Origin of the sequence: Sphingobium trunci, assembly GCF_022664535.1 — a bacterium.
Classification (GTDB): domain Bacteria; phylum Pseudomonadota; class Alphaproteobacteria; order Sphingomonadales; family Sphingomonadaceae; genus Sphingobium.
The window spans coordinates 1-112,863 of the sequence record NZ_JAKUJY010000008.1; the positions used below are offsets into that span (position 1 = coordinate 1).

Below are 112,863 nucleotides of genomic sequence, written 5' to 3' on the forward strand. Positions count from 1 at the left end.
CGGTGGTATCTACCTGCTCCGTCTGAGACGGGTATACCACAAAAAACCAGCAGAAAACAGCCGTTTACGGCACTTCCTGGCACCTCCCGGGAGAGGAAGGTGGTGACCCCTACGGGAATCGAACCCGTGTTTCAGCCGTGAAAGGGCCGCGTCCTAGACCGCTAGACGAAGGGGCCACATGCAGTTCCGCGTGGGCGTCGCTGCGAAGCGAGGCGGGCATTAGGCGGTGGCTCCGGAGCGGTCAACCCCCTTTTCGTCATGAAAATGTCGCGGAGCACAAATTTGTTTTTTCAGGCTTCAATCGGCCCAGGCGGCATCCTCCATATGCAGTTCGGCAGCGGGACGCGGCCCCCAGTCGTCGATCTTCGCCCGGCCCGCGATCCACAGCCGCCGGTCGCGAGGGGCGCCCAAAATCGCCTGTCCCAGATCGGATTCCGCCTGGCGGAAGGCGATGGTCTTGATCGAGCGACCATCGTCGCCCGCCATGACCGCGCGCAGATGGCCATTGCCCACGACGTCCGCCTTGATGACCCGCATCGGCCCCGATGCGATCAGTGGCGCAGGCCAGCCCGCGCCATAGGGACCGCCCGCATCGATGGCGGCGACGAAGTCGGGATTGACCCCCGCCGGGGCCAGCACCGCGTCGATCAGCAGGGCGCGATCGTCTCGCGCCCTGGCGACGGCAGTGGCCAGCCGATCGTCGAGAAAATCGGCCAGCGCATCGACCTTGTCCACGGCGACGGTCAGGCCTGCCGCCATGGCGTGGCCGCCGCCCGCGACCAGCAGGCCGCTATCCTTCGCCGCCAGCACCGCCGCGCCCAGATCGACGCCGGAAATGGAGCGGCCCGACCCCTTGCCCACGCCCTCCTCATCGATGGCGACGACGATGGCGGGGCGGCCCGCCTTTTCCTTGATGCGCCCGGCCACGATGCCGATCACGCCGGGGTGCCAGCCTGCACCCGACACCAGCGCCACCGCGCGGTTGCCCTGCGCGGCGAGCCGTTCCTCGGCCTCCGCCTGCACCGCCGCTTCAATGGCGCGGCGTTCTTCGTTGAGCAGGTCGAGTTCCTGCGCGATCTTCGCCGCTTCGGCCGGATCCTGCGTGGTGAGCAGCCTCACCCCCAGATCCGCCTTGCCCACGCGCCCTCCCGCATTGATGCGTGGCCCGAGCGCAAAGCCCAGATCGTGGCAAAGCGGTGCCCGCGTCAGGCGGCTGGCGTCGATCAGGGCCGAGAGACCGATATTGCGGCGCTTCGCCATGATCTTGAGACCCTGTGCCACGAATGCGCGGTTGAGGCCCTTCAATTGCGCCACGTCCGCGACCGTACCCAATGCCACGATGTCGAGCAGTTCCATCAGCGGCGGCTCGGACCGTTGCGCGAACCAGCCCCGCTTGCGCAGCACCCGGATCAGCGCAGCGCCCAGCAGGAAGGCGACGCCCACCGCCGCCAGATGACCATGGGCGGCGGCTTCCTCCGCTTCGTCGAGGCGATTGGGGTTCACCAGCGCCAGCGCTTCGGGCAGGGCGGCGGCACATTTATGATGGTCGACCACCACCACATCGACGCCCGCTTCCCTTGCCATGGCCAACGCCTCGAACGCCTGCGCGCCGCAATCGACGGTGACGATCAGGGTCGCACCCTCGCCCGCCAACCGGACTAGCGCCTCTCCCGAAGGACCATAGCCCTCCATCAGCCGGTCGGGGATATAGGGCCGCGCCGCAAGGCCCAGATCGCGCAGCAGCCGGATCAGCAGCGCCGCGCTGGTCGCGCCGTCCACATCATAATCGCCGAAGATGCGCACATCCTCCTGGCCCACCACCGCATAGGCCAGCCGCTCGGCGGCGGCGTCCATGTCGCGGAACAGGCTGGGGTCGGGCATGAAATGGCGGATGGTGGGGTTGCGGTGCGCCTCCACCGCGTCGCGCGGACAACCGCGCGCCAGCAGCAATTGCGTCACCAGATCGTCGGGCCGATAGCCCGGATCGCGCCCGTCCGCATGACCTGCGCGCCACCGCCAGGGCTGGCCGAGGATCGAACGGGTGATGTTGAGCGCGATAGTCATGAAACGGACTTAGACCGGATGGGATTCGGGCGGTAGCCCCTTCGCTTCATGACGCAGGCGGAACCGATGCAACCCGTTGCGCGTATTGTCATTCCCGCCCGCCCAATATGTACCGGAGGGCGAAGGATGAAGGGGCAAAGCGGTTTCCATGGGTCCAGGGCAGGCAAAGCGGGTTCGGCATGCCCTGGGTCTGATGATGATGGCGGCCTCCCCCCTCCCCCTCATGGCCCAGACGCCGCCGCCTTCGCCACAGCAGGAAGAACCGATCCTGCCCGACAGCGAGTTCGAGGCACGCCTGCCAAAAGTGGGTGACGCGCCTGCCGACAAAAAAGCTCCGCTGCCGTCGATCGATGAATGGATCGACCGGCAGATGCCGCAGACCAGCGCGCCGGCCGAGCTGCCGCCCGCCACCGAACCGCAGGAGGAACGGGAACTTGCCGCCCCGCTCCCGCCGCTCGACAGCGTGCAGGTGCCCTTGCAGGTCGCGACCGGCAGCAGCCCCGATGAAAAGACGCAGCCGGTCGCCTATGCGGTCAGCATCGAAGGCTTCGGCAAGACCGGGCTGGAGGATGATTTCCGGGACGCGTCTGCACTGGTCGGGGGCAAGGGCAGGGCCGACACCGCCGCCATGGTGCAGGCCCGCGCGCATGAGGATGAGGCGCTCGCCGTGCGTCTGCTCTATTCCGAAGGCTATTATGATGCGACCGCGCTGGCGTCCCTGGATCAGTCGGCGAATGGATCGCTGAAGGCGGTCGTGTCGGTGACGCCAGGCAAGCGCTACAAGATCGGCGATATCGTGATCCACGCCGGGCCGACCGTACCGCCGAACCTGATCCGGGACAGCCTGCCGCTCAAGACCGGCGACTTTATCGTCGCGGCGGCGGTCGAGGGCGCGGAGGCCAATGTCGGGGTCAAGCTGCCGGAAAATGGCTATCCCTTCGCGAAGGTCGGGCAGCGCGACATATTGCTCGATCCCGCGACGGCCACGGGCGACTACACGCTGCCGGTCGAGACCGGGCCGCGCGGATCATTCCGTGGGATCACCACCGCCGGCGAAAAACAGGCCTTCGGCGCCGATCATATGAAGGTCATCAGCCGCTTCAGGCCGGGCGAACCGTATGACAGCCGCAAGGTCGACGACCTGCGCCGGGCGCTGGTGGCAACGGGCCTGTTTTCCAGCGTGTCGGTCGATCCGGTGCGGACCAATGCGCCGGGACCGGACGGCACCGAATATGTCGACCTGAACGTCACGCAGGAGGCGGGCAAGCCGCGCACCCTGGCCGGGGAACTGGGCTATGGCACGGGGCAGGGCTTCCGTGCCGAGGGCACATGGACCCACCGCAACCTTTTCCCGCCCGAAGGCGCGGTGATCGCCAGCATCATCGCGGGCACGCAGGAACAGGGGGTGACGGGCACTTTCCGCCGCTCCAATGCAGGCAAGCGCGACAGGACTTTCCAGGCAGGCGCGTCGCTCAATCACCAGAATTACGACGCCTATGAAGCCTATACCGCCGGTCTCAACATCGGCTGGTCGCGCCAGTCCACGCCGATCTTCCAGAAACGCTGGACCTACAGCTATGGCGCGGAGGTGCTGCTGACGAACGAGCAGGTGGTGGTCGATCCGGCGACGGCGGACAAGATGCGGCGCACCTATTTCATCGGCGGCCTGCCGATGCAGCTTGGCTATGACCGGTCCAACGACCTGCTGAATCCGACCCGGGGTTTCCGCGCCAACCTCCGCGCCGAGCCGGAGGGGTCGTTGCAGGGCAATTTCTCGCCCTATCTGCGCGCCACCTTCGACCTGACCGGCTATTATCCGTTGTCCGACGGCCTCGTCATCGCAGGGCGTACCCGGATCGGGACGATCAGCGGGGTGGCGCGCGACGATATCGCTCCGTCGCGGCGCATCTATGCGGGCGGCGGTGGATCGGTGCGCGGCTTTGGCTATCAGCAGCTGGGGCCGAAGGACGTCAAAAACGATCCGATCGGCGGCCGGTCCGTCAATGAATTCGCGGTCGAGGGCCGCTATCGCTTCGGCGATTATGGCCTGGTCGCCTTCGTCGATGCGGGCCAGGTCTATGAAAGCTCCATACCGCAATTTTCCAACATCCGCTATGGCGTCGGCGTCGGCGGGCGCTTCTACACCAATTTCGGCCCGTTTCGCGCGGACATCGCCATGCCGGTCAACCGGCAGCCGGGCGAGTCCAGATTCACCCTCTATATCGGCATCGGGCAGGCCTTCTGATGGCAGAGGACAGCGTCATCATCCGCCAACCACGCCCGCTCTGGCAGAAGGTGGTGCTGGGTGCGACCGGCCTGATCGCCGGCCTGCTGGTGCTGGTCGCCGGACTGCTGCTGTTCCTCAACACCCAGCCGGGGAAAAAATTCCTCATCCGCCAGATCGCCGCGCTCAAGCTGGAATCCGGCATGGCGATCGAGGTCGGGCGGATCGACGGGTCGATCTACAGCGACATGACCATCCACAATCTGGTGCTGCGCGACCCCAAGGGGATCTTCGCCGTCAGCCCCCGCGTCCATGTGGTGTGGAGCCCCTTCCGCTACATCGACAACCATATTTCGGTGCGGCTGCTGGAAAGCCCGCTGGTGGTGCTGGCCCGCAGCCCGCGGTTCAACGTCACCAGTACCGATCCCAATGCGCCGATCCTGCCCGACCTCGACATCGACGTCGACCGGCTGAAGATCGCCCGCTTCCTCGTCGCCAAGCCGGTGATCGGCCAGAAGCGTGAGATCGCGATCGACGGCGTCACCCACATATCCGACGGCCGCGCCATCCTGTCGGCCGATGCCGTGGTGGACAGCGGCGATCGTTTGCAGGCCCATCTCGACGCCGTGCCCGCGCAGAACCGCCTCGCCATGAAGGGCACGCTCACCGCGCCCAGGGGTGGCGTGATCGCGGCGATGAGCGGCCTGACCGACGGATTCACCGCGACGCTGGACGGCAAGGGAACGTGGCAGGCCTGGGACGGGCGGATGGTCGCGACATCGGGCAAGGGCGAGTTGGCGAACATCGCGCTGGTCGCCCGGAACGGAAATTTCGCCGCCAGGGGACCGGTGCGGCCGGGGCTGGTCTTCGCCGGGACGGTCGACCGTCTGACCGCCCCGCAACTGGATGTGGACCTGTTGGCGGGGCTCAACCAGCGGCGTGTGAACCTCAGGGGATCATTGAAGTCGCCTGCCCTCTCCGCCACTGCACAGGGGCTGATCGACCTCGGCAAGAGCCGGTTCAGCGCGCTGAAGATCGATGCCGCCCTGCTGACCCCCGGCGCGATCATGGAGAAGGTGAAGGGGCAGGACGTCCGCGCCTCCGTCATTCTCGACGGCCCGATGGCGACGCCCTTCATCGACTATGACATCAGCGCCAGACATCTTGCCTTCGACGCCACCGGCATTGACGATCTGAAGGCCAGCGGGCGCGCGGTCATCGATGCCGACCGTATCCGCATCCCGGTCAGCGCCACCGCCAGCCGCGTGACCGGCCTCAACGCTGCGGCGGGTGGTCTCCTGCAAAATCTTCGCGTCAAGGGCGACTTTGCCTATGCGGCGGGCAAGCTCATCAGCGACAATCTCAAGATCGACAGCGACCGGGTGGACGCCACCGCCATCGTGCTGGCCGATCTGGACAAGGCCATGTATCGCGGCGCGCTCAAGGGCCGGGTCAATGACTATAAAATCGACGGCGTCGGCATCGTCAACCTCAACACCGATGTTCATCTGGTGCCGGGGCCGAGGGGCAGCTTCGGTCTGGACGGCAGGTTCGGGGTGCGCACGGCCCGCTGGGACAATGCGTCGGTCCGCGATTTCCTGGGCGGCAATGCGGTCCTGTCCGGGCGCATCGGCATGACGCCTGAGGGCAGGTTCACCCTCGCCGGTCTCAAGGGCGCGGCGCCCAATTTTCAGGTCCATTCGGGATCGGGCAGCTATGACACGGATGGCGCGATCGCGTTCGACGCCAGCGCATCCTCCCGCCAATATGGCCCGCTCGCGCTGACCGTGCGCGGCACGATGGAGCGTCCACAGGCCGTGTTACGCGCCGCCCGTCCCCATGTCGGCGTGCAACTCCAGGACGTGGTGGCAAAGCTTCATGGCGAGGCGGGGGGCTATCGGCTCGAAACCACGGGCGGCTCGCCCTACGGCCCCTTCTTCGCCAATGTGCTGATCCGCACGGCGAAAGGCCCGCTCACCATCGACATCACGAAAGCCCGCTTCGCCGGAGTCGACATGAACGGCACGGTGCGGCAAAGCGCCGCCGGTCCCTTCACCGGCCAGCTGGCGATGAACGGGTCGGGCATCACCGGCACGGCCCGGCTGACGGCGGTGGGCAAGGCGCAGGGCGCCCAGCTCAACGCCACCGCCAGCAATGCGAAATTGCCCGGAGAGGCGGATGTGGTGATCGGCCGCGCGCTGATCGCGGCGAACATGGTGCTGACCGATCAGCCGCAGATCAGCGCCGATGTGCAGATGGCCAATGCCGCCTATGGCGATTATGTGGTGCGCAAGGCCCGCGGCCGGATCGACTATCAGGGCGGACGCGGGCGGGCGCAACTGGTCGCGGACGGATCGACCGGCGTGCCCTTTTCGCTGGCCGTGAACGCCGCGCTGCGCCCGACGCTCTACGCCGTGGCGCTGGACGGCAAGGCGAGCAACATCCCCTTCCGCTTCGCCCAGCCCGCCATCGTCCGCATCGAAAGGACGGGATATCGCCTGGAACCCGCGACGCTGGTGCTGCCGCAGGGCCGGGTGGACCTGGCCGGGCGCTTCGGCGACCAGAGCGCGATGCAGGCGCGCTTCAAGGATTTCGACCTCGCCATCGTCAACATGGCGTCGCCGGGCATCGGCATCAGCGGCAAGGCCACCGGCACGCTGGACTTCGCCCGGAGCGGCAACGCCTTCCCCACCGCGACCACGCGCCTGGCGATCAGCGATTTCCGCCGGTCCAGCCTGACCGCCGTGTCCGATCCGGTGTCGATGGCGATCGAGGGCAAGCTGTCCGGCGCGGGCAGCGACATGCGCGGCCTCATCCGGCGCGGCAATGCGACGCTGGGCCGCTTCGTCGCGACGCTCGCCCCGCCGGGACCGGGCGCGAGCTGGAGCGAACAGTTGCAGTCCGCACCTCTGGGCGGGGGCATCCGCTATGCCGGGCCAGCCGATGTCCTGTTCTCCTTCGCGGGCCAGGCCGACCAGCAACTGACCGGCCCGATCGCGGTCGCGGCGGATTTCGGCGGCCGTCTGAGCGCGCCGCGGCTGAACGGCATCGTCCGCGCCAATGCGCTGACCTATGAGAATGAGACGTTCGGTACCCGCGTCACCCAGATGCGGCTCGACGGGCGCTTCACCAACGACCGGCTGGAGCTGCGCGACTTTTCGGGCCGGGCGGGCGACGGCACGGTGCAGGCGAGCGGCACGGTGGGCCTTGCGGCGGACAGCGGCTATCCCATGGACATTGCGGTGAAGCTGGACCGCGCCCGCCTGGCCCGTAGCGAAGCGATTACCAGCGTGGTCAGCGGCACGCTCAACATCACCAACAGCGCGGCCGATGGCGGGCTGATCAGGGGCGATCTCTCGCTGCCCGAAACCCGCTATCGCGTGGCGTGGCAGGGCGGCACCGACATCCGCCAGTTGACCGGGGTGCGGCGCAAGGGTGAGGGCACCGACCTGCTCGACCAGCGGCTCGCCGCACGGCAGACGGCCGCCAGGCCGACGACATGGAAGCTGGATGTCCGGGTCCGTGCCGACAATGAGATTTACGTGACCGGCATGGGCCTCGATTCCGAATGGAAGACGGACATGCGCGTCACCGGCACCGCCTCCGACCCGCGCGTGGTCGGCAGGATCGAGGTGATCCGGGGCCGCTACAGCTTCTCGGGCCATCAGTTCGATCTGGAACAGGGCGTCATCACCTTCAACGGGCCGATGATGAACCCGGTGCTGGCGATCCGCGCCGAAACGAAGATCAATGATGTGACCGCGGGCATTGCCGTGGGCGGCACGGCGCAGCAGCCGGACATCGCCTTCGTCTCGACGCCGGCCCTGCCGCAGGACGAAATCCTTGCCCGCATCCTGTTCGGCGACAATGTCGCGAACCTCAGTGCCACGCAGGCGATCCAGCTTGCCGCCGCGCTGAACGGACTGCGCGGGGGCGGCGGGGGATTGAATCCCATGGGCAAGCTGCAAAATGCCTCCGGCGTCGATCGCATCGGCATTGTCGGCGGCGACGAGGCGACCGGGCGCGGCACATCGCTGGCGGTCGGGCAGCATATCTCCAACAATATCTATGTGGAGGTGATCACCGATCCCAAGGGCTTCACCGCGACCCAGCTCGAAATCTCGCTGTCCAGGACGTTGAGCCTCTTGTCGAAGACGGGCACCAATGCGGGATCGTCCGCGAACCTGCGCTATTCGAAGGATTATTGAACCCGTCCGGCTATCCGCATGTGCCGGGCAATTCGGATGCCGCCGCCACCGCAGCCGACTGTTCCGGCGCGCGGCGGGGCGTCTCCATCCGGTTGACGCCGCAGACCGATTGACAGTCGCCCTGCTTGGCGCAAAAAGAACAAATCAGGAACAAATGCTATGACCGAGTCGGTGAAGACCCTCGCTGCCTTACGGCGGCATATCGCATCGCTGGACGGGATTCCAGCCGCGCAGACCTGCGCCCGGGTGGCGACGGGGCATGCGCCGCTCGATCAGGCGCTGGACGGCGGACTGGCACGCGGCCGGGTGCATGAGTTTTTCGCCACTGCGGAAGAGGAGGGCGCAGCGGCCGGACTGGCGCTGATCCTGGCGCGGCTGGCGGCAGGCGAAGCGCCGCTGCTCTGGTTGCGGACGGCAGCGGCGGGGCGCGTCGGCGGCATGCCCTATGGTCCGGGCTTGGCCGCGCTGGGGATCGATCCCGAACGGTTGCTGATCGGCATGATGGCGGATGACGCCATGCTGCTGCGCGCCGCGGTGGATGGATTGCGCTGCCCTGCCCTGGGCGCGCTGGTGGTGGAATTGCGGGGACGGGCGCCCTTGCTCGACCTGACGGCCAGCCGCCGGCTGGCGCTGGCGGCGGAAGAATCGGGCGTGACGCCGCTGCTGGTCCGGCTGGGCGGTGACCCGGTGCCGAGCGCGGCCGATACGCGATGGCGGGTGGCGGCTGCGCCTTCACTTCCCCTGCCGGGAAATGGGCCGGGCATGAGCGTTTTCGACCTGCATCTGCTGCGGCGGCGGGCGGGACGGGATGGGCTGCATTGGCGGCTTGCATGGGACAATGGCCGGGGCGTGTTTGAAGAGATGGGAGGTGGGCGCGATGAACGCCATGACCTTGGACAGCAGCACAGCGGGAGACATGATCGCCCAGCGCCGCTACCTGGCGCTGTGGTTCCCCTTCCTGCCGATCGACCGGCTGCGGATCGCGCGGCCTGAGCTTTGGGGTTCGCCGGGTGACGGGCCTGCGGTCGTCGTCGAACCCGTGCGTGGCGCCATGCGGCTGGCGACGCTGGACGCCGATGCGCTGGCGCTGGGACTGACCCCTGGCATGACGCTGGCCGATGCACGCGCCCGCGAGCCCGATCTGCGCGTGTTCGATGCCGACTCCCATGCCGATCAGGATTGGCTGGAACGGCTATGCGACGGTTCCGCCCGCTATACGCCGCTGGCGGCACTCGATTCCCCCTTCGGCCTGATGCTCGACATCAGCGGCTGCGCGCATCTCTGGGGCGGCGAGGAAGCGCTGGCGCGCGAGGCCGCCGACCGGCTGGAGCGGCATGGCATGCGGGTGCGCCACGCGCTGGCCGGAACGGCGGAGGGCGCGCATGCGCTGTGCCGCTTCCCGGTCGGCGCGGCGGCGGATGAGGATGCGGCCCTGCGCCGCCTGCCCGTCGAGGCCTTGCGGCTGGAGGAGGAGGAGAGCGCGGTGGCGCTGCGCCGGGCGGGGCTGCGCACCGTGGGCGATCTGGCGGCGCGCCCGGCGGCGGTGCTGGCGGCGCGTTTCGGGGAGGAAGCGGTGGATGCCCTGCATGCGCTGCTGGGGCTGGGGCGGCGGCCGCTCGCGCCCCGGCGGCCGCGCCCGGCGATCCGGATCGAACGGCGCTTTGCCGAACCCATGGGCAGCACGGCCTTTGCGCTGAAGACATTGACGGACATGGCGGCGGAGGCTGGCGAAAGGCTGGGCGAACGCGGGCAAGGCGGCCGCCGGTTCGAGGTGGTGTTCTTCCGCAGCGACGGCCTGGCCTTCCCGCTGCGGGTCGAAACCAGCCTGCCGGTGCGCGATGCGCCCGCGATCATGCGGCTGGTGCAGGAACGGATCGAGGCATTGTCCGATCCGCTCGATCCGGGTTTCGGCTTCGACATGCTGCGCCTCACCGTTCCGCAGGCCGAGCCGATGGCGCCGACCCAATTGGCGCTGGAGGGCGGCGAGGCCCGTCGCGAGGAAAGCGTCGCGGCGCTGGTCGACCGGCTGTCGATCCGGGCGGGGCGGGCGCGCATCCAGCGGCTTCACCCAGGCGACAGTCATATCCCCGAACAGGCCCAACTCGCCCTCCCTGCGGTGGAGAGCCGTCCGCCGCTGAACTGGCCGCAGCGGCAGGAGCCAGGCGATCCGCCAATGCGGCCACTGCATCTGTTCGATCCGCCCCAGCCGATCGAAGTGGTGGCGCAGGTGCCCGACGGCCCCCCGCATCGCTTCCGCTGGCGCCGTGCCAGCCATGAAGTGACCCGCTATGAGGGGCCGGAGCGGATCGCGCCCGAATGGTGGACGGCCAAGGACGGCACATTGGAGAGCGAAAGCGCGGGACTGACGCGCGACTATTACCGGGTCGAGGATGCGCGCGGGCGGCGCTACTGGATTTTCCGCAATGGCCTTTACGGGACGGAGGCGGTGCATCCGGGCTGGTATATCCATGGCCTGTTCGCATGAAAGGGCGCGGCAAAGGCCCCGATCCTGCCAAGCCCAAATCCACCGACCGGCGGGAATGGAACGCGCTGGAGGCGGCGCGTAGGCAAAGCAGGAGCCATGAGTCTCCCCCAGCCATGCCTTCGGCAGCCCCTTCTTTCGCGGAGGTGGGCGTCATGAGCAATTACAGCTTCCTGCACGGCGCTTCGCATCCATCCGATCTCATCGCAAGGGCGATCGAACTGGGGCTGCATACGATCGGCCTTGCCGACCGCAATAGCGTGGCGGGCGTGGTGCGCGCTCATGTCGCGCTGCGGGATGCCCCCGCCAAGGCACGGGAAGCATGGAGCGACAGAAAGAAGGAAAGAGGAGAACCGCCGGAGCTGACCGAAAAAGAACGAGCGGCCTGCGAAACCGATTTGCGGCTGATCGTTGGAGCCAGGCTGGTTTTTGTCGACGGGACGCCGGATATTCTTGCCTATCCCACCAGCCGTCCGGGTTGGGGACGGCTTACGCGTTTGCTGACCCGTGGGAACATGCAGGCGGTCAAGGGCGACTGCATCCTGCGCCTGGACGATCTGATCGCGCATCTGCAGGACATGCAACTGATCGTCTTTCCCTTTTCCACGGCACGACTGCAACAAGCGCACGCTTCCCCCCCGGATTATCCTTTTGCCGATCCTGAACCGGAAGGAGGCTTTCCCCATCTGCGACTGGTGTCCTCCTCCCTACCGCCGATGGACTGGATCGAGACGCTGCATTTGCTGAAAGACAAGGCGCCCGGACGGGTCTGGCTGGGGCTTAGCCTGGGTTATCAGGGGCGAGATGCGCGGCATATCGCAAATATGCAGAAGGTCGCGACGGAACTGGATGTGCCGCTGCTGGCCAGCAATGACATTCTCTATGCAGAGCCATCGGCAAGGCCCTTGCAGGATGTGTTGAGCTGCATCCGGGAAGGGGTGACGCTGAAGGATGCGGGGCGCAGGCTGGAAGCGAATGCGGAACGCCATTTGAAATCCCCGGCGGAAATGGCCCGGTTGTTTGCCGCATGTCCGCAGGCGATTGCGGAAACCGTCCGCTTTGCGGAAGGCGTCGATTTCCGTCTGACCGACCTTCAATATGAATATCCCCATGAGCCGGTTCCTCCGGGGTGGTTGCCGGACGACTGGTTGGAAAATCTGGTTCGCAGGCGAGCCAGGCGGCGCTATGGCCGCCGATTGCCACCCAAGGTCAGGGCATTGATCGGACAGGAACTCAGGCTGATCCGTAACCGGAATTACACCTATTATTTCCTGACCGTTTACGATCTGGTGCGCTTCGCGCGCGCGCAGAAGCCGCCCATCCTCTGCCAGGGACGGGGGTCGGCAGCCAATTCGATCGTCTGCTTCCTGCTGGATGTGACGTCCATCGATCCATTGCGGCATGACCTGCTCTTTTCCCGTTTCGTGTCGGAAGAACGCAATGAGCCGCCCGACATCGACGTCGATTTCGAACATGAACGGCGCGAGGAAGTGATGCAGCATATCTACCGCCGTTATGGACGGGAACGGGCGGGCATCACCGCAACCGTCATCCACTATCGGTCGCGCAGTGCCCTGAGGGAAGTGGCGAAGGCGCTGGGACTGAGCGAAGATGTCGTGACGCGCCTTTCCAGCACGATATGGGGCAGCTATTCCGGCGATCTGGGCGATGCGCGTTTCAGGGATGCAGGCTTCGGGCTGGAGAATCCGGAAATCATGCGGTTGCGGGCCTTGGTCGAGCAATTGATCGAGGCGCCTTTCCCCCGGCATCTTTCGCAGCATGTCGGCGGTTTCGTACTCACCCACAACCGGCTCGATGAGACGGTTCCGATCCATAATGCCGCCATGCCGGATCGCAGCTTCATCGAATGGGACAAGGATGACATCGATGCTCTCGGCCTGATGAAGGTCGATGTGTTGGCGCTCGGCATGTTGAGTTGCATTCGCCGCGCCTTCGACCTGATGCGGGAGCAGGGGCTGGGCGACCATCAGTTGACGGTCGATCTGGAGGCAGGGGATGAACAGGTCTATGCCATGCTCGGCAAGGGTGACAGCATCGGCGTTTTTCAGGTGGAAAGCCGGGCGCAGATCAACATGTTGCCGCGCCTGAAACCGCGCAATCTCTATGATCTGACCGTGCAGGTCGCGATCGTCCGGCCGGGGCCGATCGAAGGCGACATGGTGCATCCCTATTTGCGACGGCGCTGTGGTGAGGAAAAGGTCGACTATCCCCGACCGTCGCCGGAACATGGGCCGCCCGATGAGCTGAAAAAATTGCTGGGCGATACCTATGGCGTTCCCCTGTTTCAGGAACAGGCGATGAAATTGGCGATCGTGGCTGCCGGTTTCTCTTCCTCGGAGGCGGACGCTCTACGCCGTGCCATGGCGACCTTCCGCAATGTCGGGACCATCCACCATTTCCGGGAAAAGATGGTCAGGGGCATGGTGGCGCGCGGCTATGAAGCCGAGTTCGCCCAGCGCTGCTTCAAGCAGATCGAGGGTTTCGGCAGCTATGGTTTTCCCGAAAGCCATGCGCTGTCCTTTGCGCGGCTGGTCTATGTGTCGGCCTGGATCAAATGCCATCAGCCTGCCGTGTTCGCCTGCGCCCTGCTCAATTCGCAGCCCATGGGATTTTACGCGCCCGCGCAGATCGTGCGGGACGCGCGGGAGCATGGCGTCACCGTCCATGATGTCGATGTGAACATGAGCGGATGGGACAATAGGCTGGAACCGCTTTTGCGCCTGCGGGATCGCGGGCGGGGCGAGGGCGAAGGGAGGGCGATCGCCCTGCGGCTGGGGTTCCGCCAGGTCGATGGCTTTCGCGAGGATTGGGCGAAGCAACTGGTCGCCGCGCGGGCGGACGGGCTGTTCGCGGGCATCGAGGATATGGCCCGTCGCGCGCGATTGCCGGCGCGGGCCCTGCGGCTGCTGGCGGATGCCGATGCCTGCCGGTCGCTGGGACAGGACCGGCGGGCAGCCTTGTGGGAGGCGCGGCGGACGCCTTCGCATGAACTGCCCTTGTTTGCCGCCGCCAAAGTTCGTGAACTGGGCGAGGAACCGGATGCGTTGCTGCCCGCCATGGCCTTGTCGCAGCAGGTGGCGACGGATTATGCGGTGACGCGGCTGTCGCTCAAGGGGCATCCGATGCAGTTCCTGCGACCGGTCTTCGCGGCGGAGGGGGTACTGAGTTGCGCGGAGGCGGCGGCGGCGAAGAACGGCGCGCTGGTCAAGACGGCGGGTGTCGTGCTGGTACGGCAGCGGCCGGGCAAGGGCAACGCGATCTTCATCACGATCGAGGATGAGACGGGGATCACCAATATCCTGCTTTGGGCACGATTGTTCGAAAGGCAGCGAAGGCCGGTCATGGCCTCGCGGCTGATGCTGGTGGAGGGGGAAGTCCAACGCAGCAGGGAAGGTGTCGTCCACCTGATGGCCAGCCGGATTCACGATCGCAGCGCTGAAATGGCGCGCCTGACCGAAGGGTTGGGGGAAGGGACCGGCCGGTCCCGGCATCGGCGCCCAGCCGGACATCCGCGCAATGTCCGGATCTTGCCGCAATCCCGGGATTTTCATTGAGAAAGCGCAATGCCGGTTTGCCGCCGGAAGCGGGACATTGCATCCTGCCCGCGCGATAGCTTGGGAAGGGAGAGCGCAGCAGAAGCTCGTAGTGGAAGGCAGAGCCTGTACGGCGCAGGTCGTTCCACTTCCCCCTCCACATGCTTCGCATGGTCCCCCTCCCCATCTCCCGATGGGGAGGATTCCGGAAGATGCGTCTCCTCCCTCCATCTGACATCGACCAAAAAGGTAAAAGGCCCGCCGCGCCAGTCGCGCAGCGGGCCTTTTCAGTGCATGAAGCAGCAGGCGGGCAGAGCGGCGCCGAAGCCCTCCGGTTGATCTGGCCGAAGGACTGGATCAGCGCTTATTCGCCATCATCCTCCGCTTCGGGTCCGGCCATCATCCCTTCGGCGACTTCCTCGGTCTTGCCGCGGATCGCCTTCTCCAGCTTGTCCGCCAGTTCGGGATGTTCTTTCAGATAGGTTTTGGCATTCTCCCGGCCCTGACCGATGCGGATCGAGTCATAGGAGAACCAGGCGCCCGATTTCTCGACCAGACCGGCCTTCACGCCGATGTCGAGCAGTTCGCCGATCTTGGACACGCCCTCGCCATACATGATGTCGAATTCGACCTGCTTGAAGGGCGGGGCGACCTTGTTCTTGACCACCTTCACCCGGGTCGTGTTGCCGACAATATCCTCACGGTCCTTGATCTGGCCGGTGCGGCGAATGTCGAGACGGACCGAGGCGTAGAATTTGAGCGCATTGCCGCCGGTCGTGGTTTCGGGATTGCCGTACATGACGCCGATCTTCATGCGCACCTGGTTGATGAAGATCACCATGCATTTGGAGCGGGAGATCGAACCGGTCAGCTTGCGCAGCGCCTGGCTCATGAGGCGCGCCTGAAGGCCGACATGGCTGTCGCCCATTTCGCCCTCGATTTCGGCACGCGGCACCAGCGCCGCGACCGAGTCGACCACCAGCACGTCGATCGCGTTCGAACGCACCAGCGTGTCCACGATCTCCAGCGCCTGTTCGCCGGTATCGGGCTGGGAGACGATCAGTTCGTCGATATCGACGCCCAGCTTCTTGGCATAACCGGGATCGAGCGCATGTTCCGCATCGACAAAGGCCGCGATCCCGCCGCCCTTCTGCGCCTCGGCGATGGCGTGCAGCGCCAGCGTCGTCTTGCCCGAGCTTTCCGGGCCATAAATCTCGATGATGCGCCCCTTGGGCAGGCCACCGATGCCCAGCGCGATATCCAGCCCCAGCGATCCGGTCGAGATCGCCTCGATCTCGATCTTTTCGCGGCTGCCCAGCTTCATCGCCGAACCCTTGCCGAAGGCACGGTCGATCTGGGAAAGGGCCGCTTCCAATGCTTTCTGTCTGTCCATTGTCCCTGTCTTCTTGGAATCGATGAGTGAGAGCATTGCGGTCATCGGCCTATCCCCTGTCAAGCGGAACGCGCCGATTCTCTGGCGCATGGCCAGCATGTATCTTGTTTGCTCCATAAGAACAAGAGGGGAACAGAAATTTCCTACGCGACTCCCAGAACCTTGCCCAACGCCCGCTCCACCGCGCCGATGGTAAAGGGTTTGGCCAGGGTCGGACGATCCGCATGACTGCTGGGAAGATCGTCGGCCATGCCGCCCGTCGCGAAAACGAAGGGAATGCCGCTCTGGGCCAGAATGTCCGCCACGGGCCAGCTTTTCTCGCCATGCAGATTGCAGTCGACCAGCGCCGCGTCAAACCCGCCCTCACGCGCACGGGCGCAGGCTTCGTCGACGGATTCGGCAATGGCGTGCAGGCGATATCCCAGCGTGTCGAGATAATCCTCCAGCATCATGCCGATCATCGCTTCATCTTCCACGATCAGGATGGTCTTGCCGTCCGCCATGCTTGGTCCCCAATTTCTGCCCGATCGCTACCCTGAGCGCGATACGCTGCCGAGCATAATCACCGATGGCTTAAGAAGTTCATTCCGCCGCAGGGCGCGTCGCCAACGCATCCCTCGCCGCTTCCGCCAACTGACTGACCGAAAAGGGTTTTGGCAGGAATGCGACATTGGCGATATCGATCGATTTGCGCAACTGTTCCTCCGCATAACCGGACATGAAGAGCACCGGCAGGTCGGGATGGACAGCCCGCGCCCGCGCCACCATGGACGGACCGTCCATGTTCGGCATCACCACGTCGGAGATCAGCAGGTCGATCTTCTCGCCGCCGCCCAGCACTTCCAGCCCCTGTTCGCCGTCATTGGCGGTCAGGACCTTATAGCCCTGCCGCGTGAGCGCCCGCTCCGCGACGGCGCGCACCATATCCTCATCCTCGACCAGCAGCACCGTACCGGTGCCCCAGGTTTCGGCACGGCGGACGGGCACCTTGGGCTGGGCGGCCTGTTCGGCATCGGCGCCCTGATAGACCGGCAGATAGATGACGAAGCTCGCCCCGCGTCCCAGTTCGGATTCGGCGAAGATGAAGCCGCCCGACTGTTTGACGATGCCGTAGACGGTCGAGAGGCCGAGGCCCGTCCCCTTGCCCAGTTCCTTGGTGGTGAAGAAGGGCTCGAAGATCTTGGACAGGATGTCGGGCGGGATGCCAAGGCCCGTGTCCGACACCCGCACCGCCGTATAGTCGGCGGGCGGCAATATGTCGCTGCGCATTTCCCGCACCTTGGCGGCGGGCACCCCATAGGTCTGGATGTTGAGCGTGCCGCCTTCGGGCATGGCGTCGCGGGCATTGACGGCAAGGTTGACGATCACCTGTTCGAGCTGGCCGGGGTCGGCGCGCACCGCGCCCAGATTGCGGCCATGGCTGACCTCCAGCTTCACGCTTTCGCCCAGCAGGCGTTTGAGCAGATTGGAGACGTCCGCGACGATATCGGGCAGTTGCAGCACCTGCGGCCGCAAGGTCTGCTGGCGCGAAAAGGCGAGCAATTGCCGCGTCAGCCCCGCCGCGCGATTGCTGTTCGACTTGATCTGCTGAATATCGTCATAATCGCTGTCGCCGGGCGTATGGCGCATCAGCATCAGGTCGCAATGGCCGATGATGGCGGTCAGGATATTGTTGAAATCGTGTGCGACGCCGCCCGCAAGCTGGCCGATGGCCTGCATCTTGGTCGCCTGCGCCACCTGCCGCTTGAGCTTGCTCTCCTCGCTATTGTCCTTGAGGCTGAGCAGCACCGCCGCCTCCCCCAGCCCGCGTACGCCCGCCAGGCTGAGCGCGATCGGCTCGTCCGGCTGGCTCCGCATGCGCACCGCTACATCGCCCGACATTTGCGGCCCCACGGCAAAGCGGCGCACGGCATCGGCCACCGCCGCCTGATCCTCCCGCACGACCAGATCGCCCGGATAGCTCGGCTTCTCCTCTGGCTTGAGGCCCGCGACGCGCGAAAAGGCCTTGTTGAGGAACAGGACCCGCCCGTCGCGATCCGCCATGGCCAGGCCGAAGGGCAAAAGCGACAGCAGGGTTTCGATATAGGAGAGCGCCGATGTCCCGCCCGCGCTGCCCGCCGGTTCATCGATCAGCAGCAGCAGCATCGGGCCGTCCTGCGCGCCCGACTGGGATCCGGTCGGCTGGGCCGCCCGCTTGAGCGGCACCTGCAGCAAGCGCAGCGGGATGCCCCCGGATTCCTCGCGCGCCAGGAACAGCCGGGCCTTGTCATCGACCCGCATATGCGCGGCGAAATCGCGGCCGGTGATGTTCGCGTCGATCCGCCCGGCGGCGCGCAGCAGGAAAGCCCCGTTGGCCGCGCGGATGCGCCCCTCGCCGCCGATCATCACCGCCATGATGCCCGCTTCGCCCAATTGCCGGCCGGCTTCCCCTGTCAGCAGGCGATGGACATCGTCCAGCGCGCTCGGCTGGCGGACCGGCGAAAAGCGCCAGAGCAGATAATCCTCCGACCGGCCGGTGCGGGAAAGGAAGACATCCAGCCGCAGCGCGCCCTGGACGATCCCCTCGATCCTGGCCTCGCCATCCCGCCACGCCGCGCGCGCCGCCCCGGCCAGTCCATCCGACAGCGCGGTATCCGCGGTGATGTGCGGCGGGGTCGGAAAACCGGGAAACCACTCGCCGAACAGGTCGCTGGCGCAGACCAGCCGCCCGGCACGGTCCGTCACCGCAATCGCCATGTTGGACGCATCGGCCGCCGCCCGCGCGACCGTCCAGTCGGGCACGGCCTCGCCCACCGCCACCTGTTGCGGATAGAGCCTGCGATACCAGCCCATCAGCGCTGCCGCCGCCAGAACCGCCGCGCCGAAGCCTGCGCCCAGCGCCCAGTTCCCGGCGGCATAGACCACCAGAGCCGCCGACATCAGCGCCAGCCCGATCAGCAGGGGCAGGGCCAGAGGCGACGGCCGGTCGGCCGCCCAAGCATCTCCATCCCTGATCGCGCGCGCGGACACTGGCCGGCTATCCCCCTGCATTCGCACTGGACTTGTTCACAATGGACCTGGCTCGCTTCTCCCGATCAGGCAGAGGCGATTTCCTCCAATGCGCCGCTTTCGGGTGCCTTGCCAATCCTCAATTTGCGCGCATGCCATTTCCGGCCCATGCGATGGCGCCAGATCCAGTCGGCAAGGACATAGCCGACCACCGCGAAGGCCAGCGAGATCAGCGCCAGTCCCAGCAGCATGGCGGGCGCCGCCTCGGAAAAAAGCCAGGCGCACCAGTCGCGGATCGACGCCTGTTTATCCACCAGCGCCATGAAACCGGAGGCATCGGCCGTCCGCCCCAGCAGCCAGTTGCCGACCCACACCGACGCCATCAGGAAGAGCGGCGTCGTCGCCGGATTGGACAGGAAGGTCATCGCCGCGGCGATCGGGATATTGGCGCGGAAGGGCAGCGCCAGCAGCGCCGCGCCCGCAATCTGCACGCCCGGGATCAGCAGGAAGATGCCGACCAGCAGCCCCAGCGCCACGCCCCGCGGCACCGACCGCCGGGTGAAGCGCCAGAGCGAGGGTTCCAGCACGCGATGCGCGACCGGGGCCAGGAAGCGGTTCTGTTCCAGGGACTCGCGGGTCGGGGCATTGGCGTGCCACCAGCGGGCGATCCTGCCCATTCCCGCATCCGGCTTCATCAGCGATGCGCCTTCATGATGCGCTGCTGATCCCGCTTCCAGTCGCGTTCCTTGATCGTATCGCGCTTGTCATGGGTCTTCTTGCCCCTCGCCAGCGCCAGTTCGACCTTCGCCTTGCCCCGGCTGTTGAAATAGATCGACAGCGGCACCAGCGTCATTCCCTTGCGCTCCACCGCGCCGTGCATGCGGGCGATCTCCCGCTCATGCAGCAACAGCTTGCGGGGACGCTTGGGCTCATGGTTGAAACGGTTGCCATGGCTGAATTCGGGGATGTTGCTGTTGACCAGCCACACCTGCTCGCCCTTCACCTCGGCATAGCTTTCCGCGATATTGCCTTCGCCGAAGCGCAGCGATTTGACCTCCGTGCCTTGCAGGGCGATGCCCGCCTCGAACACATCCTCCAGGAAATATTCGAAGCGCGCGCGCCGGTTTTCGGCGACGATCTTCTTCTTGTCGAACAGTTCGGGACGGGGACGGGCCATGGAATAATGTCAAACTTCCGTTCGTTTCGAGCGCAGCCGGGAAACGCTCATGATCAACTGGACTGCGCCCGATATGGGGATGGCGTGCTCTTACACCAGCCCCGCAATCTCCAATGCCCGGTCGACGGCAGCGCGGCTGGATTCCGACGGCCAGGTGATCGGCAGGCGGACGTCGCCGGGCATGTCGGGCCGGACGCGCGTGAGGGCATATTTGACCGGGCCGGGTGAAGAATCGCTGAACAGGGCGTCATGCAATGGATAGAGACGATCCTGGAGCGCCAGCGCCCCCCCCCAATCGCCGGACGCGATCGCCTTCTGGAAATCGGCGCAAAGGCGCGGCGCGACATTGGCCGTGACCGAAATGCAGCCCTTCCCCCCCATCGCGTTGAATCCCAGCGCCGTCTCGTCATTGCCCGAAAGCTGGCAGAAGTCGGGCCGCGTGGCGAGGCGCTGTGCGCTGACCCGCCCCAGATTCCCGGTGGCGTCCTTGATGCCGACGATGGTCTGATATTCTTCCGACAGGCGGTGGATCACCGGCACGCCGATATCGGTGATGGTGCGGCTGGGCACATTGTAAAGCAGAATGGGCAGGTCGCAGCGTTCGGCCAGATAGGCGAAATGCTGATAGACGCCATCCTGATTGGGCTTGTTGTAATAGGGCGCGACCACCAGCGCCGCGTCCGCGCCCGCCGCCTGCGCCGCGAACATATGCTCCAGCGCGATTCGCGTGTCGTTGGAGCCGCACCCGGCGATCACCGGCACCCGGCCCGCCGCCTGGTCGACGCAGACGGCGATGACGCGATTATGCTCCTCCACCGTCATGGTCGCACTTTCGCCGGTGGTGCCGCAGGGAACGAGCGCGCTGCTGCCTTCCGCGATCTGCCAATCCACGAACGCGCGAAACGCCGCCTCATCCACCGCTCCATCGCGGAAGGGCGTGATCAGCGCCGGAATCGACCCGGAAAACATCGCATAAACTCCTTCAATTCACCGGGATTCCGGGGCATTATAACGTGTAACACGCGAACGGCGCGCTATAGCGCGTCATTCAGGGCCTGATAAGGATGCAATTGCGATAATGTCCAGTAGGGTGTTGCCTCGTAGTCCTGAATCAGTAACGGTCCGTATGCCTTTGATTGCGCTTTTGCTTTTCACCGCCGGTGCCAGCGCCCAGACGGAGACGGCTGCCCCGCCGCCCGCTTCCGCCTATCCGCCGGGCGCCGTGGTGCAGCCGATTCCCCGCTCGACCGAGCCCAGCCCCTGGCAGCAGGCGCAAAGCCGAATCGGCGTGGCGAGCGATCCCGGCATCTCCGGCACGATCAGCCAGTGGCGCGCCCTGCAGCAGAGCGACGGCCTCGGCTCCTCCACCTATATGAGCTTCATCATGGCCAACCCCGGCTGGCCGGGCGAGGACCGGATGCGGCGGCTGGCGGAAACCGGCATCAATCCCAACAGCTACGATCCGGCACAGGTCATCGCCTTCTTCACCCGCTTCCCGCCGCGCACCGCGACGGGCAATGCGCGCTATGCGATGGCGCTGATGCAGCAGGGACGCATGGGCGAGGCGCGGGTGGCGGCGCGCAATGCATGGATCGGCGGCACGCTGTCGCCCGATGACGAGGCGCGGCTGCTCTCCCTCTTCGGTTCGCAATGGACCTCGGCGGAGCACGACCTGCGCGCCGACGCCCTGTTGTGGAAGGGCGATATCGGCGGGGCGCAGCGGATGCTGGCCTATGTCTCGCCCGCCCGCCGTCCGATCTATGACGCGCGCATCGCCTTCCGGCAGAAGGCGCCCGACGCCGCGATGAAGATGCAGCTCGCCGAAGCGCTGGGCGCCAGCGATGCGGGCTTTGTCGCGGACAAGGCGAACTGGCTGCTCAACACCGGCAACTGGATCGCGGGACGGCAATATCTCGCCAATCGCCCCGCGCTCACCTTCCGTCCGGGCGACGCGGAAAAATGGTATGAAACGCTGCTCGCGCAGGCCCGCGCCGCATCGAACGACAGCCAGTGGAGCTTCGCCTATGGCATCGCCAGCAAGCTGGACGACGCCTATCCCGCCGGCACCGACGTCAACAGCCGCCCGATCGGCGAACGCGACGATTATACCAGCCTCGCCTGGCTGGCGGGATCGACGGCCTTCTACAATCTGAACAAGCCGCTGGACGCGGTGGAGATGTTCCGCCGCTACGCCACCGCCGCCAAGTCGCCGCAGACCCAGTCCAAGGGCTTCTACTGGGCAGGCCGCGCCGCGCTCCAGGCCGGCGATACCGCCAGCGCGAACAGCTATTTCAGCCGCGCCGCCGTCTTCCCGGATCAATTTTACGGCCAGCTCGCGCTCGAACGGCTGGGCCGCCCGATTCCCGCCCCCGCCGCCGTCGAGCGCCCGGTGGAAATCTCCGCCGCGGAGCGCAGCGCCTTCGCCAACCGATCAGTCGTCCGCGCGGTGAAGGCGCTGGGCCAGATGGGCTATTGGGAGGATCAGAGCAAATTCGCCCGCGCCATCGCCAACAATGCCGACAGCGACGCCGACCATTATCTGGCCGTCGAACTGGCGCAGAGCATCGGCCGCCCCGACATGGGCGTGATGGTCGGCCGCCGCGCAGTGTCGAGCGGCCTGACCGGCTATGGCGCCAGCGCCTTCCCTCGCGTGCCGGTGCCGTCCGAAGCGCAATATAACTGGACCATGGTGCACGCCATCGCCCGGCAGGAAAGCCAGTTCGACCGGCAGATCGTCAGCCATGCGGGCGCGCGCGGACTGATGCAGCTGATGCCCGGCACCGCGCGCGAACAGGCGACGAAGCTGGGCATGAGCTATGACGCAGGCTCGCTCAACGATCCCAGCTACAACATCATGCTGGGATCGGCCTATTTCCAGCGGATGCTCGATTATTATGGCGGCAGCTACCCGTTGGCCGTGGCGGCCTATAATGCCGGGCCGGGCAATGTGAACCGCTGGATCAGCACCAATGGCGACCCCCGCCTGCCGGGCGCCGACATGCTGCGCTGGATCGAGCAGATCCCCTTGTTCGAGACGCGCAACTATGTGCAGCGCGTGCTGGAAAATGCGGTGGTCTATGAAGCGATGAACCCCGAACGCGCCCGCTTCCGGGGAACCACGACGCCGCTGTCCAAATATCTCGGCAAGCAGACGCCGGGCTGATAGGGGCGGGGCATGATCACCGCCCATCCCAACTACATCACCCCGGAAGGCTTCGCGAAGCTGCGCGCCGAATATGACCAGCTGCTCGGCGTCGAGCGCCCGAAGATCGTCGAAGTGGTGAGCTGGGCGGCGGGCAATGGCGACCGCAGCGAGAATGGCGACTATCTCTATGGCCGCAAGCGGATGCGCGAGATTGACGGGCAGTTGAAGCGCCTGTCGCGCAAGATGAAGGACGCGAAAATCGTCGACCCGCGCCAGCAGCCCGACAAGAGCAGGGTCTATTTCGGCGCCACCGTCACCATCGCGGACGAGGATGACAATCACCGCACGGTCACGCTGGTCGGCAATGACGAGACGGAGGCCAGCGTCGGCCGCATCGGCTGGAGCACCCCCATCGCCCGCGCCCTGCGCGGCGCGGCGGTCGGCGACCTGCGCCGCGTGATGCTGCCCGCGGGCGAGAAGGAATATGAGGTGATGGCGATCAGCTATCCTGGGGCGTAAACTGATCCCGCAGCCAGCCGCGAAAATCCGCCATGGCCGGGCTGTCCGCCCGCGACATGAGCCGCGTCAGCCAATAGCTGCCCAGGTCGACCGCGATGTCGAAGGGCTGGACCAGCCGCTCCGTCCGCAATTCCGCCTCGAACATCGCCGCCGGGGCCAGCGCGACGCCATGGCCCGCCAGCGCCGCCCCCACCATCAGGACCGAGCTGTCGAACACCGGGCCGCGCAGGGCGGGACAGGCCATACCCGCCGCCGCGAACCAGCGCGGCCATTCATCGGCGCGATAGGAACGCAGCAGCACCTCCCCGGCCAGCGCGGCGGGACCGGACAGGCGCGCCGCCACCTCCGGCGTGCAAAGAGGCGTCAATGGCGCGCGCATGATGGGTTCGGCATGGGTCCCATGCCAGGCGCCGTGGCCGAAGCGGATCGCCAGATCCACCCCCTCCCCCGCCAGATCGACCCGGTTGTTGTTGGTCATGATCCGCAGGTCCACATGCGGAAAGGCGCGCCCGAAATCCGCCGCCCGCCGCAACAGCCAACCGCCCGCGAAGGTGCCGACCACCGCCACCGTCAGCACTTCGCGCGCCCGGCCGCCAAGACAGCGCTCCAGCACCGCTCCGATCCGGTCGAAGCTGTCGCCCAGCACCGGCATCAGCGCCAGTCCTTCGTCGGTCAACGCCAGTCCGCGCGGCAGGCGCCGGAACAGCGACGCCCCGATGCGCGCCTCCAGCGCGGCGACCTGCTGGCTGACCGCGCCCTGGCTGACGCACAGTTCGATCGCCGCGCGGGTGAAACTCAGGTGCCGCGCGGACGCCTCGAAGGCGCGCAGGGCGTTGAGGGGAAGCTGGGCACGATCCATATCCGGATATTAGTTCAACTGATGGCTCTGTCGAGAATAGATGCTTTGCCTCTCCCGCGTTCCACCGCCAGTCTTGGACAAAGCGGAATGAAGGAGGATCATCATGCGGCGCGCCCTGTGCCTTTCCATTAGCCTGGCTGCGGCCCTATTGTCTCCGTCGGGGGCGGCCCATGGCGCCAACGATCCGCTGCTTCGCCCGATCGAACCCGATTATGCCCGGCAGTGGCTCGACCCGGAAAGGCCGCACCGCATCTTCGGCAACAGCTACAGCGTCGGCTTCGGCGGTCTCAGCGTCGCGCTGATCCGTACCGATGCGGGCCTGATCCTGATCGACGGCGCATTGCCCCAGGCCGTCCGCGACATAGAGGCGAATATCCGCGCGCTTGGCTTTTCGATCCGCGACGTGAAGCTGATCCTGTCCACCGAACCCCATTATGACCATGCCGGGGGCCTTGCCGCGCTGGCCCGCGACAGCGGCGCGCCCGTCGTCGCCAGCGCCTATGCCGCGCAGGTGCTGCGCAAGGCCGGCAAGGATGCGAACGACCCGCAGGCATCGATCTTCGTCCGCATTCCCGCCGTCACGAAGCTGCGCATCGCCCGCTCCGGCGAAGCCGTCAGGCTGGGCGGCGTCACCATCACCCCCGTCGCCACACCGGGCCACACCATGGGCAGCATGAGCTGGCGCTGGCGATCCTGCGAGGGACGCGACTGCCGCGACATGGTTTTCGCCTCGAGCCTCAACGCCGTTTCGGGCGACGGCTATCGCTTCTCCGACCCGGCCCACCGTTCGCAGGTCGCCGCCCTTCGCAAGAGCTTCGCGATCATGCGGGCGCTGCCCTGCGACATGCTCATCACCGCCCATCCCGATCAGGGCAAGGGCGCGAACTGCCGCAGCTATGCCGACAGCGCGCAGGCCCGGCTCGATGCAAGGCTCAGGAAGGAAGCGAGCGCCAGGCCCTGGAACGCGCTGCGTTAAACCGGACGCAAGTCGCGCGCTCCAGACCTGTGTTTTCGCATCGCTTCAGGCGCAAAACCCGAGCAAAGGAGTCCCGTGCCTCCAGCTCGCCCGCCTTTGCGCGCGATGCTCTAGTCATGCGGACGCAGCGCCTCGTTGAGCATCCGCATCACCTCCGCGATCGGTTCGGTCACGGTCACGCTGCGGCCTTCGCCAAAGCGGATGCGGGTGCCGTCGTTGACGGAGGAAACGAAGGTGACCTGCGCGGCATTGACGGCGGTTTCGGTCCGGTCGGCGCCCACGAACATGACGAGCATGCATCTCTCCTTCTTATTGGAAGGCGAGCTTAGAGGGATTTCCGGTCAGATGGAACATCTGGCAGCGGATCAGGCCGCCTGAATCGCGCGGATGAAGTCGCTGGCCCGCGCGTCGAGCCGGTGCGCCCCTTCCGCCAGGCGGCTCGCGGCCTTGCGCATCGCCGTCGCTCCCTCGACGACGGCACCGGCATCGTCGCTGATCTGCGCGGCGCTGACGCGGATATGTTCGCTGGATTGGCCCGCCTCGGCGACGCTCCCGGCAATCGCCCGGCTGAAGGCGCCGTGACGCGCCACCGCCTCGAACACGGAAGCCGACAGCCGGTTCGCCGTCGCGATCGCGGCATCCATATGCGCATGGCCCTGTGCGACATGGCTGACGGTCTGCCGGACATGATCGATGCGGCGGGAAATCTCCGCCGCCGCGTCACGGGTCTCCCCGGCGAGCGACTTCACCTCCCGCGCGACCACGGCAAAGCCCTGCCCGGCCTCTCCCGCCCGCGCCGCCTCGATCGCGGCATTGAGCGCCAGCGTGGTCGTCGCCCGCGCGATCGTATCGATCAGTGCCGTGACTTCACCGATGCCGTCCGCCTGGACGCGCAGGGCCTGGGTCTGGACCGAACCCTGCCGGGTCTGCTCCACCGCGGATCGGATGGCGGCACCCGCCTCGCGCACTTCCTCCTCCATCGACTGGAACAACAGGCCCAGTTCGCGGCCGGATGCGGCAATGCCCGCCATGTTCCCGGCGGTCTGCGCCGCGGCCACCGCCATCCCCGCCGACGCTTGGCCATTATGCGCCGCCCGCTCCGCCGCTTCGGCCGCAAAGCGCGAGATCATGTCCGCCATGCCCACCAGATCGGCGATCAACGCCTCGACATCGCTCCTGAAGGTCTGGCTCTCCCACGTCACGCGCTCCAGCCGTTCGACCCGCGCGATCGCGACCAGCGCATCGCGCTCGGCCGCCAGCTTCAGCAACAGCTGCCCGCCGACCACCCCCGCATAACGGCCCGCATCGACCACGATCAACCCTTCGCAGCCCTGCCCCTGCGCGGCGTAGAGATCGATCAGCGCTTCGACGCTGGCGCTGCGCTCGACCCGGGCGCAGGGCCGGACATGGTCATCCAGCCGCCCACCGAAAATGGGGTTGCGCAGCAGCGCATGGCCGAAGGGGTTGAACAATATGCGCCGCATGTCGCGCTCATAAATGGCACCCGCGGGGCGCCCCTGTGCATCCAGAACGGGCAGGAGGCGCAGCGCCGGGTCGGCCTGGAAAAATGGTCGACGGCCTCGGACAGGGGCCGGCCCAGCGGGATCGTCGGCCCGGCCGCGACGAAGGGCAGGCCGGCGCCATGCTGCGGAGCCGGATGGGCGATGGATCGGTCGAGCATCTGGGGCGCGTACATGGCGCCCGGATAAGCCCGCAGTGGTAAACGAGCCGTTAGATTTTGATGACAATTTTGTTACAAGTCGTTGTTTTCAGTTATTTTTTCAAGGAACCCGATAGCCGTAGGCCTTGGCCGCCAGCTTCACCACCTCTGGGTCGGCTTCCGGGAAATCCATCGGCACCAGCTTTTCCAGCCGCTTGGCAACGGCAGTCAAGGCCGCGATCCGCCCTGCCTTGCGATGATTATTGTCGATCACCCGCCAGGGCGCATAGCGGGTGTCGGTCCTGGCGAACATGGCATGCATGGCGTCGAGATAATCCGCCCGTTTCGCCCGGTTGCGATAATCGTCCGCGCCCGTCTTCCATCGCTTCCACGGCGTGTCGAGCCGCTGGGCGAGTTGCTCGTCCTGCGTCTCCTGCGTGATGTGGACGAACAGCTTGACGATATTGGTCCCGGCATCGACCTGCTGCCTTTCGAAGGCGTTGATCTCCTCATAGGCGCGTTTCCACTCAGCCTTGGAGCAGAAGCCCTCGACCCGCTCCACCAGCACCCGGCCATACCAGCTCCGGTCGAAGATGGAGATGTTGCGCCCGGCGGGCAGCCGCGTCCAGAAGCGCCAGAGGAAATGATGGTCGCGCTCCGCCTCGGTGGGCGCTGATATGGGGTGGACCTGATAGTAGCGCGGGTCCCATTCGGCCGTCATGCGCTTGATGATGCCGCCCTTGCCCGCCGCGTCCCAGCCCTCCAGCATGATGACGCTGCGCCGGTCGTGGATGATGTGCGCCACCTGGATCTTGGCGAGCCGCTGCTGGAGTTCGGCCAGCTTCTCCTCATAGTCGCCCTTGAGCTTGGCGCCCTTCTCATAATCGGCAAGGTCGATGGTCATGTCTGCACCTTCCACTGGCCCCGGCGGCACAGCACGAGCTTATACCAAAGGATGGAACCCGCAATCTGCGCGGCGGTTGCAATCAGGCCGGGGCGCCCCTCCTCCACATCGAGCCAGCTTGTCCAGCTGACATAGCCAAGCGCCAGCAGGGTCACGATCGGCGCGATGGGATAGAGTGGCATCTTGTAGGGCGCATGAGCGCTCGCCCCGCCGCGCCGCCCGGCCACAGCCGCGAGCGCAATACCGCCATAGATCGCCACCAGCCCGGTGCCGTTCAACACCAGCAGCAACCGCATCGGCAGGAAACAGGCGAGCGTTCCCAAACCGCCGACGATGATCGTCCCGATCCATGGCGAATCGAAGCGCGGGTGGATCGCCACCAGCCAGTCGTCGATGCGCGGAATCCAGGCACGGTCCCGCCCGGTCGAATAGAAGAAGCGCGCGCAGGCCAGCACGCAGGCGATGATCGCATTGATGATGGCCAGCACGATGCCTGCCGAAACGAGCGCCGATAATGCCGCGCCGCCCCTTTGCCGGACCAGCAGGCCGAAGGGATCATCGGCGGTCAGCAGGGTCGCAAGGTCGATCTTCGCCAGCAGCAGCGCGAGCAGGGGCACGCCTTCGAACAACAACGCCAATCCCAGCGAAGCCAGGATGGTGCGGGCAATGCGCCGGGGCGCCTCATGCATTTCCTCGCCGAAATAGACGGCCATGCCATAGCCGTTGAGCGCGAAGATCGCGATGGTGGTGGCGACCCCGATGGAGGCGGCGCCGGCCGGGGCAAAGCCTTCCCCCGCCCCTGCACCCACCAGCACGACCGGATGGATAAGGAAATCGAGCGCGGGCCGCGCATGATCGGCAAAGCCCAGCGCCATCACCACGACCACCGCCAGCAGTTCGACCAGCAGGAACAGTCCGGTGATGACCGCATTCACCCGGATATTGAGGATCGCCACCAGCGTCGACCCTATCATCACCGCGACGGCGACCGGCACGGCGGGCAACCCCGGCACCACCCGCGCCATGACCGAAGCGATGCCGAGCGCCGCGACCGGCGGGAACAGCACATTGTTGAAGACATTGACGCCCAGCATGACGAACCCCGCCATCGGCCCCAGGGTCTGCGCCACCGCGACATATTCCCCGCCGGCAACCGGCCAGGCGGAGGAGAGTTCGGCATAGATGAAGGCAGTCGCGACGCAGATCAGGCTGGCGAGGATCATCGCCCAGATCGCGCCGGTCCCCGCCGCCTGCAGCATGCCGGGGATGATGACGAAGACCGACGATGCCGGGGTAGTCGCGGACAGGGTGAGGAACAGCACCCCGGCCACGCCCAGGCTGCGCGCCAGGGCGGGCGGCTTTTCCGGCAACATCTGTTCATCAAACATGCGCGTCCCCCTCGCCGCTCCTTACACCAAGAGCGGACGTAAAAAATCCTCCCCGCGCGCAGCGCGGGGAGGATTGGGAAGGGACGCTGATGCTTACGCCTTTGCCTGCGGCTCCACCACGCGGATGTGCAGTTCGCGCAGCTGCTTTAACTCGGCCGGGGCCGGCGCGCCCATCAACAGATCCTCGGCCCGCTGGTTCATCGGGAACAGCGTGATCTCGCGCAGATTCTGCGCCCCGCACAGCAGCATCACGATCCGGTCCACGCCCGCGGCCATGCCGCCATGCGGCGGGGCGCCATATTGGAAGGCGCGGTAGAGGCCGCCGAAACGCTCCTCCACATCCTGCTGGCTGAGGCCGACCTTCTCGAATGCCTTGACCATCAGTTCGGGCGACTGGTTGCGGATCGAGCCCGAAGCAATCTCATAACCGTTGCAGACCATGTCATATTGATAGGCCTTGAGGGTCAGCGGATCCTGACTGTCCAGCGCTTCCATCCCGCCCTGCGGCATGGAGAAGGGGTTGTGCGCGAAGTCGATCTTCTTCTCGTCCTCGTCATATTCGTAGAAGGGGAAATCGACGATCCAGCACAGTTCGAACCGGCCCTTGTCGATCAGGTCCAGCTGCTCGCCCACGCGGATGCGCGCCAGACCCGCCAGCTTGGCGGCCTGCGATTCCTTGCCCGCCGCGAAGAACACGCCGTCATTGGGGCCAAGGCCCAGCGCCTCGACCAGCTTCGCCGTCCGCTCCTCGCCATGATTCTTGGCGATGGGACCGCCGGGCACGCCATCCTTGATGTTGATATAGCCAAGGCCGGAATAGCCCTCGGCCCGCGCCCAGTTGTTCATGTCGTCGAAGAACTTCCGGCTACCCGCGCCGGCGCCCGGCGCCGGGATCGCGCGGATCACGCTGCCGCTCTCCACCAGCGAGGCGAAGATGCCGAAGCCCGACCCCACGAAATGTTCGGTGACGTCGGTGATGACGATCGGGTTGCGCAGGTCGGGCTTGTCCGACCCATATTTCAGCATCGCCTCGGCATGGGGGATGCGCGGGAAGCTGCCCGCCGGGGTCACATGCCTGCCCTCGGCGAACGCCTCGAACACCTGGGCGATCACCGGCTCCATCGTGTTCCAGACGTCTTCCTGGGTGACGAAGCTCATTTCCAGGTCAAGCTGGTAGAATTCGCCCGGCAGGCGGTCGGCGCGCGGGTCTTCGTCGCGGAAGCAGGGCGCGATCTGGAAATAGCGGTCGAAGCCCGCCACCATCAGCAGCTGCTTATATTGCTGCGGCGCCTGGGGCAGGGCGTAGAATTTGCCCGCATGGATGCGGCTCGGCACCAGGAAGTCGCGGGCGCCCTCGGGCGAGGAGGCGGTCAGGATCGGCGTCGAATATTCGGTGAAGCCCGCATCCTCCATCCGGCGGCGCATGTCGCGGATGATCTGCGTCCGCTTGACGATGTTCGCGTGCAGCGTCTCGCGCCGCAGGTCGAGGAAGCGGTAACGCAGGCGGATGTCTTCGGGATATTCCTGCTCGCCCGCCACGGGAAGCGGCAGGTCGGCGGCGGCGGACAGCAGCACCGCGTCCAGCGCGCGAATCTCGATCTCGCCGGTCGGCAGGTTCGGGTTCACGGCCTCCCTGGCGCGGGCCACGACCTTGCCCGTCACCGTCACGACGCTTTCCGCGCGCAGCGATTCGATCACCTTGAAGACCGGCCCGTCGACCTCGGTGACGATCTGCACCATGCCATAATGGTCGCGCAGGTCGATGAAGACCAGATCGCCATGGTCGCGCTTGCGATGGACCCAGCCGGACACGCGCACCTCATGGCCGACCTCCGCCGTCGTAAGGGCGCCGCAGGTGTGGGTGCGATAGGCATGCATGGCGATCTATTCTTTCAGCTTCGTTTTACGGAAATGACAAATTGTTGCAGCGCCGCTATGGGCAGTCTTGTCAAGCATTGACGAGCCCGTGAGCGACGGGCCAGCCCATAATAAGATCGAAGACCATATGCAAATCCATCCGCTGATTACCGACAGCAAGACTCTTGCCCAATTCTGTGCCCGGATCGCCCAATCGCCCTATATCGCGGTCGATACCGAGTTCATGCGTGAAAACAGCTACTGGCCCGACCTCTGCCTGGTGCAGGTCGCGGACGAGCATGAAGCCGCCGCCATCGACCCCAAGGCGCCGGGGCTGGACCTGACACCCCTGCTCGACCTGATGGTCGACAATGAGGATGTGCTGAAGGTCTTCCACGCAGGCGGGCAGGACCTGGAGATCATCTACAATCTGACCGGCAAGACGCCGCATCCGCTGTTCGACACGCAGATCGCGGCGATGGCGCTGGGGCTGGGCGAGCAGATCGGCTACGGCAATCTGGTCGACGCCTGGCTGGGGGTCCAGCTCGACAAGGGCGCCCGCTTCACCGACTGGGCGCGGCGCCCGCTCGACAAGCGGCAGATCGACTATGCGATCGGCGACGTCACCTATCTCATCCAGATCTTCCCCAAGATGCTGGAGGAATTGCGCCGCACCGGCCGGGGCGACTGGCTGGACCAGGAAATGGAGCGGATCAGCGACCCCTCCAATTATGAGAACAAGCCGGAGGAAGCCTGGCAGCGCGTCCGCATCGCCAGCCGCAAGGCCGATGTGCTGGGCCGGCTGAAGGCGCTGGCCGCCTGGCGCGAGATCGAGGCGCAGGACAAGAACCTGCCCCGCGGCCGCATCGTCAAGGATGAGACGCTGGCCGACATCGCCAGCCATCCGCCGCGCTCCCAGGAGGATCTTGGCAAGGTGCGCGGCCTTTCCGCCACCTGGAAGACCAATGATATCGGCGCCCGCCTGATGCTGGCGCTCGCCAACCACCGGCCGCTCGGCAAGGACGAGATGCCCGAGCGCGATCCCAAGCGGCCGGGCCTGGGCAAGGACGGCGCGCTGGTGGCGGACCTGCTCAAGCTGCTGCTCAAGATCCGTTCCCGCGATATCAACGTCGCCGCCCGCCTGATCGCCCGCAGCGACGATATCGACGCGCTGGCGGCGGGGGTTCGTGACGGCCTCTCGATCCTGGAAGGCTGGCGCTATGAACAATTCGGCCGCGACGCGGTTGATCTGGTCGAGGGCCGCATGGCCTTCGCGGTCAGGAATGGCCGCCTGAAAATGACCCGCACCGAATAGGGAGTCCTCATATGCGGACGGCAGCCTTCAGCCTTCTTCTCCTGCTTACCGCCTGCGCCGGGGCGGGTGGCGGGGGTCCGGCCACGCCGCCCGCCAGCGCCGAAGGTCCATGCCGCAATGACGGCCTGGACCGCTTCACCGGCCGGACTGCCAGCACCGCTCTCGGCGTCGAACTGCTGAAGGCATCGGGCGCCCGCACCCTGCGCTGGGGCGCGCCGGGCATGGCGATGACCATGGATTTCCGCGCCGACCGCCTGACGGTCAGCTATGACGAGAAGATGGCGATCACCTCCGCCCGCTGCGGCTGAAGATGATCGCGGCCGGGGATGGAATAAACCATCCCCGCCGGTCGTATTCTCCCCGGCATCAGGCACGATCCCACCGATTGCGCCTGGTCGGCCCGACGGGTGGTCCCCATAGGGCGGCGTAGCGGTGGCGCAATGAGGTTAGGCCCCTCTCGGCGCCATCGCTACGCCATTTCAAACACTTCCTTCCTTTAGCCCATCTCTATAGGCTGGGTGCCCTGAGTCATGAATTGCCCGGTCAAGGAGGGGGAATGCGATGGAAGAGAGGAATGCCTCGGCCCTGATCGACGGACGGATCGCGGAGCTTGGCGACTGGCGCGGCGAGACCCTCGCCCATATCCGCGGGCTGATCCATCAGGCCGATCCCGATGTGACCGAGGAATGGAAATGGCGCGGCGTCCCGGTCTGGTCGCATGACGGCATCCTCTGCACCGGCGAAAGCTACAAGCAGGCGGTGAAGCTGACCTTCGCCAAGGGCGCCTCGCTCGATGATCCCTCAGGCCTGTTCAACGCCAGCCTGGAGGGCAATATGCGCCGCGCCATCGACATCCATGAAGGCGAAGCGATCGACGCGGACGCCTTTCGGTCGCTCATCCGCGCCGCCATTGCGCTCAACCGGGGCAAGAGCCGGAAGAAGGGCTGAAAGGCGGATCACACCTCCAGCCCGATCAGCGTCCCGCTGCCGATCCGCCCGACATAGCGCTTGCCGTCGATTTCCAGCCAGTCGGGCGTCACCTCCAGCCGACGCCCCCTGATCGTCGTGCGCAGATGCTCCACGGCGATCCGGTTGCGCGCCACGATCCGCAGCACCGCCAGCCCGTCACCGCGCGCCGCCATCATGCTGTAGCGGTCGCCGCGCAGCAGGAAATGCCAGCTGCCGTCGGAGGGAATCCATTCATTGCCGTCGACGATCTGCATCGCTTCGCCCTTGGCATCGCCCATCCGCACGCTGATGCGGGTCGCGCCATTGCTGCGGCGCGGCGGGGCGAAGATCAATATCGGCTCGCCCTCCAGCGTCAGCGGGATCGGCGTGTCCCGCAACAGCCGGGAGCCGCCCATGATCAGCGTCGGCAGTTCCGGCGAAAAAGGCAGGCGGTCCCGCGCGAAATGGCGCTGCCGCACGACAGGGTTGGCATGGAAGCCCTGCACCTGCATCGGCGTCAGCCGCCCTTCCTCGACCAGCCCATGACAGGTCGGACAAAGCAGCGTCACCCCATTGCCTTCGGGCAGCCGCAAATAGCGGTAGATGGTCACGCCGCAGCGGACGCAGGCAAAGCCGCAGGCCTGACGGACCTCGTCCCGCTGCTGCGCGGTCAGTTCTGGCAGCGACGGCATCACACGCAAGCCCATGCACGACGACCCCTTGCAATCGCCCGTCCACGCCATTCGCGGACCGGCGTTCCTCCGGCGTCCTTCCTGCTGGCTGGAGGCCGTCGAACGGCCCCTTCTCGCTGTTGCACTATCGATGAAATAAATGCGGACAAGTCAAGAGGCGTGCAGCGATCTTCTATCGTTGGGGCAGCAGATCCAGGTTGCGCGACGCCGCGATCGCCCGGATGCGATCCGGCCGCGGCATGGACTTGATCGCGATTTCGGCGACATCCCCGGCGCTGAACAGCTCGACATTGCCGACATTGAAGATGCGCTGGCCCAGCGTCTGGGTAATCCGCACGCTGCGGATGCTGGACAGCGCGATTTCCGTCCGCTGTTTGGCGAGCAGCCCGCGCTCCATCAGCACTTCCCGGTCGGACAGCGCCAGCCGCTCGCCCTTGTGCAGCACCCACCAGACCCCGATCGCCAGGATGCCGACGACGGAGATCAGCAGCAGGACGAACAGAAAGGGATGGGCGCGGAACATCGCCGGATTCTCGTCATACAGCCATGTCTCGCTCATGCCGGTCCCCTGCCGCTAACCACCTGAACTGACCATGGAAGCGACCCTCCGGTCAAGCCGGGACGGCGGTCAGCTCTCATCGCCCATGCGCAGCGCCGCGATGAAGGCCTCCTGCGGAATCTGCACGCTGCCATATTCGCGCATCCGCTTCTTGCCCTCCTTCTGCTTCTCCAGCAGCTTCTTCTTGCGGGTGATGTCGCCGCCATAGCATTTGGCCGTCACATCCTTGCGCATCGCCGCGATCGTCTCGCGCGCGATCACCTTGCCGCCGATCGCCGCCTGGATCGGTATCTTGAAGAGGTGGCGGGGGATCAGGTCCTTCAGCCGCTCGCACATGTGCCGCCCGCGCGATTCGGCGGCGCTGCGATGGACGATCATCGACAGTGCATCGACCGGCTCGTTGTTGACGAGGATGCTCATCTTGACGAGGTCACCCTCGCGCGTGCCGATCTGGTGATAGTCGAAGCTGGCATAGCCCCTGCTGATCGACTTCAGCCGGTCGTAGAAATCGAACACCACTTCGTTGAGCGGCAGTTCATAGGTCACCTGCGCGCGCCCGCCGACATAGGTCAGGTTCTTCTGGATGCCGCGCCGGTCCTGGCAGAGCTTCAGGATGGAGCCAAGATATTCGTCGGGGCAGTAGATCACCGCCTCGATCCAAGGTTCCTCGATCATCTCGATATGGTTGGGATCGGGCATGTCGGCGGGGTTGTGCAGGTGGCGCACCGTCCCATCCTTCATGTGCATCTCATAGACCACCGACGGCGCGGTGGTGATGAGGTCGAGATCATATTCCCGCGTCAGCCGCTCCTGGATGATCTCCAGATGCAGCAGGCCCAGGAAGCCGCAGCGGAAGCCGAAGCCGAGCGCCGCCGACGTCTCCATCTCGAAGGAGAAGCTGGCATCGTTGAGCCGCAGCTTCGAAATCGAATCGCGCAGCTTCTCGAAATCATTGGCATCGACCGGGAACAGGCCGCAGAACACCACCGGCTGCACTTCCTTGAAGCCGGGCAGCGGCGCGGCGGCCGGGTTCTTGACGGTGGTGATGGTGTCGCCGACGCGGGTCTGGCTGATATCCTTGATCTGCGCGGTGATGAAGCCGATCTCGCCCGGTCCCAGTTCGGCCAGTTGCTCGATCTTCGGCCGGAAACAGCCGACGCGGTCGATCAGATGCTCGGTCTCCCCGATCATGAACTTGATCTGCTGGCCCTTCCTGATGACGCCGTTGACGACGCGGACCAGGATGACGACGCCCAGATAGGGGTCGTACCAGCTGTCGACCAGCATGGCTTCGAGCGGCGCGGCGCGGTCGCCCTTGGGCGCGGGGATCTTGGCGACGATGGCTTCCAATATATCGTCGATGCCCAGCCCCGACTTGGCGCTGGCCAGCACCGCTTCCGATGCGTCGAGCCCGATCACCTCCTCGATCTCGGCCTTCACCTTTTCCGGTTCGGCGGCGGGCAGGTCGATCTTGTTGATGACCGGCACGATCTCATGGTCATGCTCGATCGACTGGTAGACGTTCGCCAGCGTCTGCGCTTCCACGCCCTGCGCCGCGTCCACCACCAGCAGCGCGCCCTCGCACGCCGCCAGCGACCGGCTCACCTCATAGGCGAAGTCGACATGGCCCGGCGTGTCCATGAGATTGAGTTCGTATTTCTCGCCATTCTTCGCGACATAGTCGAGGCGCACGGTCTGCGCCTTGATTGTGATGCCACGCTCCTTCTCGATATCCATATTGTCGAGAACCTGCGCGCTCATCTCGCGGTCGGTGAGGCCCCCGGTGCGCTGGATCAGACGGTCGGCCAGCGTCGACTTGCCATGGTCGATATGGGCGATGATCGAGAAATTGCGGATATGCGAAAGGTCGGTCATGGCCCGCGCCGATAGCAGCGATTGAGGGGCCTGTCAGCAGCGCTTAAAGTCTGTTTGGAAATGCGCCTTTCGGCGCCTGGCCGCACCAGCGCCGGTGCCGTCCCGAAATGCGCTCATCCGCGCTTTTCCAAACAGACTATCCCGGCGATAACCATTCGCATTGCTTGAACCGCCACACGGTTGTGCTAGAGCTTGGAACGACAATCGGGGCGCCAAAAATCAAAACGACATCAGCAACTTTCAGGGGTGCATGACATGCGCGTGTTCACGAAGTTCATCACCGCCGCAGCCGGACTGGCTGTCGCGGCCTCTCCGGCGATGGCCGCCGAAAAGGGTTCGTCCGCCCGGCAGGAACAGGCCAAGAAAACCGCCGAAATTCCTCATTGCACCCGGCGCCTCGGCACCGTCGCGATCGTCGAACCCGACAATCAGTGGTGGCGCGAGCTGAACCTGGGCAGCCCCGAGGCGATCCTCAAGGTGTTCGTCCAGCAGTCCGGCTGCTTCGGCCTCGTCAATCGCGGCCGCGCCATGGCCAGCCGCAACATGGAACGCGCCATGGCCGATTCCGGCGAGCTTCAGGCGGGATCGAACCTGGGCAAGGGCCAGGTGAAGGCGGCGGATTATTTCCTCCAGCCCGATATCGTCTCCTCCAACAAGAATTCGGGCGGCAACGCGCTGGGCGGCATGCTCGGCGGCATGCTCGGCGGCCGCACCTTCGGCGCGCTCGCCGGGGGCATCTCGATCAAGAAGAGCGAGGCGAACGTCACCCTTTCCATCGTCAACGCCCGCACCACGGAGGAAGAGGCGCTGACCGAGGGCTATGCCCGCAAGTCGGACCTGAGCTTCGGCGGCGGCGGCGGCGCCGGCTGGTGGGGCGGCTTCGCGGCGGCTGGCGGCGGCGGCTACCAGAATACCGAAATCGGCCAGGTGATCGTGCTGGCCTATCTCGACGCCTATACCAAGCTGGTGACGCAGCTTGGCGGCCTGCCCGCCAATGCGGCGGCAGCGGCGCCCCGCGCCCAGTAAACGGTATGGATCAGGAAGGGGCGCTGCCGGATCGACCGGCGGCGCCCTTTTTCATGTCCGGCTGGGCGCGGCCCCGGCAGGCGCCGAAGCAGCCAAACGGCGCCGCCGCCACCAGCCCAATATCGCCTCTGCGGCCGGGCGCTCGACCGCCCGGTTGATGAGCGTGCCGAGCGACAGCGCGGCCAGGAAAGCGGCGGCGAAACCGGCCCAAGGACTATAGCCCGCCTCCGCCATTTTCAGCATCACGACGAAGCCGACATGCTGGTGGATCAGGTAGAAGCTGTAGCTGATCCCGCCCAGCCAGACGAGCGGCCGCAGCCGCAGAAAAGTCAGCCGCCCGCCGATCAGCGCGCCGAACAGCGCCAGCAGGAGGACGCCGGCCAGGGTGATGTCCCAACTGTCGACGGTCGCGACCGACAGCAGCGCCAGCGCGGTATAGGGCGCCTGCTGCCGCCAGCTCCGCTGCCCCGACCAGATGCGATAGGCGAGCATGCCGATGATGAAGAAGGGCACATAGCGCAGCACCGCCAGCATCACGATCCGCTCCGGCATGCCGGGCCACAGCGCATAGAGCCAGCGCAGCGCCAGCCACGCCACCAGCACCGGCTCCAGCCGTTTCAGCCCTGCCCATTTCCAGATCGCCACCATGCAGAAATAGAAGGCGATCTCGACCGTCAGCGTCCAATAGGCGCCGTCGGCCGCAGGCAGGAAGGCGAAGCCCTGGAGCATCGTCACATTGGCCAGGATCGCTCCCGGCCCGATCAGCAACTGGCTCGCGCGCGCCAGAAACTCGATCGCCAGCGTCAGCGTCATCGCCACCAGATAGGCGGGATAGAGCCGGGCGACGCGGTTGACCACGAAGTCGGCGACCGTCGCGATCCGGTCCAGCGTGAAGAAGATCGCGAAGCCGGAAATGGCGAAGAACAGCAGCACCCGGTAATTGCCGCCCAGAAAGCTGAAGGGCACATGGGCCGCCTGCGGGAACAGCTCATGGAAGCGGGTCGAATAATGAAAGACGAGCACGCACAGCGCCCCCAGCCCGCGCAAGGCATCCAGTTCCGTCAAGCGGCCGGAGGAAGGGCGAGTCTCTGCCATTGCTACGCCATAGCAACCAGACAGCAATCAATCAGTTAATATCGTGGTTAACCATGGACATGACCGGCGCATGGAGGTTTCTTCCTGTTCCACTATTCACGCTGGCTGGCACCCAACCGGGGAAAAATCCCGTCCGGCGATGGCCTCGGGGAAAGGGCCAGTCCTCTCTGGACCAACTGGCATCCGGCACGGTGATGCGTCGCGGCGCCGTTTGCGCTATATCGGCGTGGCTACCCGAGGGGATGTCATGCAAGTCGCGGTTCTGACATTTGATGGCTTCAACGAACTGGATTCGTTCATTGCCTCGGCGATACTCAACCGGATGAAAGCCCATGGCTGGGCCGCACATATCACCGCTCCGACCGAGCAGGTGACGTCAATGAACGGCGTAACCGTTCAGCGGCAGAAACCGTTAGCGTTTATCAGCGATGCAGATGCGGTTTTGATCGGCAGCGGCATCAGGACTCGTGAGATAGCGGCTGACACCGACCTCCTGTCCCGCATCAATCTGGATCCTTCACGCCAGCTCATTGGTGCTCAATGTTCCGGGACACTGATCCTGGCGAAATTGGGCCTGATTGGCGCTCTACCGGCCTGCACCGATCTGACCACAAAGCCATGGGTCATCGAGGCAGGCGTCGATGTGATTGATGCCCCCTTCACGGCGAGCGGCAATATCGCGACGGCGGGTGGGTGCCTGGCTTCCCAATATCTCGCCGCGTGGATGATTGCACGTGGCGCTTCAATGAGCGATGCCGAAGAGGCGATGCACTATGTCGCACCCGTAGGTGAGAAGGAACTCTATGTCCGGCGGGCAGTCTCGGTGATTGAGCCGTTCGTCCGCCAAGGGCAAGCCGCTGCCGCTTAGAGCATTTTCCAAGCAGGCGGCATTTGTTTTCGCATCCTTTTAAGCGCAAAACCGGTTCCCACCTCGGCGCACGATGCTCTAATGGCGGGAACCGGCAGCTGCCTCCGCCGCCCGCTTCAGCCCGGCAAGCTGCTCCGCCAGAACCCGATCCACGACCGGCGCGATCTTTGCCGTACCCATGCGAACATAGCCGCCCACGACATAGCTCATCACGATCCGGACGCCTTTCCCGGCCGGAACGATGTCGAAATTCAGCGTCCCCGTCACCGCTTCGGCCTGCAACGGTCCCAGAGCGCCTGACAGTCGCAATTGCCGGTCGGGCGCGGCATAGACGACCCGCGCATGTTCGACGCTCCCCGCCTGCCCGCCCTGCCCGGGCACGGTTTCGCAAAAGCAGCCGCCCGCGACCGGCTTCAGGCTGAGATTGGCGGCATTGCCGCTGAAACTATGCTCCTTGCTCCACCAGCGGCCGGGCTGGCCCAGCAGGCGATAGACGGTCCCGGCGTCCGCCGCGACATCCACGCTGTTCTCCACCGCAAAGCCGATATCGCTGCTGGCCGTAACAGCGCCATGGGCCGGCGCGACCATCGCCGCACCAGCCCATCCCAAAGCTATGATCTTGCGCATGACTGCTCCTTCCTTGCAGGAGGGGCAGCGTAACTCAGGCGGCCTTGCCGTCCAAGATGGCGGCGATCGCGACCGTCACATCGTCCATGTCCGCCATGCCGTCGACGCGCGACACGATGCCCCGCGCTTCGTAGATGGGCAGGATCGGCGCGGTCTTGGCCCGATATTCGGCCATGCGGGTCCGCACGGTTTCCTCATTGTCGTCCGGGCGGCGCTTGAACTCGTGGCTGCCGCATTTGTCGCAGGTGCCCTCGACCTTGGGCGTCTTGAACCTGTCATGATAGCCCTCGCCGCAGTTGGCGCAGGTGAAGCGCCCGGTGATGCGCTCGACCAGCGCATCCTCGTCCACTTCCAGTTCGATCACATGATCCAGCGCACGGCCGCGATCCGACAGGATGGTGTCGAGCGAATGGGCCTGCGCCTCGGTGCGCGGATAGCCGTCGAAGATCACGCCGGTCTCCGGCGCCAGCGCATCCAGCGCCTCGCCGATAATGCCCGACACGATCTCGTCCGACACCAGTTCGCCCGCTTCCATCACGGCCTTCGCCTTGAGGCCGATGGGCGTCCCGGCCTTCACCGCCGCGCGGAGCATGTCGCCCGTCGACAGCTGCACCATGCCCCGGCTGTCGACCAGACGCGTCGCCTGGGTTCCCTTGCCGGCGCCCGGAGGGCCGAGCAGAATGATATTCATGTCGCGCATTCTCCCCTGTTCTTCTTCGCGCTTTTTCGCGTCCTGCGCCCGGTCAGCGCAGGCGCCCCTTCAGTTTCGCCTTCTTGATCAGATCCCCATATTGATGGGCGAGCAGGTGGCTCTGGATCTGCGTCACCGTATCGACCGTAACATTGACGACGATCAACAGGCTAGTCCCACCAAGGTAGAAGGGTATGCCTGCGCGCGCGATCACGAATTCGGGCACCAGGCAGATGAAGGCCAGATAGGCCGCGCCGATCACCGTGATCCGGGTCAACACATAGTCGAGATAATTTTCGGTGTTCTTGCCCGGACGGATGCCCGGAATGAACCCGCCATTGCGCTTGAGATTGTCGGCCGTCTCTTCCGGATTGAACACCACGGCGGTGTAGAAGAAGCAGAAGAAGACGATGCCAAGCCCGTAGAGCGCCATATAGACCGGGCTGCCATGCGACAGATACTGGTTCAGCGTCAGCACGAAATCGCCCAGCTTGCTCTCGCCCGCCACGGTCCTGCCCGCGAACTGCGAGATGGTGAGCGGCATCAGCAGCAGCGAGCTGGCGAAGATCGGCGGGATGACGCCTGCGGTATTGACCTTGAGCGGCAGATGGCTGCGATCCGCCTGCATCAGCCCCTGGCGCGTCTGGCGCTTGGGATATTGGATCAGCACCCGGCGCTGCGCCCGCTCCATGAAGCAGATGAAGGCGATCAGACCAAAGCCGAGCACGATCACGAGGAAGATGACCAGGCCCGAAATCGCGCCGGTGCTGCTCGACTTGAACAGGTTGCTCAGCGTCACCGGCAGCTGCGCGACGATGCCTGCCATGATGATCAGCGAGGTGCCGTTGCCGATCCCGCGCGAGGTGATCTGCTCGCCCAGCCACATCAGGAACATGGTGCCGCCGATCAGCGAGATCACGGCCGCGATGCGGAACAGGAAGCCCGGATCGACCACCGCCTGCACGCCCGACTGGGCACCGAAGCTTTCAAGCCCGACGGCGATGAAATAGCCCTGCACCGCGGTCAGACCGACCGTGCCGTAGCGCGTATATTGATTGAGCTTCTTGCGCCCGCTCTCGCCTTCCTTCTTGATCGCCGCGAGCTGCGGCGAAAGGCTTGCGGCAAGCTGCACCACGATCGAGGCCGTGATATAGGGCATCACGCCAAGCGCGATCAGGCTCATGCGCGAAAGCGAACCGCCCGAAAAGGTGTTGAAGATGTCGAGGACACCGCCGTTGGTCTGCTTGTAGAGCTGCGACAGGGCGGTCGGATCGACGCCCGGCAGCGGCACGAAGCTCAAAAAGCGGAAGACGATCAGCGCGCCCAGCGTGAACCACAGGCGCTTCTTGAGGTCGGTCGCCTGGCTGAACTTCGCCAGGCTGAGATTGGATGCGAGCTGGTCGGCTCTCGATGCCATCGTGGCTGCCCTTCAAAACATCTTGCCGGAGTCCCCATGCCCCGGAGCGGAATCGCTAACCCCTTAGCGGGGCGATGGGGCGCTGTCGAACCGGATATTGCCGCCGATGCGACAAAAACCGCCCCAAGACAGATGGCCCCGCAGCCCATATCGGGCAGCGGGGCCATGCTTGCAAGCCTCGGCGCATTTCCGTGCCGGATTACCCCGGCGTGCCGAAAAATGCGCCAAACCCCGATAGCGGCTTGAATCAGCCCTTCTTGGCGGCCTTGGCGCTGCCCTTCTTGGCAGCGGCCTTCTCGGCGGCCGGGACGACGACGATCGTTTCGACCTTGCCGCCAGCCTTCTCGACCGCCTCGACCGCGCCCTTCGACGCACCGGCGACCAGGAAGCTGAGCTTGGCGGTCAGTTCGCCCTTGGCCAGCAGACGCACGCCGTCCTTGCCGCCACGGGCCAGGGCCGCCGCCTTCAGCGCCGCATGGTCGATGGTGGCGTTGGCGTCCAGCTTGCCAGCGTCGATCGCCTTCTGCACCGCGCCCAAGTTCACGATCGCGTAATCCTTGGCGAAGATGTTGTTGAAGCCGCGCTTCGGCAGACGCATGTGGAGCGGCATCTGGCCACCCTCGAAGCCGTTGATGCTGACGCCCGAACGCGCCTTCGCACCCTTCTGGCCGCGACCGGCGGTCTTGCCCTTGCCCGAGCCGATACCACGGCCGACGCGCATCCGGCCCTTGCGGGCACCGGCATTGTCATTGAGTTCGTTAAGCTTGGTCATTGTGCACTCGCTTTCGCTATGTTCGCGCGAAGGCCCGATCCTTCGGGATCGGGCCGTAGCCCCAGCGCAGGCTGGGGCCTCGTGAGGCTGGGCGGATCCTGTCGAAGTTCCACCCAGCGGCCTGAGATCCCGGCTTGCGCCGGGATGACGGTCTTCAGTCGACCACTGCCACCATATGGGGCAGCTTGGCGATGGCACCGCGAACTTCCGCCGTGTCTTCCAGCTCCACCACGCGGTGCATCTTGCCAAGGCCCAGGCCGATCAGAATCTTCTTCTGGGCTTCGGGGCGGCGGATCGGCGAACCGACCTGCTTGATCTTGATGGTCTTTTTCTCTTGGGCCATGTCGATTACTCCGCAATCGCTTCGGCGTCGGCCTGGGCGACCTCGGCCGAGGCACCGCCGCGACGAAGCAGATCGGCGACCTTCTTGCCGCGACGCTGCGCCACCGCCTTGGGGCTGACCTGCTCACCCAGCGCCGCGAAGGTCGCCCGGATCATGTTATAGGGGTTCGACGTGCCGTTCGACTTGGTCACGACGTCCGCGACGCCGAGGCTTTCGAACACGGCGCGCATCGGACCACCGGCGATGATGCCCGTACCGGCAGGCGCCGAACGCACGGTCACCTTGCCCGCACCGAAATGGCCGAGGCCGTCATGATGCAGCGTGCGGCCTTCCTTCAGCGGAACGCGAACCATCGCCTTCTTGGCCGAAGCGGTCGCCTTGCTGATGGCTTCGGGCACTTCGCGCGCCTTGCCATGGCCGAAGCCCGCACGGCCCTTGCCGTCGCCGACGACGACCAGAGCCGCGAAGCCGAAGCGCTTGCCGCCCTTGACGGTCTTCGAGACGCGGTTGATGTGAACCAGCTTCTCGATCAGCTCCTCACCCTGTTCCTCGTCGCGATTGCCGCGACGGTCGTCGCGACGGCCACGGCCGCCACGCTCGCCACGGTTGCGATCGCCGCCGCGGCCACGGCCACGACCACGACCTTCGGTCTGCTCGCCGCCTTCGACGGCGGCGGGGGCACCCGCCTGTGCCTGGATTTCGTTTTCGTCAGCCATGATCAGAACTCCAGCCCGGCTTCACGGGCCGCATCGGCCAGCGCCTTGACGCGGCCATGGAAGAGGAAACCACCACGGTCGAACACGACCTGGGTGACGCCGGCGGCGGTCGCCGCGGCGGCGACGCGCTTGCCGACATCGGCAGCCGCCTCGGAGGTGGCGCCGGTCTTACCGCGCACATCCTTGTCCAGGGTCGACGCCGACGCCAGGGTCTTGCCCTGCGCATCGTCGATGACCTGGGCGTAGATGTGACGGCCCGAACGGTGGACGCTGAGGCGCGGGCGGGTACCCGAAACAGCCTTGAGCGCGGTGCGGACGCGGCGACGACGCCGCGCGAAGAGGGAAAGCTTTGCCATCTTACTTCTTCTTCCCTTCCTTGCGGAAGATGAACTCGCCGGCGTATTTGATACCCTTGCCCTTATAGGGTTCGGGCTTGCGCCAGCGGCGGATCTCGGCGGCAACCTGACCCACCTTCTGCTTGTCGATGCCGCTGATCTCGACCGTGGTGTTATCCGGGGTCTTGATCTCGATGCCCTCGGGCACCGGGAAATCGACGTCGTGCGAATAGCCGAGCTTCAGGTTCAGCACCTTGCCCTTGGCATCCGCGCGATAACCGACACCGGTGATCAGCAGCTTCTTGGTGTAGCCCTCGGTCACGCCGGTGATGAGGTTGGCGACCAGGGTGCGCTGCATGCCCCAGAAAGCGCGGGCGCGCTTGCTGTCATTGGCAGGCTTTACCGCGATCACACCATCTTCGATGCTGTAGGTCACTTCGTCTGCCAGCGGCATGGCGAGCGTGCCCTTGGGGCCCTTCACCGAAAGCTGACCGTCGGCGATGGACGCGGTGACGCCCGCGGGGACGGCAACCGGCTTCTTACCAGTACGGCTCATCAGAACACCTCCGCCAGCACTTCGCCGCCGACATTCTGCTCGCGCGCTTCGGCGTCGGACAGAACGCCGCGGGGCGTCGAGACAATGGTGATGCCGAGGCCATTGCGGATCACCGGCAGTTCCTTGGAACCGGAATAGACGCGGCGGCCCGGCTTGGACACGCGGGCGACATGCTTGATCGCCGGCTGGCCTTCGAAATATTTCAGCTCGATGCGCAGGCCGGGATGCTTGCCGAGCAGTTCCTCGGAATAGCCACGGATATAGCCTTCGCGCTGCAGCACGTCGAGCACGCGGGCGCGCAGCTTCGAAGCGGGGGACACAACGCTGTCCTTCTTCGCCTGCTGCCCGTTGCGGATGCGGGTGAGCATATCACCCAGGGGATCGGTCAATGCCATCTCAAATGATCCTTACCAGCTCGACTTGGTGACGCCGGGGATCAGGCCCTTGTTGGCCAGATCACGCAGCTGCACGCGGCAGAGGCGGAATTTGCGGTAATAGGCCCGGGGACGGCCCGTCAGCTCGCAGCGGTTACGCACGCGGGTCGGATTGCCGTTGCGGGGGATTTCCGCCATCTTCAGACGCGCGATCAGACGATCGCTGTCATCAGCGGTCGTATCATTTGCGATCGCCTTGAGCTTCGCATAGCGGCCGGCATATTTCTTCACCAGCTTCTTGCGGCGCTCGTTCTTGTTGATCGAACTCAGTTTCGCCATGACTTAAGTTCTCTTTCTTGCCTAACGGTTGGAAAGAGAAGCAGGGCCAGATTCCCTAAAAAGGGCTTCAGGCCGCCTGCTTCTCTTCGAGCGGGAAGGGGAAACCGAAGAGACGCAGCAGTTCGCGCGCTTCCTCGTCCGTCTTCGCCGTGGTGGTCACGATGATGTCCATGCCGCGCACCTTGTCGATGCGGTCATAGTTGATCTCCGGGAAGATCAGCTGCTCCTTGATGCCGAAGGCATAGTTGCCACGGCCGTCGAAGCTCTTGGGATTGAGACCACGGAAGTCGCGCACGCGGGGCAGCGCGATGTTGATCAGGCGGTCCAGGAACTCATACATGCGCTCGCGGCGCAGCGTGACCTTGGCGCCGATCGGCATGCCTTCACGCAGCTTGAACTGCGCGATCGACTTGCGGGCCTTGGTGATGACGGGCTTCTGACCAGCGATCAGCTCCATCTCTTCCGCGGCCGACGTGACCTTCTTCTTGTCCTGGGTCGCTTCGCCCACGCCCATGTTGAGCGTGATCTTCTCGATCTTGGGAACCTGCATGACGTTCTGGTAACCGAACTTCTCGGTCATCGCCTTGGCGATTTCGGCGTCATACTGCGCCTTCGAGCGCGGGGTGTACTTGTCGCTCATTACAGCACCTCACCGGACTTGACGGCGACGCGGACCTTCTTGCCGTCGCGATCCTCGAAACGGACGCGGGTCGGCTTGCCATCCTTGTCGGCGACAGCGACGTTCGAAATGTGGAGCGGCGCGGGCTTGCGCTCGATGCCACCCTGCGGGTTCGCCTGGTCGGGCTTGCGGTGACGCGCATGCACGTTGATGCCTTCAACGAGGACCTTGTCGGCCTTCGGCAGCACCTGCAGGACGGCGCCGGTGCGGCCCTTGTCCTTGCCGGCCAGGATGACGACCTTGTCGCCCTTCTTGATCTTGGCAGCGCTCATTACAGCACCTCGGGGGCGAGCGAGATGATCTTCATGTGCTTCTTGGCGCGCAGTTCGCGAACGACCGGGCCAAAGATACGGGTGCCAATCGGCTCCTCGTTCTTGTTGATGAGCACAGCGGCATTGCCGTCGAAGCGAATCACGCTGCCATCAGCGCGACGCACGTCCTTGGCGGTGCGCACGATGACGGCGCGATGCACGTCACCCTTCTTCACCTTGCCACGAGGCGCAGCTTCCTTGATCGAGACGACGATGATGTCGCCCACGCTCGCGAAGCGACGCTTCGAGCCGCCCAGCACCTTGATGCACTGGACGCGCTTGGCGCCGCTGTTGTCAGCGACGTCAAGATTGGATTGCATCTGGATCATGGATCCGGTTCCTTCTTATTTGGCCTACCGGGACAATTCCCGGCGGTTCCGAATTTCATTGCCTAGAGTCTCTCGGATGAGCCTTTGACTCTACGCGAAGCGCGGGCCTGTACCCTTTCCCGGAGGAAAAGGCCAGCCCCGCGCGACACTTTTAATCCAAAGGCTCAGCGAGCCTCCCTCAAGCGGCCGTTTCCGGCGACTTGTGGGTGTCCACGCGCTCGATGACCTTCCAGGTCTTGAGCTTGGAAATCGGAGCGGTCTCCTCGATGCGGACCGTTTCGCCTTCCTTGTAGACATTGCCCTCGTCATGGGCATGGTACTTCTTCGAACGGCGGATGATCTTGCCGTAGAGCGCATGCTTAACCTTGCGCTCCACGCGAACCACCACCGTCTTGTCGGTCTTGTCGGAAACCACCGTTCCCGTCAGCACGCGCTTGGGCATCGTGTGTTTCCTTCTTATTTCGCAGCCGAGCGCGAACGCTCGGACTGAAGGGTCTTGATCTGCGCGATCGACCGGCGAACTTCACGCACGCGGCTGGGCTTTTCCAGCTGGTTGGTGGCCGCCTGGAAACGCAGGTTGAACTGCTCGCGCTTCAGGTTGTTGAGTTCGGTCGACAGCTCGTCGTCCGTCTTGGTCTTGAGGTCGGCAACGTTCGCCACGGCTTAGCCCTCCAGGTGCGAGGTGTCGCCGAGGCGGGCAACGACCTTGGTCTTGATGGGCAGCTTCATCGCGGCGCGCGAGAAGGCCTCTGCTGCGAGCGGGCCGGGCACACCGTCCAGTTCGAACAGGATGCGGCCGGGCTTTACGCGGGCCGCCCAATATTCGACCGAACCCTTGCCCTTGCCCTGACGGACTTCGGCGGGCTTCTTCGAAACCGGCACGTCGGGGAACACGCGGATCCACAGACGGCCCTGACGGCGAAGGTGACGCTGGATCGCGCGGCGAGCCGCTTCGATCTGGCGTGCGGTAACGCGCTCGGGTTCCAGAGCCTTCAGACCATAGGCGCCGAAGTTCAGAGCCGAACCGCCCTTGGCGTCGCCCTTGATCCGGCCCTTGAAGGTCTTGCGGAACTTCATTTTTTTCGGTTGCAGCATGACGCTATTACCTTCTTATCTTCAGCGCGCCGGGCGCACGCCGGAGGTCTGAGCCTCCAGCATCAGCCGGTCGGTAGCCATCGGATCGTGACCAAGGATTTCGCCCTTGAAGATCCAGACCTTGATGCCGCAGACGCCATAAGCGGTGTGCGCTTCGGCTTCGGCATAATCGACGTTCGCACGCAGCGTGTGCAGCGGAACGCGGCCTTCGCGATACCATTCGACGCGGGCGATCTCCGCGCCGCCCAGACGGCCGCCGCAGGTGATCTTGATGCCTTCAGCGCCCAGACGCAGCGCCGACTGCACCGCGCGCTTCATCGCACGGCGGAACGCCACGCGGCGCTCCAGCTGGTCGGCAATACCCTGAGCCACGAGCTTCGAATCGATTTCCGGCTTGCGGATCTCGACGATGTTCAGCGACACGTCCGAAGAAGTGAACTGACCCAGCTTCTTGCGCAGCTTCTCGATGTCCGCGCCCTTCTTGCCGATGATGACACCGGGACGGGCAGCGTAGATCGACACGCGGCACAGCTTGGCGGGACGCTCGATCACGACCTTGGAGATCGCGGCCTGCGGCAGGTTCTTCATGATATACTGGCGGATCTTCAGATCCTCCAGCAGCAGGCGGCCATAGTCGGCGCCTTCCGCGAACCAGCGGCTGTCCCAGGTGCGGTTGATCTGCAGGCGCAGACCGATCGGATTGCTCTTGTGACCCATGTCTCTTACGCCTCCGCTTCTTCAGCTGCTTCGCGAACGACGATGCGCACGCGGCTGAAGGGCTTCAGGATCCGGGTCGACTTGCCGCGGCCGCGGGCGTGGAAGCGCTTCATGGTGAAGCTCTTGCCCACCGATGCTTCCGCGACGACCAGCGCGTCGACGTCCAGATTGTGGTTGTTTTCCGCGTTGGCGATGGCCGAAGCCAACACCTTGCGCACGTCGACCGCCATCGCCTTCTTCGAGAAGGCGAGCACGTTCAGCGCGTCCTCGACCTTGCGGCCGCGGATCAGCGCCGCGACCAGGTTCAGCTTCTGGGCCGAACCGCGGATTTGCGTGCCGACGGCGAGCGCTTCATTGTCGGCGACGCGACGGGGAGCCTTTTCCTTGCTCATTAGCGCTTGCCCTTCTTGTCGGCGGCGTGGCCGGGGAAGTAGCGGGTCGGGGCGAATTCGCCCAGCTTGTGACCCACCATCTCCTCGTTCACGGAGACCGGAACATGCTTGCGGCCGTTATAGACGTTGAACGTCAGGCCGACGAACTGCGGCAGGATGGTGGAACGGCGCGACCAGGTCTTGATCGGACCTGCACGGCCACCGGCGTCCTGCGCGGCTTCCGCCTTCTTCAGAAGGCTGAGGTCCACGAACGGACCTTTCCAGACGGAACGAGCCATCTCGCTTACCTCTTCTTCTTAGCGTGGCGGCTACGGATGATGAACTTGTCCGTCGCCTTGTTGTGGCGGGTGCGTGCACCCTTGGTCGGCTTGCCCCAGGGCGTGACCGGATGACGGCCGCCCGAGGTCCGGCCTTCACCACCGCCATGCGGGTGATCGACCGGGTTCTTCGCCACACCGCGCGTCAGCGGACGCTTGCCCAGCCAGCGGTTGCGGCCGGCCTTGGCAAGGTTGGTGTTGGCATTGTCCGGGTTCGACACGGCACCCACGGTGCCCATGCAGTCCGAACGGATATAGCGCTGCTCGCCCGAGGACAGGCGAACCATCACCATGCCACGATCGCGACCGACCAGCTGGGCATAGGTGCCCGCCGAACGGCAGAGCTGGCCACCCTTGCCGGGCTTCATCTCGATATTGTGGATGATGGTGCCGACCGGCATCTGGCCGAGTTCCATCGCGTTGCCCGGCTTCACGTCGGTCTTCTTGCCCGCGACGACCTTGTCACCGGGGGCCAGACGCTGCGGCGCCAGGATATAGGCCTGGGTGCCGTCGGGATAGTTGACCAGCGCGATGAAGGCGGTGCGGTTGGGGTCATATTCCAGACGCTCGACCGTGCCTTCCACGTCCCAAAGGCGACGCTTGAAGTCGATGATGCGATAGCGCTGCTTGTGACCGCCGGCGATGCCGCGCGAGGTCACATGGCCCTTGTTGTTGCGGCCGCCGGTCTTGCGCTTGCCTTCGGTCAGCGCCTTGACGGGCTTGCCCTTGTGCAGGCCGGAGCGGTCGACCAGGATCAGGCCGCGCTGGGCGGGACTGGTCGGGTTATAAGTCTTCAGCGCCATGGTCAGCGCACTCCTTCGGTGATGTCGATCGACTGGCCATCAGCCAGGCGAACGATCGCCTTCTTGACGTCCGAACGCGTGTAGGGCTTGCCCTTCCACTTCTTGGTCTTGCCCTTGGCGACCAGCGTGTTCACGCTCTTGACGGTCACGCCCCAAATGGCTTCGACGGCGGCCTTGATCTCCGGCTTGGAGGCGTCGTTGGCGACCTTGAAGACCACGGCGTTGTTCTCGGAGAGAAGCGTCGACTTCTCGGTGATGACCGGCGCGACGACGACGTCATAATGACGGTTGTCGACGGTGGCGGCGTCTTTCTTAGCCATTGAAACGGGCCTCCAGCTTTTCGACCGCGGCGCGGGTCAGCACCAGCGAGTCGGCCTTCAGGATGTCATAGACGTTGGCGCCAACGGCCGGCAGCAGGTTCACGCCGACGATGTTCGCCGAAGCCTTCGCGAAGCTCACGTTCACCGCGTCGCCGTCGATGAACAAGGCCTTGTTGAGGTTCAGCTTGGCGAGGTGCGCGACCAGAGCCTTGGTCTTGCCTTCCGCCACGTCCAGATTGTCGAGAACGATCAGCGAGCCGTCCTTGGCCTTCGACGACAGGGCCATTTTCAGGCCGAGCGCACGAACCTTCTTGTTGAGGTCGTGGCCGAAGGTGCGGGCACGGGCACCGTGCGCCTTACCACCGCCGATGAACACGGGCGCCTTGCGGTCGCCGTGACGGGCCGTGCCGCCACCCTTCTGGCGGCCGAACTTCTTGCCCGTGCGGGCAACGTCCGAACGCTCACGGGTAGCGCGGGCCGGAGCGCGACGCTTTTCGAGCTGCCAGGTGACGACGCGGTGCAGAATGTCGGTGCGGGGCTCGACGCCGAACACGGCATCGTTCAGCTCCAGCTCACCGGCGGCTGCGGCGTCGAGGGTCTGTACATTGACCTTCATGGATTAGCCCTCCTGGCCTTCGGTCGCTTCGGGAGCAGCCGCTTCTTCAGCGGGCGTCTCGGCCGGAGCGTTGTTGCTGTTGGCAGCCTGCTTCAGGCTCGCCGGATAGGGCGCGTCGGCCGGGCGCTTCACCTTGACGGCGTCGCTGACGGTCAGCCAGGTGCCCTTGGCACCCGGAACGCTGCCCTTGACGAACAGCAGGCCGCGCTCGACGTCCGTGCGGACGATCTCAAGGTTCTGCTGGGTCCGCTCGCGGTCACCCATGTGACCGGCCATCTTCTTGTTCTTGAAGACGCGGCCCGGATCCTGACGGTTACCGGTCGAACCATGGGCGCGGTGGCTGATCGACACGCCGTGGGTGGCGCGCATACCGCCGAAGCCCCAGCGCTTCATGGCACCGGCGAAACCCTTACCCTGGGTGTGACCGGCGACGTCGACCAGCTGGCCGGCGATGAAATGATCGGCCGCGATCTCAGCGCCGACATCGAGGAGCGCGTCCTCGGCGACACGGAATTCGACCAGACGCGCCTTCGGTTCCACTTCCGCCTTGGCGAAGTGGCCGCGCTGCGGCTTGGCGACATTCTTGACCTTCGCGACGCCCGCGCCCAGCTGAACCGCGACATAACCGTCACGCTCGACTTCCTTGCGAGCCACGACCTGATTGCCCTCAAGGGCCAGAACCGTAACCGGAACATGACGTCCGTCCTCCTGGAACAGACGGGTCATCCCGACTTTCTTAGCGATCACGCCTGTGCGCATCACTGATTACTCCCATAGAGGCCCGCCTTAGCAGCGGGCGTATCCAACGAAAAAACCGCTCAGGATTTCTCCTTCGCGGCCCAACCCAAATATAGATCACCCCGTCCGGGTTGGATGCCGATCCCTCCCGGGAAAGGCGACGGGGGACCAGGACCACGCGCCGTTCCGGTTCACCGGAAGGGCCGTGCGGTATCCCTTGTGTCGTTTGAGCTTCCGCCCTCTAAAAATAGAGCGCCGGAATACCCGATACCCTGCCCGCCAGAAGGAGAGCAGGGACTTGCCGGCGCTTAGGCCAGCTTGATTTCCACGTTCACGCCGGCAGCCAGGTCCAGCTTCATCAGCGCGTCGACCGTCTGCGGCGTCGGCTGCACAATGTCAAGCATGCGCTTGTAGGTGCGGACCTCGAACTGCTCGCGCGACTTCTTGTCGATGTGCGGACCACGGTTGACCGTGAATTTTTCGATGCGCGTCGGAAGGGGAATCGGACCGCGGATAAGGGCGCCGGTGCGGCGGGCGGTGTCGGCGATGTCGCCGGTCGCCTGATCAAGCACGCGATGATCGAACGCCTTGAGGCGAATGCGGATGTTGCTGTCCATTGTTCCTGTACCGATGCGAAAGAGCCAAAAACCGGAGCATTTTCAAAAATCAGCCGGAGCAGCCGATGACTTATGAAAATGCGCCAACAAAAATTTACCGCCCCGTTTCTGGCCCTTCTAGCTCAGGCGAGCCGGAGAAAGTCGATCCGGGGCGGCGAAAAACTCAGCGGCGCGAATCAGGCGATTCGCGCCGCTGCGGTCCTATATTACTTCGAGATCGTGCCGACAACCCCTGCACCCACGGTGCGGCCGCCTTCGCGGATGGCGAAGCGCAGACCGGCATCCATGGCGATCGGAGCGATCAGCTTCACGCCGAGCTTCACATTGTCGCCAGGCATGACCATCTCGGTGCCTTCGGGTAGGATCACTTCGCCGGTCACGTCCGTGGTACGGAAGTAGAACTGCGGACGATAGTTGGCGAAGAACGGGGTGTGACGGCCGCCTTCTTCCTTCGACAGGACGTAGACTTCCGCGTCGAACTCGGTGTGCGGGGTGATGGTGCCGGGCTTGGCCAGAACCTGGCCACGCTCGACTTCTTCACGGCCCACACCACGGATCAGCGCACCGATATTGTCGCCGGCTTCACCCTGGTCGAGCAGCTTGCGGAACATTTCGACGCCGGTCACGGTGGTCTTGCGGGTATCCTTCAGACCGACGATCTCGACTTCTTCACCGACCTTGACGATCCCGGTCTCGACGCGGCCGGTCACCACGGTGCCGCGGCCCGAGATCGAGAACACGTCTTCGATCGGCATCAGGAAGGGCTTGTCGACCGGACGCTCCGGCTGTGGGATGAACGAGTCGACGGCAGCCATCAGCTGCAGAACGGCGTTCTTGCCGATTTCGTCGTTCGAACCGTCCAGGGCCTTGACGGCCGAGCCGGGGATGACGGGGATGTTGTCGCCGTCGAAGTCGTAGGACGACAGCAGTTCACGGATTTCCAGCTCGACGAGCTCCAGGATTTCCGGATCGTCGACCAGATCGACCTTGTTCATGAACACGACGAGCTGCGGCACGCCGACCTGGCGGGCGAGCAGGATGTGCTCGCGGGTCTGCGGCATCGGGCCGTCGGTGGCCGACACGACCAGGATGGCGCCGTCCATCTGGGCCGCACCGGTGATCATGTTCTTGACGTAGTCGGCGTGACCCGGGCAGTCGACGTGCGCGTAGTGACGGGCTTCGGTCTCATATTCGACGTGGGCGGTCGAGATGGTGATGCCGCGCTCGCGCTCTTCGGGAGCCTTGTCGATGTTGGCATAGTCCACGAAGGTCGCGCCGCCGGTTTCGGCAAGCACCTTGGTGATCGCTGCGGTCAGCGAGGTCTTGCCATGGTCGACGTGACCGATGGTGCCGATGTTGCAGTGCGGCTTGTTCCGCTCAAACTTAGCCTTAGCCATTTTATCCTACCTTCTAATCAAATCAGCTTTGGTCTGACCGCTCGGCCGCGCCTCGCGAAGGCGCGTCCATAGCAGCAAATTCAGAGAATACCAGCCCCTAACCGAGCCGTTTTCACGGCCCGGCCGGAGAAAATTATCAGGCCATCTTCGCCTTGACTTCATCCGCCACATTCTGCGGCACTTCGTCATAGTGCGAGAAGATCATCGAATAGTTCGCACGGCCCTGGGTGAAGGACCGCAGCGAGTTCACATAGCCGAACATGTTGGCCAGCGGAACCATCGCCTCGACGACCTGCGCATTGCCGCGGCTGTCGGTGCCCTGGATCTGGCCGCGACGGCTGTTCATGTCGCCGATGACGTCGCCCAGATATTCCTCCGGGGTGACGACCTCGACCTTCATGACCGGCTCGAGCAGGGTGATGCCCGACTTCTGCGCCGCTTCGCGCATGGCGGCGCGGCCGGTGATTTCGAACGCCAGCGCCGACGAGTCGACGTCGTGATAGGCGCCGTCATAGAGCAGGATTTCGAAGTCGATGATCGGGAAGCCGATGAGCGAGCCGGTGGCCGCCGTTTCGCGCATGCCCTTTTCGATCGCGGGGATATATTCCTTGGGAATATTGCCGCCCTTGATCTCGTCCTTGAAGATGATGCCCGCGCCGCGCTCGCCCGGCGTCAGCTTCACCTTGATGCGGCCGAACTGGCCGGTGCCGCCCGACTGCTTCTTGTGGGTATAGTCGATGTCGACCGGCTTCTTGAGATATTCGCGATAGGCCACCTGCGGCGCGCCGACATTCGCCTCGACCTTGAACTCGCGCTTCATGCGGTCGACGAGGATCTCGAGGTGCAGTTCGCCCATGCCCTTGATGATGGTCTGGCCCGATTCGTGGTCGGTCGAGACGCGGAAGGACGGGTCCTCGGCGGCCAGGCGGTTGAGCGCGATGCCCATCTTTTCCTGGTCGGCCTTGGTCTTGGGCTCCACCGACAGCTCGATCACCGGCTCGGGGAATTCCATCCGCTCCAGGATGATCGGCGAGCGCTCGGCGCACAGCGTGTCCCCGGTGGTGGTTTCCTTCATGCCGGCCAGCGCGACGATGTCGCCCGCATAGGCGGTGTCGATATCTTCACGGCTGTTGGCATGCATCAGCAGCATGCGGCCGATCTTTTCCTTCTTGTCCTTCACCGAATTCAGGTAGCTGCCCTTGGTCAGCGTGCCCGAATAGATGCGCAGGAAGGTCAGCGAACCGACGAACGGGTCGTTCATGATCTTGAACGCCAGGCCCGCGAACGGTGCATCGTCCGAGGTCGGACGGCTGTCCGGCTCGTCGGTGTTCGGGTTGATGCCCTGCACGTCGGGAATGTCGAGCGGCGAAGGCAGATAGTCGACGACGGCGTCGAGCAACGGCTGCACGCCCTTGTTCTTGAACGCGGAGCCGCACAGCACCGGCGTGAACGCCTGTGCCAGCGTGCCCTTGCGGATCAGCTTCTTGAGCGTGGCGACGTCGGGCTCATTGCCCTCCAGATAGGCTTCCATCGCCTCGTCGTCCTGCTCGACGGCCAGCTCGATCAGCTTTTCGCGATATTCGGCGGCCTTGTCGGCGAGGTCGGCCGGAATTTCCTCATAGGAGAATTCGGCGCCCAGATTCTCATCCTTCCAGATGATCGCGCGATTCTCGACCAGGTCGACCAGGCCCTTGAAGTCCGATTCCGCGCCGATGGGCAGGTACAGGACGGCCGGGGTAGCGCCCAGGCGATCGATGATCGTCTGTACGCAATAATAGAAGTTGGCGCCGGTGCGGTCGAGCTTGTTGATGAAGCACATCCGCGGAACCTTGTACTTGTCCGCCTGGCGCCACACGGTTTCCGACTGCGGCTCCACGCCCGCGACGCCGTCGAACGCGGCGACGGCACCGTCCAGCACGCGCAGCGAACGCTCGACCTCGATGGTGAAGTCGACGTGGCCGGGGGTGTCGATGATGTTCAAGCGGTGGTCGTTCCAGAAGCAGGTCGTCGCAGCCGACGTGATCGTGATGCCGCGCTCCTGCTCCTGCTCCATCCAGTCCATGGTGGCGGCGCCGTCATGGACTTCGCCGATCTTGTAGGACTTGCCGGTATAATAAAGGATACGCTCGGTCGTGGTGGTCTTGCCGGCGTCGATATGAGCCATGATACCGAAATTGCGATAGCGTTCGAGCGGATGGCTGCGGGCCATGATGCTTCTCCGTTGCCGGCGCGCCGGCGGTCAAGTGAATGAGTCTTGCGGCTGGCCCCTAAACCAATCCGTCCGCCATGGGTAGCCCCACGGCGAACGGACCGTTTTCGAAAGCCGGATGTCGAGACGGGCACATAGGCGCCCGCGACGATATTACCAGCGATAGTGCGAGAAGGCGCGGTTCGCTTCCGCCATGCGGTGCGTGTCTTCGCGCTTCTTGACGGCATTGCCGCGGTTGTTGGCCGCGTCCAGCAGCTCGCCCGACAGGCGGGCGGCCATGGTGGTCTCGCTGCGATTGCGCGACGCGGTGATCAGCCAGCGGATGGCCAGCGCCTGGGCGCGCTCGGGGCGCACCTCGACGGGAACCTGGTAGGTCGCACCGCCGACGCGGCGGCTGCGGACCTCGATGCCGGGCTTCACATTGTTGAGCGCGTCATGGAACATGCCGATCGGGTCCTTCTTGGACTTCGCTTCGACAGTTTCGAGCGCACCGTAAACGATGGACTCGGCGACGGCCTTCTTGCCGTCCTGCATGATGCTGTTCATGAACTTCGACAGCACGATATCGCCGAACTTGGGATCGGGCAGGATAACGCGCTTTTCGGGGCGACGACGACGTGACATGTTTTAGTCTCCCTTACTTCGGACGCTTCGCGCCGTACTTCGAACGGCTCTGCTTGCGGTCCTTGACGCCCTGGGTATCCAGAACGCCGCGCAGCACATGATAGCGCACACCGGGAAGGTCGCGCACGCGGCCGCCGCGGATCAGCACGACGCTGTGCTCCTGAAGATTGTGGCCTTCACCCGGAATATAGGTGATGACTTCGCGCTGGTTGACCAGACGCACCTTCGCCACCTTGCGGAGAGCCGAGTTCGGCTTCTTCGGGGTCGTCGTGTAGACGCGGGTGCAAACGCCGCGCTTCTGCGGGTTCGCTTCCATCGCAGGGACCTTCGACTTGGTCTTCTGCAGCTCGCGGCCCTTGCGGACCAGCTGGTTGATCGTTGGCATGAAGCCCTTCACCTTTTCAGTTACTTTACCGGAACCGTCCCCGCCTCCTGCCACCCGAAAGCGAATCGCCTCCAAACAGCAAAGGCCCCGGCGGAAAACCCGCCCGGAGCCGCAAAGAGCACCGGTAATGTTCAGCTCTGCTTGCCCCAAGGACCGAACGGGAGCGGACGAATCCCTCACACTCCGCACCTTTGGGCAGGCGCGCCTATAGCGAGGCTGGCCGAAAGGGTCAAGGACGCCCCCGGACAAGCCTCCCGCCGGTACGCTCGACCATGGTGAAGACAGCGTTAGCAAATTGATAAGAAGAGTGAATCTATTCTGAACCGGTGCCGCCATGCCGGCGGACCCATGGACAGAATGTGACCCAGCTTTCGACCATCACCGGCGAGTTCCGCAATCCGGACAGGGAGGCCGCTTTCCAGGCGGACCGCCTGCCCGAATCGCAACGCCATGCCCGCATGCTCTTCCTGCTGTCGGCGATCCTCAATGCGCTCTTTCTCCTCAGCGACTGGCGCTTTGCCGGCACGCCGCATTTCTGGGTCGCCGTTCCGGCGCGCGTCGCCGTGGTCCTGTGGTCGCTGGTCTGCCTGTCCTTCTGCCGCTACATGGCGAATTTCCGGGCTGTCGAGCGGATCTGCTTCGCCTGGCAGTTCGTCACCGCCGTCGGCGTCGCCTTCCTCGTCTCCTCGCGCAGCGACATCGCGATCTTCGTGCTCGTGATGCTGCCGCTGATCTTCTACCTCGTGGTGCCGACCAGTTTCCGCGGCAATGTCGGCGGCGGGCTTGGCTGCGCGGCGCTGCTCCTGGTGGGCTATCTTGCCCCAGCGCCCTTCGCCCCCACCGCACCCGGCATGGTGATGGCGGTGCTGATCCTCCATTGCGGCATGTGGATCGCCATTGCCCGCACCAACCGCCTCCAGCGGCAGGAATGGACCGCCAGCCAGGTGGCGCAGAGCGCCCGCGCCGCCCTCGCCGCCAACGGCGAAACGCTGGAGCGCATGTTCATGTCGGTACCGATCCCGCTGCTCGTCACCCGCTTCGACGGATCGGTCCTGCGGACGAACAAGGCCGCGAACGAAGCCTATTCGGCCGGAAGCGAAGAAACGCTCATCGACATCGAGAAGAGCTATGTCGACATGGACCTGCGGAACCGTCTTTTCGAAAAGCTGCAACGCGGCGAGCCGGTCGACAATTTCGAATGCAGGCTGCGCCGCGCGGACGGGGAAATCCGGGACGCGCTCATATCGTCCCGGCCGATCGTGATCGATGGCGAGGATTGTTTCATGTCGAGCGTCGTCGACATAACCGACCGCAAGGAGGCGGAACGGCACCTCGCCCATATCGCCATGTCGGACGCGCTCACCGGCCTCGCCAACCGCTCCCATTTCATGGCGACGCTGGCGCAGGCCTCCGCCGCCACCGGCCGGTCGGGCGGACAGATGGCAGTGGTGCTGATCGACGTCGACGAATTCAAGCGGATCAACGACAGCGCCGGACATGACGCGGGCGACGCCCTGCTGTGCGCCGTGGCGGAACGGCTGCGCGATGCCGTGCGCCCCGGCGATCTGGTCGCGCGCATGGGCGGGGACGAATTCGCCGTGCTGCTCACCCGGCTGCGCAACGCCTCCGATCTGGACGTGGTGCTCAACCGCATGACCGCCCAGTTGCACCAGCCCCTGAACCATGGAACCCGCGACATCGATTGCCGCGTGTCGATGGGCGTCGCGCTCTTCCCCGACCATGCGGGGGACATCGCCGACCTCATGAAGCATGCCGACATCGCCCTTTACGAGGCGAAGAATAACGGCCGGGGCCGCGCCTGCCTCTTCGAACCCGGCCTGCTGGAACGCTGGCAGCGCGAGGCGCAGATGCTGGAGCGCGCCCGCGACGCGCTGGTCCACGCCCCGCCCACGCCCTGGTATCAGCCCAAGGTCGATCTTTCGACCGGCCAGGTCATCGGCTTCGAGGCGCTGCTGCGCTGCGTCCGCCCCGACGGCTCGATCATCATGCCGGGCGAGATTGCCGCCGCCTTCGAACATTCGGAGCTCGGCCGCCTGATCACCGAACGCATGCTGGCCCAGGTGCTGGCGGATTGCCGCCGCTGGCAGGACCAGGGCCTCGAATTCGGCCATGTCGCGATCAACGTGCCGGGCGTCGAGTTGCATGACGGCAGCTTTCCAGACCGGCTGTTCGATGCGCTGGACGCCACCGGCGTTCCGCCGCGCCGGATCGAGCTGGAAGTCACCGAATCCGTCTTTCTCGGCCGCAACGCCGAAGTGGTGGAGCGCAGCCTGCACCGCCTGAGCGCCGCCGGCATCTCCATCGCGCTCGACGATTTCGGCACCGGCTATGCCTCACTCTCGCATCTCAAGCAGTTCCCGATCGACATCATCAAGATCGACCAGCGCTTCGTCCGCGACCTGGAAACCGACCCGGACGACGCGGCCATCGTGCGTACGGTGCTCAATCTCGCCTATAGCCTGGGCATCCGCACCGTGGCGGAGGGCGTCGAAAATCTGCGCCAACTCGATTATCTGTGCGCGGGCGGCTGCCATTTCGGGCAGGGCTTCCATTTCGGCGCGGCGGCCCCGGCATCGGAAGTCCACGCCATGCTCGCCATGAGTCGTTCCGTCGGCGCCCTCAGCCGGGCCTGAAAATTTCTCGCTTCGCCGGGAACCAAAAACCGGGCTTCACGTTTTGTCCCATTCAGCCTTCGATTCGTCACGAGTCCGCTCGGGTGGATTCGCGCGACTCGATTCCTTTTGTTAGCGCCCCGTTCACGTTAAAAAAGGCACGCGGGGTCGCAATTGTCGCAACAGAGCAAGAAGGGGGTAGCCGCCCTCTGGGCCAGCATGGCTGCCCAGTGTTCGAGGCTGTGCCCGGAGCGGGAGATTTTCCTGCGCTCGGGCGGCGAGGTGAAGTTCATCCGCATTTCGCGCCGAGCGCAGCTTGTCACGGCGGGCCTCCTGTCCACCGCGCTGATCGGCTGGGCGGGCCTTACCCTGTCGATGGCCGCCAGCAGCGCGAGGATCGAGCGGGAACGCGCCGCGCTGGCGGCGCAGGGCAAGGCCGTCGCAGGCACCGCCAGCCAGGTCGCCACCTATCGCAAGTCCGTCGACCAGCTCGCCCATGAGCTGGAGGAGCGGCAGGACTTCATGGACGATCTCTACCGCACCCATTTCGGCAAGGAGGAGGCAGCACCCGCCACGGCGGTGGTCGGGCCGCCGGAGCAGGACGGACAGCAGAAGAACGAGCAGAAGGGCAGGGGCGCCCACAAGCTGGATACCCGGATCAGCGCCGCCCCCGAAGCCGCCCCGCTGGTCAGGATCGACCAGCGCCAGCGCCGCTTCGCCGCGCTGCTGACCAGCGCCGTCCAGCAACGCGCCGACAAGGCCGCCGCCGCCATCCGCAGCTTCGGCCTCAATCCGGACAGGCTCGCCCGCGGCGCCGCCCGCGCGCAGGGCGGCCCCTTCGTCCCATGGCCGGGCGAGGACAGCATGCCCGGCGAGTTCGATAAGCTTGCGCGGGCGATGGCACGCATGGAGTTTCTGGAAAGCAGCCTGCTCGCCATCCCGTCGGGCAAGCCCACCGCAACGCCGATGCTGAGCAGCAGCTACGGCTATCGCAGCGACCCGTTCAACGGCCATGCCGCGTTCCACGCGGGACTGGATTTCCCCGGCAGCATGGGCCAGCCGATCCTGGCCGCGGCATCGGGCAAGGTCAGCTTCGTCGGGCAGCGCAGCGGCTACGGCAATGTGGTCGAGGTCACCCACGGCAACGGCATCATGACCCGCTACGCCCACCTCTCCGGTTTCGACGCGCGGGTCGGGCAACAGGTGACCCGCGGCGAAAGGATCGCCCGCATGGGCTCGACCGGCCGCTCCACCGGTACCCACCTGCATTTTGAAGTGCGGGTGAACGGCAACCCCATCAACCCCCGCCGCTTCCTGGAGGCGCGCAAGGATGTCCTCCAGACCCAGCAAGTCGCCACCGCCCGCCTCGCCGACGTCGGCGACCGGGGCTGAGAATACGCCGCTTTTGCCGTTCGGCAGTGATGTCACGATCCACTGTGATCTGACCGCCAGCGTCGCTGCACGTTGATGGCGTGGTGGGGCAACATCGGTTGCGCAGCGCTGGTGCAGAGCCCCGACAGCCGCATCACCGGACATGTGATCGCGCGGAGCGCAGGCTGAAGCCAGGCGGCGACATGGCCGTCTGCAATGAACTGCCGATCAATCGCCCTGATGTGGTGTAGATTGCGCGCAGCTTTTCGGGGCGTACACTCACGAACCTGACACCGAACAGGTGCTCCGGAACGTCCTTATGAGCAATGAAAACGCTCTATCAAAATCAATAATCATAAAGATATATGAACAATATCACTATATGCGTAATATTGACAGTTTATATCAATAAGATATTCTTGGAGAGCATGAATTCGACTCTAATCGAATGTTCATGAATAATTTCATAATTCTAAAAATCCGCTCATCCATTTTCATATTTTTGGTTTCGGGTCGCGAACATAACATATTGATTATCAATATGCTTTGCATTCCTCGAAGGCAGGAGTATCCAAAATGGGAAAAGGCAATGGAATTGCCACGCGGGCGACACTTATGTCAGCCGCCCTGCTATGCACGCACCTCACGATAATGAGTGGCGCAGCGCATGCCAGCAACCTGGCGAGCGTTTCCGTTTTCGCCGCCGGGCTCAACAATCCCCGCAACCTCAGATTTGGTCCCGATGGCGATCTTTATGTCGCCGAGGGCGGAGCCGGGGGCACCCATTCGACCAATGGCCAGTGCTCGCAGGTTGTGCCTCCTATCGGTCCTTATACGGGCAGCAATAGCGGCGGTCGCATTTCGAAGATCGATCGCCATGGCGACGTTACCACTGTCGTCGACACGTTACCCTCCAGCCAGACCAGTATCGGTTCGGGCTCGCTGGTGAGCGGCGTTGCGGACATCGCCTTCATTGGCAATACGCTTTACGCACTGCTGGCCGGCGCCGGTTGCTCGCATGGCGTGACATCCCTACCCAACGCCATCATGCGGGTGAATGCCGACCATTCGACAACATTGATTGCCAATCTGAGCGCGTTTCAGAAGGCCCATCCCACCGCCGTCATCGAAAAGGACGACTTCGAACCGGATGGCACATGGTACAGCATGGTTGCGGTTCGGGGCGCCCTTTACGCGGTGGAACCCAATCATGGGGAGATCGACAGGATCTCGACGGGCGGCGCCATCAGCCGGGTCATCGATATTTCCGCAAGTCAGGGCCATGTGGTGCCGACCGCACTCGCCTATCATGGCAATTTCTACGTAGCCAACCTCAATGTTTTCCCGCAACCCATCGGCAGTTCGAAAGTCTGGAAAGTGACTCCAAGCGGCCAGATCAAGGTCGATACTGCGGGCTTCGATATGGTGCTGGGTCTTGCGTTCGACAATTTCGACCAGATGTACGTCCTGGAAATGAGCGCAGGACAACCGGTGCCGACTCCGGGCACGGGCCGGGTGACTCGCGTCCACCCTAATGGGGCGGAGGAAGTCGTCGCCGATGGCCTGATGTTCCCCACCGGCATCACCTGTGGGCCGGACGGCAATCTTTATGTTTCGAGCGCCGGTTTCGGCATGCCCGCGGGCGCCGGAAAAGTCCTGAAGATCGACCTCGCCAACTGGAAGCATTGATGGAACAGTCCCCGCGCATCAGCCATTGGCATCCGTTCGGAGGCTTCAGTTGACCGGAGCGCGCCGCCGGTAACTCAATGTCTCGGCGACATGCACGCGCCCGACCCGCTCCGCCCCGGCCAGATCGGCAATGGTCCGCGCGACCCGCAGCACCCGGGTATAGCCGCGCGCCGACAGCTTCATCGCCGCGGCCGCCTGCGCCAGCAATTCGCGTCCGGCCTGATCCGGCCCGGCGACATCCTCCAGCCGCTCGCCGTCCACTTCGGCATTGGTGCGCGCCGGACTGCCCGCATAGCGCGCCGTTTGCACCGCCCGCGCCGCCGCGACCCGCGCCGCGACCTCGGCCGATCCTTCGGCGGGCGGCGGCAGCACAAGGTCCGCCGCCGTCACCGCCTGCACCTCCACATGCAGGTCGATGCGGTCCAGAAGCGGCCCCGAAACCTTGGCCTGATAATCCGCAGCACAGCGCGGCGCCCGCGAACAGGCCAGCGCCGGATCGCCCAGATGACCGCAGCGGCAGGGATTCATCGCCGCCACCAGTTGCACCCGCGCGGGAAAGGTCACATGCGCATTGGCCCGCGCCACCGTCACCTCGCCCGTTTCCAGCGGCTGACGCAGCGAATCGAGCACTGTGCGCTGAAATTCCGGCAGTTCGTCCAGGAACAGCACGCCCAGATGCGCCATGCTGACCTCGCCCGGCCGCGCCTTGTGTCCGCCGCCGACCAGCGCCGCCATCGACGCGCTGTGATGCGGATTGCGGAAGGGGCGCGCCCGGCTGATCCGCCCGCCCTCCAGCGTTCCGGCGACGCTCGCCACCATGGAGGTTTCCAGCGCCTCTCCCGGCGTCAGCTCCGGCAATATGCCCGGCAGGCAGTTCGCCATCAGCGACTTGCCCGCGCCCGGTGGGCCAATCATCAAGAGATTATGGCCGCCGGCCGCCGCGATCTCCAGCGCCCGCTTGGCCGTCTCCTGCCCCTTCACCTGTTTGAGGTCGGCGGTCCGCACGGGCGGCTCGACCTTGCCCGGCCGCGGCGGCGAGAGCGCAGCAGTCCCCTTGAAATGGTTGAGCAAGCCCAGCAGGTCGGGCGCCGCGATCACCTCCACCTGCCCGGCCCAGGCCGCTTCCGCGCCCTGTGCGACCGGACAGACCAGCCCCAGTTCCCGTTCCCCGGCATGGAGCGCAGCCAGCAACACCCCCGGCGTCGGCGCGATCCGGCCGTCCAGCCCCAGTTCGCCGACGACGACATAGCCCGCCAGCGTCTCGGCATCGATCACCCCCATCGCACCCAGCAGGGCAAGCGCGATCGGCAGGTCGAAATGCGATCCTTCCTTGGGCAGATCGGCGGGCGAAAGATTCACCGTGATCCGCTTGGGCGGTAGCGACAGGCCGATGGCGGCGATCGCGTTGCGCACCCGCTCCCGGCTTTCGGCGACGGCCTTGTCCGGCAGGCCCACGACGATGAAATTGGGCAGGCCGGGAACCAGCTGGCACTGCACCTCGACGCCCCGCGCCTCCAGCCCCAGATAGGCGACCGTCGATACCGTCGAAACCAAGCGATGATCCCCCTGCGCGCCTTTTGGCCTACTCCCGGCCAACCCCCTTCGCAGGAACCGGCAAGCATTTCAATCTCTTGCTATCGCAAGGGCTGCCCCAAGCCGGCCCGATCAGCCCCCTTCCGGCCGTCCCTTGAAGCCCTGCGCCACGACATACCATTCGACGCTGCCCTTCCGGCTGGCGGGCGGCTTGGCATGTTTGATCGTGGTGAAATGCTTTTTGAGGATCGCGAGCAGGTCGGCATCGGTGCCGCCCGCGAACACCTTGGCGACGAAGGTGCCGCCCTTGCGCAGATTTTCGACCGCGAACATCCCCGCCGCCTCGACCAGCCCCATGGTGCGGAGGTGGTCGGTCGCCGCATGGCCGACCGTATTGGCCGCCATGTCCGAAATCACCAGATCGGGCGCGTCGCCCAAAGCCTCCGCCAGCAAGGCCGGCGCCTTGTCGTCCATGAAGTCCATCTGGAACAGGGTGACGCCCGGAATCGGATCGGTCGGCAGCAGGTCGATGCCGACCACCTTCGCCTTGGGGCACAGCTTGCGCACCACCTGCGCCCATCCGCCCGGCGCCACGCCCAGATCGACGACCGCGCGCGATCCCTTCACGAAATGGAATTTCTCATCCAGCTCGATCAGCTTGAAGGCCGCGCGGCTGCGCCAGCCTTCCGCCTTGGCGCGGCGGACATAGGGATCGTTCAACTGCCGTTCGAGCCAGCGGGTCGACTGGGCCGTCCGCCCTTTCGCCGTCTTGACCCGCACCTTGCCGGCACCCGTGCCTCTCACATCTTCACTCCGTCGCGGTCCATCAGGCCGCGCAATATGCCTTCGCGAATACCCCGGTCGGCCACGCCCAGACGCTGCGCGGGCCAGATATCGAGGATCGATTCCAATATGGCGCAGCCCGCCACCACCAGATCGGCGCGCTCCGTGCCGATGCAGGGCAGCTTCTGCCGGTCGCACAACGGCATCGCGGACAGCCGCGACGAAATGGCGCGCATCGACGCGGACGGCACGATCAGCCCGTCGATCGCCTGCCGGTCGTAGCGCGGCAGGTCCAGATGCAGGCTGGCCAGCGTCGTCACCGTGCCCGACGTGCCGAGCAGGCGGATGTCCGACTGCACCGGGGGCAGCCTGCGTGCCAGCGGGGCGAAGGCATCCGCCACCCGCGCCCGCATCCGGCCATAGGCATTCAGCCGGTCGGCCGGATCGGCATGGTCGAACGGCTCGCTTTCGGTCAGCGACACCACGCCCCAGGGGGCACTTACCCAGTCGACGATGTGCGGCGCGCCTTCACGGCAGCTGTCCACCAGCACCAGCTCGGTCGATCCACCGCCAATGTCGAAGATCAGCGCCGGACTGTCGCCCGGCTCCAGCAGCGCATGACAGCCCAGCACCGCCAGCCGCGCCTCTTCCTGCGCGCTGATGATGTCGAGCGCGATGCCGGTTTCGCGATAGACGCGCTGGATGAACTCCGCGCCGTTGGACGCCCGGCGGCAGGCCTCCGTCGCCACGGAGCGCGCCAGCGTCACATGCCGCCGCCGCAGCTTGTCGGCGCACACGGACAGCGCAGCGATCGCCCGGTCGATCGCGGCATCGCTGATCCGCCCGGTCGCCGCCAGCCCTTCACCCAGCCGCACGATTCGGGAAAAGGCATCCACGACGATGAATCCGTCCGAAGACGGCTTGGCGATCAGCAGGCGGCAATTGTTGGTGCCGAGGTCGATCGCGGCATAGGCCCTGCGTCCGCGTGGCGGATGAGGCAAAAGGCCCCGCGGTTTCGACGGGGGAGTGAGGGCCGCAGCCTTGCTCCCATTGCCCTGACCGGAACGGACCCCCTTGCCCGAAACTCCGCCGGCTGGGCCGGAACTCTGCGGCGATGGGCGGCTTTGCTGCACCATGGCCGTGTCTCTTTTCTTCTTCGCCAGCACCGAAAGGCACCGGAACTTGGGGTCAAGAGTAGGCAAAGGAAGAAGAAAGCGCAAGGCGGGCGCGGCATTACCCTCAGATCAGCGGCAACAAGGCCGCGACGATCCAGCGCTCCTCCGCGCGCAGCACGCCCCAGGCGCGGGCGGCGGCGCGGCTGTCCATCACCTCGACGCCGATGCCGCGTGCTTCCAGTTCACGGACAAAGGCACGTGGCGGCTGGCGCAGGCCAGCGCCCGTCCCGATCAGCAGAAATTCCGGCTGCGGATCCAGGTCGAACAGATCCCCCAGATCCGCCACCGTCAGCGCCTCGATCGACGGCGCCTGCACCCAGGCGAGCGCCCGCACCGGCGAGAGCAGCAGGCCATCGGGAAAGACATCGTCGCGAACCCGAAAGCCCCGGCCCTGAAAGCCGGTGACGATCGGCCCCTGCCCCGCCTCATCGCGGCGCAGTTCGATGCCTGTCCGCTTCTCGTTCAGGGCCGCGCTCCATCATCACGCGGACCCATGCGCTCGGCCTGGGCGGCGATGTTGGCCCTGGCCGCCTTCTTCTCGGCGGTCGCGGGCGACAGGCCGAGCGTGATCAGCAGCGACGACGACACATAGACCGACGAATAGGTGCCGACGATGATGCCCAGCATCATGGCGGCCGTGAAGCCACGCAGCACATGTCCGCCCAGCAGCAGCAGCGCACCCAGCGCCAGCAGTACGGTGACGGATGTCATGACCGTGCGCGGCAGCGTCTCGTTCACCGACAGGTCGATCAGCGCCTTCATGTCCATCTTGCGATATTTGCGCATATTTTCGCGGATGCGGTCGTCGATCACCATCTTGTCGTTGATCGAATAGCCGACGATGGTCAGCACCGCAGCGACGATGTTGAGGTCGAATTCGAGCTGCGTGATCGCGAAGAAGCCCAGCGTCATCAGCACGTCGTGCATGATCGCGACGAAGGTCGAGACGCCGAACTGCCATTCATAGCGGAACCAGGAGAAGATCGCGATGCCGACCACTGCCAGCATCACCGCCAGCACGCCGTTCTGGATCAGTTCGCCCGACACCTTGCCCGACACCGTGTCGTAGCGCGAGAAGGTGACGCCGGGAAATTCCGCCGTCATCGCCTTGCGCGCCTTCTCGACGATGGCATTGGATGCACCCGCGCCGCCCTGTTCGGGCAGCGGCAGGCGAATCTGCACGGTCTTGGGATCGCCGAATTGCTGGAGCGAACCGTCGCCCACGCCCAGCCGGTCGACCACGCCGCGCACCTTTTCCAGATGCGGCGGCTGTGTGAACTTCGCCTCGATCATCAGACCGCCGACGAAATCGACGCCCAGGTTCAGGCCCTTGTAGAAGGTCGCACCCACCGCCAGCACCGTCAGCAGCGCCGTCAGGCCGAAGGCCCAGTGGCGCAGCTTGACGAAGCCGATATTGGTGTTGTCAGGGACGAGTTTAAGCAGTTTCATAATGTCTCTCCCGCCCCGTCAGATATGGATCTCGGTCGGGCGCTTGGCGCGAACCCAACGCGACACCAACAGGCGGGTGAAGGTGACGGCGGTGAACACGCTGGTCGCGATGCCGATCAGCAGCACGATCGCGAAACCCTTGACCGGCCCCGACCCCAGCGCGAGCATGATCCCGCCCGCAATGGCATGGGTCACGTTCGCTTCGAAAATGGTGCGGCTGGCTTCCTTATAGCCATGTTCGATCGCCTGGACCACATTGCGGCCACGGCGCCGTTCCTCGCGGATGCGTTCGTAGATCAGCACGTTCGCATCGACCGCCGTACCGATCGTGAGCACGAAGCCCGCGATGCCCGGCAGGGTCAGCGTTGCGCCCAAAATGCCCATCACGCCCAGAATCACCAGCACGTTGATGGCAACGGCGAGGTTCGCATACATGCCGAAACGGCCATAGCTGACGAACATGAAGGCCGCGACGGCAGCCACCGCGATGATCGAAGCAGTAAGCCCCGCCTTGATCGAGTCGGCGCCCAACTGCGGACCGACCGTACGTTCTTCCACCACGGTCAATGCAACAGGCAGCTTGCCGGACCGCAACGCAATGGCGAGCTGATTGGCACTTTCAACCGTGAAGCTGCCGCTGATCTGCGCGCTGCCGCCCAGAATCGGCTCGTTGATGTTGGGCGCCGAGAGCACCTTGCCGTCCAGGATGATGGCGAAGGGCCGGTTGACATTCTGCGACGTCACCTGGCCGAATTTCCGGCCACCCGCGCCGTTGAAGCGGATGTTGACGATCGGCTGGTTGCCCTGCTGGCTGAAACCCTGCTGCGCGTCGGTCAGGTCCTCGCCCGACACCATGACCTGCCGGTAGACGGCGATCTTGCCGCCGGGCGCGCTCGGATAAGGCAGCACTTCGCTGCCCACCGGCGCGCGGCCCTGCGCGACTTCGCTGGGGTTGGCGTTGACATCGACCAGCTTGAATTCGAGCTTCGCGGTCTGGCCGAGCAGGGCCTTCAGGGCTGCGGGATTCTGAAGACCCGGCACCTGCACGACGATGCGGTTGCCGCCCTGCTGCTGGATGGTCGGCTCACGCGTGCCCATTTCGTCGATGCGCTTGCGGATGACTTCGGTCGCGACTTCCATCGCGCCCTTCACCGCGCTGTCGATCCCCGCCTGGGTGGGCGTGATGACGATGGTGGAGCTGTTCACCACCTCGACATTGAAGTCGCGCTGGCCGGTCAGCCCCGCTCCCTGCGTCAGCGGCCGGATGCGCTCGACGGCGGCATCCACCTCCGACGGATTGCGGACCATGAAGCTCAATTTCCCGTCACGGCTGGAAATGTCGCCGATCGCGATTTTCGTATCGCCCCGGCGCAGCTCCGTGCGGACCTGCTCCTCCATATTGGCGATTCGCTGCTTGGCGACGTCCTGGGTCGACGCCTCGAGCAGCAGATGGCTGCCGCCCGACAGGTCGAGACCCAGATTCACACGGGTCTGCATGAATTTGGGCAGTTGCGTCACCACCGTATCCGGCAGGAAACTCGGCACGGCGCAGGCGATGCCGATCAGCAGCGGCGCCAGGATCGCGAAGATCGCCCAGCGGGGGAAATTCAGCATCGGGCGGCTCAGTCGTTCGCGGGCTTGGCGGTGGCGGGATCGATCACGTCGGTCAGGGTGGACTTCACCGCCTTGACCTTCATGTTCGGCGCCAGTTCGACCTCGGCGTAAAATTCATCGACGCGAACCACCTTGCCGACCAGACCGCCGCCGGTGACGACCTGATCGCCCTTCTTCACGGCGTCGATCTTCGCCTTGTGCTCCTTCATCTTCTTTTGCTGCGGACGGATCAGCAGGAAATAGAAGACGACGAAGATCAGGACCAGCGGGGCCATCTGCACCAGCATGGAGGCGCCGGACGATTCCCCGCCCGCAGTCTGGGCAAAGGCTGGAGATATGAACATGGTTGGGACTTTCGCCTTATTCTCTTGTCCAGGTGCAGGCGCAGGATAAACGCCTACAGATCAAGGGCGCGCGGCTAACACAGATGGACTGGGTGAGGCAACATGATTAGGATTTGCCGACAAAAGGGCAAAAAGCCTGCATCGAGGCCCTTGCATATTCCCCAAACTGCTTCTAATTGCGCCGCTCCGGTCGGGACGTAGCGCAGCCTGGTAGCGCATCACACTGGGGGTGTGGGGGTCGGAGGTTCGAATCCTCTCGTCCCGACCAAGTTTCCGCGAGGCGCAAGGGCGCCTTCCCAATCTCCATGAGCATTCATTGATTCGCTGGCGGACCGCCTTTTTTCGCTGTCCTACAATGAACCAGATGGGATAAATGATCCACCTTCTCAACAGGAGGGCGGTTTTCATGGACATTGCGACACTGATCGACGAAGTGATCGCGCGGGAAGGCGGTTACAGCAACCACCCGGCGGATCGCGGCGGGCCGACCCGTTTCGGGATCACCCAGGCCGTGGCGCGGGCGAACGGCTATAGGGGCGACATGCGCGCCCTCCCCCGCAGCGTTGCTGAGGCGATTTACCGGCGGCTTTACTGGGAAAAGCCGGGCTATGCCTTCATCGCGGAACTGGCGCCGGCCATCGCCGAAGAACTGTTCGATACGGCGGTCAATATGGGGCCGGGGACCGCCAGCGGCTTTCTGCAGCGGGCGCTGAACGCGCTCAACCGGAATGAAAGCGATTATCCGGACCTGAAGGTCGACCGGTCGGTAGGCCCCAGGACGCTGGGCGCGCTCGGTGACTTCCTGAAACTGCGCGGCAGGGCTGGGGAGAAGGTGCTGCTCAAGGCGCTCGAAGCGCTTCAGGGCGAGCGCTATCTTGCGCTGGCGGAGAGCCGCCCAGCCAATGAGGCCTTCCTCTATGGCTGGCTGGCGAACCGGATCGGTTAGGGAGGCGCGAAAATGGCTTCGGTACGACACAGGCGCCCCACGCCTGACCGATGGACGCTACGGGCGCGCCCCGCCTTCCTCTATGTGATGTACGGCCTGCTGCTCTGGTCGGTGCCGCTGGGACTGATCGGGGGCGTCCGGCCGGACATGGCGGCGGCGATCATCCGCGCGATGCAGGCCTATTTCAACGCCTTGCCGGAGCCGCTCTACGCGCTCTTCGGAACGGGCTATCTAGGCTATACCGCCGCCAGGGCCTGGGGAAAGGCCAAGGGGGTGGAACGCTAAGGGTCAGCATCTGTCCATTGCGTTCCCATCGGGGAAATGGGTCTTCAGAAAGTCCAGCACGACACGCGCGCGGGGCGACAGCCGCTTGTGGGACGGATGGACGACGAGAATGTCGAGCGGAGCGATGCTGCTGTCCGGAAGGACCGGAAGCAATCGCCCCGCTTCGATATCGCGCCTGACCCGGATCGCGGGCAGCAGCGCTATGCCGAGTCCACTGAGCACCGCGCGATGGACCGCTTCGCTGCTGTCGCTGCGGAAGGTGCCGCTTACCACCCTCTCCCGCCCATCGATGGTCCAGCGGGCGGGCACGTCGCCATAAGCATAGGCGATGCATTGATGGGTGGACAAATCCTCGGCGCCCACCGGTGTGCCATGGCGGCCGAGATAATCGGGATGGGCCACCAGCAGGCGCGGCAGGGCACCCAGGCGATGCACGACCAGGCTGTCGTCGCCCACCGGCCCGACGCGCAAGGCAAGGTCCAACCGGTCCTCCACCACGTCACGCTGCCAGTCGGTCATGGCGCAATCGAGCTGCAAGGCAGGATAGCGCGCCGTCAGTTCCCCCAGCCGCTCTACATAATGAAGGCCTAGCGCCGTGGTGAAGCCGATACGGACCAGACCGCTCGGCTCATTGCGCAACGGACCGAAATCCTGCTCCGCCACCTCCAACGCATCGAGCATGGTCCGTGCATGGATCAGCAACCGGTCCGCCTCCGGCGTCGGGATCAGCCTGCGCGTGGTGCGGTGAAACAGGGGTGTGCCGAAATGCGCCTCCACCTGGTCCAGGCGGCGCGCGATCGTGGTATGGCTGGCGTGCATCTCCTCGGCGACGCGCGAGAAATTCGGTTTCTCGCACAGCCGCACGAATGTCCGCAGGGCGATCAACAGGTCCGACATTTGCACTGATTCCGCACAGATATTGTGCGGCTTATCCTTATTGTCCGTCACGCCGAAAAGCCAGATGCCGTCACACAGGAAGGTAGGAAGAGGATGCCGATGTCGAACCGTATCGCCCATGCCGGGCTGGCCGCCAAAGGCCGTTCGGCGCAGGAAGCCGCAGCGCTGATCAGCGACGGCATGACGGTGGGGATGAGCGGCTTCACCGGCTCGGGCTATCCCAAGGCGGTGCCGCTGGCGCTGGCCGAACGCATCACCGCCGCCCATGCCGCCGGCGAGCATTTCCAGGTCAGGATATGGACTGGCGCCTCCACCGGCCCGGAACTGGACGGCGCGCTGGCACAGGCCGACGGCATCGAGTTCCGCCTGCCCTATAACAGCGATCCCATCGCCCGGGAGCGGATCAACAGCGGGCATATGCAATATTTCGACATGCATCTGAGCCAGGTCGCGCCGATGGCGTGGCAGGGCTTCCTTGGCGATCTCGACATCGCGGTCATCGAAGTGACCGGTATCACGGCCGAGGGCGAGTTGATCCCTTCCGCCTCGGTCGGGAACAACAAGACGTGGACCGACCGGGCGAAGAGCGTGATCCTGGAGGTCAACCGCTGGCAGAATCCTGCGCTCGAAGGAATGCACGACATTTATTACGGCACCGCGCTGCCGCCGCATCGCCAGCCCATTCCCCTGCTGTATGCCGACCAGCGCATCGGCCAGTCCACCTTCCGCTGCGACCCCGACAAGGTGATCGCGGTCGTCGAAACCGATGCGCCCGACCGCAACGCCCCCTTCACCCCGCCCGATAATAAGGCGCGCGCTATTGCCGGGCATCTGCTCGACTTTCTGGGCCATGAGGTGAAGGCCGGGCGCCTGCCTCCCTCACTGCTGCCCCTGCAATCCGGGGTCGGCAATATCGCCAATGCCGTGCTGACCGGCCTGATCGACGCCCCGTTCGAAAATATGGTCGCCTTCACCGAGGTGATACAGGACGGGATGCTGGACCTGCTCGATGCAGGCAAGCTGCGCATGGCGAGTGCCACGGCCTTCTCCCTCAGCCCGGAGGCCGCAGCGCGAATGAATGCGGACATGTGGCGCTATCGCGAGAAAATGATCCTGCGCCCGCAGGAGATCAGCAACCATCCCGAACTGGTGCGGCGGCTGGGCTGCATCGCGATGAACGGGCTGATCGAGGCGGATATTTACGGCAATGTCAATTCGACGCATCTGATGGGATCGCGCATCCAGAACGGCATTGGCGGGTCGGGCGACTTCGCACGCAACGCGTTCCTGTCGGTCTTCATGACCCCCTCGACCGCCAGGGAGGGGAAAATCTCGGCCATCGTGCCGCATTGCAGCCATGTCGATCATATCAATCAGGATGTGCAGGTGATCGTGACCGAGCAGGGACTGGCCGACCTGCGCGGTCTGGCGCCGCGGCAGCGGGCGGAACTGATCATCGGGAAATGCGCGCACCCCGACTTCCGGCCAGCGCTCCGGGATTATTTCAGGCGAGCGCTGGCCGGATCCTACGGGCTGCAATCCCCCATGCTGCCAGGCGAGGCATTGGCCTGGCACCAGCGCTATATCGACACGGGCACGATGCGCGGATGATGGTTTCCATCTTCCCTGCACCGAAGGCATGGAGAGAATGGAGAAGAACGCGCGTACGCTCCGGAAACTCGCCCTGCCAAAAATGAGAGGGGCCGCCGGATAAACCGACGGCCCGTCATTGACATGGTCAGCGGCCGGAAGTGCCGCCCAAGGGAAACGTTCCTCGCGCTATTCTCCAGTTACGACGCCTCGCCTGCAAAATGCAGCCGAAAGTCACCGAAATCCTGGAAAACCGACGCTAACGGCGTCGCTCAGCGGCGCGTTCCCCGAATGGACTTGACCGACCCCATTGCTGAACCATGAGACATCGGATCACCTCCTTTCGCTAGTTGAAGCCCGTATAGCCGTTCCCGGATACTGGTCCTTCGCCGGCTATGAAAGGATATGTGAATCAGACGGAGCGCTACTTCAAGGCTTGTAAAATTCTTTTTTCGAATCATACTTGTGCGTCCGCGTTTCGGCAGGCCATTTGCCCCGACACAGTCGGAAACGCCCAAAATCAGAAACTTAGCCGCGACAGTCCTCGACGACGCGGCCGACCTCCGCCCAAGCAGGCAGGATCAGCGTGTCCAGCCCCTGCACTTCGACGGCGAAGCGGCCCCTGCTATAGGCGATTTGATCCAGCGTCGCGTCGTTCGCGGCACGGATCGCCTGCGTCGCCGGCATGGTTCCAGCGGCAGCGCCGGCAGGCCAGGTGACCGCGCCATAACTGGTCCGCACCGTCATCGCCGTCCGCGCGAGGCCCGGCCGCAGGACGCGGACCTGCCGCGCCGCCTTGTCGCAGCGCAGGATGAACAGGCTGCTCCCCGTCCCCGGCCCGAACAGCGCGACCGATCCGGCCCCGTCGGCCTGATAGCGCCAGTCGCCCGGCGTGGTCGGCCGGTCCTGCCACTCGACCGGCGCAGGCGGTGGAGGCGATGCGGGCTGGGTCAGCGGAGCAGGCCTGGGCGCCGGTGCGGGGGCGGGCGGACGTTCCGGCGCACCGACGCAACCGGCCAGCAGGAGGAAGGGCGCCACCAGCGCGGCAGGGAGCAGGGATATGGGGGGCGGGGATAAACGCATCGCGCCTCCATGCCCCAGGGCAAGCCGTTGCATCAACCCGAAAAGGCCAGGATCGAGGACGACATGAGGCGCCCCGCCCGATGAGTGCCAGGCGCCCGATTTCACCGCTTCCGGGCCGCCCCGGCGTTGACAGTCCAAAGCCGAATCGCTAAGGGCACCCCTTCCCGATACGCTGGCGAGCGGCAGTGCAAAGGCACTGGCCGTCTTTTTTGCGTCTTGGGGCCTATCGAATCGGCTGCGGTCCTTTTAGGGACTTCGGCCCGGACGCTTTGAGATGGGGCGGCGCCAACCGCCCCGTGGAGCAGGAGTACAGAATACCATGGCACGTATTGCGGGTGTCAACATCCCGACCAACAAGCGCGTGATCATCGCGCTCACCTACATTCACGGCATCGGCCGCAAGACCGCCGTCGACATCGCCGACAAGCTGGGCATCGACCACGGCCGCCGCGTTCAGGACCTGTCGGACGCCGAAGTCCTGCAGATTCGCGAAGCCATCGACGCCGATCACACGGTGGAAGGCGACCTGCGCCGCGAAACCGCGATGAACATCAAGCGCCTGATGGATCTGGCCTGCTATCGCGGCCTGCGTCATCGCAAGGGCCTGCCGGTCCGCGGCCAGCGCACGCACACCAATGCGCGCACCCGCAAGGGCAAGGCGAAGCCGATCGCCGGCAAGAAGAAGTAATTCGTCCGGGGGACGAATTACTCCGCCGGAGGCAGCCCTCCCCAAGCGAGACGCCTTCTGCGCAACCAGATTTCAGTAGGATAGAGCAAAAATGGCACGCGAACCCCAGCGCATCAAGCGCCGCGAACGCAAGAACATCTCGGCTGGCGTGGCGCACGTCAACGCCAGCTTCAACAACACCATGGTGACCATCACCGACGCCCAGGGCAATGCGATCAGCTGGTCCTCGGCCGGCATGATGGGCTTCAAGGGCAGCCGCAAGTCGACTCCCTATGCCGCGCAGGTCTGCGCCGAAGACGCGGGCCGCAAGGCCGCCGAACATGGCGTGCGCACCCTGGAAGTCGAAGTGAAGGGCCCCGGTTCGGGCCGTGAATCGGCTCTGCGCGCGCTGCAGGCCGTCGGCTTCCACATCACCTCGATCCGCGACGTGACGCCGATCCCGCACAACGGTGTGCGTCCGTCCAAGCGCCGCCGCGTCTAACTACCGGCCGCGATACGTGTGGGCGGCGGACGCGTCGCCCGCTCACCCCATTTGCATCGGCCGGAACGTCCTGTTGGGACCAGGAGCTAAGCGTTTCGGCCTCATCCCCAGGGGAAATACATGACTGTCAACATGAAGAACTGGCAGGAATTGAAGAAGCCCAACAGCCTTGAGATCAAGGTGGCGGGCGACGGCAAGCGCAAGGCGACCTTCGTTGCCGAACCGCTGGAGCGCGGCTTCGGTCTGACGCTCGGCAATGCGCTGCGCCGGGTTCTTCTGTCCTCGCTTCAGGGCGCGGCGGTCACCTCGATCAAGATCGAGAACGTCCTCCACGAATTCTCCTCGCTCGCCGGCGTGCGCGAAGATGTGACGGACATCGTCCTCAACATCAAGCAGGTCGCGCTCAAGATGGAAGGCGACGGTCCCCGCCGTCTCCAGCTGTCGGCCACCGGCCCTGCCGAAGTGAAGGCGGGCGACATCATGACCGTGGGCGACATCGAGGTGATGAACCCCGATCTGGTGATCTGCCACCTCGACCAGGGCGCGACGCTCAACATGGAACTGACCGCCGACGTCGGCAAGGGCTATGTCCCCGCCGTCGCCAACCGTCCGGCCGACGCCCCGATCGGCCTGATCCCGGTCGATGCGCTCTACTCGCCGGTGCGCCAGGTCGCCTACAAGGTCGACAATACCCGCGTCGGCCAGGAACTGGACTATGACAAGCTGTCGCTGACCGTCGAAACCGACGGCACCGTCACGCCGGAAGACGCGGTGGCCTATGCCGCCCGCATCCTGCAGGACCAGCTCCAGCTCTTCGTCCATTTCGAGGACGCGCTGCCCGCCGCCGCTCCGACTGCCGGTGCCGCAGCTGGCGCCTCGGCCGGCGAAGGCGAAAGCGACGCGAACCAGATCAACCGCTATCTGCTCAAGAAGGTGGACGAGCTGGAACTGTCGGTCCGTTCGGCCAACTGCCTCAAGAACGACAACATCATCTACATCGGCGATCTGGTCCAGAAGACCGAGGCCGAGATGCTGCGCACCCCCAATTTCGGCCGCAAGTCGCTGAACGAGATCAAGGAAGTGCTGTCGTCCATGGGCCTGCGCCTGGGCATGGACATCCCCGGCTGGCCGCCCGAGAATATCGAGGAAATGGCCAAGAAGCTCGAACAGGAGCTGCTGGGCTGATCCCCATCCGTCACCCCGGCTTCGCTGGGGTGACGATTGAAAGGTGAATGGGCGACGACCTCTAACGGTTGCCTGGTCTGGGGTACCTGGGGGATCCCATCAAAGTGACACTTTGATGGGGCCTGGCCACGGCCCCTTAACGAACGAAGGAAAGACACATGCGTCACAAGGTTGGTCATCGCAAGCTGCAGCGCAGCGCCGGTCATCGCAACTCGCTGCTCCGCAACCTCGCGGCTTCGCTCATCAAGCATGAGCAGATCCTGACGACCACGCCCAAGGCGAAGGAACTGCGCCCTTACGTCGAAAAGCTGATCACCCTCGCCAAGAAGGGTGGCCTGTCGAACCGCCGCCTGGCCCATGCCCGCCTGCAGGACGACACCCAGCTGACCAAGCTGTTCGACGTCCTGGCCGAGCGCTACAAGGACCGCAACGGCGGCTACACCCGCGTGATCAAGGCCGGTTTCCGCGCTTCGGACGCGGCGCCGATCGCGATCATCGAACTGGTCGATCGCGACACCGACGCCAAGGGTCAGGATTCGGGTCCGGTCCAGGGCGCCGATGCCGACGAGCTGGAAGCGGCCTGATCCGCTGATACCACTTACCGCAAAGTGGTAATTTCGTTTTAGAACGGGCCGTGGCTTGATAAGAGCCACGGCCTGTTTTGTTTCTTTTCTGTGTTTGTTTCGTGGGGTGGAAAGAGGGAGAGGATGCGCGCCTTTGGCTGCCTTGCTTTGGCGTCGCTGTTGCTGGCCGCCCTCCCCGCCCGCGCGGAACCGGACGCGGCCGTCGCCAATATCGTCGCCAGCGCCAGGGGAGGCGGGCTGCGCTACCCCGCCGCCCGGCGGCTCGATCTGGTGGAGGATCATTTCGGCGTCAAGGTCGCCGATCCCTATCGCTGGCTGGAAAACGACCTGCGCACCGATCCCGCCGTCCGGACCTGGGTGGCGGACGAAAACCGCCTCACCCGCCGCTTCATCGACGACCTGCCGGGCCGCGACACGCTCAAGGCGCGGATGCAGGCGCTGTTCGCCCATGGCCGCTACACCATCCCGCGCAAGGCCGGGGGGCGCTATTTCTACGGCTATAACAAGGGCCTCCAGAACCAGACGCCGCTCTATGTGCGCGATGGCCTGAACGGCCCGCAACGGCTGCTGATCGACCCCAATGAATGGGCCGAGGACGGTTCGGACGCCCTGGCGGAATGGGCGCCTTCTCCCGATGGCCGCTTCCTCCTCTATGGGGTGCAGGAGGCGGGAAGCGACTGGCGCACGCTCAAGGTGCTGGACGTCGCCACCGCCAGACCGCTCGACGACCAGGTTCAATGGGTCAAATTCTCGCAGCTGGCCTGGGACGGCCAGGGGCAGGGCTTCTTCTACTCCCGCTTCGCCGCGCCGCAGGACGCGTTCCAGTCCTCCGCGGTCGGCCAGCAACTCTGGTATCACCGCCTCGGCACGCCGCAGGCGCAGGACCAGCTCATCTATGCCACGCCCGACCAGCCCAAGCTCAGCCATGTGGCGCAGGTTACGCAGGATGGGCGCTGGCTGGTCATCAGCAGCTTCCAGGGCACCGACCCGCGCCGCGAACTGCATGTGGCGGAACTGACCGGCGGCAAGCTGAAGGTTCGCCCGCTGGTCAAGGGCATCACCAACGACTGGCGCCTGATCGGCAGCCGGGGACCGACGCTCTATTTCATCACCGACCAATATGCCGCGCATCTGCGCGTCGTCAGCATCGACGCCCGCCACCCCAGCCGATCCGGCAAGCAGGTCGTCGCCGAGCGTCAGGACACGCTGGCCGGCGGATCGCTGGTCGGCGATCGCCTGATCCTCGCCTATCTCCACGACGCGCAAACGGTAGCCGAACTGGTCGAGCTGGACGGCCGCAAGGTCGGCGACGTGCCGCTGCCCGGCATGGGCACCGCGGCGGGTTTCAGCGGGCGCGACGGCGATCCGGAGACCTTCTTCTCCTTCTCCGGCTTCACCACCCCGTCCAGCATCTATCGCTTCGATACGGCGACGCTGCGCTACGAGCTGTTCGCGCGGCCCGAACTGCCGTTCAACCCGGATGATTACGGCATCGAGCAGATCAGCTATCCCTCGAAGGACGGCACGATGATCCCGATGACGGTCATCCGCAAAAAGGCGCTGGCCCTCTCGAAAACCCCCGCGCCGACCATCCTCTACGGCTATGGCGGTTTCAACATCGCGCTGACGCCCGGCTATTCGGCCACCCGCATGGCCTGGCTGGAACAGGGCGGCGTCTATGCCATCGCCAATCTGCGCGGCGGCGGCGAGTTCGGCAAGGCATGGCACGACGCCGGCCGCCTCGCCAACAAGCAGAATGTGTTCGACGATTTCATCGCGGCAGCCGAATATCTCAAGGCCAATGGCTATACCAGCAAGGACGGCCTCGCGATCGAGGGGCGCTCCAATGGCGGCCTGCTCGTCGGCGCGGTGGTGAACCAGCGGCCCGACCTGTTCGCCGCGGCGCTGCCCGCGGTGGGGGTGATGGACATGCTGCGCTTCGACCGCTTCACCGCCGGGCGCTACTGGATCGACGATTATGGCTCACCCGCCAATGAGCAGGATTTCCACCTGCTCTACGGCTATTCGCCCTATCACAACATCACGGGCGGGAAGGATTATCCGGCCATATTGGTGACGACCGGCGACACGGACGACCGGGTCGTGCCCGCGCACAGCTTCAAATATGCGGCGGCGCTCCAGGCGGCCGATCTGGGGCCCAAACCGCGCCTCATCCGCATCGACAGCAAGGCGGGTCATGGAGCGGGCAAGCCGATCGACAAGCTGATCGACGAATATGCCGACAGCTACGCCTTTGCCGCCCATTATACCGGCCTGCCGATTCGCGACGAGCCGAAATAGCCGTTCAGCCCCGCGACAGCCGATCGGGCATAGCCCTGTCGCCCGTTGGATTTGAGGGATCGGGCAATGACGAAGGCACGGTGGTTGGCGGGTACGGTGATGGCGGTGGCGCTGCTGGCGGGCGGTGTCCCTGCGCAGGCGCAATATCAGCCGCGCCAGAGCACGGCGCAGGACCAGGACGATCTGGCCCAGCCTCCCGCCGACGAAGCGCAGGATACGCCCGATCGTCATGCCACCCCGCCGCGCGCCGACGATGATTTCTCTGACGTGGTGGCGCAGGACCAGCAAAGCCGTGCCACCTCCGATCCGCGCAGCGAACGCTATGGCCGCAGCAACGATGCCGCCGACGCAGCGCCGCAGGACCGGCCCGACGAGCAACAGGCGGACGAACTGACCACCAGCTGCGCCCTTGCCGCGCGCGACGAGGCCGAACATGACGGCGGCTATGCCGAAGTCCGCCAGATGCAGCAGCCGCGCGAAACCCGAAACGGCTTCGACGTGGAGGGCGATGTCGAGGTCCGTTCCGGCTGGAGGGCGCAGGACGGCACCATGCGGCATTTCACCTGCTCGGTGCAGAACGGCCGGATCGCCGACGTCTACTTCCAGCGGGACCGCGCCGCGCGTTAGTGCTCCTTCCACTCACCCTGGGCGGCCCCGCTTTGGCCTTTCCTGTTTTACGTCAATAGATTAGCATTGACGCGAATCAGGGGAGTCAGGGGTGGCCGCGTTTCTTTTCGCGACCGGGAACATCGTCTTCGTCTCAGCCATCGTGCTGATGCTGCTCATAGGCGCGGTGCAGGCGATCGGCGTCGCGGGCGATGTGGATCTCGATCTGCATGCAGACACCGACCTGCTCGGCTGGCTGGGCTTAGGCCGCCTGCCATTGCTCATGCTGCTGGCCATCTTCCTTGCGCTGTTCGGTATGATCGGGCTGATCGCACAGCATCTGGCGCTGGATTTCACCGGCACCCTGCTCTCGCCGCTGATCGCCGTGCCCGCCGCCGCCGTCGCCAGCCTGCCCGCCACCAGCCTTGCCGGGCGGCTGCTCGCACCGCTCCTGCCCCGCGACCAGAGCAGCGCCCTGCCGCTTGACGCGCTGGTCGGCAGCTTCGCCCGCATCGTCACCGGCATCGCCCGGACCGGATCGCCCGCCCGCGCCCGCGCCGAGGATAGCTATGGTCAGGTCCATTATGTCATGGTCGAGCCGGACAATGCCGGCCAGACGCTGGAGGAAGGCGAAACCGTCCTGCTGGTCCGTCGCGAGGATCATGTCTTTCGCGCCATCTCGCATGGCGACCATTATCTGCCCCGCCTTTAGAGCAGGCTGCATGAAATTGGACGCAACCTGCTCTCAGTCTTTATTGTCGCATCGCTTCAGGCGGAAAACCGGTGCCCACTTTTCCGCACGATGCTCCAAGTCTTTGTTGTCGCATCGCTTCAGGCGGAAAACCGGTGCCCACTTTTCCGCACGATGCTCCAAGTCTTTGTTGTCGCATCGCTTCAGGCGGAAAACCGGTGCCCACTTTTCCGCACGATGCTTTAGCTGGAGAATGTCATGAATCTGCCTGCCGTGCAGCAGAGCTTTTCGCTCATGCCCTATCTGATCATCTCCGGGACCGGCCTGCTCCTGCTGATCGTGCTGGGCGTCGTGGTGGCCCGGCTCTACAGGCGGGCGTCGAAGGAAATCGGCTTCGTGCGTACCGGTTTCGGCGGGGAAAAGGTGGTGATGAACGGCGGCGCGCTGGTGCTGCCGATCTTCCACGAGACGATGCCGGTCAACATGAACACGGTGCGCCTTGCGGTGGAGCGCAAGAACAGCGATGCGCTCATCACGCTCGACCGCCTGCGCATCGACGTGAAGGCGGAATTCTACGTCCGCGTCCGCCCCGACGCCCAGTCGATCGCGACCGCCGCCCAGACGCTGGGCGCGCGGACGATGAATCCGGAGGCGCTGAAGGAACTGGTCGAGGGCAAGTTCGTCGACGCGCTGCGCTCGGTCGCGGCGGGGATGACCATGAACCAGCTCCATGAGCAGCGCAGCGAATTCGTGCAGAAGGTGCAGCAGGTCTCCTCGGTCGACCTCGCCATGAATGGCCTTGAGCTGGAGAGCGTGTCGCTGACCGGCCTCGACCAGACCTCGATCGAGCATTTCAACGCCAACAACGCCTTCGATGCCGAGGGTCTGACCAAGCTGACCGAGCAGATCGAACTGCGCAAGAAATCGCGCAACGACATCGAACAGGAAACCCGCGTCCAGATCGAGACCAAGAATCTGGAGGCGGAGCGCCAGTCGCTGCTGATCGCCCGCGACACCGAATTCGCCCGGCTGGAGCAGGAGCGCGAGATCGAGATGCGCCGGGCCGCCCAGGTCGCCGAAGTCGCCCGCGAACAGTCGCTGCGTAGCCAAGAAGCCGATCAGGCCCGGATCGAGGCGAAGAAGCTGGTCGACAGCCAGCAGATCGAGGCCGACCGCGCCGTGCAGCAGGCCCGCATCGCGCAGGAACAGGCACTCGAACTCGCGCGGCAGGAACAGCAGATCGCGGTGCAGAACAAGAGCCGCGAGGAAAGCCAGGCCAAGGCGGAAGCAGACGAAGCGCGCGCCAAGGCAGTGGCGGCCGAGGAGCAGGTCCAGACCTCCCGCCAGACCGAGATTGCCGAACGGACCAAGCGGATCGAACTGATCGACGCCGCGCGCGAGGCGGAGCGTGCCGCCATCCAGGTCCGGGTCGAGGCGGAGGCGGAGAAGCAGGCGGCTGCCGACCGCGCCGAAGCGCTGCGCCTGGCCGCCGAGGGTGAGGCGGAAGCCGCCAAGCTGCGCGCCGAGGCCGACAGGGTGCGCTTCGAGGTGGAGGCGGCGGGGCAACGCGCCGTCAACGAGGCGGCCAATCTCCTGTCCTCCGACCAGATGTCGCTCCAGACCAAGATGGCGCTGCTCAAGGTGCTGCCCGATCTGGTGCGCGAGGCGGCCCGGCCGATGGAGGCGATCGATTCGATCAGGATCGTGCAGGTCGACGGCATCACCGGATCGAACGGCGACGGCGCGACGGCGATCGCGGGCGGGGAGCAGAATCTCGCCAATGCCGCCGTTTCCGCCGCCTTGCGCTATCGCGCGCAGGCGCCGGTGATCGATGGACTGATGAAGGAACTGGGCCTGGACGGGTCGAGTCTCGACGCACTGGTCAAGGGCGCGGTCGATGCGCCCGCCGCACCGGTCATCGTCGAGAAGATCGCGGCTGAGGAAAAGGCACTGTCGCAATCCTGATGCATCGTCATTAGGATCGCATCCATGCGCCGCTACGATGTTCCCCGCCACATGCTGGCCATTGGCCTTGCGGCGCAGGCGGGGTTTATCGATGCGCTCGGTTTCCTCAAGCTGGGCGGGCTGTTCGTCTCCTTCATGAGCGGCAATTCGACGCGGCTGGGTGTCGGCATCGCGTCCGGAACGGCGGTGGCGTGGACCGCCGCAGGCCTGATCGGCGCCTTTGTCGGCGGCGTCGTGGCGGGCGCCCTGGTGGCGCAGCGCGCGGGGCCATGGCGCAAGCAGGCCGTGCTCACCCTGGCGACGCTGCTGCTGCTCTGCGCCGCGCTGCTGACCCTGTCGGGTGAACCTGACAATGGCCTGACGCTGCTGATGGCGGCGGCGATGGGCGCGGTGAACAATGTGTTCCAGCGCGACGGCGAGGTCAGCATCGGCGTCACCTACATGACGGGCGCGCTGGTGAAGCTGGGCCAGCAACTGGCCGTGGCGCTGACTGGAGGCGCCGCGTGGAACTGGCTGCCCTATCTGCTGCTCTGGCTGGGACTGGTGGCAGGCGCGGTGACGGGCGGATGGCTCTTCACCCTGATGGATCTGCACGCGCTCTGGATCGCCACGGCCTCTTCCGCGCTGCTGCTGCTGTGGAGCATCCGCCTCCGTCCGTTGCACTTGGCATGAAGATGGCCAGCGCCTAGGGCCGAACGGCATGCCCCCGTCCGCCCAACCACCCCATCGCCGCACGGCCAGACCCGTTGGCGCGATCGCTTTCATCCTGGTGACCGCGCTGCTCGACGTCATGTCGATGGGGATCATCATCCCGGTCCTGCCCCGGCTGATCGAGACGCTCGCCGGATCGAACGCCGCGGCGGGCATGTGGAACGGGCTGTTCGTGGCGCTGTGGGCGGCGATGCAGTTCATCTGTTCGCCGGTGATCGGTTCGCTGTCCGACCGGTTCGGGCGGCGCCCGGTGATCCTGATCTCGGTCGCCGGGCTGACCCTCGACTTCGTGCTGATGGCACTGGCGCCCAACCTCTGGTGGCTGGCGGTGGGCCGGATGCTGGCGGGCGTGACCTCCTCCAGCTTCACCTCGACTTTCGCCTATATGGCCGACATCACCCCGCCGGAGGGCCGGGCGCGCGGCTATGGACTGATCGGTGCGGCCTTCAGCGGCGGCTTCGTCGCCGGGCCTCTGCTCGGCGGGGCATTGGGCGAGATTTCCCTGCGCGCGCCCTTCTGGACGGCGGCGGGCCTGTCGGGCCTCGCCTTCCTCTACGGGCTGTTCGTGCTGCCGGAATCCCTTGCCCCCGACAGGCGCATGGATTTTTCCTGGAAGCGGGCCAACCCCTTCGGCGCCCTGCGGCTGCTCCGCTCGCACCCGGAACTGTCGAGCCTCGCCATCGTCAACTTCCTGCTTTATTTCGCGCACCATCTCTTCTCCGCCGTGTTCGTGCTCTATGCGGGCGACCGCTATGGCTGGGGCGCGTGGCAGGTGGGCACGCTGCTGGCGCTGGTGGGCCTCATGGACATGGCCGTGCAGGGGCTGCTGGTCGGGCCGGTGGTGAAGCGGCTGGGCGACCGGACGACCATGGTGATCGGCCTCAGCTTCGGCGCGATCGGCATTCTCGCCATGGGCCTCGCGCCCACTGGCTGGCTGTTCGTCGCGGCCATGTTGCCCAATGCGCTCTGGGGCCTCGCCATGCCGACCATCCAGTCGCTGATGACCCGGCGCGTGTCGGAGTCCGAACAGGGCCAGTTGCAGGGCGCGAACAACAGCGTAGGCTCGATCGCAGGCATTCTCTCGCCGCTTTTCTTCGGGACGGTCTATTCGCTGTCGGTGGGCGCCAGGCCGGCGCTGCCCTTCATCGGCAGCGCCTTCCTGATCGCGGCTGCCGTTCTGGCGGGCGCTGCGCTGCTCGGTTGGCGCGCAGGCCGGGGCGATGGCGCGGCTTCGCTGGACAAGGGCGCCCAAGCGCACTAACCGGGCGCGAATCCCTAACCCCCTCCGGTCAAGCAAAGGCGATTCGATGACGCTGCCCCTTCAGGATTCCATCCTTATCGTGGACTTCGGCAGCCAGGTGACGCAGCTCATCGCCCGCCGGGTGCGCGAGGCGGGCGTCTATTCCGAAATCGCCCCCTTCAACAACGCCGCCGAAGCCTTCGAACGGCTGAAGCCCAAGGGCATCATCCTCTCGGGCGGCCCCTCCTCGGTGATGTGGGAGGACAGCCCCCGCGCGCCGCAGCATTTCTTCGAGGCAGGCATTCCGATCCTGGGCATCTGCTACGGCCAGCAGACGATGATGCAGCAGCTGGGCGGCAATGTCGAAGGCGGCGAGAGCGGCGAATTCGGCCGCGCCTTCATCGAAGTGAAGAAGGGCTGCGCGCTGTTCGACGGCCTCTGGGCCGAGGGTGAGCGCCACCAGGTCTGGATGAGCCATGGCGACAAGGTGACGCAGCTCGCGCCCGGTTTCGAGGTCGTCGCCGTCAGCGAAGGCGCGCCCTACGCCATCACCGCGAACGAGGAAAAGCGCTTCTACGCGACGCAATTCCACCCCGAAGTCGTCCACACCCCGGACGGCGCCAAGCTGCTCGCCAATTTCGTCCGCCATGTCTGCGGCCTTGCCGGTGACTGGACCATGGCCGAATTCCGCGCGACCAAGATTGCCGACATCCGGGCACAGGTGGGTGAAGGCCGGGTGATTTGCGGCCTGTCGGGCGGCGTCGACAGCGCCGTGGCCGCCGTGCTGATCCACGAAGCGATCGGCGACCAGCTGACCTGCGTGTTCGTCGACCATGGCCTGATGCGGCTGGGCGAGGCGGAGCAGGTCGTCAGCCTTTTCCGCGAACATTATGGCATCAAGCTGGTCCATGTGAATGCCGAGGAACGCTTCCTGGGCGGCCTCGCTGGCCTCACCGACCCGGAAAAGAAGCGCAAGTTCATCGGCGCCGAATTCATCGCCGTGTTCGAGGAAGAGGCGAAGAAGATCGGCGGCGCGGATTTCCTCGCCCAGGGCACGCTCTATCCCGACGTGATCGAGAGCGTCAGCTTCACCGGCGGCCCCTCGGTGACGATCAAGTCGCACCATAATGTCGGCGGCCTGCCGGAACGCATGAACATGAAGCTGGTCGAGCCCTTGCGCGAACTGTTCAAGGACGAGGTCCGCGTGCTGGGCCGCGAACTCGGCCTGCCGGAGATTTTCGTCGGCCGCCATCCCTTTCCCGGCCCCGGCCTCGCCATCCGCATCCCCGGCGAAGTCGCCAAGGAGCGCTGCGACATTCTCCGCAAGGCCGACGCCATCTATCTGGAGGAAATCCGCAACGCCGGTCTGTACGATGCGATCTGGCAGGCCTTCGCGGTGCTGCTCCCGGTCCGCACCGTGGGCGTGATGGGCGACCACCGCACCTATGACAGCGTCTGCGCCCTGCGCGCCGTGACCTCGACCGACGGCATGACGGCGGACATCTATCCCTTCGACGCCGCCTTCCTCAGCCGCGTCGCGACCCGCATCATCAATGAGGTCAAGGGCATCAACCGCGTGGTCTACGACTATACGTCGAAGCCGCCGGGTACGATCGAGTGGGAATGATCGACCCGACCGGCGGCGATGCCATCAATCCTGGTCCCTCCTACACCTGCGCGGGGATGCGGGCGATCACCTTGATCTCGAAATCGAAGCCAGCAAGCCAGTTGACGCCGACCGCCGTCCAGTTGGGATAGGGCGGAGCGCTGAAAATCCGGTTCTTGACGGCCATGACGGTTTCGAACTGGTTTTCCGGATCGGTATGGAATGTCGTCACATCGACGATGTCGTCGAACGAGCAGCCGGCTGCCTCCAGCGTTGCCCGCAAATTGTCGAAAGCCAGTTCGACCTGGCGTCCGAAATCGGGTTCGGGGCTTCCATCGGACCGGCTGCCGACCTGCCCGGAGATAAAAAGAAGCTCACCCGCGCGGATCGCGGCCGAATAGCCATAGGCCTCGTAGATTTCATGCTTTCCGGCAGGGAAAATCGCCTCGCGTTGTGTCATTTCGTCATATCCTTTTCATGACTGATGGCACGGACAGGGCCGCACCTTTTCACATACGATATGTATGTGAACTATTGATATACGCTTCGTATGTCAATTCCTATATATGGTCACGCACACATCGGAGCATTGAATGATGGCGAAGCGACGCATCGAGACGATGGAGGAAAACCGGGCAAAGCTCATCGCCGCGGCGCGGAAGGCCTTTGCGGAAAAGGGCTACTCCGCTGCCTCGATGGATGAACTGACTGGCGAGGTGGGGCTGACGCGAGGGGCACTCTACCATAATTTCGGGGACAAGCGGGGCCTTCTGGCAGCCGTCGTTCACCAGATCGATGCCGAAATGGCTGCGCGGGCGCGGGAAACAGGCACCCAGGCCGGAAACGACTGGGACGGCCTGCTCGCCGAAGGGACGGCCTATATCGAGATGGCGCTCAATCCCGAAGTCCAGCGCATCGTTCTGCTCGATGGACCGGCGGTGCTCGGCGATCCGTCACAATGGCCCAGCCAGAATGCCTGCCTGCAGGCGACGAAGGAGACGGTGGAGCGGCTACATGAGCAGGGAATTCTGAAGCCCGTGGACGCGGAGGCGGCAGCCCGGCTCGTCAATGGCGCAGCGCTCAACGCCGCGCTCTGGGTCGCGGCCGCCGAAGATCCCGAAGACATATTTCCCAAAGCGGTCGAGGCGTTCCGGCACATGACCGCCGGTCTGCTCGCGAGGCCAACCTGATCCCGGCAAGACATCCGCGGCGAGAGCCGCGGGCGTTTCAGGAAACGCCCATCCGGGGCAAAGCCTCAGATCTCATATTCCGGCCGCCATTGCGGACTGAGAAAGGCCGGTTCCGGCAGGTCGGGCTGGCGCTGGCACATTTCGCCATAGAGGCGCTTGACGATCCTGCTGCCGGTCCGGGTGAAAAAGGCCGGCACCAGCCCATGGATGATCGCGGCCAGCCCGGCCGCCACCATCAGAAAGCCGAAGCGCGTCGCCACCTGGAAATGCTCGCCATAGCTTTCATTGACGTCTCTGGGATGGTTCAGGAACAGGCGGTCGATCATCGCTTCTCGCTCGGGCTATTGGGAAAGCAGGCATGATAGATCATCCGCGGGCGGCATGGCAGGGCCGATCGCACGCAACTTGACCCGTCCGGCCGAATCCCGGCACATCTTCCCCATGACCAGCGCCCCGCTTCTTGGCCATCCCGTCTACCGGGATATGCCCACCACCATTTTCGAAAAAATGTCCGCCCGCGCCCGCGCGACCGGGGCGATCAACCTGGGCCAGGGCTTTCCCGACGGCCACGGCCCGGAGGATGTGCTGCGCGCCGCCGCCGATGCGCTGCTCACGCGGTCCAGCCAATATCCCCCCATGGCGGGCCTCGTCGAACTGCGCGAAGCGGTCGCGGCCCATTATGCCCGCCACCAGGGCCTCGACCTCGGCGCGCAGGAGGTCATCGTCACCTCCGGCGCGACCGAAGCGATCGCCGCCAGCCTGCTCGCGCTGATCCGGCCCGGCGACGAGGTGCTGGTGCTGGCGCCGCTCTACGATGCCTATCTGCCGCTGATCGAGCGCGCGGGCGGCGTGGCGCGGGTACTGCGCCTCACCCCGCCCGACTGGCGCATCGGCCGGGAGGCGCTGGAGGCGGCCACCGGCGAAAAGACCCGCTTCCTCCTGATGAACAATCCGGTGAACCCCACCGGCATCGCCCTGCGCGAGGAGGAACTGGCGCTGCTGGCCGACCATTGCCTGCGCCATGACCTGATCGCCATCTGCGACGAGGTTTGGGAGCATGTCGTCTTCGACGGCATCACCCACCGGCCGCTGATCGGCTTGCCCGGCATGCGGGACCGCACGGTGAAGATCGGCTCTGCAGGCAAGATCTTCTCTGTCACCGGCTGGAAGGTCGGCTGGATGTGCGCCGCGCCGCCCATCGCCGCCCTGCTCGCCCGCGCGCACCAGTTCATCACCTTCACCACCCCGCCCAATCTGCAATGGGCCGTCGCCGAAGGCCTCGCCAAGCCGGAGGACTGGTTCGCCGGGATGCGCGCCGCCTATCAGGCCTCCCGCGACCGGCTGACGGCGGGGTTGCGCGGGGCGGGCTATGTGGTGAACGCCAGCGCCGCGACCTGGTTCGTGACGATCGACCTGCCCGCTTCCGGCATCGCCATGGACGATGTCAGCTTCTGCGAGCGGATCGTCGATGCGGCGGGCGTGGCGGCGATCCCGATCTCCGCCTTTTACCCGGAAGAACCGGTCACCCACCTCGTCCGCCTCTGCTTTTCCAAGGCGGACGAGGTTCTGGATCAGGCGGTGGCGCGACTAGCTGCTTTCCGTGCGTCGCTGGCCTGACCGCGCCGCAGCAAGGCCGCGCCCAGCACCAGCATCCCGATCAGCAGCAGCGCCTGCGCCACCAGGAAGGGCGGCTCCGTGCCGGCCGGGGCCAGGGCATGGAGCGGCGGCACCTTCTGGAAGGCCTGCACCACCAGCACGAACAGGTTGAGCCACAGCGCCACGGTGGCACTGACGGCATAGACCGCCCTGGCCCAGCGTGCGCGATCGAGCAGGGGCAGCATGGCAAAGGCGGCCAGCAGATCGATCGTCGAGATCACCCCCACCCCGATCGCCGGGGTGAAGCCGTGGAAGGGGAAGAGGAAGCCGGTCAGGCTGGTGAGCAGGGTCGTCACCAGGAACACCGCCTGTGTGCGCGGCACCCACCAGCCCCGCGCCATGGCAGGCAGGGCGATCAGCCCGCTGACGATGGCGATCAGGCTGATGCCGACATGCAGGACAGTGAATTGCGTGAGCGTCAGGATGGCAAGGATCATGGCACCTCTCCTCATTCGGCGGCCTGGGCAAGCCCATAGCGGGCCGCCGCATGGGCCAGTGACAGATTGGGCCGCAACGCCGCGCGGGCGGCCAGATAGGCGTCGAGCTGCGCATTGTCGGGCAGGGCCGGAATGGTGATCGGCTCGCCCATGTCGAACCCGGCGAGCGCCGCATCGACCATATCGCCCACCTCCATCACCATCGACGCGGGGATTTTGGCGAGCTGTTCCTCGTCCCAGATCGGGGTGCGGGTGATGCCGGGCAGCACGGCCTGCACATGCACCCCGCGCGGGCCCAACTGCGCCTGCAACGCCTCGGTAAAGGCCAGTACGAAGGCCTTGGTCGCCGGATAGACGGCGGTGAAGGCTTCCGGCATCAGCGCCGTGACGGAGGTGATGTTGATGATCGCCCCCGCGCCCTTTTCGGCCAGGCGCGGCGCGATGGCGGAACTCAGCCGCGTCACCGCCAGCACATTCAGGTCGATCATGCCGGTGAGATAGGCGGGGTCGGTCTCGACGAAGCTCTGCTCCCCCGCAATGCCCGCATTGTTGATCAGGCCGGTGATGCTGCCATCGTCCCGCAACCGGGTTTCGATCCGGGCCAGATCGCCGGGCTGCGCCAGATCGGCGGCCAGCACCTCGACATGCACGCCGGTTTCCGCGCGCAGCCGGTTCGCAAGATCGGCCAGCCTGTCCGCGCGCCGCGCCACCAGGATCAGATTGGCGCCGCGCCGGGCGATCCGGTCGGCATAGACCGCGCCGATCCCGTCCGATGCGCCGGTGATGAGGAAAGTCTGCTGGGTCATGGGTATCTCCTTTAAAAAAGAGCATCCGGGGTGCGAAGGGGCACCCCTTCGCGTCTCAGCTGTTGATGAAGTCCAGCAGGTCGGCATTGAACCGATCCTGATGCGTCTGCGTCAGTCCATGATCCGCCCCTTCATACACTTTCAGCAGGGCGTGCGACACGATCTTGATGGTGGAGAGGGCCGATGCGCCGATCGGCACGATCTGGTCGTCGTCGCCATGCAGGACGAGCGTCGGCACATCCACCTTCTTCAGGTCCGCGGTGAAATCGCTTTCCGAAAAGGCGCGGATGCTGTCGAGCTGCCCCTTGAGGCCGCCCATCATCCCCTGCCGCCAGAATAGCTCACGGATACCTTCGGACATCACCGCGCCCTCGCGATTATAGCCGTAGAAGGGAATGGTCAGATCCTTGAAGAACTGGCTGCGATTGTCGAACGTGCCCTTGCGGATGCCGTCGAACACGGTGATGGGCAGGCCGCCGGGATTGGCCTCGGTCCTCAGCATCAGCGGCGGCACGGCACCGATCAGCGCGAGCTTCGCCACCCGCTTCGTGCCATGGCGCCCGACATAGCGGGTGACTTCGCCGCCGCCGGTCGAATGGCCGACGAGGATGACGTCATGCAGGTCGAGCGCTTCGATCAGATCGCCCAGATCGTCGGCATATTGGTCCATATTATTATTGTCCCACACCTGGTCCGAACGGCCATGGCTGCGGCGGTCATGGGCGATGGTGCGAAAGCCCTGATCGGCGAAAAACACCATCTGCGCGTCCCAGGCATCGGCGGAAAGCGGCCAGCCATGGGAGAAGATGACCGGCTGCCCGTCGCGCGGCCCCCAATCCTTGTAGAAGATGCGGGTGCCGTCCTGCGTGCTGATGAAATGGCTCATGGTGAAATCCCTTCTTCGGTGCGGAAGGGCGTCCGTCGCGCCCTGATGCTTGCGTTTTTACGGCAGCGGGGTGATGCTCGGGATTGGCGGAACCGACATTAAACGGGCCGATTCCGACATCGCATCAGAGGAAGCATGCACATGACCACCAGCGACGCACCAAAGGCGGAAGTCGGACTGATCCTCTATCCCGGCTGCCAGCTTGCGATGATCCACGGCATGACCGACCTGCTGGCGATCGCCGGGCATTTTTCGCGCGAGCATGGCGGGCCGATCCTGCGCGTCAGCCATTGGCAGCTCGATGATCGGGGCGGCTTCACCCGCGCCCACGACACCCATGAGGCGCTGGGCGACCGGGGCACACCCGAAATCTGGCTGATCCCCGGCCGCCTCTCCGGCCCGCCCGGCATAGAGGAATCGGCGCCCTATGCCCGCTGGCTGCTTGACCGCCATGCGCAGGGCGCGACCCTGGCATCCAATTGCGGCGGCGCCTTCATGCTGGCGGCGACCGGCCTGCTCAACGGCCGCCCGGCGACCACGCACTGGCTGTTCGCCGAGTCCTTTCGAGCGCGCTTCCCCGATGTCCGGCTCGACTGCGACCGGATGGTGATCGACGATGGCGACATCATCACCGCGGGCGGGCTGATGGCGTGGACCGATCTGGGGCTACGGCTGGTGGACCGGCTTCTGGGGCCGACGGTGATGCTCGACACCGGCAAATTCCTGCTGGTCGATCCGGCGGGCCGCGAACAGCGCCATTATGCCCGCTTCGTTCCGCGCATGACCCATGGCGACGAGCCGATATTGAAGGCCCAGCATTGGCTCGCCGGCCACGAGACGAAGGCCATCAGCGTGCGCGACATGGCGGCGCGGATCGGCATGGAGGAGCGCACCTTCCAGCGCCGGTTCAAGGCCGCCACCGCCATGACGCCGATCGAATATGTCCAACATCTGCGTGTCGCCAGGGCCCGCGAACTGCTCGAATTCACGCGCCGCCCCGTCGACCAGATCGCCTGGAGCGTCGGCTATGAGGATGCCGCCGCCTTCCGCAAGCTGTTCCACCGCCTGATCGGCCTGTCGCCCGGCGATTACCGCCAGCGCTTCGCCGCGCCCAGCGCGCAGGCGGCATGAGAAGGCTTGCGGCGACGAAGCCAGGCCGTTAGGTTCACCTTTCGTTCCATAAAGGGGTTTTCATGGACAGCCTGGCCGTCATTCTCGTCATCGTCGCGCTGGTCGCCGGGCTTGGGCTGGGCTGGTGGTTGGGCGGCCGGGCCGTGGCGCCGCTGACCGCCGAAAAGGCCGAGCTTGCCTCCCGGCTGGAGACCGCCAGCGCCCAGCGCAATGCCGCCTTGCAGGAATTGGTGGTGGCGCAGGATCGCGCCGCGCAGGCGGCGGACCTCGCGCAAAAGCTCGATGCGGAGCGGGCCGCGCGCGAACTGGCGGCGCGCGATCTCGCCGCCCTGCGCTCCGACACGCAGGCGCGGGCCGAGGCCTTCGAAGCGCAGATCGCCGCGCTCAAGGACGCCAAGGAGCAGCTTTCCGCCCAGTTCAGCGAAATCGGCGGCAAGCTGCTGCATCAGGCGCAGAGCCATTTCCTCGAACGCGCCGACCAGCGCATGACGCAGGCGCATGAAAAGAGCGAGGCGCAGCTCAGGCAATTGCTCCACCCGGTCAACGAGACGATCCAGCGCTACGACCAGAAGATCACCCAGATCGAACAGCAGCGCACCGAAGCCTATGGCATTTTGCGCGGCGAGATCGAATCGATGAAGTCGGGGCAGGAAGCGGTGCGCGCCGAGGCCCAGCGGCTGGTCGATTCGCTTCGCCACGCCCCCAAGGCGCGCGGCCGCTGGGGCGAGCAGCAGTTGCGCAACGTGCTCGAAACCTGCGGTCTTTCCGAACATGTCGATTTCGAGACCGAGGTCAGCGTGGCGGGCGAGGATGGCCGCCTGCGCCCCGACGCGATCCTGCGCGTTCCGGGCGGGCGGGCGCTGGTGATCGACGCCAAAGTGTCGCTGAACGCCTATCAGGATGCCTATGGCGCGGATGGCGACGAGGAGAGGAAGCGGTTTCTCAACGCCCACGCCGCCGCCATGCGCGCCCATGTCGAGACGCTGGGCCGCAAAAGCTATGCCGACCAGTTCGACGAGGCGCCCGACTATGTGATCATGTTCGTGCCGGGCGAGCATTTCCTTTCCGCCGCGCTGGAACATGATCCGCAGCTTTGGGACCATGCCTTCGGCAAGCGGGTGCTGCTGGCGACGCCGACCAACCTCATCGCCATCGCCCGCACCGTCGCGGCCGTGTGGCGGCAGGAGAAGATGGCGGACGAAGCCAAGCGAATCGGCATGCTGGGCAAGGAGCTTTACGAACGGCTGGCGGCGGCGGCGGGTTCGCTCAAGAAGCTGGGCAACCGCCTCAACGGCGCCGTAGGGGATTACAACGCCTTCGTGGGCAGCTTCGAGGGCCGCGTGCTGGTGACGGGCCGCAAGCTGCGCGACCTCAACATCGAAACCGGCGGCAAGGAACTGGAGCAACTGGAACCGGTGGAAGCGCTGGTCCGCGAACCCGCCTCCCCCGAAGCCCTGCGCGCCCTGCCCGAAACATTGCCCGACGCGGCCGAATAGGTTGGATTCCAGCCGTCGCGATCTTCGTCATCCCGGACTTGATCCGGGATCCCGCTTTTCTACTGCATTGTCCGACCAAATGGACATGGAACTCCGAATTCGGTCCGGAATTGCGAGATGGAATATCCTGAAAGAACTATCTGAAGACGTTAGCTCTCCAAAAATCCCGATTACGACATTGAGTTTCGCGTCGAATAGCGCAACAGAGCCATGCTAGTCGCGATTGATTGTAGGGGTAGTCATGGGCGCTCAACCTAAAGCTTTCTATTCGGTAACGGCCCTAGCACTTGTGGTATTTCTGACGAGTTTCTCATTCGGAGCAAAGCGATTTACATATAAGATGACGACAGAGATAGTCATCGATGGTGTGAAGTTTTCTGGATCAGCAGTTAGGCAGATCTTTATCAGCGAGAACTATGGCCCAATGGCGGGCGCACCCTATCGCGCGAGGACGCATGGTGAAGCCGTTGTTGTAGACATGGGGAGGTTGGGCAAAGCGTTTACGTTGCTAAACCGAGTCGAGCCTGATGAAGGCGTGACATATGGCAACGGATGTACAGGTGACGCCGTGGCTAACTACATCGTCGCGCGCATGAAAAACAGTACCGACTGCTCGGATTCAATAGAATATATAAATCGTTTCAAAAATGTCAAAAGGACTTTGGAATTTTTTGGGCCAACCGTTCCTACTACCATCCGTTTCAACGACATCAGCAATCCGAAAACAGTGAATTACTTGAACAAAGATTACAAGTTACGTTACTTTCTTTCTGCTTCTGATGAGATACCGACACGCAGAATATTTTCAGATATCCCTTGGCTTTCCCATTTCTTCGGAAAACGGCTAGATGATGGTCCACTGGAGAAAGTGGGAACTCTTCCATCCCTTATCGAAGGTTCTGAATTTAGCAGCGAACCTCCGTCCGGTTAGGAGGGATAACTCACGCGTTCCCGGTTAAATGTTTTGCATGAGAGCGCCTTTAACCGGCCAATCCCTATTCATCACGCCGTCAGAGCAATAACCAACCCGCCCTCATTTGCCCAAGATCGCCACAACTGGCATGAGCGCCAGTCATGAAACGCATCGGCCTTCTCGGCGGCTCCTTCAACCCGGCGCATGACGGGCATCGCGCCATTTCCCTGTTCGCGGCGGATGCGCTGAAGCTCGACGAAGTCTGGTGGCTGGTCTCGCCCGGCAATCCGTTGAAGCCCAGGGCCGGCATGGCGCGCCTGCCCGCCCGCCTCGCCCACGCCCGGAAAGTCGCGCGCCGGGTGCGAATCCGCCCGACCGCCATCGAGCAGCATCTCGGCACCCGCTACACGGTCGATACGCTGAAGGCGCTCCGCCAGCGCTATCCCCGCCATCGCTTCCTCTGGCTGATGGGCGCGGACAATCTGGCGCAATTCGGCCAGTGGAGGGACTGGCGCGGCATAGCCCGAACAATGCCCATTGCCGTCATCGCCCGCCCCGGCTATGATAGGGCTGCCCGTGGCTCACCGGCCATGAGCTGGCTGCGGCGCTTCGTCCGGCCCGCGCGCCAGAGTGCAGACTGGACGGATTGGAGACTTCCGGCGCTCGTGCTTTTGCGCTTTCGCCCTGATCCAAGATCGGCGACCCTGTTGCGGCAGGCAGACCCCCTCTGGCATCGCGAATATAATGAAACGCGTGTGCGCGATCCGCTCACGCGCCGGATGATCGTCTAGAATGGAGCACTTTTGACCAGACCGAACCCCGCCAACGACACGGCCCAGACCCTTATGGTTCCCGGTGCCGACAGCGTTGCCGCCCTGCATGACCTTGTCCTGAAATCGCTGGACGATGACCAGGCGCAGGAAACCATCTCGATCCCCCTCGAAGGCAAAAGCAGCATCGCCGACCATATGGTGATCGCCAGCGGCCGTTCCTCGCGCCAGGTCGCATCCATGGCGCAGAAGCTGGCCGAGCGCATCAAACAGGCGACCGGCCGCTCCGCGCGTGTCGAGGGCCTGCCGGTGGCCGACTGGGTGCTGATCGACGCGGGCGACGTCATCGTCCACCTGTTCCGCCCCGAAGTGCGCAGCTTCTACAATCTGGAACGGATGTGGGGCTTCGTCGACGCGCCGGTGGCGGGCACCGCCTGAACCGGCCTTCGACAAGCCTGTCCTGAACGGTTAGGAGGAGCGCCATGCTCCTCCACATCATCGCGCGCGGAAAGATCGGGCGCTCGCCCGAAGCGGACCTTGTCGACCGCTATGTCAAGCGGCTGACCATGCCGTTCCGGATCACCGAAATGCCCGACCGGGGCGGCAGGCTGCCCCCGGCCCCGCCCGGCACCGTCACCGTGATGCTGGATGAGAAAGGCAGGCAAATCGGCTCCCTCGACTTCGCCAGGCGCATCGAAGGGTGGCGCGACGGCGGCAAGCGCGAATGCCGTTTCCTGATCGGTGCGGCCGACGGCTTCGACGATGCGGAACGGGCCAATGCCGACCTGCTGATCGCCTTCGGCGCGATGACATGGCCGCACATGATGGCCCGCGCGATGCTGGCCGAACAATTGTGGCGCGCCTGCTCCATCCTCTCGGGGCATCCCTATCATCGCGAGGGTTGAGCAAGTCTCGACAGGTCCGAAGATTTCCGGCTAGATCATTTTCGAAGCAGGCGGCATCCCCTGCTGGCTCGGAAAGATGCGGAAAACCGAAGACGAACAATGTGTGGGGATAGAGTTCAGGGTGAGGCGAGCCGAAGTCCAGCGCAGCTAAAATGGCGGATTTCGAGAACCGGCGCGGAGCGACCTGCAGGTCGTGAGCACGGGAAGCGCACAAAGCCGTCATTTGCAGCCCGCCCTGGGCTGAATCCCCACACATTCTAGTCAGCGACAGGGGGCTAGTCAGGCGACAGGGGGCATATCGGTGAAGCGCACAGCCATGATCGCGGCAATCGCAGCCAGCGCGGCGACCATCGCCGCGCCGCGCCTGCCCGCCGCCGATGGCCAGTCGATCATCCTGCCCGGCACCGCGGGCACCAGCCTGAGCGAGGAACAATCCGCGCTGAAGGCCGCCCGCCGCCAGTCGGAGGAAGCGCGCGACCGCTCCGAACGGCTGGAACGCCAGGCCGCGCTCGCCCGCGACGAAGCCGATCAGGCCCGCCGCCGCGCCGCCGCCATGGCCGCCCGCATCCAGCAGGCCGAAGCCGACATCCAGGCGGCGCAGGCCCGCATCGCCATCATCGCCCGGCTCCAGCAGGCACAGGCCGCCCGTCTCGCGGCGAAACAGGAACCCGTCGTCCGCCTGACCGCCGCCTTGCAGATGATGGCGCAACGGCCGCTGGCGCTGGCGCTGGTCCAGCCCGGATCGATCAGCGACGCCATCCACATGCGCGCGGTGCTGGGACAGGTGCTGCCGGTCATCCGCGAACGCACGGCGGGCCTGCGGGCCGAACTGGACCGCAGCCGCGCCCTGCGCGCGACGGCCGAGCAGGCGGCCGATTCGCTGGCGCAAAGCCAGCAGGAACTGAAGCAGCGGCAGGCCGCGCTCCAGACGCTGGAGGCGCGGAAAAGGCTGGCGGCGCAGGATTACCGCGCCAATGCCGACCTGGAAAGCGACCGCGCCCTGGCCCTGGGCGAACGGGCGCGCGACATCGTCGACCTGATGGACAGGCTGGAGGCGGCGGGCGACCTGCGCGAGCGGCTGGCGGCGCTGCCCGGCCCGCTGCCGCGTCCAGCCCGTCCCGACCAGGCGCTGGCGCCCGCCCCGCAAAGCCGGCCCGGCCCCAGCGCCCCGCCCCCCTACCGCCTGCCGGTCGTCGGCCAGCTCGTGACCGGCATGGGCGAAGTGTCGGAAAGCGGCATCCGCTCGCGCGGCCTCACCATCGTCACCCGCCCCGAAGCGCTGGCGGTGGCGCCGACGGGGGGCCGCATCGTCTTCGCCGGGCCCTATCGCGGCTATGGGCAGATCGTCATCATCGACCATGGCGGCGGCTGGACGACCCTCATCACCGGCCTGCTGCGCCTCAACGCCACGGTGGGCGACATCTTGCGGCAGGGCGACCCGATCGGCAATGCAGGCCCCGGCCGCCCCAGCATCACCGTCGAACTGCGCCGCAACGGCCGGCCGGTGGACATCGTGCCGCTCATCGGACGGGGATGACGGCACCCCGCGGTCGCATACGCCCAAATTTCCGCTGTCCTACAGCAACCGTCCCGCGCTATCCCCATGGCGGCTCTTTCCACCGTCGAAACCGCGTTTTTCCGCTCCCCTCACAGTGTCACCTATGTCACCCGAATCCTGTCGCGATCGCCCGTTGGCCAACGCTTTTGCGTCTGTCCGGAATTGCGCCTATACTGACCCATCGATGCAGGACTCAAGGACAGCGATGAAATCCAGTTTCTTCCGGGGCGCGGTCGCCCTCGGCGCGCTCGCGCTCATTCCCGCCACCACCGCGGCGCTCGCCGACGGCGACGCCAGCAGCTACAAGGCGCTGGACGAGTTCATGGACGTCTTCCAGAAGGTCCGCAGCGATTATGTCGAGAAGGTCGACGATGAAAAGCTGATCAAGGGGGCGATCGACGGCATGCTCGCCAGCCTCGACCCGCACTCCAGCTTCCTGGACGCCCGCGATTTCCAGAATCTGAAGACCCAGACGGAAGGCAGCTATGGCGGCCTGGGCCTCTCCGTCACGCAGGAGGACGGCGCGGTCAAGGTGATCGCCCCGACACAGGACACGCCGGCCTGGCGCGCCGGGATCAAGGCGGGCGACTATATCACCCATCTCGACGGGCAGCTCATCTATGGTGGCACGCTGGACGAGGCGGTCGACAAGATGCGCGGCGCGCCCGGCACGCAGATCAAGCTGACCATCGTCCGCCCCGGCCGCGACAAGCCGATCGACCTGACCCTGACGCGCGAGATCATTCAGTTGAAGCCCGTCAAATGGGAAGTGAAGAATGATGTCGGCGTGATCAACATCGTCAGCTTCTCGGCCAATACCGGCGCCGACGTGCGGCAGGCGATCCGCAGCATCGACAAGTCGCTGGGCCACAAGCCCACCGGCTATATCCTCGACCTGCGGTCCAACCCCGGCGGCCTGCTGGACGAAGCCGTGTCGGTCAGCGACACCTTCCTGGAACGCGGCGAAATCGTATCGCAGCGCGGCCGCAACAAGGGCGATGTCGAACGCTATTATGCCAAGCCGGGCGACGATGCGAAGGGTCTGCCGGTGATCGTGCTGGTGGATGCAGGGTCCGCTTCCGCTTCGGAAATCGTCGCGGGCGCCCTGCAGGACCAGCATCGCGCGCTGGTGATGGGCGAACGCAGCTTCGGCAAGGGCAGCGTGCAGACCATGCTGCCGTTGTCCAACACGACCGCGCTCAAGCTGACGACCGCGCGTTACTACACCCCGTCGGGCCGTTCCGTACAGGAAGGCGGGATCGAACCGGACGTGAAGGTGCCGCAGCTGTCCGACCCGGATTACAAGAACCGGCCGAAATTCCGCGAAAGCGACCTGCGCCGTCACCTGATCAACGAGATCAAGACGGACAATGCCGCGCTGGAGGAAGATACGAAGGAGGATCCGCGCTTCACCGCCACCGCCGAAGAGCTGAAGAAGAAGGGGATCGACGACTTCCAGCTCGATTATGCGCTCAAGACCATTTCCCGCCTCGCTGCGAAGCCCGGCGCCACGGTCGCGCAGGCCGATCCCAGGCCGCTGCCAGCCCGCAAGCCTGCGACGCGCTGATCCCTTGGCTTTCGTCATGCGAACCCAAGTTCAGCATGACGAAAGCCTTTGCGCAGTTTAAGCGAGCGATATGAAAAGCCTGCCCCTCGCCCGCGCGCTGGCGCTGTTCGTGCCCCTGGCCATGCTGGGCGGAGCCTATGCCTTCCAGTTCATCGGCGGACTGCACCCTTGCGAAATGTGCTGGTGGCAGCGCTATGCGCACATGGCGGCGATCCCGCTGGCGCTGATCGCCTATGCGACACGCGGCAAGAGCTGCGTCAGCGCCTTGTTCACCGGGCTTGCCGGGCTGGCGATCGGCATCGGCGGGGCCATCGGCCTGTTCCATGCTGGGGTCGAATATGGCTGGTGGCAGGGGCTGACGGCCTGTTCCACCAGCCCGGCGGGCGGCAGTTCGGCCGATATCCTCAATCAGATCATGGCAACGCCGATCACCCGCTGCGACGTTGCGCCCTGGACGCTGTTCGGCATTTCGATGGCGGGCTATAACGGCCTCTTGTCGGGGGCGGCCGCACTCCTCATCTTGGTGCTGCTGCTCAAAAAAGGAAGCAAGGCGTGAGCGCAAAGGATTTCCCGCGGCCCGGACGTCGCGTCACGGACAATCAGCGCGCGTCGATGCTGCGCGTCGATCAGGCGGGGGAATTTGGCGCGACCCGCATCTATGCCGGGCAACTGGCGGTGATGGGCGACCGCCACCCCGATTCGCGCATCATCGCCGGCATGGCGGCACAGGAGGAGCGGCACCGCAAGCATTTCGACGCGATGGTCGCGCGCCGCGGCGTGCGTCCCACGGCGCTGCAACCGATCTGGAACATCGCTGGCTTTGCCCTGGGCGCGGTGACGGCGGCGATCGGGCCGCGCGCCGCCATGGCCTGCACCGCCGCGATCGAGACGGAAATCGACCTGCATTATTCCGAACAGTTGCGGCTACTGGGGGGGGATGATCCGGAACTCTCCGCCACCATAGCGGATTTTCAGGCGGAGGAGGTCGAGCATCGCGACACCGCGCTCGCTCATGGCGCGGAACAGGCCCCGGCCTATCCGCTGCTGTCGGGCGCGGTCCGGCTGGGTTGCCGCGCCGCCATCGCCCTGTCGAAGCGGATTTAGAGCCTCGTGTGGAAAAGCGGGATGCTTGAAGGAGAAGCATGATGAAGAAGATGATCGCCGCCATGCTCCTGCTGGGCAGCATTTCCCCGGCGCTGGCGCAGCAGCAGCAGGGGCCCGCCCGACCGCAGGACCCGGCCTCCACGCAAACGGCGCAGCCCGCTTCCGAGCGGGTCAATCTGGTCATCGTCTATGGCAACGATCCCTGCCCGCAAAGCCAGGGCAGCGACATCGTGGTCTGCGCGCGCAAGGGCGAGGAGGAACGCTATCGCATTCCCGAGCCGCTGCGCGGCGACCCGAACCAGCCCAGCCATCAGGCCTGGGGCGAGCGGGTGAGATCGATGGAATATGTCGGCCGCAGCGGCACGGAAAGCTGCTCGCCGGTCGGCGGCGGCGGGGCGACGGGCTGCTTCGCGCAACTGGCCCGGCTCGCCAAGGCGGAGCGGCAGGCGGCGGACAGCGCGAGCTGGAAGGATCTGGTGGAGGCGGAACGCGCCCGGCGCCTTTCCACCATCGATGCCGACAGCAAGGCGATCGAAGCACAAGCCGTGGCGGAGGAGAAGGCGCAGGCGGCTCGGCAACCGGCTCAGCAACCGGCTCCGGCGCCGGCCGCCACGCCCAAAACTGACGCCGGAAACTGACGGATATTGCCGGTTGACGGCGTCAGGCACATGGCTGACCGAACCGGGCAATCCGGACGGTGGAAGGGGACCAACGAGGAATTTCTGACCGATGCGTACCCGCTCTTCCCGCCTCCTGATGACGGCCCTCCTGCTTTCTTCGCCGGGCCTGATACCCGGCGCCCGGGCCGAACCGCCCCAGCGCATCACCAATCTGGTCGTCTATGGCGACGATCCCTGCCCCAAGGGCGAGGGCGACGAAATCGTCGTCTGCGCGCACCGGCCGGAATCCGAACGCTATCGCATCCCGAAAAGGCTGCGCGAAAAGCCGGAGCCGGTGGGCGGCCCCGGCTGGGGCAGCCAGGTCGCGACCATGGAACAGGTGCAGCGGCAGATCCTGCCCAACAGCTGTTCGGCGATCGGCAGCAACGGCTTCACCGGCTGCACCGCCAAGGCGCTGGAACAATGGTTCGCCGAACGCAGGATGCAGGCATCGAAGGGCGAGCCCTGAAGGCTTGCCCTCAGGACCGATTTGAACTAGAGGCCTTTCCCGTCATCTGGGGAGTAGCCAGCCGTTCCGCTTGAGGGACGGGCCGTTCGTCAACATATTTGGCCGAGAGGCCATGGCGGACGGGATGGAGGGATTTCCTCCATCGGGCGAGACCAATGGCATCACCTTCTCCGTCCGGCCGGGCGGGGGAAGGCGGTGGCATTGTGTCTTGTTTTCGCCCGGCCCAGGACAGACCCATGGAAGCCATCCTCACCTCCACGACCCTGGTCGCTCTCGCCGAGATGGGCGACAAGACGCAATTGCTGGCGATGCTGCTCGCCACGCGGTTCCGCAAGCCGGTGCCGATCATATTCGGCATCCTCTGCGCCACGCTCGCCAACCATTTCCTCGCCGCCCTGGTCGGCCATTCGGTCGCGGGCGTGCTGACCCAGCCCTGGTTCCGCTATGCCGTGGCGGCAAGCTTCATCGCCATGGCTGCCTGGACGCTGATCCCCGACAAGATCGACGAGGATGAGCCGCTGAAGGCCCCATCCAAGGCTGGCGTGTTCATGACGACGCTGATCGCCTTCTTCCTGGTGGAGATGGGCGACAAGACCCAGGTGGCGACCGTCATGCTGGGCGCGCGGTTCGACAATGTCTTCGCCGTCACCGCCGGAACCACGCTGGGCATGATGATCGCCAATGTCCCCGCCGTGCTGTTCGGCGACGTGCTGGCCAAGAAGGTGCCGATGCGGGCGCTCCAGATCGGCGCGGCGCTGCTGTTCCTGGGGCTTGGCCTGTGGATGATTGCTGATTTGCAGGGCTGGATCGGGTAAAGCCGGTTGTCAGCGGGCGGCGGCTGTTGCAAGGGGATGGCGTACAGCCATCCCCCATTGAAATAAGAAGGGTGGCCGAAAAATCATCCCTTTGAAAAGACAGGCATGGGACACGCAATGAAGGACAGTCTGGTAACGGTGTTCGGCGGCGGCGGCTTTCTGGGCCGGCAGGTCGCCCAGGCGCTGATGGCGCGCGGCGCGCGCGTGCGGGTGGCCCAGCGCGATCTGGCGACTGCATTGCGGGTGAAGCCGCTCGGCGGCCTTGGCCAGACCCAGTTCGTCGCGGCCGACATCCGCAAGCCCGCCAGCGTCGCCCGCGCCATTACGGGCAGCGACATCGTCATCAACCTGGTCGGCATATTGTCGGGCGATTTCGACGCATCGCACCATGAGGGCGCCGCCAATGTCGCGCGGGCGGCAGCGGAAGCAGGCGTAGAGGCACTGGTCCATGTGTCGGCCATCGGCGCCGATCCGGCCAGCCCCTCCGCCTATGGCCGATCCAAGGCCGCAGGCGAAGCCGCGGTTCAGGCCGCCTTCCCCAACGCCGCGATCCTGCGTCCGTCGATCATCTTCGGGCCGGAGGACCAGTTCCTCAACCGTTTCGCCGAGATCATCCGCATCGCTCCGGTCGTGCCGGTGATCGGCGCGGACACGAAGTTCCAGGCCGTCTACGTCACGGACGTCGCGCAGGCGATCGCCAACGCCGCCGAAAAGCCCGGCGTATATGGCGGCAAGACCTATGAACTGGGCGGGCCGCAGACCTATTCGATGCTGGAACTCAACGCCTGGATCGCGAAGACCATCGGTCGTGAGCGCAGCCTGTGCCCGGTCCCGGCTGCGCTGGCCTCGCTGATCGCCATCCTGCCGGGCGGCCCGATCACGCGCGACCAGCTGGCGATGCTGGGGCGGGACAATGTCGTTGCCGCGGGAGCCAGCGGCCTTGCCGACCTGGGCGTCGCGCCGACGCCGATGCCCGCCGTCGCGGAAAAATGGCTGGTGCGCTATCGCCGGCACGGCCGCTTTGCCGGGCGGGTGAAGGCCTGATCGGCTGGAACGGCAGTGCGCCGCGACCGGCCGTGCCGTTCCGGCTTTGCGAGAGCCTTTCGCTTCTGCACAATAACCTCTCCCTGCGCCCTTCCCCGACCGGGGGAGGGCTTCCCTTTGTCTGACCGCTAGGATCTGACCCGCCCATGGACCTGCATTATCTGACCGTCATCCTGCTCGGCATCGTCGAAGGGTTGACCGAATTTCTTCCCGTATCGTCGACCGGCCATCTGATTCTGGCGAGCGAATTGCTGGGTTATGATGCGTCGGTCTGGGCCATGTTCAACGTCATCATCCAGCTGGGTGCGATCCTGGCGGTGGTCGTGCTTTATTGGCGGACCTTCTGGGCGGTGGGCATGGGGTTGCTGCGCGGCGAACCCACCAGCTGGCGGTTCCTGCGCAATCTGATAGCCGCCTTCATCCCCGCGGCGGTGATCGGCCTCGCCTTGCATAAATATATCGAGCAGCTGCTGGGCGCGCCGAAGGTCGTTGCCTGGGCATTGATAGCGGGCGGCATCGCAATCCTGATCATCGAACGGATGGTTAAGGAAAACCGCTTCCACGGTATTGCCGACATTCCCTTCGTCCGCGTGATCGGAATCGGCTTCGTCCAATGTCTCGCCATGATTCCGGGCGTCAGCCGGTCGGGGGCAACCATCATGGGCGCGCTGACGCTGGGGGTCGAACGCCGCACCGCCGCCGAATTCAGCTTCTTCCTCGCCATTCCCACCATGCTGGGCGCCACCACGCTGGAACTGCTGAAAAATGGCAGCAAACTGACCTCCGCCGCGGTCGGTTGGGACAGCATCGCGCTTGGCTTCGTCGTTTCGTTCATCGTCGCGCTGCTGGTCATCCGGTGGTTCGTCGGGCTGGTGTCGCGGCACGGCTTCACGCCCTTCGCCTGGTATCGGATCGTTGCAGGAATCGGTGCGCTGGCCTGGCTTTCCCTGAGATAAGTCCGTACCGGACCTATAATGCGCAAGATTATTACCGACTTCCTTCGCCGGCGCAAAAAATCCCGCCATTTTAGGTCAGGTATCCTGACTTAAATAGCAGAATCCGCGTGACTCTGCGGGTTTTTCTGCTATGTGCGCCCCTGACTTCATTTTCAGGGGCTCATCATGGCTGACAATCCAATGCTGAAATTCGTGGGAACGGGCCAGGCCTATCCCGAGAAACGTTCGGCCGACGATCGCGCCGACGATTTTCTGGAAATCAGCCGCAGCTTCATATTGGACAAGGCAGAGGAACAGGCGTCGCGCTGCTCGCAATGCGGCGTACCCTATTGTTCGACCCATTGCCCGCTGCACAACCATATTCCCGACTGGCTGCGCCTGACTGCCGAAGGCCGCCTGCGTGAAGCCTATGAGCTGTCGAACCTGACCAGCACGATGCCGGAAATCTGCGGCCGCATCTGCCCGCAGGACCGGCTGTGCGAGGGCAATTGCGTCATCGAATTTTCAGGCCATGGCTCCGTCACCATCGGCTCGGTGGAAAAATTCATCACCGACACCGCCTGGAAGGAAGGCTGGGTCGAGCCGCTGGTGCCCGGCGCTGCAACCGGCCAGTCGGTCGGCATCATCGGCGCGGGGCCGGCGGGACTCACCACGGCCGAATATCTGCGCGTCGCGGGTTATGAAGTGCATGTCTACGACCGGCATGATCGTGCCGGTGGCTTGCTGACCTACGGCATCCCCGGCTTCAAGCTGGAGAAGGAAGTCGTCATGCGCCGCATCCAGCGGCTGAAGGATGGCGGCATCATCTTTCATGAAAGCTTCGAGGTCGGCCGTGACGCCACCATGGAGGAACTGCGCAGCCGCCATGATGCGGTCCTGATCGCCACCGGCGTCTACAAGCCCCGCGACATCAGGGCGCCGGGCGTCGGCGCGCCGGGCGTGGTCAAGGCGCTCGACTTCCTGATCGCTTCCAACAAGGCCGGATTCGGCGATGCCGTGCCGGAGCATAAGGACGGATCGCTGCACGCCAATGGCAAGAAGGTGGTCGTCATCGGCGGCGGCGACACCGCGATGGATTGCGTGCGCACCGCCGTCCGCCAGGGCGCAACCTCGGTCAAGTGCCTCTATCGCCGCGACCGCGACAATATGCCCGGTTCGCAGCGCGAAGTCGCCAATGCCGAGGAAGAAGGCGTGGAGTTCGTCTGGCTCTCCGCCCCCATCGCCTTCGAAGGCACGGAGCATGTCACTGGCGTCAAGGTCACCAAGATGCGCCTCGGCCAGCCCGACGCATCGGGCCGCCGCGCGCCGGAGGCCGATCCGGGCACGGAGCACACGCTGGAGGCCGACCTTGTCATCAAGGCGCTGGGCTACGATCCGGAGGAATTGCCCAGGCTGTTCGGCGCCGAATACCTGTCGGTCACCCGCTGGGGCACGCTGCGCGTCGATCACAAGACGATGATGACCAGCATGGACGGCGTATTCGCCGCTGGCGACATCGTGCGCGGCGCTTCGCTGGTGGTCTGGGCGATCCGCGATGGCCGCGACGTGACCGAGCATATGCACCGCTATCTGAAGGCCAAGGCCAGGACTGCGGCGGGCGAGAGGGTCGCCGCATGAAGCGGGCGATGCTGATGGCTGTGCCGCTGCTGGCGCTTGCCGCGCCCGCGCCAGCGCAGCCTGCCCCGATGACGGCCGCCACGGAGCAATCCGCGCCGGTCGATCCTGTCCTGCTGGCCAAGGCGAGGCCCGTCGCCGCCATCATCTTGCCCGACGGCACCATGGCCCGGATGATGGGACCGATGATGCAGAAAGTGATGGGGCCGATGATGGAGGGCTTCACCAGAATGCCCGTTCGCGACCTTCTGAAGGCCGGAGGGATGAACCCTGCTGAAGCCGATACGCTCAAGCCCGCCACGATCCAGCAGATCATGGAGATCGTCGATCCCAGCTATCAGAAGCGGATGAACATTCTGGTCAACGGCATGGGGCCAGCGCTTGGCCGGTTCATGAGCCGGTTCGAGCCGGACATGCGCGAGGGAATGGCCGAAGCCTTCGCCAGCCGATATGATGCGGCGGAACTGGACCAGATCAGCGCGTTCATGAAGACGCCCGCAGGCGCCAAGTTCGGCAGCGGCTTCATGGAGCTGGCCGCCGACCCGCATTATATCGGCAAGATGCAGGCCATGATGCCCGCGCTGATGCAGGCCATGCCGGAGATCATGAAGGATTCCCAGGCGCAGATGGCCGCGCTGCCCAAACCGCGCGCCTACAAGGATCTCACCCCAGCCGAACGCAAGCGCCTGGAGGCGCTGCTCGGCGCAGACCCGAAGAAGGTCACGAAATGATGGATCGTCTCGAAGCAGAACGCCTCCGCCTCGCACAGGAAGGCATGTATCATCCGGAGATGGAGGGCGATGCCTGCGGCGTCGGCCTTGTCGCCGCGACCGACGGCCGTCCGAGCCGCCGCGTCGTCGCCAGCGCCATCGATGCGCTGAAGGCCGTGTGGCACCGCGGCGCGGTCGATGCCGACGGCAAGACCGGCGACGGCGCGGGCATCCATGTCGACCTGCCGGTGCGCTTCTTCGATGATGCGATCGCGGACTCCGGCCACAAGCCGTTGCCCAACCGCCTGGCCGTCGGCATGATCTTCCTGCCGCGCACGGACCTCAACGCACAGGAAACCTGCCGCACCATCGTCGAGGCCGAGATCATCGACGCGGGCTACACCATCTATGGCTGGCGCCAGGTGCCCGTCGACGTCTCCGTCATCGGCGAGAAGGCGCAGCGCACCCGTCCCGAGATCGAGCAGATCATGATCGCCGGTCCGATGCCGGAAGAGCGCGACCAGGCCGAGTTCGAAAAGGAACTCTACCTCATCCGCCGCCGGATCGAGAAGAAGGTGATCGCCGCGCAGATCCAGGACTTCTACATCTGCTCGCTGTCCTGCCGCTCCATAATCTACAAGGGGCTGTTCCTCGCCGAATCGCTGTCGGTCTTCTACCCGGACCTGCAGGACGAGCGGTTCGAGAGCCGCGTCGCGATCTTCCACCAGCGCTATTCGACCAACACCTTCCCGCAATGGTGGCTGGCCCAGCCTTTCCGCACGCTTGCCCATAATGGCGAGATCAACACGATCCGCGGCAACAAGAACTGGATGAAGAGCCACGAGATCAAGATGGCCTCCCTCGCCTTTGGCGAGCAGTCGGAGGACATCAAGCCCGTGATCCCGGCCGGTGCTTCGGACACCGCCGCGCTCGACGCCGTGTTCGAGGCGATCTGCCGTTCGGGCCGCGATGCGCCGACGGCAAAGCTGATGCTGGTGCCGGAAGCCTATCAGTCGGCCAGCGCCGAACTGCCGCAAGCCCATGCCGACATGTATGAATATCTCGCCTCCGTGATGGAGCCGTGGGACGGCCCCGCAGCGCTGGCGATGACCGACGGCCGCTGGGTCGTGGCGGGCGTCGACCGCAATGCGCTGCGCCCCCTGCGCTACACGCTGACCGGCGACAATCTGCTGATCGTGGGTTCGGAAACCGGCATGGTCGTGGTGCCCGAAACCACCATCGTGCGGAAGGGCCGCATGGGTCCAGGCCAGATGATCGCCGTCGACCTGCAGGAAGGCGTGATCTTCGACGATCATGAGATCAAGGACCAGATTGCGGGCGAGCGCCCCTATTCGGAACTGATCAAGGATTTCATGACGGTCAATGATCTGGCCGATACGCCAAGCGCCCTGCCCAGCTGGGACAAGGCCGAACTGACGCGCCGCCAGGTCGCCGCGAACATGACGCTGGAGGATATGGAGCTGATCCTCGCCCCGATGGTCGAGGATGCGAAGGAAGCCGTCGGCTCGATGGGCGACGACACGCCCCTCGCCGTCATTTCCGACAAGCCGCGGACGATCAGCCATTTCTTCCGCCAGAATTTCAGCCAGGTCACCAACCCGCCGATCGATCCGCTGCGGGAACGCTATGTCATGAGCCTGAAGACGCGCTTCTCCAACCTCCACAACATATTGGAACAGGACGCGCAGAACAGCCATGTGCTGGTGCTGGATTCGCCGGTCCTGACCTCGTCCGAATGGGCGAAGCTGAAGGGCCATTTCGGCCCTGCCGTGGCCGAGATCGACTGCACCTTCCCGGCCGAGGGCGGGCAGGAGCAGCTGCGCGCCGCCATCGCCCGCATCCGCGAGGAAGCGGAACAGGCCGTGCGCGAGGGCCGCACCGAAATCTTCCTGACCGACGAGCATGTCAGCGCGAATCGCGTCGCCATTGCCGGCGTGCTGGCGGCGGCGGCGGTGCATACGCATCTCGTCCGCAAGGGGCTGCGCAGCTATGCGTCGATCAACGTGCGCTGCGCCGAAGCGCTCGACACCCATTATTTCGCGGTGCTGATCGGCGTCGGCGCGACCACGGTGAATGCCTATCTGGCCGAAGCCAGCATCGCCGATCGTCATGCGCGCGGCCTGTTCGGCGACCTGTCGCTCGACCAATGCTTCGAACGCTATCGCGTCGCGATCAACGAAGGCCTGCTGAAGATCATGTCCAAGATGGGCATCGCGGTCATCAGCAGCTATCGCGGCGGCTATAATTTCGAGGCGGTGGGCCTCAGCCGCGCGCTGGTCAACGATCTCTTCCCCGGCATGCCCGCGAAGATTTCGGGCGAGGGCTATCAGTCGCTCCACTACAGCGCGAAGCTGCGTCACGACGCCGCCCATGACAGCGCCATCGTGCGCCTGCCGGTCGGCGGCTTCTACCGCCAGCGCAACGGCGGCGAGACGCATGCCTATTCGGCGCAGCTCATGCACCTTTTGCAGACCTCCGTCGCGACCGACAGCTATTCGACCTATCTGCAATTCTCGCGCGGCGTGCGCGACCTGCCGCCGGTCTATCTGCGCGACCTGCTGGAGTTCAACTTCGCCCGCGAAGCCGTGCCCATCGATGAGGTCGAGGCGACCACCGAGATCCGCAAGCGTTTCGTGACGCCGGGCATGTCGCTGGGGGCGCTCAGCCCCGAAGCGCATGAGACTCTGGCCATCGCCATGAACCGCATCGGCGCCAAGGCCGTGTCGGGCGAGGGCGGCGAGGATGCCGCACGCTTCAAGCCCTATGAAAATGGCGACAACGCCAATTCGGTCATCAAGCAGATCGCGTCGGGCCGCTTCGGCGTCCATGCCGAATATCTGGGATCGGCCGAGGAGATCGAGATCAAGGTCGCTCAGGGCGCCAAGCCCGGCGAAGGCGGCCAGCTGCCCGGTTTCAAGGTGACGGAGTTCATCGCCAGGCTGCGCCATGCGACGCCCGGCGTGACGCTGATCTCGCCGCCGCCGCACCATGATATCTATTCGATCGAGGATCTCGCGCAGCTCATCTATGACTGCAAGCAGATCAACCCCCGCGCCCGCGTCTGCGTGAAGCTGGTCAGCCAGGCGGGCATCGGCACGGTCGCCGCTGGCGTTGCGAAGGCACATGCCGACGTCATCCTGGTCGCGGGCCATGTCGGCGGCACCGGCGCTTCGCCGCAGACGTCCGTCAAATATGCGGGCACGCCTTGGGAAATGGGCCTCAGCGAAGCCAATCAGGTGCTGACGCTGAACGGCCTGCGCCACCGCGTGAAGCTGCGCACCGACGGCGGCCTCAAGACCGGCCGCGACATCGTGATCGCGGCGATCCTGGGCGCCGAGGAATTCGGTATCGGCACCCTGTCGCTGGTTGCCATGGGCTGCATCATGGTGCGCCAGTGCCACAGCAACACCTGCCCGGTCGGCGTCTGCGTGCAGGATGAACGCCTGCGCGCAAAGTTCACCGGTACGCCGGAGAAGGTCATCAACCTCATGACCTTCATCGCCGAGGAAGTGCGCGAAATCCTCGCGCGGCTGGGCTATCGCAGCCTGGACGAGGTGATCGGCCGCACCGAACTGCTGAAGCAGGTGAATCGCGGCGCCGAGCATCTGGACGATCTGGATCTCAACCCGATCCTCGCCAAGGTGGACGCGCCCGACGAACAGCGCCGCTTCAGCCTTGACGCATGGCGCAACGAAGTGCCCGACAGCCTCGACGCGCAAATGATGAAGGACGCCCGCGCGGTGTTCGAACGCGGCGAGAAGATGCAACTCACCTATACGGTGCGCAACACCCATCGCGCCGTGGGCACGCGCCTGTCGGCCGCCGTCACAGAGCGGTTCGGCATGTCCAGCCTGGCCGACGGCCATCTGACCGTGCGGTTGCGCGGCTCCGCGGGCCAGTCGCTGGGCGCCTTCCTTTGCAAGGGCATCAAGCTGGAAGTGTTCGGCGACGCGAACGACTATGTCGGCAAGGGCCTGTCGGGCGGCATCATCACGGTGCGCACGACCGTCTCCTCGCCCCTGTCGAGCAAGGACAACACCATCATCGGCAATACCGTCCTGTACGGCGCGACCAGCGGCAAGCTGTTTGCGGCGGGGCAGGCGGGCGAACGCTTCGCCGTCCGCAATTCGGGCGCGCAGGTGGTGGTCGAGGGCTGCGGCGCCAATGGCTGCGAATATATGACCGGCGGCACGGCGGTGATCCTCGGGCGTACCGGCGCGAACTTCGGCGCTGGCATGACCGGGGGCATGGCCTTCATCCTGGACGAGGATGGCAGCTTCCCGACGCGCGCCAATCCCGAAAGCATCGTCTGGCAGCGGCTGGAAAGCGCCCACTGGGAAGCGGAGCTCAAGGCTCTGATCGCCCAGCATGCGGTGGCGACCGACAGCAAATGGTCGAATACGATCCTGGACGACTGGGACCGGTGGCGCCGTTATTTCTGGCAGGTCTGCCCGAAGGAAATGGTGAACCGCCTCGCCCACCCGTTGAGCGATGTTGAGGCAGAAGTCGTAGCCGCCGAATAAGCGGCCGGATCAATAGGATATGGCCACGTCCGCCGGTCGAGCATGGGCGGACGTGCCGCTTTCCGGATTTTGGGGTGGCGCCTCGGCGATCTTCGCGCCCCCCCAACTGGCTTCCTGTCCTCCAGCAGCGAAGCGTTCGACCGTGGCAGGCAGGGTTCTCGGCTGTCCCACGGCGCCCTGATACGGGAGGGGGTCGACATAATCCTCCGGCACCTGGTCATCCTGCGCAGCATAATCCCGGACAAAGGCATCGTCCGACCCGTCCCAGGCAGCCCTATCCGCCATCATCTGCCGGTCCGCCAAAGTCGGACCACATCCCTTGCAATCGATGACCGACGGACCATTCAGATCGGCATGGACGAAAGCGCGCTGTTCGACAGGCGTTTCGGGCAAGCTGGTTTCCGTCCAGGCGACTCTGGGCTGGGTGGTCGCGTAAATACCCAGTCCAAGGCCACCCGTCAGAGCAGCACCCCCGCAAAGCGATGAGAATAGCCAGAAGCGCGCGGACATGCTTCTTCCTTTTCCGGTCTCGGTTATCCGACTTTCTTGGATCAAAATAACGCGCATGCAGATCGGTGGTTGCATGACCCAAAAGCCTTTGCTAAGGGCCGCCTCCTACCAAGGCACCGGCCCCGCCGGTTCCCGGAAAATGTGCGGTCGTGGCGGAATTGGTAGACGCGCAACGTTG

Annotated in this window: 111 protein-coding genes, 3 tRNA genes and 1 riboswitch (1 of these 115 only partly in view); of the genes, 53 read left to right on the forward strand and 61 right to left on the reverse strand. The window is 65.1% G+C overall.

Annotated elements, in window-relative coordinates:
- Positions 1-100 precede the first annotated feature (100 nt).
- Together MJ601_RS09065 and recJ are read right to left on the reverse strand one after the other, a co-directional pair.
- Positions 101-176: transfer RNA gene (locus MJ601_RS09065), tRNA-Glu, on the reverse strand.
- A 121-nt stretch (positions 177-297) separates the two neighbouring features.
- Positions 298-2,064 (reverse strand): single-stranded-DNA-specific exonuclease RecJ, encoded by a 1,767-nt coding sequence (gene recJ / locus MJ601_RS09070; RefSeq protein WP_242125554.1) that lies wholly within the window; start codon positions 2,062-2,064, stop codon positions 298-300.
- A gap of 148 nt (positions 2,065-2,212) precedes the next feature.
- On the opposite strand from recJ, the gene MJ601_RS09075 reads away from it, so the two are divergent.
- From MJ601_RS09075 to MJ601_RS09095, 5 genes are all read left to right on the forward strand, one after another.
- The gene (locus tag MJ601_RS09075; protein WP_242125556.1) at positions 2,213-4,309 is read left to right on the forward strand and encodes an autotransporter assembly complex protein TamA; all 2,097 of its coding nucleotides are present in this window, start codon (positions 2,213-2,215) and stop codon (positions 4,307-4,309) included.
- Positions 4,309-8,496, forward strand: a complete 4,188-nt coding sequence (locus MJ601_RS09080; protein ID WP_242125559.1) for a translocation/assembly module TamB domain-containing protein — start codon at positions 4,309-4,311, stop codon at positions 8,494-8,496. The genes MJ601_RS09075 and MJ601_RS09080 overlap by 1 nt, the downstream gene beginning before the upstream one ends.
- 159 nt (positions 8,497-8,655) lie before the next feature.
- Positions 8,656-9,489, forward strand: a complete 834-nt coding sequence (locus MJ601_RS09085; protein ID WP_242125560.1) for an ImuA family protein — start codon at positions 8,656-8,658, stop codon at positions 9,487-9,489.
- The gene (locus tag MJ601_RS09090; protein WP_491572901.1) at positions 9,383-10,981 is read left to right on the forward strand and encodes a Y-family DNA polymerase; all 1,599 of its coding nucleotides are present in this window, start codon (positions 9,383-9,385) and stop codon (positions 10,979-10,981) included. The genes MJ601_RS09085 and MJ601_RS09090 overlap by 107 nt, the downstream gene beginning before the upstream one ends.
- The gene (locus MJ601_RS09095) at positions 10,978-14,553 is read left to right on the forward strand and encodes an error-prone DNA polymerase (RefSeq protein WP_242125564.1); all 3,576 of its coding nucleotides are present in this window, start codon (positions 10,978-10,980) and stop codon (positions 14,551-14,553) included. The genes MJ601_RS09090 and MJ601_RS09095 overlap by 4 nt, the downstream gene beginning before the upstream one ends.
- Positions 14,554-14,896: 343 nt before the next feature.
- Here MJ601_RS09095 and recA read toward each other — a convergent pair whose 3' ends face one another.
- The 6 genes from recA to dapA all read right to left on the reverse strand — a co-directional run bounded on the left by recA (position 14,897) and on the right by dapA (position 21,059).
- The gene (gene recA / locus MJ601_RS09100; protein ID WP_281061233.1) at positions 14,897-15,970 is read right to left on the reverse strand and encodes a recombinase RecA; all 1,074 of its coding nucleotides are present in this window, start codon (positions 15,968-15,970) and stop codon (positions 14,897-14,899) included.
- Positions 15,971-16,068: 98 nt separating this feature from the next.
- Positions 16,069-16,428 carry a response regulator gene (locus tag MJ601_RS09105; protein ID WP_242125569.1) on the reverse strand — a complete coding sequence of 120 codons (360 nt, stop codon included), beginning with the start codon at positions 16,426-16,428 and terminating at the stop codon, positions 16,069-16,071.
- Positions 16,429-16,507: 79 nt separating this feature from the next.
- Positions 16,508-18,844, reverse strand: a complete 2,337-nt coding sequence (locus MJ601_RS09110; RefSeq protein WP_245405733.1) for a response regulator — start codon at positions 18,842-18,844, stop codon at positions 16,508-16,510.
- A 155-nt stretch (positions 18,845-18,999) separates the two neighbouring features.
- Positions 19,000-19,608 (reverse strand): DUF2062 domain-containing protein, encoded by a 609-nt coding sequence (locus MJ601_RS09115; RefSeq protein ID WP_242125573.1) that lies wholly within the window; start codon positions 19,606-19,608, stop codon positions 19,000-19,002.
- A complete protein-coding gene (gene smpB / locus MJ601_RS09120; RefSeq protein WP_242125575.1) occupies positions 19,608-20,090 on the reverse strand; it encodes an SsrA-binding protein SmpB in 483 nt (160 codons plus the stop codon). The genes MJ601_RS09115 and smpB overlap by 1 nt, the downstream gene beginning before the upstream one ends.
- Positions 20,091-20,180: 90 nt before the next feature.
- Positions 20,181-21,059 (reverse strand): 4-hydroxy-tetrahydrodipicolinate synthase, encoded by an 879-nt coding sequence (gene dapA, locus MJ601_RS09125; protein WP_242125577.1) that lies wholly within the window; start codon positions 21,057-21,059, stop codon positions 20,181-20,183.
- 157 nt (positions 21,060-21,216) lie between these two features.
- Here dapA and MJ601_RS09130 point away from each other — a divergent pair, with 157 nt between their 5' ends.
- Both MJ601_RS09130 and greB read left to right on the forward strand, forming a co-directional pair.
- Entirely contained in the window at positions 21,217-23,253 is a 2,037-nt protein-coding gene (locus tag MJ601_RS09130) for a lytic transglycosylase domain-containing protein (protein ID WP_491572899.1), read from the forward strand.
- A gap of 12 nt (positions 23,254-23,265) precedes the next feature.
- Entirely contained in the window at positions 23,266-23,754 is a 489-nt protein-coding gene (greB, locus tag MJ601_RS09135) for a transcription elongation factor GreB (RefSeq protein ID WP_242125582.1), read from the forward strand.
- Here greB and MJ601_RS09140 read toward each other — a convergent pair.
- A complete protein-coding gene (locus tag MJ601_RS09140; protein WP_242125584.1) occupies positions 23,735-24,613 on the reverse strand; it encodes a LysR family transcriptional regulator in 879 nt (292 codons plus the stop codon). The genes greB and MJ601_RS09140 overlap by 20 nt on opposite strands.
- Before the next feature lie 103 nt (positions 24,614-24,716).
- Here MJ601_RS09140 and bla point away from each other — a divergent pair, with 103 nt between their 5' ends.
- Positions 24,717-25,589, forward strand: a complete 873-nt coding sequence (gene bla / locus MJ601_RS09145) for a subclass B3 metallo-beta-lactamase (protein ID WP_242125586.1) — start codon at positions 24,717-24,719, stop codon at positions 25,587-25,589.
- 110 nt (positions 25,590-25,699) lie between these two features.
- Here bla and MJ601_RS09150 read toward each other — a convergent pair whose 3' ends face one another.
- Both MJ601_RS09150 and MJ601_RS09155 read right to left on the reverse strand, forming a co-directional pair.
- Positions 25,700-25,885 carry a hypothetical protein gene (locus MJ601_RS09150; RefSeq protein WP_242125588.1) on the reverse strand — a complete coding sequence of 62 codons (186 nt, stop codon included), beginning with the start codon at positions 25,883-25,885 and terminating at the stop codon, positions 25,700-25,702.
- A 69-nt stretch (positions 25,886-25,954) separates the two neighbouring features.
- Entirely contained in the window at positions 25,955-27,073 is a 1,119-nt protein-coding gene (locus MJ601_RS09155; RefSeq protein ID WP_242125589.1) for a methyl-accepting chemotaxis protein, read from the reverse strand.
- A gap of 83 nt (positions 27,074-27,156) precedes the next feature.
- Between MJ601_RS09155 and MJ601_RS09160 the strand changes: the two genes are divergently transcribed.
- Entirely contained in the window at positions 27,157-27,312 is a 156-nt protein-coding gene (locus MJ601_RS09160; RefSeq protein WP_242125590.1) for a hypothetical protein, read from the forward strand.
- Positions 27,313-27,370: 58 nt separating this feature from the next.
- Here MJ601_RS09160 and MJ601_RS09165 read toward each other — a convergent pair whose 3' ends face one another.
- From MJ601_RS09165 to aspS, 3 genes are all read right to left on the reverse strand, one after another.
- Positions 27,371-28,153 carry a polyphosphate kinase 2 family protein gene (locus MJ601_RS09165; protein WP_242125592.1) on the reverse strand — a complete coding sequence of 261 codons (783 nt, stop codon included), beginning with the start codon at positions 28,151-28,153 and terminating at the stop codon, positions 27,371-27,373.
- Positions 28,150-29,541: an APC family permease gene (locus tag MJ601_RS09170; protein ID WP_242125594.1), complete on the reverse strand. Its 1,392-nt coding sequence runs from the start codon at positions 29,539-29,541 to the stop codon at positions 28,150-28,152. Before MJ601_RS09170 ends, MJ601_RS09165 begins: the two co-directional genes overlap by 4 nt.
- Positions 29,542-29,634: 93 nt before the next feature.
- Positions 29,635-31,419 (reverse strand): aspartate--tRNA ligase, encoded by a 1,785-nt coding sequence (gene aspS / locus MJ601_RS09175; RefSeq protein ID WP_242125596.1) that lies wholly within the window; start codon positions 31,417-31,419, stop codon positions 29,635-29,637.
- Between the two features lie 127 nt (positions 31,420-31,546).
- Between aspS and rnd the strand changes: the two genes are divergently transcribed.
- The 3 genes from rnd to MJ601_RS09190 all read left to right on the forward strand — a co-directional run bounded on the left by rnd (position 31,547) and on the right by MJ601_RS09190 (position 33,661).
- Positions 31,547-32,713 carry a ribonuclease D gene (gene rnd, locus MJ601_RS09180; protein ID WP_242125598.1) on the forward strand — a complete coding sequence of 389 codons (1,167 nt, stop codon included), beginning with the start codon at positions 31,547-31,549 and terminating at the stop codon, positions 32,711-32,713.
- Positions 32,714-32,724: 11 nt separating this feature from the next.
- Positions 32,725-33,021, forward strand: a complete 297-nt coding sequence (locus MJ601_RS09185) for an I78 family peptidase inhibitor (protein ID WP_242125600.1) — start codon at positions 32,725-32,727, stop codon at positions 33,019-33,021.
- Between the two features lie 253 nt (positions 33,022-33,274).
- Entirely contained in the window at positions 33,275-33,661 is a 387-nt protein-coding gene (locus MJ601_RS09190; protein WP_242125602.1) for a DUF1801 domain-containing protein, read from the forward strand.
- Between the two features lie 8 nt (positions 33,662-33,669).
- Here the strand turns inward: MJ601_RS09190 and MJ601_RS09195 are convergent, their stop codons facing one another.
- From MJ601_RS09195 to lepA, 3 genes are all read right to left on the reverse strand, one after another.
- Entirely contained in the window at positions 33,670-34,353 is a 684-nt protein-coding gene (locus MJ601_RS09195) for a hypothetical protein (protein ID WP_242125858.1), read from the reverse strand.
- 172 nt (positions 34,354-34,525) lie between these two features.
- Positions 34,526-34,912: a PH domain-containing protein gene (locus MJ601_RS09200; protein ID WP_242125604.1), complete on the reverse strand. Its 387-nt coding sequence runs from the start codon at positions 34,910-34,912 to the stop codon at positions 34,526-34,528.
- 69 nt (positions 34,913-34,981) lie between these two features.
- Entirely contained in the window at positions 34,982-36,787 is a 1,806-nt protein-coding gene (gene lepA, locus MJ601_RS09205) for a translation elongation factor 4 (protein ID WP_242125606.1), read from the reverse strand.
- Between the two features lie 255 nt (positions 36,788-37,042).
- Between lepA and MJ601_RS09210 the strand changes: the two genes are divergently transcribed.
- Positions 37,043-37,813, forward strand: a complete 771-nt coding sequence (locus MJ601_RS09210) for a CsgG/HfaB family protein (RefSeq protein ID WP_242125608.1) — start codon at positions 37,043-37,045, stop codon at positions 37,811-37,813.
- 51 nt (positions 37,814-37,864) lie between these two features.
- Here the strand turns inward: MJ601_RS09210 and MJ601_RS09215 are convergent, their stop codons facing one another.
- Positions 37,865-38,908: an acyltransferase family protein gene (locus MJ601_RS09215; RefSeq protein ID WP_242125610.1), complete on the reverse strand. Its 1,044-nt coding sequence runs from the start codon at positions 38,906-38,908 to the stop codon at positions 37,865-37,867.
- 247 nt (positions 38,909-39,155) lie between these two features.
- Between MJ601_RS09215 and MJ601_RS09220 the strand changes: the two genes are divergently transcribed.
- Entirely contained in the window at positions 39,156-39,776 is a 621-nt protein-coding gene (locus MJ601_RS09220; RefSeq protein ID WP_242125612.1) for a DJ-1/PfpI family protein, read from the forward strand.
- Positions 39,777-39,854: 78 nt separating this feature from the next.
- On the opposite strand, the gene MJ601_RS09225 is transcribed toward MJ601_RS09220, so the two are convergent.
- From MJ601_RS09225 to rpsL, 28 genes are all read right to left on the reverse strand, one after another.
- Positions 39,855-40,403: an SRPBCC family protein gene (locus tag MJ601_RS09225; protein WP_242125614.1), complete on the reverse strand. Its 549-nt coding sequence runs from the start codon at positions 40,401-40,403 to the stop codon at positions 39,855-39,857.
- Between the two features lie 34 nt (positions 40,404-40,437).
- On the reverse strand, positions 40,438-41,094 hold the full coding sequence (locus MJ601_RS09230; protein WP_242125616.1) for an adenylate kinase: 657 nt from the start codon (positions 41,092-41,094) through the stop codon (positions 40,438-40,440).
- A 52-nt stretch (positions 41,095-41,146) separates the two neighbouring features.
- Positions 41,147-42,511: a preprotein translocase subunit SecY gene (gene secY / locus MJ601_RS09235; RefSeq protein ID WP_242125618.1), complete on the reverse strand. Its 1,365-nt coding sequence runs from the start codon at positions 42,509-42,511 to the stop codon at positions 41,147-41,149.
- Between the two features lie 247 nt (positions 42,512-42,758).
- Positions 42,759-43,283, reverse strand: coding sequence for a 50S ribosomal protein L15 (gene rplO / locus MJ601_RS09240; RefSeq protein ID WP_242125620.1), 525 nt, complete (start codon positions 43,281-43,283; stop codon positions 42,759-42,761).
- A gap of 154 nt (positions 43,284-43,437) precedes the next feature.
- Positions 43,438-43,626, reverse strand: coding sequence for a 50S ribosomal protein L30 (gene rpmD / locus MJ601_RS09245; RefSeq protein ID WP_242125622.1), 189 nt, complete (start codon positions 43,624-43,626; stop codon positions 43,438-43,440).
- A gap of 5 nt (positions 43,627-43,631) precedes the next feature.
- On the reverse strand, positions 43,632-44,342 hold the full coding sequence (gene rpsE, locus MJ601_RS09250; protein ID WP_242125624.1) for a 30S ribosomal protein S5: 711 nt from the start codon (positions 44,340-44,342) through the stop codon (positions 43,632-43,634).
- Between the two features lie 2 nt (positions 44,343-44,344).
- On the reverse strand, positions 44,345-44,698 hold the full coding sequence (gene rplR, locus MJ601_RS09255; protein ID WP_176596732.1) for a 50S ribosomal protein L18: 354 nt from the start codon (positions 44,696-44,698) through the stop codon (positions 44,345-44,347).
- Between the two features lies 1 nt (position 44,699).
- A complete protein-coding gene (gene rplF, locus MJ601_RS09260) occupies positions 44,700-45,233 on the reverse strand; it encodes a 50S ribosomal protein L6 (protein WP_242125626.1) in 534 nt (177 codons plus the stop codon).
- Positions 45,233-45,628: a 30S ribosomal protein S8 gene (gene rpsH, locus MJ601_RS09265; RefSeq protein WP_176596733.1), complete on the reverse strand. Its 396-nt coding sequence runs from the start codon at positions 45,626-45,628 to the stop codon at positions 45,233-45,235. Before rpsH ends, rplF begins: the two co-directional genes overlap by 1 nt.
- Before the next feature lie 12 nt (positions 45,629-45,640).
- A complete protein-coding gene (gene rpsN, locus MJ601_RS09270) occupies positions 45,641-45,946 on the reverse strand; it encodes a 30S ribosomal protein S14 (protein WP_007686564.1) in 306 nt (101 codons plus the stop codon).
- A gap of 67 nt (positions 45,947-46,013) precedes the next feature.
- A complete protein-coding gene (gene rplE, locus MJ601_RS09275; protein ID WP_242125628.1) occupies positions 46,014-46,586 on the reverse strand; it encodes a 50S ribosomal protein L5 in 573 nt (190 codons plus the stop codon).
- Entirely contained in the window at positions 46,586-46,897 is a 312-nt protein-coding gene (rplX, locus tag MJ601_RS09280; protein WP_242125630.1) for a 50S ribosomal protein L24, read from the reverse strand. Before rplX ends, rplE begins: the two co-directional genes overlap by 1 nt.
- Positions 46,897-47,265, reverse strand: coding sequence for a 50S ribosomal protein L14 (rplN, locus tag MJ601_RS09285; RefSeq protein ID WP_007686569.1), 369 nt, complete (start codon positions 47,263-47,265; stop codon positions 46,897-46,899). Before rplN ends, rplX begins: the two co-directional genes overlap by 1 nt.
- A gap of 178 nt (positions 47,266-47,443) precedes the next feature.
- Positions 47,444-47,707 (reverse strand): 30S ribosomal protein S17, encoded by a 264-nt coding sequence (gene rpsQ, locus MJ601_RS09290; RefSeq protein WP_006960320.1) that lies wholly within the window; start codon positions 47,705-47,707, stop codon positions 47,444-47,446.
- 14 nt (positions 47,708-47,721) lie between these two features.
- On the reverse strand, positions 47,722-47,925 hold the full coding sequence (gene rpmC / locus MJ601_RS09295; RefSeq protein ID WP_013847759.1) for a 50S ribosomal protein L29: 204 nt from the start codon (positions 47,923-47,925) through the stop codon (positions 47,722-47,724).
- 3 nt (positions 47,926-47,928) lie between these two features.
- Positions 47,929-48,360: a 50S ribosomal protein L16 gene (rplP, locus tag MJ601_RS09300; protein WP_007686573.1), complete on the reverse strand. Its 432-nt coding sequence runs from the start codon at positions 48,358-48,360 to the stop codon at positions 47,929-47,931.
- A gap of 21 nt (positions 48,361-48,381) precedes the next feature.
- On the reverse strand, positions 48,382-49,077 hold the full coding sequence (rpsC, locus tag MJ601_RS09305) for a 30S ribosomal protein S3 (protein ID WP_066520433.1): 696 nt from the start codon (positions 49,075-49,077) through the stop codon (positions 48,382-48,384).
- Between the two features lie 5 nt (positions 49,078-49,082).
- The gene (gene rplV, locus MJ601_RS09310) at positions 49,083-49,469 is read right to left on the reverse strand and encodes a 50S ribosomal protein L22 (RefSeq protein WP_242125632.1); all 387 of its coding nucleotides are present in this window, start codon (positions 49,467-49,469) and stop codon (positions 49,083-49,085) included.
- Positions 49,469-49,747: a 30S ribosomal protein S19 gene (gene rpsS, locus MJ601_RS09315; protein ID WP_242125634.1), complete on the reverse strand. Its 279-nt coding sequence runs from the start codon at positions 49,745-49,747 to the stop codon at positions 49,469-49,471. Before rpsS ends, rplV begins: the two co-directional genes overlap by 1 nt.
- A gap of 5 nt (positions 49,748-49,752) precedes the next feature.
- Positions 49,753-50,589, reverse strand: coding sequence for a 50S ribosomal protein L2 (rplB, locus tag MJ601_RS09320; RefSeq protein WP_046761677.1), 837 nt, complete (start codon positions 50,587-50,589; stop codon positions 49,753-49,755).
- Positions 50,590-50,591: 2 nt separating this feature from the next.
- Positions 50,592-50,909 carry a 50S ribosomal protein L23 gene (locus MJ601_RS09325; RefSeq protein WP_242125636.1) on the reverse strand — a complete coding sequence of 106 codons (318 nt, stop codon included), beginning with the start codon at positions 50,907-50,909 and terminating at the stop codon, positions 50,592-50,594.
- Positions 50,902-51,525 carry a 50S ribosomal protein L4 gene (rplD, locus tag MJ601_RS09330; RefSeq protein WP_242125637.1) on the reverse strand — a complete coding sequence of 208 codons (624 nt, stop codon included), beginning with the start codon at positions 51,523-51,525 and terminating at the stop codon, positions 50,902-50,904. The genes MJ601_RS09325 and rplD overlap by 8 nt, the downstream gene beginning before the upstream one ends.
- A 3-nt stretch (positions 51,526-51,528) precedes the next feature.
- A complete protein-coding gene (gene rplC, locus MJ601_RS09335) occupies positions 51,529-52,284 on the reverse strand; it encodes a 50S ribosomal protein L3 (protein WP_242125638.1) in 756 nt (251 codons plus the stop codon).
- Positions 52,285-52,571: 287 nt separating this feature from the next.
- Complete coding sequence (gene rpsJ / locus MJ601_RS09340; protein WP_007686587.1) at positions 52,572-52,880, reverse strand: 30S ribosomal protein S10; 309 nt, start codon at positions 52,878-52,880, stop codon at positions 52,572-52,574.
- 206 nt (positions 52,881-53,086) lie between these two features.
- Complete coding sequence (tuf, locus tag MJ601_RS09345; protein WP_242125640.1) at positions 53,087-54,277, reverse strand: elongation factor Tu; 1,191 nt, start codon at positions 54,275-54,277, stop codon at positions 53,087-53,089.
- A gap of 136 nt (positions 54,278-54,413) precedes the next feature.
- The gene (gene fusA / locus MJ601_RS09350) at positions 54,414-56,486 is read right to left on the reverse strand and encodes an elongation factor G (protein ID WP_242125642.1); all 2,073 of its coding nucleotides are present in this window, start codon (positions 56,484-56,486) and stop codon (positions 54,414-54,416) included.
- A gap of 153 nt (positions 56,487-56,639) precedes the next feature.
- Entirely contained in the window at positions 56,640-57,110 is a 471-nt protein-coding gene (gene rpsG, locus MJ601_RS09355) for a 30S ribosomal protein S7 (RefSeq protein WP_013847768.1), read from the reverse strand.
- 13 nt (positions 57,111-57,123) lie between these two features.
- Positions 57,124-57,495 carry a 30S ribosomal protein S12 gene (rpsL, locus tag MJ601_RS09360; protein WP_007686591.1) on the reverse strand — a complete coding sequence of 124 codons (372 nt, stop codon included), beginning with the start codon at positions 57,493-57,495 and terminating at the stop codon, positions 57,124-57,126.
- A 359-nt stretch (positions 57,496-57,854) separates the two neighbouring features.
- On the opposite strand from rpsL, the gene MJ601_RS09365 reads away from it, so the two are divergent.
- From MJ601_RS09365 to MJ601_RS09375, 3 genes are all read left to right on the forward strand, one after another.
- Positions 57,855-60,149 (forward strand): putative bifunctional diguanylate cyclase/phosphodiesterase, encoded by a 2,295-nt coding sequence (locus MJ601_RS09365; protein WP_242125645.1) that lies wholly within the window; start codon positions 57,855-57,857, stop codon positions 60,147-60,149.
- Between the two features lie 153 nt (positions 60,150-60,302).
- Complete coding sequence (locus tag MJ601_RS09370) at positions 60,303-61,520, forward strand: M23 family metallopeptidase (protein WP_242125647.1); 1,218 nt, start codon at positions 60,303-60,305, stop codon at positions 61,518-61,520.
- 630 nt (positions 61,521-62,150) lie between these two features.
- A complete protein-coding gene (locus MJ601_RS09375; RefSeq protein ID WP_242125649.1) occupies positions 62,151-63,188 on the forward strand; it encodes a ScyD/ScyE family protein in 1,038 nt (345 codons plus the stop codon).
- Between the two features lie 45 nt (positions 63,189-63,233).
- Here MJ601_RS09375 and MJ601_RS09380 read toward each other — a convergent pair whose 3' ends face one another.
- From MJ601_RS09380 to yajC, 7 genes are all read right to left on the reverse strand, one after another.
- On the reverse strand, positions 63,234-64,742 hold the full coding sequence (locus tag MJ601_RS09380) for a YifB family Mg chelatase-like AAA ATPase (protein WP_242125651.1): 1,509 nt from the start codon (positions 64,740-64,742) through the stop codon (positions 63,234-63,236).
- Positions 64,743-64,853: 111 nt separating this feature from the next.
- The gene (locus MJ601_RS09385; RefSeq protein ID WP_242125652.1) at positions 64,854-65,525 is read right to left on the reverse strand and encodes an RlmE family RNA methyltransferase; all 672 of its coding nucleotides are present in this window, start codon (positions 65,523-65,525) and stop codon (positions 64,854-64,856) included.
- Positions 65,522-66,640 (reverse strand): Ppx/GppA phosphatase family protein, encoded by a 1,119-nt coding sequence (locus tag MJ601_RS09390; protein WP_242125654.1) that lies wholly within the window; start codon positions 66,638-66,640, stop codon positions 65,522-65,524. Before MJ601_RS09390 ends, MJ601_RS09385 begins: the two co-directional genes overlap by 4 nt.
- A 103-nt stretch (positions 66,641-66,743) precedes the next feature.
- Positions 66,744-67,028, reverse strand: coding sequence for an MTH938/NDUFAF3 family protein (locus MJ601_RS09395; protein ID WP_245405736.1), 285 nt, complete (start codon positions 67,026-67,028; stop codon positions 66,744-66,746).
- A gap of 113 nt (positions 67,029-67,141) precedes the next feature.
- A complete protein-coding gene (gene secF, locus MJ601_RS09400; RefSeq protein ID WP_242125657.1) occupies positions 67,142-68,128 on the reverse strand; it encodes a protein translocase subunit SecF in 987 nt (328 codons plus the stop codon).
- Between the two features lie 18 nt (positions 68,129-68,146).
- Complete coding sequence (secD, locus tag MJ601_RS09405) at positions 68,147-69,742, reverse strand: protein translocase subunit SecD (protein ID WP_242125659.1); 1,596 nt, start codon at positions 69,740-69,742, stop codon at positions 68,147-68,149.
- An 8-nt stretch (positions 69,743-69,750) separates the two neighbouring features.
- Entirely contained in the window at positions 69,751-70,086 is a 336-nt protein-coding gene (gene yajC / locus MJ601_RS09410) for a preprotein translocase subunit YajC (protein ID WP_176592041.1), read from the reverse strand.
- Between the two features lie 191 nt (positions 70,087-70,277).
- Between yajC and MJ601_RS09415 the strand changes: the two genes are divergently transcribed.
- The 3 genes from MJ601_RS09415 to MJ601_RS09425 all read left to right on the forward strand — a co-directional run bounded on the left by MJ601_RS09415 (position 70,278) and on the right by MJ601_RS09425 (position 71,317).
- Positions 70,278-70,354: transfer RNA gene (locus tag MJ601_RS09415), tRNA-Pro, on the forward strand.
- A gap of 138 nt (positions 70,355-70,492) precedes the next feature.
- Complete coding sequence (locus tag MJ601_RS09420; RefSeq protein WP_242125661.1) at positions 70,493-71,032, forward strand: glycoside hydrolase family 108 protein; 540 nt, start codon at positions 70,493-70,495, stop codon at positions 71,030-71,032.
- A gap of 12 nt (positions 71,033-71,044) precedes the next feature.
- A complete protein-coding gene (locus MJ601_RS09425) occupies positions 71,045-71,317 on the forward strand; it encodes a 3TM-type holin (RefSeq protein ID WP_242125662.1) in 273 nt (90 codons plus the stop codon).
- Positions 71,318-71,320: 3 nt separating this feature from the next.
- On the opposite strand, the gene MJ601_RS09430 is transcribed toward MJ601_RS09425, so the two are convergent.
- On the reverse strand, positions 71,321-72,214 hold the full coding sequence (locus tag MJ601_RS09430) for a LysR family transcriptional regulator (RefSeq protein ID WP_242125664.1): 894 nt from the start codon (positions 72,212-72,214) through the stop codon (positions 71,321-71,323).
- Positions 72,215-72,313: 99 nt separating this feature from the next.
- On the opposite strand from MJ601_RS09430, the gene scpC reads away from it, so the two are divergent.
- Positions 72,314-73,825, forward strand: coding sequence for a succinyl-CoA:acetate CoA-transferase ScpC (gene scpC / locus MJ601_RS09435; RefSeq protein WP_242125667.1), 1,512 nt, complete (start codon positions 72,314-72,316; stop codon positions 73,823-73,825).
- Positions 73,826-74,332: 507 nt separating this feature from the next.
- Here scpC and MJ601_RS09440 read toward each other — a convergent pair.
- Complete coding sequence (locus tag MJ601_RS09440) at positions 74,333-74,887, reverse strand: hypothetical protein (protein WP_242125669.1); 555 nt, start codon at positions 74,885-74,887, stop codon at positions 74,333-74,335.
- A gap of 319 nt (positions 74,888-75,206) precedes the next feature.
- On the opposite strand from MJ601_RS09440, the gene rpsM reads away from it, so the two are divergent.
- From rpsM to guaA, 11 genes are all read left to right on the forward strand, one after another.
- On the forward strand, positions 75,207-75,575 hold the full coding sequence (gene rpsM / locus MJ601_RS09445) for a 30S ribosomal protein S13 (RefSeq protein ID WP_242125671.1): 369 nt from the start codon (positions 75,207-75,209) through the stop codon (positions 75,573-75,575).
- Positions 75,576-75,666: 91 nt separating this feature from the next.
- Positions 75,667-76,056, forward strand: a complete 390-nt coding sequence (rpsK, locus tag MJ601_RS09450) for a 30S ribosomal protein S11 (RefSeq protein WP_004208752.1) — start codon at positions 75,667-75,669, stop codon at positions 76,054-76,056.
- 120 nt (positions 76,057-76,176) lie between these two features.
- A complete protein-coding gene (locus MJ601_RS09455) occupies positions 76,177-77,241 on the forward strand; it encodes a DNA-directed RNA polymerase subunit alpha (RefSeq protein WP_242125673.1) in 1,065 nt (354 codons plus the stop codon).
- Between the two features lie 158 nt (positions 77,242-77,399).
- Positions 77,400-77,825, forward strand: a complete 426-nt coding sequence (rplQ, locus tag MJ601_RS09460; RefSeq protein WP_242125675.1) for a 50S ribosomal protein L17 — start codon at positions 77,400-77,402, stop codon at positions 77,823-77,825.
- Positions 77,826-77,948: 123 nt separating this feature from the next.
- Positions 77,949-80,126, forward strand: coding sequence for a prolyl oligopeptidase family serine peptidase (locus tag MJ601_RS09465; RefSeq protein WP_242125677.1), 2,178 nt, complete (start codon positions 77,949-77,951; stop codon positions 80,124-80,126).
- Positions 80,127-80,192: 66 nt separating this feature from the next.
- On the forward strand, positions 80,193-80,753 hold the full coding sequence (locus MJ601_RS09470) for a hypothetical protein (RefSeq protein ID WP_242125679.1): 561 nt from the start codon (positions 80,193-80,195) through the stop codon (positions 80,751-80,753).
- Between the two features lie 91 nt (positions 80,754-80,844).
- Positions 80,845-81,444 carry an OB-fold-containig protein gene (locus MJ601_RS09475; RefSeq protein WP_242125681.1) on the forward strand — a complete coding sequence of 200 codons (600 nt, stop codon included), beginning with the start codon at positions 80,845-80,847 and terminating at the stop codon, positions 81,442-81,444.
- A 237-nt stretch (positions 81,445-81,681) separates the two neighbouring features.
- Positions 81,682-83,388, forward strand: a complete 1,707-nt coding sequence (locus tag MJ601_RS09480; RefSeq protein ID WP_242125683.1) for a flotillin family protein — start codon at positions 81,682-81,684, stop codon at positions 83,386-83,388.
- 24 nt (positions 83,389-83,412) lie between these two features.
- Entirely contained in the window at positions 83,413-84,060 is a 648-nt protein-coding gene (locus MJ601_RS09485) for a YoaK family protein (protein ID WP_242125685.1), read from the forward strand.
- Between the two features lie 28 nt (positions 84,061-84,088).
- Positions 84,089-85,360 carry a TCR/Tet family MFS transporter gene (locus MJ601_RS09490; RefSeq protein ID WP_242125687.1) on the forward strand — a complete coding sequence of 424 codons (1,272 nt, stop codon included), beginning with the start codon at positions 84,089-84,091 and terminating at the stop codon, positions 85,358-85,360.
- A gap of 46 nt (positions 85,361-85,406) precedes the next feature.
- Positions 85,407-86,966 (forward strand): glutamine-hydrolyzing GMP synthase, encoded by a 1,560-nt coding sequence (gene guaA / locus MJ601_RS09495; protein WP_242125689.1) that lies wholly within the window; start codon positions 85,407-85,409, stop codon positions 86,964-86,966.
- Between the two features lie 40 nt (positions 86,967-87,006).
- On the opposite strand, the gene MJ601_RS09500 is transcribed toward guaA, so the two are convergent.
- Entirely contained in the window at positions 87,007-87,405 is a 399-nt protein-coding gene (locus tag MJ601_RS09500; protein ID WP_242125691.1) for a RidA family protein, read from the reverse strand.
- A gap of 133 nt (positions 87,406-87,538) precedes the next feature.
- Between MJ601_RS09500 and MJ601_RS09505 the strand changes: the two genes are divergently transcribed.
- Positions 87,539-88,135: a TetR/AcrR family transcriptional regulator gene (locus tag MJ601_RS09505; protein WP_242125693.1), complete on the forward strand. Its 597-nt coding sequence runs from the start codon at positions 87,539-87,541 to the stop codon at positions 88,133-88,135.
- Between the two features lie 65 nt (positions 88,136-88,200).
- On the opposite strand, the gene MJ601_RS09510 is transcribed toward MJ601_RS09505, so the two are convergent.
- The gene (locus tag MJ601_RS09510) at positions 88,201-88,461 is read right to left on the reverse strand and encodes a DUF6356 family protein (RefSeq protein ID WP_242125695.1); all 261 of its coding nucleotides are present in this window, start codon (positions 88,459-88,461) and stop codon (positions 88,201-88,203) included.
- Between the two features lie 115 nt (positions 88,462-88,576).
- On the opposite strand from MJ601_RS09510, the gene MJ601_RS09515 reads away from it, so the two are divergent.
- The gene (locus MJ601_RS09515; protein ID WP_242125697.1) at positions 88,577-89,752 is read left to right on the forward strand and encodes an aminotransferase; all 1,176 of its coding nucleotides are present in this window, start codon (positions 88,577-88,579) and stop codon (positions 89,750-89,752) included.
- Here MJ601_RS09515 and MJ601_RS09520 read toward each other — a convergent pair.
- Genes MJ601_RS09520 through MJ601_RS09530 form a run of 3 tightly spaced genes read right to left on the reverse strand, consistent with a single transcriptional unit; the run spans position 89,707 to position 91,920 of the window.
- Complete coding sequence (locus MJ601_RS09520; protein WP_242125699.1) at positions 89,707-90,228, reverse strand: hypothetical protein; 522 nt, start codon at positions 90,226-90,228, stop codon at positions 89,707-89,709. The genes MJ601_RS09515 and MJ601_RS09520 overlap by 46 nt on opposite strands.
- An 11-nt stretch (positions 90,229-90,239) precedes the next feature.
- Positions 90,240-91,034, reverse strand: a complete 795-nt coding sequence (locus MJ601_RS09525; protein WP_242125701.1) for an SDR family NAD(P)-dependent oxidoreductase — start codon at positions 91,032-91,034, stop codon at positions 90,240-90,242.
- Positions 91,035-91,089: 55 nt separating this feature from the next.
- Complete coding sequence (locus MJ601_RS09530; RefSeq protein ID WP_242125704.1) at positions 91,090-91,920, reverse strand: alpha/beta fold hydrolase; 831 nt, start codon at positions 91,918-91,920, stop codon at positions 91,090-91,092.
- 141 nt (positions 91,921-92,061) lie between these two features.
- Here MJ601_RS09530 and MJ601_RS09535 point away from each other — a divergent pair, with 141 nt between their 5' ends.
- The 18 genes from MJ601_RS09535 to gltB all read left to right on the forward strand — a co-directional run bounded on the left by MJ601_RS09535 (position 92,062) and on the right by gltB (position 112,175).
- Positions 92,062-93,051, forward strand: coding sequence for a GlxA family transcriptional regulator (locus MJ601_RS09535; RefSeq protein ID WP_242125706.1), 990 nt, complete (start codon positions 92,062-92,064; stop codon positions 93,049-93,051).
- Positions 93,052-93,113: 62 nt separating this feature from the next.
- Positions 93,114-94,547: a DNA recombination protein RmuC gene (locus MJ601_RS09540; RefSeq protein ID WP_242125708.1), complete on the forward strand. Its 1,434-nt coding sequence runs from the start codon at positions 93,114-93,116 to the stop codon at positions 94,545-94,547.
- A gap of 241 nt (positions 94,548-94,788) precedes the next feature.
- Positions 94,789-95,478, forward strand: a complete 690-nt coding sequence (locus MJ601_RS09545) for a hypothetical protein (protein ID WP_242125710.1) — start codon at positions 94,789-94,791, stop codon at positions 95,476-95,478.
- A gap of 143 nt (positions 95,479-95,621) precedes the next feature.
- Entirely contained in the window at positions 95,622-96,251 is a 630-nt protein-coding gene (locus tag MJ601_RS09550) for a nicotinate-nucleotide adenylyltransferase (protein WP_242125712.1), read from the forward strand.
- 12 nt (positions 96,252-96,263) lie between these two features.
- Positions 96,264-96,668, forward strand: coding sequence for a ribosome silencing factor (rsfS, locus tag MJ601_RS09555; RefSeq protein WP_242125715.1), 405 nt, complete (start codon positions 96,264-96,266; stop codon positions 96,666-96,668).
- Positions 96,669-96,712: 44 nt separating this feature from the next.
- Positions 96,713-97,135 (forward strand): 23S rRNA (pseudouridine(1915)-N(3))-methyltransferase RlmH, encoded by a 423-nt coding sequence (locus tag MJ601_RS09560; protein ID WP_242125717.1) that lies wholly within the window; start codon positions 96,713-96,715, stop codon positions 97,133-97,135.
- Between the two features lie 301 nt (positions 97,136-97,436).
- Complete coding sequence (locus MJ601_RS09565) at positions 97,437-98,672, forward strand: murein hydrolase activator EnvC family protein (RefSeq protein ID WP_242125719.1); 1,236 nt, start codon at positions 97,437-97,439, stop codon at positions 98,670-98,672.
- Positions 98,673-98,898: 226 nt separating this feature from the next.
- A complete protein-coding gene (locus MJ601_RS09570; protein ID WP_242125721.1) occupies positions 98,899-100,260 on the forward strand; it encodes a S41 family peptidase in 1,362 nt (453 codons plus the stop codon).
- A gap of 70 nt (positions 100,261-100,330) precedes the next feature.
- Positions 100,331-100,816, forward strand: a complete 486-nt coding sequence (locus tag MJ601_RS09575) for a disulfide bond formation protein B (protein ID WP_242125723.1) — start codon at positions 100,331-100,333, stop codon at positions 100,814-100,816.
- Positions 100,817-100,872: 56 nt separating this feature from the next.
- Positions 100,873-101,364, forward strand: coding sequence for a demethoxyubiquinone hydroxylase family protein (locus tag MJ601_RS09580; RefSeq protein WP_245405739.1), 492 nt, complete (start codon positions 100,873-100,875; stop codon positions 101,362-101,364).
- Positions 101,365-101,402: 38 nt separating this feature from the next.
- On the forward strand, positions 101,403-102,002 hold the full coding sequence (locus MJ601_RS09585) for a hypothetical protein (RefSeq protein ID WP_242125727.1): 600 nt from the start codon (positions 101,403-101,405) through the stop codon (positions 102,000-102,002).
- 91 nt (positions 102,003-102,093) lie between these two features.
- Positions 102,094-102,492, forward strand: coding sequence for a hypothetical protein (locus MJ601_RS09590; RefSeq protein ID WP_491572900.1), 399 nt, complete (start codon positions 102,094-102,096; stop codon positions 102,490-102,492).
- A 35-nt stretch (positions 102,493-102,527) separates the two neighbouring features.
- A riboswitch (yybP-ykoY riboswitch) is annotated at positions 102,528-102,719 on the forward strand.
- Positions 102,720-102,728: 9 nt separating this feature from the next.
- A complete protein-coding gene (locus tag MJ601_RS09595; RefSeq protein ID WP_242125729.1) occupies positions 102,729-103,307 on the forward strand; it encodes a TMEM165/GDT1 family protein in 579 nt (192 codons plus the stop codon).
- Between the two features lie 117 nt (positions 103,308-103,424).
- The gene (locus MJ601_RS09600; protein ID WP_242125731.1) at positions 103,425-104,351 is read left to right on the forward strand and encodes a complex I NDUFA9 subunit family protein; all 927 of its coding nucleotides are present in this window, start codon (positions 103,425-103,427) and stop codon (positions 104,349-104,351) included.
- A 146-nt stretch (positions 104,352-104,497) separates the two neighbouring features.
- Positions 104,498-105,307, forward strand: coding sequence for an undecaprenyl-diphosphate phosphatase (locus MJ601_RS09605; RefSeq protein ID WP_242125733.1), 810 nt, complete (start codon positions 104,498-104,500; stop codon positions 105,305-105,307).
- Between the two features lie 165 nt (positions 105,308-105,472).
- Positions 105,473-106,924 carry an NAD(P)-dependent oxidoreductase gene (locus MJ601_RS09610; RefSeq protein WP_242125735.1) on the forward strand — a complete coding sequence of 484 codons (1,452 nt, stop codon included), beginning with the start codon at positions 105,473-105,475 and terminating at the stop codon, positions 106,922-106,924.
- Entirely contained in the window at positions 106,921-107,652 is a 732-nt protein-coding gene (locus tag MJ601_RS09615) for a DUF2059 domain-containing protein (RefSeq protein WP_242125737.1), read from the forward strand. Before MJ601_RS09610 ends, MJ601_RS09615 begins: the two co-directional genes overlap by 4 nt.
- Positions 107,652-112,175, forward strand: coding sequence for a glutamate synthase large subunit (gene gltB, locus MJ601_RS09620; RefSeq protein ID WP_242125864.1), 4,524 nt, complete (start codon positions 107,652-107,654; stop codon positions 112,173-112,175). Before MJ601_RS09615 ends, gltB begins: the two co-directional genes overlap by 1 nt.
- A 9-nt stretch (positions 112,176-112,184) precedes the next feature.
- On the opposite strand, the gene MJ601_RS09625 is transcribed toward gltB, so the two are convergent.
- The gene (locus MJ601_RS09625) at positions 112,185-112,685 is read right to left on the reverse strand and encodes a hypothetical protein (RefSeq protein ID WP_242125738.1); all 501 of its coding nucleotides are present in this window, start codon (positions 112,683-112,685) and stop codon (positions 112,185-112,187) included.
- 143 nt (positions 112,686-112,828) lie between these two features.
- On the opposite strand from MJ601_RS09625, the gene MJ601_RS09630 reads away from it, so the two are divergent.
- Positions 112,829-112,863: transfer RNA gene (locus MJ601_RS09630), tRNA-Leu, on the forward strand (it continues 52 nt past the right edge of the window).

Excerpts from the sequence above, each read along its gene's own strand:
- MJ601_RS09550 (WP_242125712.1), top strand. The coding sequence starts at position 95,622 with ATGAAACGCATCGGCCTTCTCGGCGGCTCCTTCAACCCGGCGCATGAC.
- aspS (WP_242125596.1), bottom strand. The coding sequence starts at position 31,419 with ATGCATGCCTATCGCACCCACACCTGCGGCGCCCTTACGACGGCGGAG.
- MJ601_RS09625 (WP_242125738.1), bottom strand. The coding sequence starts at position 112,685 with ATGTCCGCGCGCTTCTGGCTATTCTCATCGCTTTGCGGGGGTGCTGCT.
- MJ601_RS09540 (WP_242125708.1), top strand. The coding sequence starts at position 93,114 with ATGGACAGCCTGGCCGTCATTCTCGTCATCGTCGCGCTGGTCGCCGGG.
- MJ601_RS09420 (WP_242125661.1), top strand. The coding sequence starts at position 70,493 with ATGGACATTGCGACACTGATCGACGAAGTGATCGCGCGGGAAGGCGGT.
- MJ601_RS09610 (WP_242125735.1), top strand. The coding sequence starts at position 105,473 with ATGGCTGACAATCCAATGCTGAAATTCGTGGGAACGGGCCAGGCCTAT.
- MJ601_RS09470 (WP_242125679.1), top strand. The coding sequence starts at position 80,193 with ATGACGAAGGCACGGTGGTTGGCGGGTACGGTGATGGCGGTGGCGCTG.
- rpsL (WP_007686591.1), bottom strand. The coding sequence starts at position 57,495 with ATGCCAACGATCAACCAGCTGGTCCGCAAGGGCCGCGAGCTGCAGAAG.
- rpsQ (WP_006960320.1), bottom strand. The coding sequence starts at position 47,707 with ATGCCCAAGCGCGTGCTGACGGGAACGGTGGTTTCCGACAAGACCGAC.
- MJ601_RS09440 (WP_242125669.1), bottom strand. The coding sequence starts at position 74,887 with ATGCGTTTATCCCCGCCCCCCATATCCCTGCTCCCTGCCGCGCTGGTG.
- MJ601_RS09155 (WP_242125589.1), bottom strand. The coding sequence starts at position 27,073 with ATGCGGCGCATATTGTTCAACCCCTTCGGCCATGCGCTGCTGCGCAAC.
- MJ601_RS09075 (WP_242125556.1), top strand. The coding sequence starts at position 2,213 with ATGGGTCCAGGGCAGGCAAAGCGGGTTCGGCATGCCCTGGGTCTGATG.
- lepA (WP_242125606.1), bottom strand. The coding sequence starts at position 36,787 with ATGACCGACCTTTCGCATATCCGCAATTTCTCGATCATCGCCCATATC.
- MJ601_RS09080 (WP_242125559.1), top strand. The coding sequence starts at position 4,309 with ATGGCAGAGGACAGCGTCATCATCCGCCAACCACGCCCGCTCTGGCAG.
- rpmD (WP_242125622.1), bottom strand. The coding sequence starts at position 43,626 with ATGGCCCAAGAGAAAAAGACCATCAAGATCAAGCAGGTCGGTTCGCCG.
- tuf (WP_242125640.1), bottom strand. The coding sequence starts at position 54,277 with ATGGCTAAGGCTAAGTTTGAGCGGAACAAGCCGCACTGCAACATCGGC.
- rplR (WP_176596732.1), bottom strand. The coding sequence starts at position 44,698 with ATGGCAAAGCTTTCCCTCTTCGCGCGGCGTCGTCGCCGCGTCCGCACC.
- MJ601_RS09465 (WP_242125677.1), top strand. The coding sequence starts at position 77,949 with ATGCGCGCCTTTGGCTGCCTTGCTTTGGCGTCGCTGTTGCTGGCCGCC.
- MJ601_RS09130 (WP_491572899.1), top strand. The coding sequence starts at position 21,217 with ATGCCTTTGATTGCGCTTTTGCTTTTCACCGCCGGTGCCAGCGCCCAG.
- MJ601_RS09590 (WP_491572900.1), top strand. The coding sequence starts at position 102,094 with ATGCGTACCCGCTCTTCCCGCCTCCTGATGACGGCCCTCCTGCTTTCT.
- greB (WP_242125582.1), top strand. The coding sequence starts at position 23,266 with ATGATCACCGCCCATCCCAACTACATCACCCCGGAAGGCTTCGCGAAG.
- secF (WP_242125657.1), bottom strand. The coding sequence starts at position 68,128 with ATGAAACTGCTTAAACTCGTCCCTGACAACACCAATATCGGCTTCGTC.
- MJ601_RS09575 (WP_242125723.1), top strand. The coding sequence starts at position 100,331 with ATGAAAAGCCTGCCCCTCGCCCGCGCGCTGGCGCTGTTCGTGCCCCTG.
- MJ601_RS09325 (WP_242125636.1), bottom strand. The coding sequence starts at position 50,909 with ATGGCTAAGAAAGACGCCGCCACCGTCGACAACCGTCATTATGACGTC.
- rplX (WP_242125630.1), bottom strand. The coding sequence starts at position 46,897 with ATGAGCGCTGCCAAGATCAAGAAGGGCGACAAGGTCGTCATCCTGGCC.
- rplD (WP_242125637.1), bottom strand. The coding sequence starts at position 51,525 with ATGAAGGTCAATGTACAGACCCTCGACGCCGCAGCCGCCGGTGAGCTG.
- MJ601_RS09105 (WP_242125569.1), bottom strand. The coding sequence starts at position 16,428 with ATGGCGGACGGCAAGACCATCCTGATCGTGGAAGATGAAGCGATGATC.
- MJ601_RS09160 (WP_242125590.1), top strand. The coding sequence starts at position 27,157 with ATGGTCGACGGCCTCGGACAGGGGCCGGCCCAGCGGGATCGTCGGCCC.
- smpB (WP_242125575.1), bottom strand. The coding sequence starts at position 20,090 with ATGGCCCGTCCCCGTCCCGAACTGTTCGACAAGAAGAAGATCGTCGCC.
- MJ601_RS09535 (WP_242125706.1), top strand. The coding sequence starts at position 92,062 with ATGACCACCAGCGACGCACCAAAGGCGGAAGTCGGACTGATCCTCTAT.
- rpsG (WP_013847768.1), bottom strand. The coding sequence starts at position 57,110 with ATGTCACGTCGTCGTCGCCCCGAAAAGCGCGTTATCCTGCCCGATCCC.
- rplB (WP_046761677.1), bottom strand. The coding sequence starts at position 50,589 with ATGGCGCTGAAGACTTATAACCCGACCAGTCCCGCCCAGCGCGGCCTG.
- rplC (WP_242125638.1), bottom strand. The coding sequence starts at position 52,284 with ATGCGCACAGGCGTGATCGCTAAGAAAGTCGGGATGACCCGTCTGTTC.
- rpsJ (WP_007686587.1), bottom strand. The coding sequence starts at position 52,880 with ATGGACAGCAACATCCGCATTCGCCTCAAGGCGTTCGATCATCGCGTG.
- MJ601_RS09605 (WP_242125733.1), top strand. The coding sequence starts at position 104,498 with ATGGACCTGCATTATCTGACCGTCATCCTGCTCGGCATCGTCGAAGGG.
- rpsS (WP_242125634.1), bottom strand. The coding sequence starts at position 49,747 with ATGGCTCGTTCCGTCTGGAAAGGTCCGTTCGTGGACCTCAGCCTTCTG.
- MJ601_RS09455 (WP_242125673.1), top strand. The coding sequence starts at position 76,177 with ATGACTGTCAACATGAAGAACTGGCAGGAATTGAAGAAGCCCAACAGC.
- MJ601_RS09560 (WP_242125717.1), top strand. The coding sequence starts at position 96,713 with ATGCTCCTCCACATCATCGCGCGCGGAAAGATCGGGCGCTCGCCCGAA.
- MJ601_RS09505 (WP_242125693.1), top strand. The coding sequence starts at position 87,539 with ATGATGGCGAAGCGACGCATCGAGACGATGGAGGAAAACCGGGCAAAG.
- rpsH (WP_176596733.1), bottom strand. The coding sequence starts at position 45,628 with ATGGCATTGACCGATCCCCTGGGTGATATGCTCACCCGCATCCGCAAC.
- MJ601_RS09230 (WP_242125616.1), bottom strand. The coding sequence starts at position 41,094 with ATGAATATCATTCTGCTCGGCCCTCCGGGCGCCGGCAAGGGAACCCAG.
- recJ (WP_242125554.1), bottom strand. The coding sequence starts at position 2,064 with ATGACTATCGCGCTCAACATCACCCGTTCGATCCTCGGCCAGCCCTGG.
- MJ601_RS09190 (WP_242125602.1), top strand. The coding sequence starts at position 33,275 with ATGGAAGAGAGGAATGCCTCGGCCCTGATCGACGGACGGATCGCGGAG.
- MJ601_RS09215 (WP_242125610.1), bottom strand. The coding sequence starts at position 38,908 with ATGGCAGAGACTCGCCCTTCCTCCGGCCGCTTGACGGAACTGGATGCC.
- gltB (WP_242125864.1), top strand. The coding sequence starts at position 107,652 with ATGGATCGTCTCGAAGCAGAACGCCTCCGCCTCGCACAGGAAGGCATG.
- MJ601_RS09110 (WP_245405733.1), bottom strand. The coding sequence starts at position 18,844 with ATGTCGGCGGCTCTGGTGGTCTATGCCGCCGGGAACTGGGCGCTGGGC.
- fusA (WP_242125642.1), bottom strand. The coding sequence starts at position 56,486 with ATGGCCCGCAGCCATCCGCTCGAACGCTATCGCAATTTCGGTATCATG.
- MJ601_RS09480 (WP_242125683.1), top strand. The coding sequence starts at position 81,682 with ATGAATCTGCCTGCCGTGCAGCAGAGCTTTTCGCTCATGCCCTATCTG.
- recA (WP_281061233.1), bottom strand. The coding sequence starts at position 15,970 with ATGACCGCAATGCTCTCACTCATCGATTCCAAGAAGACAGGGACAATG.
- rplF (WP_242125626.1), bottom strand. The coding sequence starts at position 45,233 with ATGAGCCGTACTGGTAAGAAGCCGGTTGCCGTCCCCGCGGGCGTCACC.
- MJ601_RS09530 (WP_242125704.1), bottom strand. The coding sequence starts at position 91,920 with ATGAGCCATTTCATCAGCACGCAGGACGGCACCCGCATCTTCTACAAG.
- yajC (WP_176592041.1), bottom strand. The coding sequence starts at position 70,086 with ATGTTCATATCTCCAGCCTTTGCCCAGACTGCGGGCGGGGAATCGTCC.
- MJ601_RS09225 (WP_242125614.1), bottom strand. The coding sequence starts at position 40,403 with ATGCGCAAGATCATAGCTTTGGGATGGGCTGGTGCGGCGATGGTCGCG.
- MJ601_RS09165 (WP_242125592.1), bottom strand. The coding sequence starts at position 28,153 with ATGACCATCGACCTTGCCGATTATGAGAAGGGCGCCAAGCTCAAGGGC.
- MJ601_RS09595 (WP_242125729.1), top strand. The coding sequence starts at position 102,729 with ATGGAAGCCATCCTCACCTCCACGACCCTGGTCGCTCTCGCCGAGATG.
- rpsN (WP_007686564.1), bottom strand. The coding sequence starts at position 45,946 with ATGGCGAAACTGAGTTCGATCAACAAGAACGAGCGCCGCAAGAAGCTG.
- MJ601_RS09500 (WP_242125691.1), bottom strand. The coding sequence starts at position 87,405 with ATGACACAACGCGAGGCGATTTTCCCTGCCGGAAAGCATGAAATCTAC.
- MJ601_RS09085 (WP_242125560.1), top strand. The coding sequence starts at position 8,656 with ATGACCGAGTCGGTGAAGACCCTCGCTGCCTTACGGCGGCATATCGCA.
- secD (WP_242125659.1), bottom strand. The coding sequence starts at position 69,742 with ATGCTGAATTTCCCCCGCTGGGCGATCTTCGCGATCCTGGCGCCGCTG.
- rpsC (WP_066520433.1), bottom strand. The coding sequence starts at position 49,077 with ATGGGTCACAAGAGCAATCCGATCGGTCTGCGCCTGCAGATCAACCGC.
- MJ601_RS09525 (WP_242125701.1), bottom strand. The coding sequence starts at position 91,034 with ATGACCCAGCAGACTTTCCTCATCACCGGCGCATCGGACGGGATCGGC.
- MJ601_RS09095 (WP_242125564.1), top strand. The coding sequence starts at position 10,978 with ATGAAAGGGCGCGGCAAAGGCCCCGATCCTGCCAAGCCCAAATCCACC.
- rplE (WP_242125628.1), bottom strand. The coding sequence starts at position 46,586 with ATGAGCGACAAGTACACCCCGCGCTCGAAGGCGCAGTATGACGCCGAA.
- MJ601_RS09195 (WP_242125858.1), bottom strand. The coding sequence starts at position 34,353 with ATGCCGTCGCTGCCAGAACTGACCGCGCAGCAGCGGGACGAGGTCCGT.
- MJ601_RS09485 (WP_242125685.1), top strand. The coding sequence starts at position 83,413 with ATGCGCCGCTACGATGTTCCCCGCCACATGCTGGCCATTGGCCTTGCG.
- MJ601_RS09570 (WP_242125721.1), top strand. The coding sequence starts at position 98,899 with ATGAAATCCAGTTTCTTCCGGGGCGCGGTCGCCCTCGGCGCGCTCGCG.
- MJ601_RS09580 (WP_245405739.1), top strand. The coding sequence starts at position 100,873 with ATGCTGCGCGTCGATCAGGCGGGGGAATTTGGCGCGACCCGCATCTAT.
- rplO (WP_242125620.1), bottom strand. The coding sequence starts at position 43,283 with ATGACCAAGCTTAACGAACTCAATGACAATGCCGGTGCCCGCAAGGGC.
- MJ601_RS09150 (WP_242125588.1), bottom strand. The coding sequence starts at position 25,885 with ATGCTCGTCATGTTCGTGGGCGCCGACCGGACCGAAACCGCCGTCAAT.
- MJ601_RS09200 (WP_242125604.1), bottom strand. The coding sequence starts at position 34,912 with ATGAGCGAGACATGGCTGTATGACGAGAATCCGGCGATGTTCCGCGCC.
- MJ601_RS09615 (WP_242125737.1), top strand. The coding sequence starts at position 106,921 with ATGAAGCGGGCGATGCTGATGGCTGTGCCGCTGCTGGCGCTTGCCGCG.
- dapA (WP_242125577.1), bottom strand. The coding sequence starts at position 21,059 with ATGTTTTCCGGGTCGATTCCGGCGCTGATCACGCCCTTCCGCGATGGA.
- rplN (WP_007686569.1), bottom strand. The coding sequence starts at position 47,265 with ATGATCCAGATGCAATCCAATCTTGACGTCGCTGACAACAGCGGCGCC.
- MJ601_RS09600 (WP_242125731.1), top strand. The coding sequence starts at position 103,425 with ATGAAGGACAGTCTGGTAACGGTGTTCGGCGGCGGCGGCTTTCTGGGC.
- MJ601_RS09510 (WP_242125695.1), bottom strand. The coding sequence starts at position 88,461 with ATGATCGACCGCCTGTTCCTGAACCATCCCAGAGACGTCAATGAAAGC.
- MJ601_RS09115 (WP_242125573.1), bottom strand. The coding sequence starts at position 19,608 with ATGAAGCCGGATGCGGGAATGGGCAGGATCGCCCGCTGGTGGCACGCC.
- rplV (WP_242125632.1), bottom strand. The coding sequence starts at position 49,469 with ATGAGCAAGGAAAAGGCTCCCCGTCGCGTCGCCGACAATGAAGCGCTC.
- rnd (WP_242125598.1), top strand. The coding sequence starts at position 31,547 with ATGCAAATCCATCCGCTGATTACCGACAGCAAGACTCTTGCCCAATTC.
- secY (WP_242125618.1), bottom strand. The coding sequence starts at position 42,511 with ATGGCATCGAGAGCCGACCAGCTCGCATCCAATCTCAGCCTGGCGAAG.
- MJ601_RS09140 (WP_242125584.1), bottom strand. The coding sequence starts at position 24,613 with ATGGATCGTGCCCAGCTTCCCCTCAACGCCCTGCGCGCCTTCGAGGCG.
- scpC (WP_242125667.1), top strand. The coding sequence starts at position 72,314 with ATGTCGAACCGTATCGCCCATGCCGGGCTGGCCGCCAAAGGCCGTTCG.
- MJ601_RS09425 (WP_242125662.1), top strand. The coding sequence starts at position 71,045 with ATGGCTTCGGTACGACACAGGCGCCCCACGCCTGACCGATGGACGCTA.
- rpsK (WP_004208752.1), top strand. The coding sequence starts at position 75,667 with ATGGCACGCGAACCCCAGCGCATCAAGCGCCGCGAACGCAAGAACATC.
- MJ601_RS09090 (WP_491572901.1), top strand. The coding sequence starts at position 9,383 with ATGACCTTGGACAGCAGCACAGCGGGAGACATGATCGCCCAGCGCCGC.
- rplP (WP_007686573.1), bottom strand. The coding sequence starts at position 48,360 with ATGCTGCAACCGAAAAAAATGAAGTTCCGCAAGACCTTCAAGGGCCGG.
- MJ601_RS09185 (WP_242125600.1), top strand. The coding sequence starts at position 32,725 with ATGCGGACGGCAGCCTTCAGCCTTCTTCTCCTGCTTACCGCCTGCGCC.
- MJ601_RS09585 (WP_242125727.1), top strand. The coding sequence starts at position 101,403 with ATGATGAAGAAGATGATCGCCGCCATGCTCCTGCTGGGCAGCATTTCC.
- MJ601_RS09220 (WP_242125612.1), top strand. The coding sequence starts at position 39,156 with ATGCAAGTCGCGGTTCTGACATTTGATGGCTTCAACGAACTGGATTCG.
- MJ601_RS09390 (WP_242125654.1), bottom strand. The coding sequence starts at position 66,640 with ATGGTGCAGCAAAGCCGCCCATCGCCGCAGAGTTCCGGCCCAGCCGGC.
- MJ601_RS09545 (WP_242125710.1), top strand. The coding sequence starts at position 94,789 with ATGGGCGCTCAACCTAAAGCTTTCTATTCGGTAACGGCCCTAGCACTT.
- rplQ (WP_242125675.1), top strand. The coding sequence starts at position 77,400 with ATGCGTCACAAGGTTGGTCATCGCAAGCTGCAGCGCAGCGCCGGTCAT.
- MJ601_RS09210 (WP_242125608.1), top strand. The coding sequence starts at position 37,043 with ATGCGCGTGTTCACGAAGTTCATCACCGCCGCAGCCGGACTGGCTGTC.
- MJ601_RS09170 (WP_242125594.1), bottom strand. The coding sequence starts at position 29,541 with ATGTTTGATGAACAGATGTTGCCGGAAAAGCCGCCCGCCCTGGCGCGC.
- guaA (WP_242125689.1), top strand. The coding sequence starts at position 85,407 with ATGACGCTGCCCCTTCAGGATTCCATCCTTATCGTGGACTTCGGCAGC.
- MJ601_RS09375 (WP_242125649.1), top strand. The coding sequence starts at position 62,151 with ATGAGTGGCGCAGCGCATGCCAGCAACCTGGCGAGCGTTTCCGTTTTC.
- MJ601_RS09490 (WP_242125687.1), top strand. The coding sequence starts at position 84,089 with ATGCCCCCGTCCGCCCAACCACCCCATCGCCGCACGGCCAGACCCGTT.
- rpsE (WP_242125624.1), bottom strand. The coding sequence starts at position 44,342 with ATGGCTGACGAAAACGAAATCCAGGCACAGGCGGGTGCCCCCGCCGCC.
- bla (WP_242125586.1), top strand. The coding sequence starts at position 24,717 with ATGCGGCGCGCCCTGTGCCTTTCCATTAGCCTGGCTGCGGCCCTATTG.
- rpsM (WP_242125671.1), top strand. The coding sequence starts at position 75,207 with ATGGCACGTATTGCGGGTGTCAACATCCCGACCAACAAGCGCGTGATC.
- MJ601_RS09515 (WP_242125697.1), top strand. The coding sequence starts at position 88,577 with ATGACCAGCGCCCCGCTTCTTGGCCATCCCGTCTACCGGGATATGCCC.
- MJ601_RS09430 (WP_242125664.1), bottom strand. The coding sequence starts at position 72,214 with ATGTCGGACCTGTTGATCGCCCTGCGGACATTCGTGCGGCTGTGCGAG.
- MJ601_RS09520 (WP_242125699.1), bottom strand. The coding sequence starts at position 90,228 with ATGATCCTTGCCATCCTGACGCTCACGCAATTCACTGTCCTGCATGTC.